Origin of the sequence: Silicimonas algicola, from assembly GCF_003148765.1 — a bacterium.
GTDB classification, from domain to species: domain Bacteria; phylum Pseudomonadota; class Alphaproteobacteria; order Rhodobacterales; family Rhodobacteraceae; genus Silicimonas; species Silicimonas algicola.
This window is the reverse complement of record NZ_QGGV01000002.1, coordinates 111,714-222,375: the sequence shown is the minus strand read 5'-3', so window position 1 is coordinate 222,375 and position 110,662 is coordinate 111,714. Positions and strand designations below refer to the sequence as shown.

119 protein-coding genes, 2 tRNA genes and 1 other RNA gene (2 of these 122 only partly in view) are annotated in these 110,662 nt (G+C 66.4%); 36 read left to right on the top strand and 86 right to left on the bottom strand.

What is annotated here, in order from left to right; genetic code table 11:
* The 6 genes from C8D95_RS05570 to C8D95_RS05545 form a co-directional block, all read right to left on the bottom strand.
* Positions 1–1,700 carry the 5' portion of a bifunctional sugar phosphate isomerase/epimerase/4-hydroxyphenylpyruvate dioxygenase family protein gene (locus C8D95_RS05570; RefSeq protein WP_109758181.1) on the bottom strand. 190 nt of this gene lie to the left of the window's left edge, so the window shows 1,700 of its 1,890 coding nt (coding positions 1–1,700); it begins with the start codon at positions 1,698–1,700; its stop codon lies beyond the left edge, outside the window.
* Positions 1,697–2,548, bottom strand: a complete 852-nt coding sequence (locus tag C8D95_RS05565; protein WP_109758180.1) for a shikimate dehydrogenase family protein — start codon at positions 2,546–2,548, stop codon at positions 1,697–1,699. The genes C8D95_RS05570 and C8D95_RS05565 overlap by 4 nt, the downstream gene beginning before the upstream one ends.
* A complete protein-coding gene (locus C8D95_RS05560) occupies positions 2,545–4,065 on the bottom strand; it encodes a tripartite tricarboxylate transporter permease (protein WP_109758179.1) in 1,521 nt (506 codons plus the stop codon). Before C8D95_RS05560 ends, C8D95_RS05565 begins: the two co-directional genes overlap by 4 nt.
* A complete protein-coding gene (locus C8D95_RS05555; protein WP_109758178.1) occupies positions 4,065–4,628 on the bottom strand; it encodes a tripartite tricarboxylate transporter TctB family protein in 564 nt (187 codons plus the stop codon). Before C8D95_RS05555 ends, C8D95_RS05560 begins: the two co-directional genes overlap by 1 nt.
* Positions 4,629–4,739: 111 nt before the next feature.
* Entirely contained in the window at positions 4,740–5,744 is a 1,005-nt protein-coding gene (locus tag C8D95_RS05550) for a tripartite tricarboxylate transporter substrate binding protein (RefSeq protein ID WP_109758177.1), read from the bottom strand.
* Between the two features lie 117 nt (positions 5,745–5,861).
* Positions 5,862–6,785: a LysR family transcriptional regulator gene (locus C8D95_RS05545; protein ID WP_109758176.1), complete on the bottom strand. Its 924-nt coding sequence runs from the start codon at positions 6,783–6,785 to the stop codon at positions 5,862–5,864.
* Positions 6,786–6,901: 116 nt separating this feature from the next.
* On the opposite strand from C8D95_RS05545, the gene C8D95_RS05540 reads away from it, so the two are divergent.
* The 3 genes from C8D95_RS05540 to C8D95_RS05530 are packed head-to-tail and all read left to right on the top strand — an operon-like array spanning position 6,902 to position 10,238.
* A complete protein-coding gene (locus C8D95_RS05540) occupies positions 6,902–8,602 on the top strand; it encodes an FAD-dependent oxidoreductase (RefSeq protein ID WP_109758175.1) in 1,701 nt (566 codons plus the stop codon).
* Entirely contained in the window at positions 8,599–9,408 is an 810-nt protein-coding gene (locus tag C8D95_RS05535) for a sugar phosphate isomerase/epimerase family protein (protein ID WP_109758174.1), read from the top strand. The genes C8D95_RS05540 and C8D95_RS05535 overlap by 4 nt, the downstream gene beginning before the upstream one ends.
* Positions 9,405–10,238, top strand: coding sequence for a 3-oxoadipate:acetyl-CoA acetyltransferase (locus C8D95_RS05530; RefSeq protein ID WP_109758173.1), 834 nt, complete (start codon positions 9,405–9,407; stop codon positions 10,236–10,238). Before C8D95_RS05535 ends, C8D95_RS05530 begins: the two co-directional genes overlap by 4 nt.
* A 4-nt stretch (positions 10,239–10,242) precedes the next feature.
* On the opposite strand, the gene C8D95_RS05525 is transcribed toward C8D95_RS05530, so the two are convergent.
* The 4 genes from C8D95_RS05525 to C8D95_RS05510 all read right to left on the bottom strand — a co-directional run bounded on the left by C8D95_RS05525 (position 10,243) and on the right by C8D95_RS05510 (position 13,463).
* The gene (locus C8D95_RS05525; RefSeq protein WP_109758172.1) at positions 10,243–11,124 is read right to left on the bottom strand and encodes a substrate-binding domain-containing protein; all 882 of its coding nucleotides are present in this window, start codon (positions 11,122–11,124) and stop codon (positions 10,243–10,245) included.
* Positions 11,125–11,187: 63 nt separating this feature from the next.
* Positions 11,188–12,000 carry an ABC transporter substrate-binding protein gene (locus C8D95_RS05520; protein ID WP_109758171.1) on the bottom strand — a complete coding sequence of 271 codons (813 nt, stop codon included), beginning with the start codon at positions 11,998–12,000 and terminating at the stop codon, positions 11,188–11,190.
* A gap of 22 nt (positions 12,001–12,022) precedes the next feature.
* Positions 12,023–12,763, bottom strand: a complete 741-nt coding sequence (locus tag C8D95_RS05515; protein WP_109758170.1) for an ABC transporter ATP-binding protein — start codon at positions 12,761–12,763, stop codon at positions 12,023–12,025.
* The gene (locus tag C8D95_RS05510; RefSeq protein ID WP_109758169.1) at positions 12,756–13,463 is read right to left on the bottom strand and encodes an ABC transporter permease; all 708 of its coding nucleotides are present in this window, start codon (positions 13,461–13,463) and stop codon (positions 12,756–12,758) included. The genes C8D95_RS05515 and C8D95_RS05510 overlap by 8 nt, the downstream gene beginning before the upstream one ends.
* 184 nt (positions 13,464–13,647) lie before the next feature.
* Between C8D95_RS05510 and C8D95_RS05505 the strand changes: the two genes are divergently transcribed.
* Positions 13,648–14,754, top strand: a complete 1,107-nt coding sequence (locus C8D95_RS05505; protein ID WP_241239665.1) for a putative sulfate/molybdate transporter — start codon at positions 13,648–13,650, stop codon at positions 14,752–14,754.
* Here C8D95_RS05505 and C8D95_RS05500 read toward each other — a convergent pair.
* The gene (locus tag C8D95_RS05500; protein WP_109758167.1) at positions 14,744–15,340 is read right to left on the bottom strand and encodes a hypothetical protein; all 597 of its coding nucleotides are present in this window, start codon (positions 15,338–15,340) and stop codon (positions 14,744–14,746) included. The genes C8D95_RS05505 and C8D95_RS05500 overlap by 11 nt on opposite strands.
* Positions 15,341–15,497: 157 nt before the next feature.
* Here C8D95_RS05500 and C8D95_RS05495 point away from each other — a divergent pair, with 157 nt between their 5' ends.
* The 3 genes from C8D95_RS05495 to C8D95_RS05485 all read left to right on the top strand — a co-directional run bounded on the left by C8D95_RS05495 (position 15,498) and on the right by C8D95_RS05485 (position 17,904).
* On the top strand, positions 15,498–16,079 hold the full coding sequence (locus C8D95_RS05495; protein ID WP_109758527.1) for a VOC family protein: 582 nt from the start codon (positions 15,498–15,500) through the stop codon (positions 16,077–16,079).
* 54 nt (positions 16,080–16,133) lie between these two features.
* Complete coding sequence (locus C8D95_RS05490; protein WP_109758166.1) at positions 16,134–17,246, top strand: 5-methyltetrahydropteroyltriglutamate--homocysteine S-methyltransferase; 1,113 nt, start codon at positions 16,134–16,136, stop codon at positions 17,244–17,246.
* Positions 17,247–17,319: 73 nt separating this feature from the next.
* A complete protein-coding gene (locus C8D95_RS05485; RefSeq protein WP_109758165.1) occupies positions 17,320–17,904 on the top strand; it encodes a thioredoxin family protein in 585 nt (194 codons plus the stop codon).
* Here the strand turns inward: C8D95_RS05485 and C8D95_RS05480 are convergent, their stop codons facing one another.
* The 3 genes from C8D95_RS05480 to rlmB form a co-directional block, all read right to left on the bottom strand.
* A complete protein-coding gene (locus C8D95_RS05480; RefSeq protein ID WP_109758164.1) occupies positions 17,905–18,963 on the bottom strand; it encodes a YeeE/YedE family protein in 1,059 nt (352 codons plus the stop codon). It lies immediately after the preceding gene.
* Positions 18,964–19,302: 339 nt separating this feature from the next.
* The gene (locus C8D95_RS05475) at positions 19,303–19,593 is read right to left on the bottom strand and encodes a hypothetical protein (RefSeq protein ID WP_109758163.1); all 291 of its coding nucleotides are present in this window, start codon (positions 19,591–19,593) and stop codon (positions 19,303–19,305) included.
* A gap of 4 nt (positions 19,594–19,597) precedes the next feature.
* A complete protein-coding gene (rlmB, locus tag C8D95_RS05470; protein ID WP_109758162.1) occupies positions 19,598–20,386 on the bottom strand; it encodes a 23S rRNA (guanosine(2251)-2'-O)-methyltransferase RlmB in 789 nt (262 codons plus the stop codon).
* A 155-nt stretch (positions 20,387–20,541) separates the two neighbouring features.
* Here rlmB and C8D95_RS21945 point away from each other — a divergent pair.
* Positions 20,542–20,625, top strand: a tRNA-Tyr gene (locus C8D95_RS21945).
* Between the two features lie 60 nt (positions 20,626–20,685).
* A complete protein-coding gene (locus C8D95_RS21685) occupies positions 20,686–21,105 on the top strand; it encodes a hypothetical protein (RefSeq protein WP_126918573.1) in 420 nt (139 codons plus the stop codon).
* Here the strand turns inward: C8D95_RS21685 and C8D95_RS05465 are convergent.
* Positions 21,038–21,565, bottom strand: a complete 528-nt coding sequence (locus tag C8D95_RS05465) for a phosphatase PAP2 family protein (RefSeq protein WP_170121472.1) — start codon at positions 21,563–21,565, stop codon at positions 21,038–21,040. The two genes, C8D95_RS21685 and C8D95_RS05465, sit on opposite strands and share 68 nt — an antisense overlap.
* 635 nt (positions 21,566–22,200) lie before the next feature.
* Here C8D95_RS05465 and C8D95_RS05460 point away from each other — a divergent pair.
* A complete protein-coding gene (locus tag C8D95_RS05460; protein ID WP_109758160.1) occupies positions 22,201–22,872 on the top strand; it encodes a response regulator transcription factor in 672 nt (223 codons plus the stop codon).
* Positions 22,865–24,250, top strand: a complete 1,386-nt coding sequence (locus C8D95_RS05455; RefSeq protein ID WP_109758159.1) for a sensor histidine kinase — start codon at positions 22,865–22,867, stop codon at positions 24,248–24,250. Before C8D95_RS05460 ends, C8D95_RS05455 begins: the two co-directional genes overlap by 8 nt.
* A 285-nt stretch (positions 24,251–24,535) precedes the next feature.
* Here the strand turns inward: C8D95_RS05455 and C8D95_RS05450 are convergent.
* The 5 genes from C8D95_RS05450 to C8D95_RS05430 form a co-directional block, all read right to left on the bottom strand.
* Positions 24,536–24,610, bottom strand: a tRNA-Val gene (locus tag C8D95_RS05450).
* 221 nt (positions 24,611–24,831) lie between these two features.
* Positions 24,832–26,109, bottom strand: a complete 1,278-nt coding sequence (gene eno, locus C8D95_RS05445; protein WP_109758158.1) for a phosphopyruvate hydratase — start codon at positions 26,107–26,109, stop codon at positions 24,832–24,834.
* Positions 26,110–26,387: 278 nt separating this feature from the next.
* On the bottom strand, positions 26,388–27,266 hold the full coding sequence (locus C8D95_RS05440) for a DMT family transporter (protein WP_109758157.1): 879 nt from the start codon (positions 27,264–27,266) through the stop codon (positions 26,388–26,390).
* Between the two features lie 15 nt (positions 27,267–27,281).
* Positions 27,282–27,857, bottom strand: coding sequence for a peptidylprolyl isomerase (locus C8D95_RS05435; protein ID WP_109758156.1), 576 nt, complete (start codon positions 27,855–27,857; stop codon positions 27,282–27,284).
* Positions 27,850–28,356 carry a peptidylprolyl isomerase gene (locus C8D95_RS05430; RefSeq protein WP_109758155.1) on the bottom strand — a complete coding sequence of 169 codons (507 nt, stop codon included), beginning with the start codon at positions 28,354–28,356 and terminating at the stop codon, positions 27,850–27,852. The genes C8D95_RS05435 and C8D95_RS05430 overlap by 8 nt, the downstream gene beginning before the upstream one ends.
* 148 nt (positions 28,357–28,504) lie before the next feature.
* On the opposite strand from C8D95_RS05430, the gene C8D95_RS05425 reads away from it, so the two are divergent.
* The 3 genes from C8D95_RS05425 to C8D95_RS05415 all read left to right on the top strand — a co-directional run bounded on the left by C8D95_RS05425 (position 28,505) and on the right by C8D95_RS05415 (position 31,109).
* Positions 28,505–29,698 (top strand): phosphoglycerate kinase, encoded by a 1,194-nt coding sequence (locus C8D95_RS05425; protein WP_109758154.1) that lies wholly within the window; start codon positions 28,505–28,507, stop codon positions 29,696–29,698.
* Positions 29,699–29,789: 91 nt separating this feature from the next.
* A complete protein-coding gene (locus C8D95_RS05420; protein ID WP_206508307.1) occupies positions 29,790–30,668 on the top strand; it encodes a fructose bisphosphate aldolase in 879 nt (292 codons plus the stop codon).
* Positions 30,669–30,809: 141 nt separating this feature from the next.
* The gene (locus C8D95_RS05415) at positions 30,810–31,109 is read left to right on the top strand and encodes an FtsB family cell division protein (RefSeq protein WP_164721690.1); all 300 of its coding nucleotides are present in this window, start codon (positions 30,810–30,812) and stop codon (positions 31,107–31,109) included.
* Here C8D95_RS05415 and C8D95_RS05410 read toward each other — a convergent pair.
* Both C8D95_RS05410 and C8D95_RS05405 read right to left on the bottom strand, forming a co-directional pair.
* The gene (locus tag C8D95_RS05410; protein ID WP_109758153.1) at positions 31,102–31,620 is read right to left on the bottom strand and encodes an alpha/beta fold hydrolase; all 519 of its coding nucleotides are present in this window, start codon (positions 31,618–31,620) and stop codon (positions 31,102–31,104) included. The genes C8D95_RS05415 and C8D95_RS05410 overlap by 8 nt on opposite strands.
* Before the next feature lie 143 nt (positions 31,621–31,763).
* A complete protein-coding gene (locus tag C8D95_RS05405; RefSeq protein WP_241239666.1) occupies positions 31,764–32,255 on the bottom strand; it encodes a VPLPA-CTERM sorting domain-containing protein in 492 nt (163 codons plus the stop codon).
* A gap of 270 nt (positions 32,256–32,525) precedes the next feature.
* Between C8D95_RS05405 and pdhA the strand changes: the two genes are divergently transcribed.
* The 5 genes from pdhA (at position 32,526) to C8D95_RS05380 (ending at position 37,313) form a co-directional block, all read left to right on the top strand.
* Complete coding sequence (pdhA, locus tag C8D95_RS05400) at positions 32,526–33,551, top strand: pyruvate dehydrogenase (acetyl-transferring) E1 component subunit alpha (RefSeq protein ID WP_109758152.1); 1,026 nt, start codon at positions 32,526–32,528, stop codon at positions 33,549–33,551.
* A 14-nt stretch (positions 33,552–33,565) separates the two neighbouring features.
* Positions 33,566–34,933 (top strand): pyruvate dehydrogenase complex E1 component subunit beta, encoded by a 1,368-nt coding sequence (locus C8D95_RS05395; protein WP_109758151.1) that lies wholly within the window; start codon positions 33,566–33,568, stop codon positions 34,931–34,933.
* A 13-nt stretch (positions 34,934–34,946) separates the two neighbouring features.
* Positions 34,947–36,287, top strand: a complete 1,341-nt coding sequence (locus tag C8D95_RS05390) for a pyruvate dehydrogenase complex dihydrolipoamide acetyltransferase (protein ID WP_109758150.1) — start codon at positions 34,947–34,949, stop codon at positions 36,285–36,287.
* 134 nt (positions 36,288–36,421) lie between these two features.
* On the top strand, positions 36,422–36,763 hold the full coding sequence (locus C8D95_RS05385; protein WP_109758149.1) for a carboxymuconolactone decarboxylase family protein: 342 nt from the start codon (positions 36,422–36,424) through the stop codon (positions 36,761–36,763).
* A gap of 64 nt (positions 36,764–36,827) precedes the next feature.
* Complete coding sequence (locus tag C8D95_RS05380) at positions 36,828–37,313, top strand: cupin domain-containing protein (protein WP_109758148.1); 486 nt, start codon at positions 36,828–36,830, stop codon at positions 37,311–37,313.
* A gap of 3 nt (positions 37,314–37,316) precedes the next feature.
* On the opposite strand, the gene C8D95_RS05375 is transcribed toward C8D95_RS05380, so the two are convergent.
* The 7 genes from C8D95_RS05375 to fabF form a co-directional block, all read right to left on the bottom strand.
* Positions 37,317–38,384 (bottom strand): PLP-dependent cysteine synthase family protein, encoded by a 1,068-nt coding sequence (locus C8D95_RS05375; protein WP_109758147.1) that lies wholly within the window; start codon positions 38,382–38,384, stop codon positions 37,317–37,319.
* A 70-nt stretch (positions 38,385–38,454) separates the two neighbouring features.
* Positions 38,455–39,270: a serine O-acetyltransferase gene (cysE, locus tag C8D95_RS05370; protein ID WP_109758146.1), complete on the bottom strand. Its 816-nt coding sequence runs from the start codon at positions 39,268–39,270 to the stop codon at positions 38,455–38,457.
* Between the two features lie 87 nt (positions 39,271–39,357).
* On the bottom strand, positions 39,358–40,068 hold the full coding sequence (locus tag C8D95_RS05365) for a DUF2793 domain-containing protein (RefSeq protein WP_109758145.1): 711 nt from the start codon (positions 40,066–40,068) through the stop codon (positions 39,358–39,360).
* A complete protein-coding gene (locus C8D95_RS05360; RefSeq protein WP_164721691.1) occupies positions 40,061–42,448 on the bottom strand; it encodes a baseplate megatron protein TIM-barrel domain-containing protein in 2,388 nt (795 codons plus the stop codon). The genes C8D95_RS05365 and C8D95_RS05360 overlap by 8 nt, the downstream gene beginning before the upstream one ends.
* Positions 42,417–42,773, bottom strand: a complete 357-nt coding sequence (locus C8D95_RS21940) for a hypothetical protein (protein WP_164721692.1) — start codon at positions 42,771–42,773, stop codon at positions 42,417–42,419. The genes C8D95_RS05360 and C8D95_RS21940 overlap by 32 nt, the downstream gene beginning before the upstream one ends.
* A gap of 303 nt (positions 42,774–43,076) precedes the next feature.
* Complete coding sequence (gene mltG, locus C8D95_RS05355) at positions 43,077–44,270, bottom strand: endolytic transglycosylase MltG (protein WP_109758143.1); 1,194 nt, start codon at positions 44,268–44,270, stop codon at positions 43,077–43,079.
* Positions 44,270–45,532, bottom strand: coding sequence for a beta-ketoacyl-ACP synthase II (gene fabF, locus C8D95_RS05350; protein ID WP_109758523.1), 1,263 nt, complete (start codon positions 45,530–45,532; stop codon positions 44,270–44,272). Before fabF ends, mltG begins: the two co-directional genes overlap by 1 nt.
* A 150-nt stretch (positions 45,533–45,682) precedes the next feature.
* Here fabF and C8D95_RS05345 point away from each other — a divergent pair, with 150 nt between their 5' ends.
* Positions 45,683–46,537 (top strand): PilZ domain-containing protein, encoded by an 855-nt coding sequence (locus C8D95_RS05345; protein WP_126918574.1) that lies wholly within the window; start codon positions 45,683–45,685, stop codon positions 46,535–46,537.
* On the opposite strand, the gene C8D95_RS05340 is transcribed toward C8D95_RS05345, so the two are convergent.
* The 6 genes from C8D95_RS05340 to C8D95_RS05315 form a co-directional block, all read right to left on the bottom strand.
* Positions 46,534–47,466, bottom strand: coding sequence for an arginase family protein (locus C8D95_RS05340; RefSeq protein ID WP_109758141.1), 933 nt, complete (start codon positions 47,464–47,466; stop codon positions 46,534–46,536). The two genes, C8D95_RS05345 and C8D95_RS05340, sit on opposite strands and share 4 nt — an antisense overlap.
* Before the next feature lie 109 nt (positions 47,467–47,575).
* Positions 47,576–47,809, bottom strand: coding sequence for an acyl carrier protein (locus C8D95_RS05335; protein ID WP_109758140.1), 234 nt, complete (start codon positions 47,807–47,809; stop codon positions 47,576–47,578).
* 157 nt (positions 47,810–47,966) lie between these two features.
* Positions 47,967–48,704, bottom strand: coding sequence for a 3-oxoacyl-[acyl-carrier-protein] reductase (gene fabG, locus C8D95_RS05330; RefSeq protein WP_109758139.1), 738 nt, complete (start codon positions 48,702–48,704; stop codon positions 47,967–47,969).
* 16 nt (positions 48,705–48,720) lie between these two features.
* Entirely contained in the window at positions 48,721–49,665 is a 945-nt protein-coding gene (fabD, locus tag C8D95_RS05325; RefSeq protein WP_109758138.1) for an ACP S-malonyltransferase, read from the bottom strand.
* Between the two features lie 174 nt (positions 49,666–49,839).
* A complete protein-coding gene (locus C8D95_RS05320; protein WP_109758137.1) occupies positions 49,840–50,829 on the bottom strand; it encodes an MDR family oxidoreductase in 990 nt (329 codons plus the stop codon).
* Between the two features lie 32 nt (positions 50,830–50,861).
* On the bottom strand, positions 50,862–51,368 hold the full coding sequence (locus C8D95_RS05315; protein WP_249033310.1) for a DinB family protein: 507 nt from the start codon (positions 51,366–51,368) through the stop codon (positions 50,862–50,864).
* A 6-nt stretch (positions 51,369–51,374) separates the two neighbouring features.
* Here C8D95_RS05315 and ssrA point away from each other — a divergent pair.
* Positions 51,375–51,726, top strand: a transfer-messenger RNA (tmRNA) gene (ssrA, locus tag C8D95_RS05310).
* 35 nt (positions 51,727–51,761) lie between these two features.
* Here ssrA and C8D95_RS05305 read toward each other — a convergent pair.
* Entirely contained in the window at positions 51,762–53,117 is a 1,356-nt protein-coding gene (locus C8D95_RS05305; RefSeq protein ID WP_109758136.1) for a putative bifunctional diguanylate cyclase/phosphodiesterase, read from the bottom strand.
* Between the two features lie 231 nt (positions 53,118–53,348).
* On the opposite strand from C8D95_RS05305, the gene C8D95_RS05300 reads away from it, so the two are divergent.
* Both C8D95_RS05300 and C8D95_RS05295 read left to right on the top strand, forming a co-directional pair.
* Positions 53,349–53,831 carry an SspB family protein gene (locus C8D95_RS05300; RefSeq protein ID WP_109758135.1) on the top strand — a complete coding sequence of 161 codons (483 nt, stop codon included), beginning with the start codon at positions 53,349–53,351 and terminating at the stop codon, positions 53,829–53,831.
* Positions 53,832–53,848: 17 nt separating this feature from the next.
* Positions 53,849–54,298 (top strand): DUF2267 domain-containing protein, encoded by a 450-nt coding sequence (locus C8D95_RS05295; protein ID WP_338143031.1) that lies wholly within the window; start codon positions 53,849–53,851, stop codon positions 54,296–54,298.
* 4 nt (positions 54,299–54,302) lie between these two features.
* On the opposite strand, the gene C8D95_RS05290 is transcribed toward C8D95_RS05295, so the two are convergent.
* From C8D95_RS05290 to C8D95_RS05270, 5 genes are all read right to left on the bottom strand, one after another.
* The gene (locus C8D95_RS05290) at positions 54,303–56,027 is read right to left on the bottom strand and encodes an SLC13 family permease (RefSeq protein ID WP_346243134.1); all 1,725 of its coding nucleotides are present in this window, start codon (positions 56,025–56,027) and stop codon (positions 54,303–54,305) included.
* A 118-nt stretch (positions 56,028–56,145) separates the two neighbouring features.
* Complete coding sequence (locus tag C8D95_RS05285; RefSeq protein ID WP_109758132.1) at positions 56,146–56,982, bottom strand: ATP-binding protein; 837 nt, start codon at positions 56,980–56,982, stop codon at positions 56,146–56,148.
* Positions 56,979–57,902: a twin-arginine translocase subunit TatC gene (gene tatC / locus C8D95_RS05280; RefSeq protein ID WP_109758131.1), complete on the bottom strand. Its 924-nt coding sequence runs from the start codon at positions 57,900–57,902 to the stop codon at positions 56,979–56,981. The genes C8D95_RS05285 and tatC overlap by 4 nt, the downstream gene beginning before the upstream one ends.
* Positions 57,899–58,483 carry a Sec-independent protein translocase protein TatB gene (tatB, locus tag C8D95_RS05275; RefSeq protein ID WP_109758130.1) on the bottom strand — a complete coding sequence of 195 codons (585 nt, stop codon included), beginning with the start codon at positions 58,481–58,483 and terminating at the stop codon, positions 57,899–57,901. Before tatB ends, tatC begins: the two co-directional genes overlap by 4 nt.
* A 14-nt stretch (positions 58,484–58,497) precedes the next feature.
* Positions 58,498–58,713 carry a twin-arginine translocase TatA/TatE family subunit gene (locus C8D95_RS05270; protein ID WP_109758129.1) on the bottom strand — a complete coding sequence of 72 codons (216 nt, stop codon included), beginning with the start codon at positions 58,711–58,713 and terminating at the stop codon, positions 58,498–58,500.
* A gap of 172 nt (positions 58,714–58,885) precedes the next feature.
* Here C8D95_RS05270 and C8D95_RS05265 point away from each other — a divergent pair, with 172 nt between their 5' ends.
* Positions 58,886–59,548: a helix-turn-helix transcriptional regulator gene (locus C8D95_RS05265; protein WP_109758128.1), complete on the top strand. Its 663-nt coding sequence runs from the start codon at positions 58,886–58,888 to the stop codon at positions 59,546–59,548.
* A 59-nt stretch (positions 59,549–59,607) separates the two neighbouring features.
* Here the strand turns inward: C8D95_RS05265 and C8D95_RS05260 are convergent, their stop codons facing one another.
* The 3 genes from C8D95_RS05260 to C8D95_RS05250 all read right to left on the bottom strand — a co-directional run bounded on the left by C8D95_RS05260 (position 59,608) and on the right by C8D95_RS05250 (position 62,208).
* Entirely contained in the window at positions 59,608–60,693 is a 1,086-nt protein-coding gene (locus C8D95_RS05260; protein ID WP_241239667.1) for an ABC transporter ATP-binding protein, read from the bottom strand.
* A gap of 73 nt (positions 60,694–60,766) precedes the next feature.
* Complete coding sequence (locus tag C8D95_RS05255; protein ID WP_126918575.1) at positions 60,767–61,375, bottom strand: hypothetical protein; 609 nt, start codon at positions 61,373–61,375, stop codon at positions 60,767–60,769.
* 53 nt (positions 61,376–61,428) lie between these two features.
* Positions 61,429–62,208: an SDR family oxidoreductase gene (locus tag C8D95_RS05250; RefSeq protein WP_109758125.1), complete on the bottom strand. Its 780-nt coding sequence runs from the start codon at positions 62,206–62,208 to the stop codon at positions 61,429–61,431.
* Between the two features lie 153 nt (positions 62,209–62,361).
* On the opposite strand from C8D95_RS05250, the gene C8D95_RS05245 reads away from it, so the two are divergent.
* Both C8D95_RS05245 and C8D95_RS05240 read left to right on the top strand, forming a co-directional pair.
* Complete coding sequence (locus C8D95_RS05245) at positions 62,362–63,987, top strand: FAD/NAD(P)-binding protein (RefSeq protein WP_109758124.1); 1,626 nt, start codon at positions 62,362–62,364, stop codon at positions 63,985–63,987.
* Entirely contained in the window at positions 63,984–64,274 is a 291-nt protein-coding gene (locus C8D95_RS05240; protein ID WP_109758123.1) for a hypothetical protein, read from the top strand. Before C8D95_RS05245 ends, C8D95_RS05240 begins: the two co-directional genes overlap by 4 nt.
* Here the strand turns inward: C8D95_RS05240 and C8D95_RS05235 are convergent.
* A complete protein-coding gene (locus tag C8D95_RS05235) occupies positions 64,271–64,846 on the bottom strand; it encodes a hypothetical protein (protein ID WP_109758122.1) in 576 nt (191 codons plus the stop codon). The genes C8D95_RS05240 and C8D95_RS05235 overlap by 4 nt on opposite strands.
* Before the next feature lie 231 nt (positions 64,847–65,077).
* Here C8D95_RS05235 and C8D95_RS05230 point away from each other — a divergent pair, with 231 nt between their 5' ends.
* From C8D95_RS05230 to C8D95_RS05215, 4 genes are all read left to right on the top strand, one after another.
* On the top strand, positions 65,078–66,688 hold the full coding sequence (locus C8D95_RS05230) for a peptide chain release factor 3 (protein WP_109758121.1): 1,611 nt from the start codon (positions 65,078–65,080) through the stop codon (positions 66,686–66,688).
* A 63-nt stretch (positions 66,689–66,751) separates the two neighbouring features.
* Entirely contained in the window at positions 66,752–67,189 is a 438-nt protein-coding gene (locus tag C8D95_RS05225; protein ID WP_109758120.1) for a hypothetical protein, read from the top strand.
* 115 nt (positions 67,190–67,304) lie between these two features.
* The gene (locus C8D95_RS05220; RefSeq protein WP_109758119.1) at positions 67,305–69,116 is read left to right on the top strand and encodes a creatininase family protein; all 1,812 of its coding nucleotides are present in this window, start codon (positions 67,305–67,307) and stop codon (positions 69,114–69,116) included.
* A gap of 371 nt (positions 69,117–69,487) precedes the next feature.
* Positions 69,488–70,987: a DEAD/DEAH box helicase gene (locus C8D95_RS05215; protein ID WP_109758118.1), complete on the top strand. Its 1,500-nt coding sequence runs from the start codon at positions 69,488–69,490 to the stop codon at positions 70,985–70,987.
* Positions 70,988–71,023: 36 nt separating this feature from the next.
* Here the strand turns inward: C8D95_RS05215 and C8D95_RS05210 are convergent, their stop codons facing one another.
* From C8D95_RS05210 to C8D95_RS21935, 17 genes are all read right to left on the bottom strand, one after another.
* Positions 71,024–71,440 carry an OsmC family protein gene (locus C8D95_RS05210; RefSeq protein WP_109758117.1) on the bottom strand — a complete coding sequence of 139 codons (417 nt, stop codon included), beginning with the start codon at positions 71,438–71,440 and terminating at the stop codon, positions 71,024–71,026.
* Positions 71,441–71,540: 100 nt separating this feature from the next.
* On the bottom strand, positions 71,541–73,205 hold the full coding sequence (locus C8D95_RS05205) for a ribonuclease J (RefSeq protein ID WP_109758116.1): 1,665 nt from the start codon (positions 73,203–73,205) through the stop codon (positions 71,541–71,543).
* A complete protein-coding gene (locus C8D95_RS05200; protein WP_109758115.1) occupies positions 73,202–73,978 on the bottom strand; it encodes a type III pantothenate kinase in 777 nt (258 codons plus the stop codon). Before C8D95_RS05200 ends, C8D95_RS05205 begins: the two co-directional genes overlap by 4 nt.
* A 12-nt stretch (positions 73,979–73,990) precedes the next feature.
* Entirely contained in the window at positions 73,991–74,740 is a 750-nt protein-coding gene (locus C8D95_RS05195; RefSeq protein WP_109758114.1) for a biotin--[acetyl-CoA-carboxylase] ligase, read from the bottom strand.
* 24 nt (positions 74,741–74,764) lie between these two features.
* Entirely contained in the window at positions 74,765–76,201 is a 1,437-nt protein-coding gene (gene nuoN / locus C8D95_RS05190; RefSeq protein WP_109758113.1) for an NADH-quinone oxidoreductase subunit NuoN, read from the bottom strand.
* Positions 76,201–77,757, bottom strand: a complete 1,557-nt coding sequence (locus C8D95_RS05185; protein WP_109758112.1) for an NADH-quinone oxidoreductase subunit M — start codon at positions 77,755–77,757, stop codon at positions 76,201–76,203. The genes nuoN and C8D95_RS05185 overlap by 1 nt, the downstream gene beginning before the upstream one ends.
* A gap of 4 nt (positions 77,758–77,761) precedes the next feature.
* Positions 77,762–79,939: an NADH-quinone oxidoreductase subunit L gene (gene nuoL / locus C8D95_RS05180; protein ID WP_109758111.1), complete on the bottom strand. Its 2,178-nt coding sequence runs from the start codon at positions 79,937–79,939 to the stop codon at positions 77,762–77,764.
* Between the two features lie 4 nt (positions 79,940–79,943).
* Complete coding sequence (gene nuoK / locus C8D95_RS05175) at positions 79,944–80,249, bottom strand: NADH-quinone oxidoreductase subunit NuoK (protein ID WP_109758110.1); 306 nt, start codon at positions 80,247–80,249, stop codon at positions 79,944–79,946.
* On the bottom strand, positions 80,246–81,058 hold the full coding sequence (locus C8D95_RS05170; protein ID WP_109758109.1) for a hypothetical protein: 813 nt from the start codon (positions 81,056–81,058) through the stop codon (positions 80,246–80,248). Before C8D95_RS05170 ends, nuoK begins: the two co-directional genes overlap by 4 nt.
* Before the next feature lies 1 nt (position 81,059).
* Positions 81,060–81,674 (bottom strand): NADH-quinone oxidoreductase subunit J, encoded by a 615-nt coding sequence (locus tag C8D95_RS05165; protein ID WP_109758108.1) that lies wholly within the window; start codon positions 81,672–81,674, stop codon positions 81,060–81,062.
* Positions 81,671–82,078 carry a carboxymuconolactone decarboxylase family protein gene (locus C8D95_RS05160; RefSeq protein ID WP_109758107.1) on the bottom strand — a complete coding sequence of 136 codons (408 nt, stop codon included), beginning with the start codon at positions 82,076–82,078 and terminating at the stop codon, positions 81,671–81,673. The genes C8D95_RS05165 and C8D95_RS05160 overlap by 4 nt, the downstream gene beginning before the upstream one ends.
* Complete coding sequence (gene nuoI / locus C8D95_RS05155) at positions 82,075–82,569, bottom strand: NADH-quinone oxidoreductase subunit NuoI (protein ID WP_109758106.1); 495 nt, start codon at positions 82,567–82,569, stop codon at positions 82,075–82,077. The genes C8D95_RS05160 and nuoI overlap by 4 nt, the downstream gene beginning before the upstream one ends.
* Before the next feature lie 2 nt (positions 82,570–82,571).
* Positions 82,572–83,609, bottom strand: coding sequence for an NADH-quinone oxidoreductase subunit NuoH (gene nuoH, locus C8D95_RS05150; protein ID WP_109758105.1), 1,038 nt, complete (start codon positions 83,607–83,609; stop codon positions 82,572–82,574).
* A 109-nt stretch (positions 83,610–83,718) separates the two neighbouring features.
* Complete coding sequence (nuoG, locus tag C8D95_RS05145; RefSeq protein WP_109758104.1) at positions 83,719–85,737, bottom strand: NADH-quinone oxidoreductase subunit NuoG; 2,019 nt, start codon at positions 85,735–85,737, stop codon at positions 83,719–83,721.
* 45 nt (positions 85,738–85,782) lie between these two features.
* Positions 85,783–86,181, bottom strand: a complete 399-nt coding sequence (locus C8D95_RS05140) for a DUF5333 domain-containing protein (RefSeq protein WP_109758103.1) — start codon at positions 86,179–86,181, stop codon at positions 85,783–85,785.
* Positions 86,182–86,397: 216 nt separating this feature from the next.
* Positions 86,398–86,745, bottom strand: a complete 348-nt coding sequence (locus C8D95_RS05135) for a hypothetical protein (protein ID WP_109758102.1) — start codon at positions 86,743–86,745, stop codon at positions 86,398–86,400.
* 12 nt (positions 86,746–86,757) lie between these two features.
* On the bottom strand, positions 86,758–86,913 hold the full coding sequence (locus C8D95_RS21935; RefSeq protein ID WP_170121470.1) for a hypothetical protein: 156 nt from the start codon (positions 86,911–86,913) through the stop codon (positions 86,758–86,760).
* Here C8D95_RS21935 and C8D95_RS21680 point away from each other — a divergent pair.
* Positions 86,912–87,094: a hypothetical protein gene (locus tag C8D95_RS21680; protein WP_146202980.1), complete on the top strand. Its 183-nt coding sequence runs from the start codon at positions 86,912–86,914 to the stop codon at positions 87,092–87,094. The genes C8D95_RS21935 and C8D95_RS21680 overlap by 2 nt on opposite strands.
* Positions 87,095–87,125: 31 nt before the next feature.
* Here C8D95_RS21680 and C8D95_RS05130 read toward each other — a convergent pair whose 3' ends face one another.
* The 12 genes from C8D95_RS05130 to C8D95_RS05075 all read right to left on the bottom strand — a co-directional run bounded on the left by C8D95_RS05130 (position 87,126) and on the right by C8D95_RS05075 (position 96,396).
* Complete coding sequence (locus tag C8D95_RS05130) at positions 87,126–87,614, bottom strand: DUF3291 domain-containing protein (RefSeq protein WP_109758101.1); 489 nt, start codon at positions 87,612–87,614, stop codon at positions 87,126–87,128.
* A complete protein-coding gene (locus C8D95_RS05125) occupies positions 87,611–87,982 on the bottom strand; it encodes a hypothetical protein (RefSeq protein ID WP_109758100.1) in 372 nt (123 codons plus the stop codon). The genes C8D95_RS05130 and C8D95_RS05125 overlap by 4 nt, the downstream gene beginning before the upstream one ends.
* 99 nt (positions 87,983–88,081) lie before the next feature.
* Positions 88,082–88,594 (bottom strand): EF-hand domain-containing protein, encoded by a 513-nt coding sequence (locus C8D95_RS22915; RefSeq protein ID WP_420902629.1) that lies wholly within the window; start codon positions 88,592–88,594, stop codon positions 88,082–88,084.
* Positions 88,482–89,783 (bottom strand): NADH-quinone oxidoreductase subunit NuoF, encoded by a 1,302-nt coding sequence (gene nuoF / locus C8D95_RS05115; protein ID WP_109758098.1) that lies wholly within the window; start codon positions 89,781–89,783, stop codon positions 88,482–88,484. Before nuoF ends, C8D95_RS22915 begins: the two co-directional genes overlap by 113 nt.
* A 36-nt stretch (positions 89,784–89,819) precedes the next feature.
* A complete protein-coding gene (locus C8D95_RS05110) occupies positions 89,820–90,059 on the bottom strand; it encodes a DUF5337 domain-containing protein (RefSeq protein WP_420902630.1) in 240 nt (79 codons plus the stop codon).
* A gap of 87 nt (positions 90,060–90,146) precedes the next feature.
* On the bottom strand, positions 90,147–90,956 hold the full coding sequence (locus C8D95_RS22445) for a hypothetical protein (RefSeq protein WP_241239668.1): 810 nt from the start codon (positions 90,954–90,956) through the stop codon (positions 90,147–90,149).
* 89 nt (positions 90,957–91,045) lie between these two features.
* Positions 91,046–92,386, bottom strand: coding sequence for an NADH-quinone oxidoreductase subunit E (locus C8D95_RS05100; protein WP_109758096.1), 1,341 nt, complete (start codon positions 92,384–92,386; stop codon positions 91,046–91,048).
* Between the two features lie 79 nt (positions 92,387–92,465).
* Entirely contained in the window at positions 92,466–93,092 is a 627-nt protein-coding gene (locus tag C8D95_RS05095; protein ID WP_109758095.1) for a hypothetical protein, read from the bottom strand.
* 69 nt (positions 93,093–93,161) lie between these two features.
* Positions 93,162–94,370, bottom strand: a complete 1,209-nt coding sequence (locus C8D95_RS05090; protein ID WP_109758094.1) for an NADH-quinone oxidoreductase subunit D — start codon at positions 94,368–94,370, stop codon at positions 93,162–93,164.
* Between the two features lie 4 nt (positions 94,371–94,374).
* On the bottom strand, positions 94,375–95,235 hold the full coding sequence (locus C8D95_RS05085; RefSeq protein WP_126918577.1) for a sulfotransferase: 861 nt from the start codon (positions 95,233–95,235) through the stop codon (positions 94,375–94,377).
* 5 nt (positions 95,236–95,240) lie between these two features.
* The gene (locus C8D95_RS05080) at positions 95,241–95,852 is read right to left on the bottom strand and encodes an NADH-quinone oxidoreductase subunit C (RefSeq protein ID WP_109758093.1); all 612 of its coding nucleotides are present in this window, start codon (positions 95,850–95,852) and stop codon (positions 95,241–95,243) included.
* A gap of 10 nt (positions 95,853–95,862) precedes the next feature.
* The gene (locus tag C8D95_RS05075; RefSeq protein ID WP_109758092.1) at positions 95,863–96,396 is read right to left on the bottom strand and encodes a NuoB/complex I 20 kDa subunit family protein; all 534 of its coding nucleotides are present in this window, start codon (positions 96,394–96,396) and stop codon (positions 95,863–95,865) included.
* 140 nt (positions 96,397–96,536) lie between these two features.
* On the opposite strand from C8D95_RS05075, the gene C8D95_RS05070 reads away from it, so the two are divergent.
* Positions 96,537–97,340, top strand: a complete 804-nt coding sequence (locus C8D95_RS05070) for a DUF4198 domain-containing protein (protein ID WP_109758091.1) — start codon at positions 96,537–96,539, stop codon at positions 97,338–97,340.
* 35 nt (positions 97,341–97,375) lie between these two features.
* On the opposite strand, the gene C8D95_RS05065 is transcribed toward C8D95_RS05070, so the two are convergent.
* From C8D95_RS05065 to glmU, 10 genes are all read right to left on the bottom strand, one after another.
* A complete protein-coding gene (locus C8D95_RS05065; protein ID WP_109758090.1) occupies positions 97,376–97,606 on the bottom strand; it encodes a hypothetical protein in 231 nt (76 codons plus the stop codon).
* Positions 97,607–97,719: 113 nt separating this feature from the next.
* The gene (locus C8D95_RS05060; RefSeq protein ID WP_109758520.1) at positions 97,720–98,085 is read right to left on the bottom strand and encodes an NADH-quinone oxidoreductase subunit A; all 366 of its coding nucleotides are present in this window, start codon (positions 98,083–98,085) and stop codon (positions 97,720–97,722) included.
* 238 nt (positions 98,086–98,323) lie between these two features.
* Positions 98,324–98,590 (bottom strand): hypothetical protein, encoded by a 267-nt coding sequence (locus C8D95_RS05055; protein ID WP_126918578.1) that lies wholly within the window; start codon positions 98,588–98,590, stop codon positions 98,324–98,326.
* Positions 98,591–98,685: 95 nt separating this feature from the next.
* Positions 98,686–99,981 carry a PAS domain-containing protein gene (locus C8D95_RS05050; protein ID WP_241239669.1) on the bottom strand — a complete coding sequence of 432 codons (1,296 nt, stop codon included), beginning with the start codon at positions 99,979–99,981 and terminating at the stop codon, positions 98,686–98,688.
* A gap of 45 nt (positions 99,982–100,026) precedes the next feature.
* Positions 100,027–100,827: an EcsC family protein gene (locus C8D95_RS05045; protein ID WP_164721693.1), complete on the bottom strand. Its 801-nt coding sequence runs from the start codon at positions 100,825–100,827 to the stop codon at positions 100,027–100,029.
* On the bottom strand, positions 100,824–101,336 hold the full coding sequence (locus tag C8D95_RS05040) for a lysozyme inhibitor LprI family protein (protein ID WP_109758086.1): 513 nt from the start codon (positions 101,334–101,336) through the stop codon (positions 100,824–100,826). The genes C8D95_RS05045 and C8D95_RS05040 overlap by 4 nt, the downstream gene beginning before the upstream one ends.
* 59 nt (positions 101,337–101,395) lie before the next feature.
* A complete protein-coding gene (locus C8D95_RS05035) occupies positions 101,396–102,115 on the bottom strand; it encodes a flavodoxin family protein (protein WP_109758085.1) in 720 nt (239 codons plus the stop codon).
* A gap of 57 nt (positions 102,116–102,172) precedes the next feature.
* Positions 102,173–103,708: an AMP-binding protein gene (locus C8D95_RS05030; protein ID WP_109758084.1), complete on the bottom strand. Its 1,536-nt coding sequence runs from the start codon at positions 103,706–103,708 to the stop codon at positions 102,173–102,175.
* Between the two features lie 52 nt (positions 103,709–103,760).
* On the bottom strand, positions 103,761–105,575 hold the full coding sequence (gene glmS, locus C8D95_RS05025) for a glutamine--fructose-6-phosphate transaminase (isomerizing) (RefSeq protein ID WP_109758083.1): 1,815 nt from the start codon (positions 105,573–105,575) through the stop codon (positions 103,761–103,763).
* A 3-nt stretch (positions 105,576–105,578) separates the two neighbouring features.
* Positions 105,579–106,931, bottom strand: coding sequence for a bifunctional UDP-N-acetylglucosamine diphosphorylase/glucosamine-1-phosphate N-acetyltransferase GlmU (gene glmU / locus C8D95_RS05020; protein WP_109758082.1), 1,353 nt, complete (start codon positions 106,929–106,931; stop codon positions 105,579–105,581).
* A gap of 121 nt (positions 106,932–107,052) precedes the next feature.
* Here glmU and C8D95_RS05015 point away from each other — a divergent pair, with 121 nt between their 5' ends.
* Complete coding sequence (locus tag C8D95_RS05015) at positions 107,053–107,733, top strand: HAD-IA family hydrolase (protein WP_241239670.1); 681 nt, start codon at positions 107,053–107,055, stop codon at positions 107,731–107,733.
* Between the two features lie 38 nt (positions 107,734–107,771).
* Here the strand turns inward: C8D95_RS05015 and C8D95_RS05010 are convergent, their stop codons facing one another.
* On the bottom strand, positions 107,772–108,254 hold the full coding sequence (locus tag C8D95_RS05010) for a pyridoxamine 5'-phosphate oxidase family protein (RefSeq protein ID WP_109758080.1): 483 nt from the start codon (positions 108,252–108,254) through the stop codon (positions 107,772–107,774).
* A gap of 127 nt (positions 108,255–108,381) precedes the next feature.
* Between C8D95_RS05010 and C8D95_RS05005 the strand changes: the two genes are divergently transcribed.
* Together C8D95_RS05005 and C8D95_RS05000 are read left to right on the top strand one after the other, a co-directional pair.
* Positions 108,382–109,542, top strand: coding sequence for an acyl-CoA dehydrogenase family protein (locus C8D95_RS05005; protein WP_109758079.1), 1,161 nt, complete (start codon positions 108,382–108,384; stop codon positions 109,540–109,542).
* Entirely contained in the window at positions 109,539–109,982 is a 444-nt protein-coding gene (locus tag C8D95_RS05000; RefSeq protein ID WP_109758078.1) for a hypothetical protein, read from the top strand. The genes C8D95_RS05005 and C8D95_RS05000 overlap by 4 nt, the downstream gene beginning before the upstream one ends.
* 6 nt (positions 109,983–109,988) lie before the next feature.
* On the opposite strand, the gene C8D95_RS04995 is transcribed toward C8D95_RS05000, so the two are convergent.
* Complete coding sequence (locus C8D95_RS04995) at positions 109,989–110,417, bottom strand: D-galactarate dehydratase (protein WP_109758077.1); 429 nt, start codon at positions 110,415–110,417, stop codon at positions 109,989–109,991.
* Between the two features lie 83 nt (positions 110,418–110,500).
* Here C8D95_RS04995 and moaA point away from each other — a divergent pair, with 83 nt between their 5' ends.
* A protein-coding gene (gene moaA, locus C8D95_RS04990; RefSeq protein ID WP_109758076.1) for a GTP 3',8-cyclase MoaA crosses the window boundary here: on the top strand, positions 110,501–110,662 show its 5' end (the start). 846 nt of this gene lie beyond the right edge of the window; 162 of the gene's 1,008 nt are visible here — the first part of the coding sequence; it begins with the start codon at positions 110,501–110,503; the stop codon falls past the right edge of the window.

Genomic DNA, 110,662 nt, shown 5'->3' with positions numbered 1-110,662 from the left:
AGCGCCTTCAGCTCTTCGATCCGTTCGGGTGGCAGCGGGAAGCGGGCGGCGAGATCCTCGTAGTAGTTGCCGGTCATCGGCAGAGGCTCGAAGCCCGCCTCCGCCATTGCGCGGGCGGCGGCGAGGATGTCGTCGGTGGCGAAGGCGACGTGCTGGACGGCCCCGCCGAAGCTTTCGGCGAGGAAGGCGCCCGCAAGGGTCCGGTGCGTCTCGGCTCCGTTCAGCGTGATGCGGAGGCTGGCGTCGGGGGTGCGGATCGCCTGGCTGCGGACGAGGCCGTCGGGGTCGATCACGTCGACCATGGGCGCACGGTCCATGTCGAAGATCGCGGTGTAGAACAAGGCCCAGCTCAGCATCTCGTCGTAGTTCATCGTCTCGGCGACGTGGTCGACGCGCGTGAGACCCGCGCCCGAGGGGGCGGGTCCGTCACCGCCCGTGAATTCGACGGACCACACGTCCGAAAGGCCGCTTGCCTCGTCGATGAAGTGCAGGACGCTGCCGCCGACGCCGCGGATCGCGGGGATGTCGAGCTCGCCCGGGCCGACAGGCTGGCGGAAGGGCGAGGCGGCGAGGGCCACGGCGCGGGCGACGGTATCGGCAGCGCTGTCGACGGTCAGGCCCAGGTCGCAGATCGTGGTGCCGTGGTTGACGTAGGCGGCGCTGGCGAAGCCCGTCGTCTCGAAGTTCAGGACGATGCGGATGTCGCCCTGCTGCCAGAGATCGAGGTCCTTCGCGACGTGGCGGCCGACATGCGTGAAGCCCATGCTGCGGAGAAGGGCGGCCAGCGCCTTGGCCTCGTCGCCGCGGGTGGCGAATTCGATGAAGGCGACGCCGCCGACGCCGACGCGGGGAGGCAGGTCGGGCAGCTCCATCGCCACGTCCGGCTCGGTCCGGCGCACGTCGTCCATGAGCGCCACGAGCGAGCGGTAGCCGTCGCGGGCCAGCCCCTCGGGGCGGCCGCCGCGGAACTGGTCGTTGAAGATCTCGAGGCTGACGGGACCGTCGTAGCCCGTGGCCGCGACGGCGCGCATGAAGGCGGTGACGTCGAGGTCGCCCTCGCCCGGCATGTTGCGGAAGTGGCGCGACCAGTAGAGCAGGTCCATCTGGATCAGGGGCGCGTCGGCGAGCTGGACGAAGAAGATGCGGTCGCCGGGGATGCGCCGGATCGTCTCGGGGTCGATGCCGCGCCCGAGGGTGTGGAAGCTGTCGAGGATGAGGCCCACGTTCGGATGGTCGGCCCGGCGCACCACCTCCCAGGCGTCGCGGTGGTCGTTGACGTGACGCCCCCAGGCCAGCGCCTCGTATCCGATGCGCAGGCCCCTGCCCTTCGCGATCTCGCCCAGCTCGGCAAAGTCGTCGGCCATGCGGTCGACGCCGCCGAGGGCCTGCGGATGGGTGGAGGAGCAGATCAGGATCAGGTCGGTGCCAAGCTCGGTCATGGTGTCGAACTTGTGCTTCGCCCGGTCGAAGGCGCGGGCGCGCAGGTCGCCGGTCAGCCCCTCGAAGTCGCGGAAGGGCTGGAACAGGGTGATGTCGAGTCCGTGGTCGCGGATCATCGCGCCGATCTCGCGCGGGGTGCCGCTGTCGGCGACGAAGTCCTGCTCGAAGATCTCGATGCCGTCGAACCCGGCCTTCGCGATAGCCTCGAGCTTTTCTCGCAGCGTGCCCGAGATCGAGACGGTGGCGATCGAGGTCTTCATGCGATCTCCTCGGCTTGGGCGAGGTCGGTCCTCAGGCGCTCTTGGTCCAGCGGTCGGCCTGCGAAGTGCGCCCAGGCGTCGACGCCCTGAAAGAAGAACAGCTCGTAGCCCGAGATGACCGTCAGCCCCTCCGCGTCGGCGTCTTTCAGGAACTGCGTGTCCCGGGGGGTATAGACCGCATCGAAGGCCCAGGCAGCGCCGGTCATGGCGTGCGACGGGAGCGGCGTGCCGTCATAGCCGACCATGCCCACGGGCGTGCCGTTGAGAAGGCCATCCGCGCCCTGCGCGGCAGTGAGGGCGTCGGAGGCGGTGACGATCTTCGCCTCCGTCCCGGCGGCGCGCAGGTCGGCCGCCAGCGCCTCGGCCTTGGCCGCGTCGCGGTCCACGAGGCGGATCTCCGTCGCGCCCAGGGCGACCAGGCCGAAGGCCAGAGCGCGGCCCACGCCGCCGGTGCCGATCAGGCAGGCCACGCCGGGCGCGGTATCGCCCCGGACGCCCCGATAGGCGGCGATGAAGCCCGAATAGTCGGTGTTGAAACCCCGCGGCCCGCTCTTGTCGAACAGCACCGTGTTTATCGCCCCGATGGCGCGGACAAGCGGGTCGGGGATCGCCACCTTTCGGGCGGCCCGTTCCTTGTAGGGGTAGGTCACGTTGATGCCGCGATAGCCCCGGCTCGCGCAGCGGTCGAAGACCTCGTCGAAGTCCTCGTCCAGATCCTTGGGCACCAGCCGGTCGTAGCGGACGCTCAGGCCGGTCTGCTCGCCCGCGAGGCGGTGCAGGACGGGCGCGCGCGACCGGGCGATGTTGTCCCCGATCAGGCCGAGCCTCAGGTCGGGATCTCGGGTCATTGCGGGGTACTCCCTTCACGGTGTCCGAAGATCCGCGTCTTGCCGCGGGCCCAGAGCGGCGTCTGCGACAGGAAGATGAGGATCACCGAAACGAACAATACCAGCGACAGCGGACTGGTGACCACACCGTAGAAGAACCGGCCCAGGTCCTCGCGTTCTGAAATGATAGCGCGACGCCAGTTGTCGTCGAGGAGACGCGACAGGATCACGCCCAGGATCACTGGCCCCAGCGGGTAGCCGTAGTGGCGCATGAAATAGCCGAAAATCCCGAAGCCCAGCATCCAGTAGACGTCGGTGATCGAGTTGTTCACCGCGTAGGCCCCGACGATGGACAGAAGCATGATGAGCGGAATCAGGACCGAGCGCGGCATCTCGACGATTTTGGTGAAGAGCCTGATGCCGGTGAGGCCGAAGATCAGCATGAAGACGTTCGCTGCGACCAGCGAGCCCACGATGAACCAGAACATGTCGGGCTGGTCGATCATCAGCATCGGCCCCGGGTTCAGCCCGTGTATGAAAAGCGCGCCGATCATGATGGCGGTCACCGCGTCGCCGGGAATGCCGAGCGTGATCATCGGGATGAAGGCTCCGCCGACGGCGGCGTTGTTCGCCGTCTCGGGCGCCACCAGCCCCTCCATCGCGCCCTTGCCGAAGGGCACCTCGGGGTTCTTCGTCACGCGCTTGGCGTGGTCGTAGGCCATCAGGGCAGCGATGTCGCCGCCGGTGCCGGGCAGCGCGCCGATGACGACGCCGATGGTCGAGGTCTGGAGCGAGAGCGGCAGGTGCTTCCTGACGGTGGCGAGCGACGGCACGATGCGGGTGATCTTCTGGCGCACCGCGTCCCGGTCGACGTGGTGAAGCTGGAGCAGCGCTTCGGAGACGCCGAACATGCCGATCATCACGGCGATGAACGAGATGCCGCTTTCCATGATGCGCAGATCGAAGGTGAAGCGCTCGGCGAAGGTCAGGGGGTCGCGGCCGACCGCGCCAATGGCGATGCCGAAGGCGCCCGCGAAGATGCCCTTCACCAGGCTGCCCTGGCTGAGCGAGCCGACGAGGAGGATGCCGAGGACGGCGAGCAGCATGTAGTCCCTTGGCTGGAACCTCAGCGCGAAGTCCGACACGAGCGGGGCGGCGAGTGCGAGAACCGCGATGCCGATGAAGCCGCCGATGAAGGACATCACCGTGGTGACGCCGATGGCGGTTCCGGCCTCGCCCCTCTGGGCCATGGGATAGCCGTCCATCGCGGTGGCGATGGCCGAGGGCGCACCGGGGATGTTCAGGAGGATCGCGGTACGCGAGCCGCCGTAGACGCCGCCCATGTAGATGCCGATCATCAGGGCGATGGCCGGGTAGACCTCCCAGGAGAAGGTGAAGGAGATCAGGATCGAGACGGCCATCGTCACCGAAAGGCCGGGGATGGCGCCGACGTAGACGCCCGCGAAGGTGCCGACGGCGACGAGGATCAGAAGCTCGGGGTCCAGGAAGACCGTCAGGAAGGCCATGAGCGTTTCCATCACGCACTTCCTCCGACGAGGTCCCGGAAGACCTGGATGATCTCTCCCTCGGGGACGATGCCGGCGGGCATCAGGACCGAGAAGACGATGCGGAAGATCAGCCACACGACCAGAAGGCTGCCGAGCGAGACGCCGAGCGTCCAGCCCCAGCCCCGGCGCGAGAGCGCCTTGATCGCCACGATGAGGAACAGGGCCGAGGTCGGCAGGAAGCCGAGCGGCCTGAGCAGCAGACCATAGCCGACGAGGAGGGCCGCGACGAGGATGACGACGCCGGGCAGGATGTCCTTCGCCACCGTCTCGGTCGTATCGAGCGGCAGACGGCGGGTGCGGAGCACGACAAGTGCGGCCGTCACGACCATGACCGCGGTCGTCGCCATCGGGACGGTGCCGGGCGCGGACAGCGCCTTGAAGCCCGAGATGCCGTAGGCGCTCCACATAAGGACGAGGCTGGCGCCGAGAAGGAAGAGGCCGAAGACCATCTCGCCGGGGCGGCGGTGCGTCGGCTCGCCTCCGGGGGTGGCGTCGGACGTGCCATCGTGGTGGTCGGGGTCGATGAGGTCCATGCCGGTCTCCCCTTGGCGGCGGATGCGGAAGAAAGGGACGGCACCGCGCGTCACGTCGGACGGCGGCGCCGGCAGGAAGGGGCGGCCCCTTGGGACCGCCCGGTCAGGCCGTCACTCGCCGGGGCGCGCGATCCCGAATTCCTCGGGCGAGGTCTGGGTCAGGCCGGCGTCCTGGAGAAGCCAGGTCGTGCCCTGCTGCCAGGTCGAGAGGAACTCCTCGGCCTCGGCGCCGGTGAGGCCCAGCATCGTGAAGCCGCGGTCGTCCATCAACTGGACGAAGTCCGGGTTCTTCGCGCCTTCCGCATAAGCTGCCTGGAGCTTGGCGACCACGTCCTCGGGAGTGCCGTTCTTGACGAAGACGCCGAAGAAGGGGCCCCAGGGGAGGTAGGTGTCATAGGCTTCGTTGAACTCGGTCACGATGGGCGCGTCGGGCAGCTTGGCGTTCTTCTCGACGTCGAAGATCGCGAGCGGCTTCATGTTGCCGGCGCGGATGCCCTCGATGGAGGCGCCGAGAACGGCGGGCATCACATCGATGGCGCCGCCCTGGAGCGCGGTCAGCGCCGGGCCGTCACCGTCGTAGGGAACGGCGATCACGTCGAGGCCGCCCTCGACCGTCGAGATCATCGCGGTGATGACCGAGGGCAGGCCGCCGGGGCCGGTGGCGCCGAAGCGGACTTCGCCCGGGTTCGCGCGGATATAGTCCATCATGCCAGCGTAGTCGTCGAAGGGCGCATCGGGACGCGCGACGAGGACGGGCGTGCCGCGGGCCAGGATCGAGATCGCGGTGAAGTCCGAGTAGTCCTTGTCGCCAAGGCCCATGACCTTGTAGAGCAGCGGGTTCTCGGCGCCCATCAGCAGGGTGTAGCCGTCGGCCTCGCCGTCCGCGACGGAGTTGAGCGCGATGGCCCCCACGCCGCCGGTCATGTTCTGCATGACGACCGTGCCGCCGAGGGCTTCCTCGGCATGGGGCGTGACCGAGCGCATGACGGTGTCGGTCGACCCGCCTGCGCCCCACTGGATGATGCCCTGGATTTCCTTCTCGGGGTATTCGGCGAAAGCGCCCGTGGCGGAAAGGGCGATGGCTGCGGCGACAGCGCCGAGTGCGAAACGTTTCATGGATGTCCTCCCAGACATGGCGCCGCCGACCTGACAGCTGGCGCGACAATGGAGCTATGATCGGGCTTCGGGTGCCGTAACGTCAAATATCAAGTTTTGCCCATCGTTAACGTCGTGTTAATTGGCGGAGCGGAGACGTGGGCCTTCGGCGATGGCGCGCCCCAGCTCTCGCCGGAACTGCTGGATCGTCCATTCGGCGAAGCCGCTGAGGACGCGGCCCTTCTTGCGGACGACGTAGCTTCCGACGCGCACGTCCTCTTCCAGCGGCCGTCTGACGAGTCCCGGCATGTAGACCTCGGCCACCGAGAACTCGTCGATCAGGGCGACACCCAGCCCGTGGCGAACGAGGCTGACGACCGTCTGGGCGAAGCGCCCCCGCATCGAATGGCGGAGCGGGATGCCCGCCTCCGCGAAGGGCCGGGCCATGAGCGCGCCGTAGGGGTCGGCCGGGTCGACGCCGATGAGCGGTTCGTCCGCGAGGTCGCGCACCGAGATGCGCGTCTGCGCCGCCAGTCGGTGGCCTTCGGGAAGGATGACGACGAGGCGGCCCTCGGCGATCTCCTCGTTCTCGATGGCCTCGTTCTGGATCGGCGAGGACATGATGACGAACTCGCCGCGTTCCAGGAGGAGATAATCCACCGTCTCCTCGATCTTCAGGATGTTGAGGTCGATGAAAAGGTCGGCATAGCGGGCGCGCACGTTGCGCAGGACGCGCGCGGCGATGAACTGCGCGATGGAGGGGGCGGAGGCGAAGGCGAGGCGCACGTCCTCGCCCTTCTGAAGCGCGCCGACTGCGTGCTGGAGGTTCTCGACGCCCTTGTAGACCTCGCGCACCTGATCGAACACGCGGCCTGCCTCGACGGAGGGCACGAAGAGCCCCGCCTTGCGCTCGAAGAGGCGGATGCCGAGGGATTCCTCGGTGTGCTTGACGAGGCGGCTGATGCCGGGGGCCGAGACGTGGAGCATGTCGGCCGCGCCGCTGATCGTGCCCGTCATCATCACGGCGCGGATCACCTCGATCTGTCTGAGCGTCATTTCCATCGCCGGTCTCCCTCCGCAGACATTAACCTCAAGTTACTCCAAGGCAAGAATGAGCATTTGACGTTACTGGCCGCCCGCACCGATCATGCGGCCCGCAGCCAGGGGGAGGAGCAGAGTTGGCCGAAAGCGCGGAGCGGACAGTGGACTGCGACCTCCTCGTCGCCGGGTCGGGTGCCGCGGGGTTCGCCGCGGCGCTCGTGGCGGCGCACCGGGGCCTGCGCGTGATCCTGGCCGACAAGGCGCCGGTCCTCGGAGGCACGACCGCCTGGTCCGGCGGCTGGATCTGGGCGCCTGGCAACCCCGTGGCGCGCCGCGCCGGGGTGCCCGACGAGGGCGACGCTCCCCGCCGCTATCTCGAGGCCGTGCTCGGCAACGCGTTCGATCCGGCGCTGGTCGACGCCTTCCTCGCCGCCGCGCCCGAGATGGTGGATTTCCTCGAGAGGCACACCGCCCTGCGGTTCCAGCCCGGCCTCGGCATTCCCGACACCTACGGCGACCGCCCCGGCGCGGGCACCGGCGGGCGGTCGATCATCGCGGAACCCTACGACGCGCGCGATCTCGGATCCGACCTCGCGCTTCTGCGGCCGCCGCTGCGCGAGACGTCGTTCCTGGGGCTGACGATCCAGGCCGGGCCGGACCTGCGCGCCTTCCTGTCGGCCACGCGGAAGCCCGGATCGGCGCTGCATGTCGCGCGGCGGCTGGGACGGCACCTGTGGGATCTGGCGCTGCACGGGCGCGGAATGCAGCTTCGGAACGGCAACGCGCTGGCCGCGCGGCTTTTGCGGTCGGCGCGCGACATGGGCGTCGAGCTTCGGCCTGGCCACGCGGTCGTGCGACTGCTGACGGGACCGGAGGGCGTGACGGGCGCGGTGCTGCTCTCGGACGCGGGCGAGACGACGATCCGAACGACGCGCGGCGTCGTCCTCGCCACCGGAGGCTATCCGCACGACGCCGCCCGGCGCGATGCGACCTTCCCGCGTGCCGAGGGTCACCTGACGTTGGCCGTACCGACGGCCACGGGCGACGGTCTGCGACTGGGTGAAGGTGCAGGAGGCCGTCAGGCGCGTCATCTCGCGGCGGCTGGCGCATGGTGCCCCGTGTCCCAGGTCACCTGGCCCGACGGGACGACCGGGACCTTTCCCCACATCATCGACCGGGGCAAACCGGGCGTCATCGGCGTCCTCGCCTCGGGCCGGCGGTTCTGCAACGAAGGGCTCGGCTATCACGACTATGTCCGCGACATGCTGGCGGCCGTGCCCGAAGGCGAAGCGGTCGCGTCCTGGCTGGTGTGCGACCGGCGGTTCCTGCGGCGCTATGGCCTTGGCATCGCGCGTCCGGCGCCCCTGCCCGTCCGCCCGTGGATCCGGTCGGGCTATGTGAAGACGGGACAAACGCTGCGAGAGCTGGCGTCGTCCTGCGGCATCGACGCAGACGGCCTCGCCGCCACCGTCGCGCGCTTCAACGACGACGCCCGGCGCGGAGAGGACACCGAATTCCAGCGCGGCACCACGCCCTACATGCGGCTTCAGGGCGACCCCGAGGTGGGCCCGAACCCCTGCCTCGCGCCCATCGAGACGCCGCCCTATTACGCCGTCCGCGTGGTCCCGGGCAGCTTCGGCACCTTCGCCGGCCTCGTCACCGATGCTGAGGCGCGCGTCCTCGACGAGAGGGGTGCGCCCATCCCAGGCCTCTATGCGGCGGGCACTGACATGGCGAGCGTGATGGGCGGACACTATCCTGCGGGGGGAATCAACCTCGGCCCCGCGCTGACCTTTGGGTTCGTCGCGGGCCGCCACGCCGCCGGAGCCGCCCCGTGACGCGCACCCTGTCGCTCGCTCACCTGACCGCCATCGACCTCGCACCCCCGGCGCTGATCCGCGCGGCGGCCGAGGCGGGGTTCGACGCCGTGGGGCTGCGGCTGATCCGGGTGACGGACACCAGCCCCGGCTATCCGCTGATGGTCGACACCCCGATGATGCGCGAGACGCGCGCAGCGCTGGCGGACACGGGGCTGTCCGTCCACGACATCGAGTTCGTGCGGATCGAGCCCGGCACCGACGTCGACGCGCTGGAGCCGTTCCTCGACGCGGGCGCGACGCTTGGTGCGCGCGAAGTGGTGGTGGCGCCCTACGATCCCGACCTGTCGCGGCTCGCGGATCGGCTGGCTGAATTCGCGGAACGCGCCGCGACGCGGTCGCTCGGGGTGTCGATGGAGTTCTTTCCCTGGACGCCGCCGCGCGACCTCGACGCGGCGCTCGCGCTCGTCACGCAGGCGGGGCCGCGCGCTGGTCTCCTTGTCGATGCGCTTCACTTCGACCGCTCCGAGAGCAGCCTCGAGACGCTGCGGCGGGTGCCGCGCGAGAGACTGCGCTTCGCGCATCTGTCGGACGCCCCCGTCCATCCGCCCTACTCTGCCGACGAGTTGTTCCACACGGCGCGCGAAGCCCGCCTGCCGCCCAGAGAGGGGCAGATCGACCTCCACGCCTTCCTCGACGCGCTGCCGCCCGACTTGCCCCTTGGTGTCGAGGTGCCCATGGCCGCCCTCTGCGCCGCCGAGGGTCCCGCCGCCGCAATTCCCCGTGCCTTCGCCGGCACCAGACGCCTATTGGGAGAGAGACCATGACCACCCCCGCCATCATCTGCGTCGCCATCACCGGATCGCTGCCCACGAAAGCCGTGAACCCCGCGGTCCCGATCACCGTGGCCGAACAGGTCGAAAGCACTCAGGCCGCCTTCGAGGCGGGCGCCACCATCGTCCACGCGCATGTCCGCAACGACGACGAGACGCCCTCGTCGGACCCCGAGAAGTTCGCGCGGCTGAAGGAGGGGTTGGACAAGCGTTGCCCTGGCATGATCGTTCAGTTCTCGACCGGGGGGCGGTCAGGCGCGGGACAGGCGCGCGGCGGAATGCTGCCCCTCAAGCCCGACATGGCGTCGCTGTCGGTCGGGTCGAACAACTTCCCGACCCGGGTCTACGAGAACCCGCCCGACCTCGTGGACTGGCTTGCCTCCGAGATGAAGGCGCATGCTGTCATGCCCGAGATCGAGGCGTTCGATCTGTCGCACATCTTTCAGGCCGCGCGGATGCACGCGGACGGTCGCCTGCCCGCAAGACCCTATGTCCAGTTCGTCATGGGGGTGAAGAACGCCATGCCGGTCGATCGCGAGGTATTCGAGTTCTACATCCACACGGTGAAGCGGTTCTTCGGCGAGGATGCGCCCTGGTGCGCCGCCGGCATCGGGGCCGAACAAATCACGCTGAACAGGTGGGCGGCCGAGGCGGGCGGGCACCTGCGGACGGGGCTCGAGGACAACGTGCGGATGGACAAGACGACGCTCGCGCCGTCGAACGCGGCCCTTGTGGAGCGCGCGGCGCGGATCGTCGAGGAGGCGGGGCGGCGCGTCGCCACGGTGGCCGAGGCGCGGGCGTTGCTGGGTCTGCGCGGCGTCTGACGGTTCAGGCGTTCCACACCACCTGGCCCAGGTCCGCCACCCCGTAGCCCGCGAGGCGGCCGGCGCGGTCGCGGAAGGCGTCGGTCCGCGCGAAGGCCATGAGCGCCTGCATCGGCGGCTCGAACCAGGCGCGGCGGTCGACGAGAAGGTCGAACCTCTCCTCGATCAGCGGCACGAAGGCGAGGCCGTAGGGCTGTGCGACCGCCTCCATCCCGAAGGCCACGTCGGCATCGCCCTGCTGGACGGCGAGGACGACGTCCTGCTCGCTGCGGCAGGGCGCGGTGGCGGTCAGCCTGGTCTCGTCGACGCCATGCTCGGAGAGGATATGGCGAAACAGCACCTCGGCCCCCGCCTCGGGCTGGCGGCGCGCGACGCGAAGCCCTTCCAGCCGGTTGGGGCCGGTGACGCTGTCTTTCAGGTCGGGGCGAAGGACGAGGCCGCGCGTGCGCGACACCCACCTGACGAGAACGGCGTCCTGCGAGGCGACCGACGCCTTCGCCGTGGCGACGTTCCAGCCGCCGTCCGCCTCGCGGACATGGAGGCCCGCCGCCGCGCCCTCGCCCGCCGCAAAGCGCCTGAGACCGTCGAGCGAGGAATCGAACATCGTCGCGAAGCCGGAGCGCGATTCCCGAAGCGCCCAGTCCAGAAGCGGGTCGTGGCTGCCGAGGAAGATGTCGGGGCGGCGCGCGGGCGCGGTCGCGCCGCTTTTCGTCCTCTCGATCCAGGCGCGCACCTGGTCGGCGGGGAACAGGAGCTTGCCCGTCGCGCGCGAGCAGGGCACCTGCCCCGAGGAGGCGAGGTCATAGACCTTGCGCTCCTTGATCCGCAGAAGCTCGGCCAGTTCCCGGACCGTCAGGAATTCGTGGGGGTGATGGGTGTCCGCCATGCGGCCACCTTACCCGGCCCGCGCGGCGCGGCAAGCGGGGGCGGTGGCCCCCGCCCGCGGGTATCACTCGGGCGCGTTCGGGAAGAACAGTTGCTGATCGTTGATCCTGTAGCCCGCGATGGCGTCCTGCCCTTCATCTGACAGTAGCCAGTCGATGAAAGCCTGCCCCTCTTCGGCCTTCACCGAAGGACACTTCTCGGGGTTCACGAGGATGACGCCGTACTGGTTGAAGAGGTCGGTGTCGCCCTCGACCGCGATGTCGTAGTCCTGCTTGTTCTCGAAGCTGATCCAGGTCGCGCGGTCGGTCAGGACATAGGCGCCCATGCCGATGCCGGTGTTGAGCGTGGCGCCCATGCCGGAGCCCGTCTCGCGATACCAGTCGCCCGAGGCCGACTTGGGGTCGACGCCTGCCGAGTTCCAAAGCGCCAGTTCCGCCTTGTGTGTGCCGGAGTCGTCGCCACGGGAGGCGAAGGGAGCGCCCGTCTCGGCGATCTTCGCCATCGCGCCCTGCACGTCGTCGGTACCATTCACGCCGGCGGGGTCTTCCGTCGGGCCAACGATGACGAAGTCGTTGTACATCAGGTCCGTCCGCATGACGCCGCCGCCTTCCGCGACGAATTTCTCCTCGGCGCTCTTGGCGTGGACCAGAAGCACGTCGCCGTCGCAGTTGGCCGCGTTGCCGATGGCCTGTCCGGTGCCGACCGCAACCACGTTGACCTCGATGCCGGTCTCGCCCTCGAAGATCGGGAGAAGGTAGTCGTAGAGGCCGGAGTTCGCCGTCGAGGTCGTGGACTGCACGATGATCGATTCAGCGAAGGCGCCGCCGGCGGTCATTGCGATCGTCGAGGCGATGGCGAGTTTCTTTATCAATTTCATTGGTCTGTGACCCTTTCCTGCATCAAAGAACATATCGCCCCGCGAGATAGGCCGCGGCCTCTCCGCTGTGCGGTGCGTCGAAGAACCGGGTCGCGTCGCACCTCTCGACCAGGCGACCCCGCGCGAAGAAGGCGACGTCGGAGGCCAGGCGGCGCGCCTGGGCGACGTCGTGGGTGACGAGGATGACGCGGACGCCCTCGCCCGCGATCTCGGTGATCGCCGTCTCGATGGTCAGCGCGGAGGCCGGATCGAGGCTGGCGGTGGGCTCGTCGAGGAAGAGAACCTGCGGACGGGTCGCAAGTGCACGGGCGAGGGCCAGGCGCTGCTGCTGGCCGCCCGAAAGACGCCGGGCGGAGTCGCCAGCGCGTTCGAGAAGGCCGACGCGAGCAAGGCAGGCGTTGCGCCAGTCGGCGTCGTGGATGCCGCGCGCCTTCAGGGCGAAGTCGACATTGGCGGCCACGGACCGCCGCAACAGCACGGGCGCCTGAAAGACCATCGCCTGCCGCAGACGGTCGCGGTCGGTCAGCGTCGCGCCGTCCAGCGTCACGCGACCCGAGGTCGGGGCCTGAAGGCCGTGGAGACAGCGCAGGAGAAGGGTCTTGCCCGCCCCGTTCGGCCCCATGACGACCGACACGCCGCCGCCTTCGAACCGCAGGCTCACGTCGTCCAGCCGCCGGACGCCCCCGATGTCGAGGCTGAGGTTTTCGGCCCCCACGATGGCGCCCGTCTCGGTCATCCGCACCTCTCGCGCCAGGTCACGCATGGGCCACGCGTTCCCCGGGAAGCCGCAGCGCCTGGACGCCCGCGTTCACGCCGAGTGCGATCACCATCAGGACGAGGCCGAGCGCCAGCGCGAGAGGCAGGTCGCCCTTCGAGGTCTCGAGCGCTATGGCGGTCGTCATCACCCGCGTCAGGTGGTCGATGTTGCCGCCCACGATCATCACCGCGCCGACCTCGGCCACGGCGCGGCCGAAGCCCGCCATCGCGACGGTCAGGAGCGAGAAGCGGCCGTCCCACAGAAGCGCGCCCATGCTTTGCCAGCGGGTCAGGCCCAGCGAGCGGAACTGGTCGGCGTATTCGCGGTGCAGATCCTCGATCACCTGGCGCGACAGGGCCGCGACGATGGGGGTGATGAGCACCGTTTGGGCCACGATCATCGCGGTGGGCGTATAGAGGAGGCCGAGGAAGCCGAGCGGGCCGGAGCGGCTGAGGTGCAGGTAGACGAGCAGGCCCACCACGACCGGCGGCAGGCCCATCAGTGCGTTGAGGGCGACGAGCGCGGCACCCCGTCCGGGGAATCGGGCGACGGCGAGGAAGGCGCCGAGCGTCAGGCCGAGGACGCAGGCCACGGCGGTCGCGGTCAGGCTGACGCGCAGCGAGAGAAGCACGATCTCGAAGAGGTCCGCGTCGCCACGGGCGACAAGCCCCAGGGCGAGGGCGATGGCTTCGGCCATATCGTGCAAATCCTCCCCCTCTCATTGCATGATTTACGTAGGCAACCCTAGTTGCGGTAATTCCTGCGTGCAACATCGCATTCCTGATGATGCGATAAGCCCCGCAAATGCAGGCGTCCCTTGCGTTTTTGCTTCTCACCGCGGTCAGGGCGTGGAATCCTCGTGCGACCCCTTACGAGGAACCGCGAAAACCGTGCAGCCCGCCTTTCGCCTCGACCTTCGGGAAGCCAGCGGTGCGCTTGGCGACCTGGGAACGCTCCTGCCGCTGATGCTGGGCGCGATCGCGGTCGGCGGACTGTCGGCGCAGCCGGTCCTCGCGGGCTTCGCCGTCTTCTACGCCGCCACCGCGCTCGTCTACCGTCTGCCCGTCCCGGTGCAGCCGATGAAGGCCATCGCGGCCCTGCTGCTGGTCGGAGCGGCTACGCCGGTCTCGGTCGCGCTTGCGGGTGCAATCATCGGGGGTGTCCTCATCCTTCTCGCGATCACGGGATGGGCCGCGCGACTGGCGCGCCTCGTGCCGCAGTCTGTGCTGGCGGGGCTTCAGCTTGGACTGGGGATCGCTCTCGGCCTTCTCGCGATCCGGCTGATGGGAACAGCGCCCGTTGCGGGCCTGCTGAGCCTTACCTGCGTCGCTGCGCTTCTGTGGGCCGGGCTGCCGGCGGCGCTGCTGTTCCTTGCCGCCGCCCTTCCGCTCGGCCTCGCGCTCGACCTGCCGGGGATCGCGCTTGCCGCGCCGGAAGAGACGGCGCTGGCGGCGACGGTCCAGCAGCTTGTCCTCCCGCAGCTTTCGCTGACGCTGACGAACGCCATCCTGCTGACGGCGCTCGTCGCCAAGGACTGCTGGGGAGAGGCGGCGCGGGACGTCACGCCGAAGCGGCTTGCGCTGACGAGCGGGATCGCGAACCTCTGCCTCGCGCCATTGGGCGCGCTGCCCATGTGCCACGGCGCGGGCGGCGTCACGGCGCACCATCGCTTCGGCGCTCGCACCGGGGCCGCGCCCCTGATGCTGGCCGCAGCGCTTCTGGCGGTGGCGCTTGTGCCCGGAGCGCCCGACCTACTCGCCCACATCCCGGCGGCAGCGCTTGGCGCGCTCCTGATGATCGCCGCCGTCGACCTCGCGGCGCAGAAGCGCATCGTCGACTGCAAGCCGTCCTGCCGCCCGGTCATCGCGGTGACGGCGCTGGCCACGGTCGTCGTGGACCCGTTCATCGGTTTGGTGGTCGGCACGGCGGCCGAAGCGATCCGCGTCGCCGTCGTCCGCCGGCTTTACGGCAAAAGCGACCGCGCGTTCAGAAGCTGAGTTTCGCGCGGCGCCGCGTTTCCTTCGCCCGCGCTTTTCTCTCGAGCACGACGTCACGCGCGACCCAGTCGTAGTCCGTGTCGGCGACGACCGTGTCGAAGTGCAGGATCCCGCCCTTGCGCCACGGATCCAGCACCAGACCCTGGCGATAGTCGTCGCCCCGGCGGCTGATGATGGCCGTCGAATGGTCGATCCGGAACGGGTTGTCGGCGCTGGCGATGGCGCGGTGGATCTCGAGCGTCTTGAAATTTTGCGCCACCAGCGCCGTCTCCATATCCTCGGCCCAGTGCCAGCAGAGGCCGCGCGGACGCAGGCCCATGTTGACCTTGGTGTTGTGGACGAGCGGGCTGTCCGTGATCTGGTACTGGATCGCCAGTTCGCGCGTGCGCGCGAAGGAGACGCGTGCGGCGCGGTCGGCCTCTTCGAGGTCGATGCCGGGCCCAAGAGCCAGGATCGCGGCGCGCAGTTCGGCGACCTGCGCCTCGCCCACAGGGGCGCTTTTCTGCGGATCGACGCCGCCGCAACTTGCGACGAAGAGAACGGTGAGGATCAGAAGGACGCCGCGGAACGCGCGATACATGGTCATGGTCGGAGTCTTTGGTTGTTCGCCTGTCACTTGAGGTGCTAGCGCGCCGCCCTTCGGATGTCGACCCGCTCACGCGGAATTGTGCCGGGGGCTCGCAAGCCTGCGACAGGGTGCTATTGTGCGCCCAGGGGAACAGGGAGGGGCAAAGATGACCGACATTCGCAAGCTTCAGGTGCAGGGCGTGCATCACATCACGCTGACCGGCGCCGACCGGCAGACCTCGATCGATTTCTGGGAGGGCACGCTCGGGATGCCATTCATCTTCGAGCAGCCGAACCTCGACTCGCCCGGAGAGAACCACCTCTATTTCGATCCGGGCGACGGGCGGCTGATCACGATCTTCACGAACGAGGACCGCACTCCGGACCGACGCCGGACGCCGACCGATCCGGGCTGCGTCCACCACCTGGCCTTTGCGGTGTCCGAGGCGACCTTCGCCCAGGCCGAAACGCGGCTGAAGGCGCGCGGCATCGGCTATACCGGGCCGAAGGACCGGGGGTTCATGGATTCGATCTATTTCAAGGATCCGCTCGGCTTTCTGATCGAACTCGCCTGCTATCGCTTCACGCCGCCCGAGGGCTGCCGCCATGCCGACGTCATGATCCGCGCGCACCGCCTCCGGGTCGAACGCGGCGACCACCACATCGACCGTGTCCACCTTGCCGACGCCATCGAAGCGCTGGTCGAGGAGCGGCACGCCTCGCTGTCGGCGGACCGGAGTGCCCGAAACCCGTATTGAAGCCGGAGGCCCATTCCCCTAGGCAAGGTCGCGCAGAACGAGGAGAAAAAGAAGATGCCCACGCCCCCCTTCCGCGCCGACCACGTCGGCAGCCTTCTCCGTCCCGCCGCGATCACCGACGCCCGCCGCCGCCACGCCTCCGCCGAGATCACCGCCTGGGACCTCAAGGCCATCGAGGACGAAGCCATCCCCGAGCTGATCCGGATGCAGGAGGAGGTCGGCCTCAAGGCCGTCACCGACGGCGAGGCGCGGCGTTCGTTCTGGCACTATGATTTCATGGGGATGCTCGACGGCCTCGACCTCGAGGAGCGCGACCCCGAGGGCGGCGTCCAGTTCGCGGGCGTGAAGCTGCGGCCGATCTTTCCGACCATCTCGGGGAAGCTCGATTTTCCTGCCGACCATCCGATGCTGGACCACTTCCGGTTCGTGAAGGATCACACGACGGTCGTGCCCAAGATCTCGATCCCCGGCCCCTCGTGCTGCCACTTCCGAACCGCGCCCGAGGACATCAAGGTCGCCGCCTACCTCGATGATCCGCAATCTCTTTTCGATGACCTTGCGGCAACCTACCGCAAGGCGGTCCATGCGTTCTACGATGCCGGGTGCCGTTACCTTCAGATGGACGACATCTTCTTCGCCTACCTCTGCGACCCGAAGCACCGCGCGGCAAAGGCCGAGGCCGGACAGGACCCGGACTGGCTGATCGAGCGCTATTCCTGGATGATGCGCGAGGCGATCAAGGACCGGCCCGAGGACATGGTGATCGGGATGCACATGTGCCGGGGCAACTTCCGGTCGACCCACGCCGCCGAGGGAGCGTACGACGCCGCCGCCGAGGCGATCTTCTCGACCGGGGTGGATGTGTTCTTCATGGAGTACGACACCGACCGTGCGGGCGGTCTGGAGCCGCTCGGCCTTCTGCCGAAAGGCAAGCAGCGCGTCCTGCCGGGGTTCATCACCACCAAGACGGGCGAGCTCGAGGACATGGACTGGCTGAAGGCGCGATTCGAGGAGGCCTCGAAGTATTGCGACATCGACCAGTTGGGCATCGCGCCGCAATGCGGCTTCGCCTCGACCGAGGAAGGCAACGCCATCACGCCGGACGACCAGCGCCGGAAGCTCGATCTGGTGGTGCGCTGCGCCGAGGAGATCTGGGGCGGGGTGTGACGCACCGCCGCTTGGCGGAACGTCACACCCGTGATATTCGTAAGCCTGAATACATGAAACGGGAGGAGCCGTCATGATCCGCACCGCACTCGCTGTCCTCGTCGCTGCCGTGGCCCTGCCCGTTTTCGCCGAGACGGTGCCGATGGGCGATGACGGGCTCCACAAGCCCGCATGGTTTCGCGAGACGTTCAAAGACCTGCAGGAGGATGCTGCTGAGGCGGCGTCCGAGGGCAAACGGCTTCTTGTCATCGTCGAGCAGCGCGGTTGCCTTTACTGCAGGGACATGCACGAGCAAACCTTCAGCGACCCTCGCGTCAAAGCTATGCTCGAAGAGAATTACTTCCCCGTGCAGATCAACTTGCATGGCAATATCGAGGTTACGGACACCGACGGCGAAACGCTGACCGAGAAGGATGCGACGCGGAAGTGGGGTATTCTCTTCACGCCGACGATGATCGTCATGCCGGCCGAGGTGGAAGGCGACCGTCCCGCCGTGGCGCAGGCGGCGGCCGTGATGCCGGGCGCCTTCTCGGCCGGAACCACACTGGACCTACTGACGTGGGTCTGGGAGGACCGCTTCCTCGACCAGTCGGAAGAAGACTTCCAGCGCTACCACGCGCGCCGAATTCGCGAGCGCGACAACGGCGACACCCGCTGATTATTCAGCCGCGAGGACCGCTCCCGCGGATGCGCGGCCGCGCGTCAGAAGCGCGTCGGTCAGCCGGGCACCGGCCATGATCGAGCCGAGCGCGATCAGCGCCGCGACTGAAAGCGACGCCGAACCCGAGAGGCCTGCGCCCACGGTGCAGCCGCCGGCCAGAACGCCGCCAAGGCCCATGAGGCTCGCCCCGCCCGCATAGCGCAGCGTCTGCGCTGGCGTCTCGAAGCTTTCGAGCCTCAGTTCGCGCCGGGCCGCCGCCGAGAGGAAGGCGCCGACGAGGACGCCGCCGACGAGGCCCGTGCTGAAGCCCGCCGGGATCGAGGTCGAGGCGATGGTCCAGAACAGCGTGTCCGCCCAGGGCTGCGTGAAGGAAAGCGATATCAGCGGGATCGGGTCGAACTCGTCCAGTAGGAACCAGCCGGTGCCGATCCAGCCAAGCGGGATCAATGCGCCGATGACCGCCGCCATCGCAAGGTGAAGCGGCCGCGCGCCCGACCGCCAGACCACGGCAGCGAGCCCCAGCGCCAGGAGCGCCGTCCAGACGGGAGCGCCGCCGGGAAGTCCCGACAGGGACGCGGCGTCGCCGAGCCCGATGGTGGGGGTGCCGAGGGCGACGCGGACGGGCGACAGAAGCCCCTTGAGCGCCGAATGCGCCACGACGGCGAAGAGGACGATGACGGTGACGGCGCGCAGATTTCCGGTGGCCGACAGGACGGTCAGCCGCGACACGCATCCGCGCGTCAGGACCATGCCTGCACCGAAGATCAGCCCGCCGACGATCACTGCGACGAAGGGCAGGTCCGCGACGTGCAGGCGGTGGTCCGAGAAGTCGATCCAGCCCGCCGCGACTGCAAGCTGCGTGCCGAGAAGCGCCACGATCAGCGCCGTAAGCCAGGTGCCGAGCGCCTGACGGCGATCCGGTCCCGCGACCATGCCGCGCCTGAGACAGAAACGTGAAATCTGCGCCGCGATGCCGAAGACCACGCCCAGAAGGCCCCCCAGGATCACCGAGGCGAACACGGGCGTCAGATCGGTGTCGAAGGTCTCGAAGAACATGGCGCAATCCCTAATTCGCGGACCCCGCCACCTAGCTCAGGACGCGCGCGCGATCAAATGGCCGGGGCGGGCGGGATTCCCTTGCGCGCGCCCTCGCCCGGAACGGCGTCCCGCAGGCGCTGATAATCGGGTCAGGCGTCCTGCGACACAAGCTGGACCGAAACAATTTTCCCTGAATCATAGGCCTGCGGCGCATACAAAAAGACGCCCGTTCTGAAAAACGGGCGCCAAGTTACGGAACGAGGGACAGTGATAGGACACCGGGCGTTCCGAGCCCGGGCCATGCAAACGAAATAGGAACGGACGGTCGGTCATGGAAGACCGGTCGCAAAACCGTGATCAGTCGAAAATCTCGTCGATCAGGTCTTCGGCGGCGTCCCAGACCTTGTGCATCAGGCGTTGCGAGAGGCTGCGCCCCTGCTTGCGCGGCGGCGGCGCGGCATGGTGGCGAACGGGTGCGGGCCGCGGCCTGTGCTTCGGCCGGGCCGGGTCCGCGCGCAGCATCTTCAACTCGTGCAGGGGTGCCCCGCAGGTCGAGCACGCCAGCTCATGCCGCCCCTCGCCCCGAAGGACGAGAGCGGCGCGGGTGCCGCAATAGCAGCAGGTGGCGATCTTGGCGGTCTGGGGCATTCACTCAGGTCTTGCGGCTCATGGCTGCATATAGGGACACCGCCGCCGCGTTCGAGACGTTGAGCGAGCCGAAATCGCCTGAATAGGGGATCCGGGCGAGGATGTCGCAGGTCTCCCGCGTCTTCTCGCGCATCCCCGGCCCCTCGGCGCCGAGGACGAGGGCGACGCGGTGGCCGGCGTCGGCAAGCGCCTCCGCCAGAGTGGCTTCGGCCTCGCCGTCCAGACCGACGAGCCGGAACCCCGCCTCGCGCAATTCGTCCAGCGCCGCCGACAGGTTGCCGACGCGGAGATAAGGCTGACGTTCGAGCGCGCCCGACGCGCTTTTCGCCAGGGCGCCGGTCTCGGGCGCCGAATGCCGCGCGGGGGCCACGACGGCGCGGGCGCCGAAGACCTCGGCCGAGCGCAGGATGGCCCCCACGTTGTGCGGGTCCGTCACCCGGTCGAGGCACAGCACGACCGCGGCTTCGTCCTTGCCCGCGAGGTCGCGCAGCTTGCCCCAGTCGAGCGGCTTGGCCTCGAGCGCCGCGCCCTGGTGAACCGAGGCCGGATCGATGGGCACGTCGAACTTGCGGGGATCGACGATCTCGGGCTCGATACCGCCCTGCCCGACCGCGTCTCCCAGCCGGTCGAGCGCGTTCTTCGTCACCACGAGCCGCAGCTTCTCGCGCGCGGGGTTCAGAAGGGCGTCGCGAACCGCGTGCAGCCCGAAAAGCCACACGGTCGCCTGGCCTGCCTCGCGGCGCGCCTTCTCTTTCTCGATCACCCATTTCGGTTTCTTCACGGGCTTCTTCACGGGCCTCGGGCTCCCCTTGCGGTCGCCTTCCGCCTAACGGTCCGGGCTGCCTTTGCCAAGCCTCGCCCCGCCGCCCATCCGGCCCGCGTTTTCCGCCTTGACCGTCCGAAGCCCCAAGTTTATCCGTCCCTCCGTGCCGGGCGACCGGCGCCAGTGGGCGACAGGCCGCAAGGTGTGGCAGGGGACTGTAACTCCCTCGCGGAGACGCACGCCAGGTTCGATTCCTGGGTCGCCCACCATTCACTTTTCATAGAACCTCCTCTCCTCTGACGGGGCTGACAGAGGACCTGATCGTTGCCTTGTCGCGCCACAGCAACGTCGTCGTCCTTTCGCTCAAGACCGCACAGCAGCTTGGCGAGCGCGCATCTCGGCTGGAGAACCCGCTGTCCGAGGTCCGTGCAGACTATCTGATCACTGGTACGATCAGGGCGAATGTTGCGCATGTGCGGGTCACCGTTCAACTCTCGGACAGGACGACAGGCGCCACCGTCTATTCCGAGAAATTCGACCGGGAGCTGAAGGCTCTCTTCGCGCTGCAGGATGAACTGGTCCAGACATTGGCCGGATGTCTGCCCTGGCGCTTCATCGACGCCGTAGGGCGTAGGATGACCAAGCAAAAAGCTCCAAAGCTGTCGACCTACGAGGCGTTCATCAAGGCTGGTTGGGAGGCGCGTCAGCAGAACGATACCCTGTGCTATATCGGTCGATTCCGAACATGACATGCAGTCCCATGACGACGATGATCGAAATAAGCCAGGCAAAGACGATATCGCTAAAAAAGTGCGCGCCGAATGCTACCCGGAGACCCGACCCAAAAGCGGCAACAGCCAAGATGCATAGACTGGAAGCAACGCGTTTGGATTCCGGTAGACGCGGCACCGCAACCAAAATCAATATAGTTGAAACGGTTGCTAGCGCACTCGCCTCCCCAGACGCGAAACTGCAGTTGCTTTCGCATTGATCTGCAAAGGTCAAAGCAGGTGAAAACTCTTTCTCACCACCAAAAATATCGATCTGACGTGGTCGCGCGCGACCGGAGTATCGCTTCAGCAAGCCGTTAACGATCAAGCCGGGGCCAACCAAATACGACGTGAGCGCAAAAGCCAGGATACGTTTGTGTGATATTTGAATTCTGCGGAACAGCAAGTTTGCGATTAAGATGACGAGGACGGCGCCCATGGCCCAGTCCGTCAAGACGAATGTGATCCTTCTAATACTCCTAAGTATCGGCGACTCGGCCAAGGGAAATCCATTCGTATCGCCGAATAGCATGCTGATAGCGATATCGACGGTCGGAAACAACACAAGAAGGACGCCGAGGACTACCGTCGTGCCGCAAAGGAACAAGGCAAGCTCAAAGGACGTTCGCAACAAGAACATTGAGGGCTCTCTGGGTAGTGACTAACGGATCCCATTTGGTCTGGCCGTGCAGGATAATTTCGCGCGGCCAAATAGGAAAAGGCCTGGATCATGTTTGAGGGAATGTTGGGACGGACAAGCACAGTGGGAGGCACGGACGAAGCGTTCGTCAGGCATATCGGCCACCTTGCCCACCAGCCTCGCAGCAACTATCGTTGTGCCGTCGAACGCACCTGAAGCAGGGGTCAACGGATTCCGACACAGCACCGGCGACACGGGCGCCTTCCGACTGATTGGTACACCTGCAGCCATGTTTTGCTACCTCTTGAAGATCGATAGCAGGGTCTCGATGACTCGCTCGTGGCGGCGACTATACCGATTGGCAATGTTTCTAAGTTGGCGTCCATAATGATATTTTGCTATTAGCCCGAGACCTAACTGGAGCTTGGACACGGATGCGGGTGCTTGTTGTAGAAGATGATGCTGAGACGGCCGAGTATATTTGCTCCAGTTTGAACGCACTTGGTCATGTCACTACCCACGCAGCCGACGGAAAACAGGGGTTTCTCGATGCCCTCGACGCCGAATTTGACGTGATGGTCGTTGACCGAATGTTGCCCGGTCTGGACGGGCTTTCGCTGGTCAGGTCGGTACGCGGTGCGAAGGTTGCCACGCCGATCCTGTTTCTTAGCGCACTTGACGGCTTGAACGACCGGATTGATGGACTGGAGGCTGGGGCGGACGATTATCTCGTGAAGCCCTTCGCATTTTCGGAATTGTCTGCGCGCCTCAACGTATTGGCGCGCCGCCCGCCACTACAGTCGGAAGAAACATCGCTGCGGGTGGACGACCTTGTACTTGACCTTATCAAGCACAGTGCACGTCGTTCAGATCAGCTTATCCCACTGCAACCGCGTGAGTTTCGCTTGTTGGCGTATTTGATGAAGAATGCTGACAGGGTTGTTACTCGCACGATGTTACTGGAAGCAGTGTGGGGGTTTCACTTCGATCCAAAGACCAATGTCGTCGAAACCCATATAAGTCGTTTGCGAAACAAGGTCGACAAGCCCTTCAAAAAACCACTGATCCACACGATCCGAGGTGCGGGATACATCGTCCATGCCTGAGAAACCGCACACCCCATCCAGCCGGACTTCAGTACGACTGTCGCTTCAATATTCGTTCGTTTATGCAACTCTGTCCGCCATCGTTTTTGTCATGACGTACTTTTACACGCAATACGAGATTCGTGAATGGGTGCGCATTGAGATGAGGGGCGCGGCCATGACACTGGAAGCGATTTACCGCAGTGAAGGAATCGATGCGCTGATCAGCGGTGTGGACACATTGGCAAAAGCGAGCTTCGAGAACGCGCACATCTACCAGCTTCTTGATGAAGACGGCTCCATCATTTCCGGCAATATTCCCGCCAAGATGGACGGTCGACTTCCTGACAGAATTCTGGCGGAAGACATCCATCTGCTCGGCGGCGTCAATGAAGAGCTGGTAGGGTACTGGATGCGCGGCGACCAGATCGGTCCGTATCGACTGGTTCAGGGTTCCAGCGATCATGTCTTCGCAGAAATTCTTGAGGCCCTCGGCTATGCGCTGCTTGCGGGTTCTCTGGTTGTCGTGGTCTTGGGGCTGATCGTGGGGGTACGCGTTGGGCGACTGACTGAACAGCGCATCTCGGGCATTTCCAGAACACTCTCAGATTTCTCGGGCGGGAAACTGGACGTGAGAATCCCAGCCCCGCCGGGCAAACGGGATGATCTCGGCAGGGTCTCCACATCCATCAATTTGATGCTCGATAAAATCGAACGACTACTGGAGAGTCAGGAACAGATTTCCAATGACATTGCGCACGACATGCGAACCCCACTCCAGCATTTGCGTCAGCGGCTGGAAGCGATGCAGAGCAGCCCGAAAGTCTCGCATGAAGATGTCACTACCAGCTTGGAGCACACCGAAGAGATAATAGGAACATTCAACGCACTCTTGCGCATTGCGCAAATCGAGGGTGCTGACAGGCGTGCGAGGTTCGAAAGGTTCGATATCAGAAGTGTTATTGAGAACGTTGCAGAGTTTTTTGAACCCTTAGCGGATGATGAGGGGATGACGTTGGACGCGCAGTCTCCCGGTGAAGCAGCTGTGGTCCTCGGCGATCGTGGCCTTCTCACGCAACTGCTGTCAAACCTTGTGGAAAATGCGATCAAGCATTCCCCGGCTGGCATTGACATCAAGATCTCCGTACATACAACTCCGACAGAAGTCTCCGTTCGTGTCGCTGATGGGGGACCTGGTGTTGAACCGGCGGATCATGAACGGATCTTTCGAAGGTTCTTTCGCGGGGAAAAGAGCCGCAATAGTTATGGAAACGGTCTCGGTTTGTCCCTGGTAAAAGCGATTGCCGATTTGCATGGGGCGACCTTGTCCGTCTCAAATAACAACCCGGGCGCGGTCTTCGAGGTCAGATTCCCGAACGAGCGTTCATCGCAAGGCTGAAAAGGGCTGTTGCTTTTTTGGGCAGCGGAAGTTCGCTTCTCAGGCGCCGTTCCACTGTCGGTGCCTGGCGTGGACGTACCACTATTGAGGCGCGGCGTCCTCGGCTGCCAGGTTCGGCTGTGCATCCCCCATTTGCTCAAGACCTGAAGCCATGGCTGGGCGCGCCCACCGCGGGTCGCCCAAGATAACTCGACTTCTCCGCACCAGGGGAGGACACGAAGGTTCAGTGAACCAGTGCGCCCTTCGCAAACTGAGTCTCAAATCCAAAGAAATCGAAGATTTTATTGGTGGGTGATGAGGGATTTGAACCCCCGACATCTTCGATGTGAACGAAGCGCTCTACCACTGAGCTAATCACCCGCCGGACGCCTCTTAGCGCCGTCGTGCCATCCGTGCAAGCGTGGATCAGGGAGCGCCGGCGGAGGTCGTCCGAGCAGGCGTGCTCTCGACGAGTGATGGGCAGCGCTCGTCTGACACGCGGCGGAAAACCACGAACCCAGCCGAACGCAACGCGACGCCACCGTCGTCGCAGGATGCGGCGGATGTCGGCGTCGCGCCTTGATTTCACCGGTCCGCCCGGTTCACGAGCGGAGGATCGAGCGCCCCGCGTAGATTGCCGTTCCGTCCAGCGCCTCCTCGATGCGGATGAGCTGGTTGTATTTCGCCAGTCGGTCGGACCGGGCAAGCGAGCCGGTCTTGATCTGGCCGCAGTTGGTGGCGACGGCGAGGTCGGCGATGGTGGCGTCCTCGGTCTCGCCCGAGCGGTGGCTCATCACGGAGGTGAAGCGCGCGCGGTTCGCCATGTCGACGGCGGCGAGCGTCTCGGAAAGGGTGCCAATCTGGTTGACCTTGACCAGAAGCGCATTGGCGCAGCCTTCCTCGATGCCGCGCGACAGGCGCACCGGATTGGTGACGAAGAGGTCGTCGCCCACGAGCTGGACCTGATCGCCGAGGACATGCGTCAGCGTCGCCCAGCCGTCCCAGTCGTCCTCGGCGCAGCCGTCCTCGATCGAGAGGATCGGGTAGTCCGCGACCAGCGCCTGGAGGTAGGAGACGTTCTCGTCCGAAGTCAGGGACTTGCCCTCACCCTTCATCTCGTACTTGCCGTCCCGGTAGTACTCGGTCGAGGCGCAGTCGAGCGCCAGCATGATGTCGTCGCCGGGCGTATAGCCCGCCTTCTCGACCGCCCTCAGGATGAAGTCGAGCGCATCGCGCGTGGACGACAGGTTGGGCGCAAAGCCGCCCTCGTCGCCGATGCCGGTCGAGAGGCCCGCCGAGGACAGCTCCTTCTTCAGCGTGTGGAAGATCTCGGAACCCATGCGCACGGCCTCGCGAATGTTCTCCGCGCTCACCGGCATGATCATGAATTCCTGGATGTCGATCGGGTTGTCCGCGTGTTCGCCGCCGTTGATGATGTTCATCATGGGCACCGGCAGGACGCGGGCCGAGGTGCCGCCGACATAGCGGTAGAGCGGCTGCGCGCAGTAGTCGGCAGCGGCCTTGGCCGTTGCGAGCGAGACGCCCAGGATGGCGTTTGCCCCAAGCCGACCCTTGTTCGGCGTGCCGTCGAGTTCGATCATCGCGGCGTCGACGGCTTCCTGCTCGGTCGCATCGAAACCGACGAGCGCGTCGGCGATCTCGCCGTTGACCGCCATCACCGCCTCGAGAACTCCCTTGCCCATGTAGCGGGACTTGTCGCCGTCGCGCTTCTCGACCGCCTCGTGGGCGCCCGTGGAGGCGCCCGAGGGCACGGCGGCGCGGCCCATGGTGCCGTCCTCGAGCGTCACGTCGACCTCGACCGTGGGGTTGCCGCGGCTGTCGAGGATCTCGCGGGCGTGGATGTCGATGATGGTGCTCATGGTGGGGCTTCCCCTTGGGACGTGGCGACTCGTGAGCCCGCTATAACAGGGGTTTCGTGCGAGGGGAAACGCAGGCGAGGGTCAAGGAATGCCGCGGGCGGCCGGCGCATCGCGCCAAGTCCACAATGCCCACACCGTCACCAGAGAGTTTCCGCCTGGTCTGCAACAGGTCGGATTTTGGCCCCATTCCCGGCATGATCGGCCGATTAGGTGGCTCCTGTCGCTTCACCGGCGGCACGGGACGCACTCACTCGACCAACCCGGGACAACTCACTCACTCAATCACTCACATGCTTCCGCGCGGCGCTTCGGCGCTCGCGCAGGAATGCATAGAGCCCCGATCCCACGATCATCGCCGACCCGATCCAGGTTGCGGCGTCGGGCACTTCTCCGAACAGCGCATAGGCCACGAACAGCGCGAAGACGATCCGCGTGTAGCGGAACGGCGCTACTGCCGAGACCTCGCCCGTGCGCATCGCGACCGTGATGAGAGTGATGGCAACCGAGGCGCAGGCGGTCATTCCGGCGAGGTAGAGCGTCGTCGGCAGGTCCATGGGCTTCCAGCCGCCCTCGAAGGGCAGAAGCATGAGGCCCGCGATCGTCAGCGCCAGCATCGACCAGGCGACGGCGAAGGGCGTCGAGACCGAGCGCGGCAGGACCCGGCTGGCCAGGTCGCGCGCGCCGAGACCCACGATGTAGAGAAGGACCCAGAGGACGTTCGCGTCGAAGCCCGCGAATCCGGGGCGCAGGATGAGAAGAACCCCCGCCATGCCGACCGAAACGGCGAGCCAGCGCCGCCAGCCGACCCTTTCGCCCAGAAACAGCGCCGCGCCGACGGTGACGGCGAGCGGCAGCGCCTGCCCCATGACGGTGACGGTCGAGAGCGGCACGAGGCCAAGGGCGATGATGATGCCGACCGAGCCGATCACCTCGCCCGCCGAGCGGATGACCATGACGCGACCCAGGGCCGAACGGTCGAGGAACCGCTCGTCCTTCAGCTTCAGGACGGTGAAGAAGATCAGGAAGATCGCCGCCGAGGTGACGGCGGTGATCTGTCCGGGCCCGACGCTGCGCGAGGCGAGCTTGATGGTGGCGTCGACGCCGGCGAAGGCCGCCATCGACAGGGTCATCAGCAGGATTGCGCGGGTGTTGTTCACGCCCCGCGCCTGCCGTCAGCGCTCAATCGACACGTCTTGCATGACGTCGGGACCATCCGACACCGAGCCGTTCGGACCAGCGCCGCGCTTGATCGCGTCGACAATGTCCATGCCCTCGATCACGCGGCCGACGACGGTGTACTGGCCGTTCAGGAAATGACCCTCGTCGAACATGATGAAGAACTGGCTGTTGGCGCTGTTCGGATCCTGCGCCCGCGCCATACCGACGATGCCACGGTCGAAGGGGATGTCGCCGAACTCGGCCGCGATGTCGGGCAGCGACGAGCCGCCCATGCCGGCCTGGCTCATGTCGCCGCCCGACTTGCCGAATTCGACATCGCCGGTCTGAGCCATGAAGCCGTCGATCACGCGGTGGAAGACGACGCCGTCATAGGCGCCCTCTTCTGCCAATGCGGCGATCTGGGCGACGTGCTGGGGCGCCGTCTCCTCGAACAGGTCGATGACGACGCGGCCGTTGGCCTCGCCCGCGACCTCGATAACGAGGTTCGGGCCGGCGCTGTCTTCCTGCGCGAGCGCGGGGGTCGCGGCAAGGGCGGCGAAAAGAGAAAAGGAAAGGAAAATCTTATTCATCGGAGGCGACCTTCACGCTGATCATCCTGTCGGGGTTCATCGGCGGCTCGCCGCGTGCGATCTTGTCGACATGTTCCATGCCGCTGATGACGCGGCCATAGACCGTGTATTGCCCGTTCAGGAAATGGTTGTCCTTGAAGTTGATAAAGAACTGGCTGTTTGCCGAGTTCGGGCTCTGGCTGCGCGCGGCGCCGAGGGTGCCGCGGTCGTGGGGGATGCGGCTGAACTCGGCCGGAACGTCGGGCTTCGACGATCCGCCGGTGCCGGCGCGGCGGATGTTCAGCCCCTCGCCATGAATGCCGTGCTCCACGTCGCCCGTCTGAGCCATGAAGCCGTCGATCACGCGGTGGAAGACGACGTTGTCGTAGGCGCCCTCGCGGGCCAGTTCCTTCATGCGCGCGGCGTGTTGCGGCGCGATGTCGGACATAAGCTCGATGGCGACGGTGCCGTCCTTCAGCTCGATGAGGATCGTGTTTTCGGGATTTGCGTATTCGGCCAAGGGAAGCCTCCTTCTTGTGTCGGGGCGGACCCTAGAGGGAAGGCCGCGCGAGGGAAAGGGGGCCGGTCACAAGATGCGCGGTCCCTCTCCTGTTGACGCGGGCGCGGCATGGCGTAGTTGAGACGGAATGCTCATACGGGAGACGTACATGGCCTGGAAGACGCTCGACGACATCGACATGAAGGGCAAGGCGGTGCTGGTCCGGGTCGATTTGAACGTGCCGGTCGAGGACGGAAGCGTGACCGACGCGACCCGGATCGAGCGCATCGTGCCCACCATTCGCGACATCATGGCGAAGGGCGGCAAGCCGGTGCTGATGGCGCATTTCGACCGCCCGAAGGGAAAGCGCGTGCCCGAGATGTCGCTCTCGCTGATCCGCGAGGACGTCGAGCGCATCCTGGGCGTGCCGGTGGTCTTCGCCGACGATTGCATCGGCGCACCCGCCAAGACAGCCGTCGCGGCGCTGAAGGAGGGCGAGGTCCTGCTTCTGGAGAACACGCGCTTCCACGAGGGCGAAGAGAAGAACGACGCGATGTTCGCGGCCTCTCTCGCCGCTTTGGGCGAGGTCTACGTCAACGATGCCTTCTCGGCCGCTCATAGGGCGCACGCCTCGACAGAGGGTGTCGCACACCGCCTGCCGTCGGCGGCCGGCCGTCTGATGGAGGCAGAGTTGAAGGCGCTCACGGCGGCCCTGACCGAGCCCGAGCGGCCCGTCGTGGCCGTCGTCGGCGGGGCCAAGGTGTCGACGAAGCTCGATCTTCTGGGAAACCTCGTCCGCAAGGTGAACACGCTGGTGATCGGCGGCGGGATGGCGAACACCTTCCTGGCCGCTCAGGGCCACGACGTCGGCACCTCGCTGGCCGAACACGACATGGCCGACACGGTGCGCGAGATCATGGCCAAGGCCGAGGAAGCCGCCTGCGAGATCGTGCTGCCTGTGGATGTAGTCTGCGCGACCGAGTTCAAGGCCCACGCCGACCATGTGACGGTGCCCGCGGACGCCTGCCCGTCCGACCGCATGATCCTGGACGCCGGGCCCGAGACCGTGGCGCGCATCGCTCAGGTCTTCGAGGGCGCGAAGACGCTGATCTGGAACGGCCCGCTCGGCGCCTTCGAGATCGAACCCTTCGATGCCGCCACGGTCGCTGCGGCACGGAAAGCGGCAGAGTTGACGAAGGCGGGCCACCTCGTCTCGGTCGCGGGCGGCGGCGATACGGTCGCGGCGCTGAACGCGGCTGGCGTGGCCGACGATTTCACCTATGTCTCAGCTGCGGGGGGCGCCTTCCTCGAATGGATGGAAGGCAAGACCCTGCCCGGTGTGGCGGCGCTCGACCAGGACTGAGCCAATCGGCGCGCCGTTAGCGGCACCAGCGTTGACAGGCGGCAATGCCCCCCGCAAGAGGGGCCGGAACGTGCAAAGGAACGAGGATATCATGGTCACACAAGCGGAACGGATGCGCACCGGCAAGGGCTTCGTCGCGGCGCTGGACCAGTCGGGCGGTTCGACCCCAAAGGCGCTCAAGCTCTACGGGATCGACGAAGACCGCTATTCCTCCGAGGACGAGATGTTCGACCTCATCCACGAGATGCGCGCGCGGATCGTGAAGGCGCCCGCCTTCATCGGCGACAAGGTCATCGGCGCCATCCTCTTCGAGATGACGATGGACCGCGACTTCGACGAAATTCCCGCGCCGACGTACCTGTGGGAGAAGAAGGGCGTCGTCCCCTTCCTGAAGTGCGACAAGGGGCTCGAGGACGAAGCCGACGGCGTGCAGATCATGAAGGACATGGGCGACCTCGACGGTCTTCTGAAGCGCGCGAAGGACAAGGGCGTCTTCGGCACCAAGATGCGCTCGGTCATCAACGCGGCGAACGAAGGCGGCATCCGCCGCAACGTCGCGCAGCAAGCCGAGGTCGGGAAGCGTATCCTTGGCCACGGCCTCGTCCCGATCCTGGAGCCGGAGGTCAACATCAAGATCGCCGACAAGGCCGAGGCCGAGGCGATCCTGCGCGACGCGCTGATGGAGGCGATGGACGCGATGGACGAGGAGGTCATGCTGAAGCTGTCGCTGCCCTCGGAGGCCGATTTCTACAAGCCGTTGATCGACCATCCGAAGGTCATGCGTGTCGTCGCCCTTTCGGGCGGCTATTCGCGCGACGAGGCCAACGCGCTTCTCGCGCAGAACCACGGCATGATCGCCAGCTTCAGCCGCGCCCTGAGCGAGGGGCTGTCGGACCAGCAGTCGGACGAAGAGTTCAACGCCACGCTGGCCGAGACGATCGACTCGATCTACCGCGCCTCGATCACCTGAACCGAGGGCGCCCGGACCATCCGGGCGCCGCTCGCGTAGTATATTGCCGAGCCCTTGAAATAAGGGGTTTTCTTCGGCGAATCACCATGACAGAATCAGGGTCGACGCCATCCCGCAGAGGATGGACGAAGAGGCAGTAACTTGACCGCACTCAACAGACCCGGCCTTGGCGTCGTCGCCTATTTCGCACTGATGTTTTCGCTTGGCGTCTATTTCCTGTTCGCGAGCGTGCAGGGCGATTTCGGCCTGTTCCGCCGGGTCGAGATCGAAGCCGAGGCGATGACGCTGGCTGTCGAGAGGGAGCGGCTGGCGGCCGAGGTCGCAGCGCTCGAGAACAAGACGAAACGCCTGTCCGATACTTACCTCGACCTCGATCTGCTAGACGAGCAGGCGCGCGACGTCCTGGGCCTGGTCCGGTCGGACGAGATCATCCTCAACTGAGCCCCAGCGCTTTCGCGAGGGCCTCGGTCGTCTCGGCATCGTCGAGGTCATGCCCGCCCTTCCGCAAGTGTCTTACCCTCGCCCCGGCGATCCGCGCGCCGTAAAGGTCTGCATGTGCCGGATCGACAATCTGGTCATCCTGCGCCTGAAGAATGGTCACGCGACCGAGGGCGTCGAAGGCGCCCTCGGTATCGGCTGGAAGGCAGAACTCCGACATGTCCCAGTCGGGTTGTCCCCAGACCGGCATGGCGCAACCGACGAACGAGGACAACGCCTTGCCCGGTGCACGTTCGGCGATCCATTTCAGCGCCATCGCTCCGCCGTGCGAATGCCCGACGATTGCGTCGTCCGGGCCGAGGGACGTGAGCAGCCCGTCAAACGCATCCAACCAGTCTCCCTGGATGAGAGGGGCTTCGACTGGCGCAAGCGAGGCGAGCCGTCTCAGCAGCGGATAATTGGAAGGCGTCAGGTAGTCGGCGTCCACGTTGGCGCCGTGCAGGAACAGGATCATGCGCAGATCTCCTCTTCCGGCGATCTTACGTTGATAACAACCAATTACAATCCTGGCTTGGACGTTGGCGCCCCTGCCCGGCCAACCCACACGCCAAAGCAAAAGGGCGCCCGAAGGCGCCCTGTCACGAGGTTTCTTGAAGCTCAGGCTTTCTTGCGGCGACGGATGGCCGCGAGGCCGCCCATTCCACCAAGAAGCAGAAGCGCCGAAGCCGGAAGCGGGACTTCGCTGACGCCAGTATTGAAGAACGCGATGTGCGACACGTCCTTCCAGGCCAGGTCCATGGTGCTCCAGGTGCCGCTCGTGGCGCCTTCGAGATCATAGATGGCGACGCCGCCATTGTTCCGCAGCTGACCTGCCTTCACGGCCATGTAGTGAGGCGAGTAGTCGCCCTCGCCGTTCCAGCTCCACGTGCCGCTGGTCGTGCTGTCGGTATCGAAAAGCACGGAGAACGATCCAAGCGGGCTGCCGGCGTATTCATCAGTGCAGGATCCGGCGTCCATCTCGTCGCACTTGTAGAGCGCGGGAGAGTCGATACCGTAGTCCGCAAGAACCAGATCCCGAGGGAAAGGGTCCCTGTCGAGGACGGTGACCAGGGTCGCCGCCTGCGCCACACCAGCCGGCCAGAGCAGCAAGTGTTGTCTTCATGAACATGGAAAAATCCCCACCATGCAAGTTACGTACATGCAAGTTACGTGATGGTGAACATAGATTCTTTTCATTTCTCGACCAAGGGAAATCCGTCGCTATTTTGTGCAGAACAAGACTTTTTCATGGCACTTTGCGACGAGGGAGGCCTGCGCTTCGGTTCTTTCGCGTCAGTTGCGCGCTCACCACGAAAGTGTATGGTGTGGGGAATAGTTTAACGCTCAACTATCTTGCCAGATCCAGGGAGGAGACCGCCGATGGCCGCCAGGAAGGCGACGCGCACCGCCGCGAAATCCAACGCATCCAAAGACGATTTGCTCAAGTATTACCGGGAGATGCTGTTGATCCGCCGGTTCGAGGAGAAGGCAGGACAGCTTTACGGGATGGGTCTGATCGGCGGGTTCTGCCACCTCTACATCGGCCAGGAGGCGGTCGTCGTGGGACTCGAATCCGCCGCCGAGGAGGGTGACAAGCGCATCACGACCTATCGCGATCACGGCCACATGCTGGCCTGCGGGATGGACCCGAAAGGGGTCATGGCCGAGCTGACGGGGCGTGAGGGCGGGCTGTCCAAAGGCAAGGGCGGCTCGATGCACATGTTCTCGAAAGATGCACATTTCTACGGTGGACACGGGATTGTCGGCGCAAACGTTCCACTGGGCGCGGGACTCGCCTTCTCTGACAAGTACAAGGGCAACGACCGCGTCACCTTCACCTATTTCGGCGACGGCGCGGCGAACCAGGGCCAGGTCTATGAGACCTACAACATGGCCGAACTCTGGGATCTGCCGGTGATCTTCGTGATCGAGAACAACCAGTACGCCATGGGAACGAGCGTCAAGCGCGCGACCAAGTCGATCTCGCTGTGGGAGCGTGGCGCGGCCTACGGGATCGAGGGCGAGGCGGTCGACGGCATGGACGTCCTTGCCGTCCGCGCCGCGGGCCAGAAGGCGGTCGAGCATTGCCGCGCCGGGAAGGGTCCGTACATCCTCGAGATGATGACCTACCGCTATCGCGGCCACTCGATGTCGGATCCGGCCAAGTACCGCACCCGCGACGAGGTCCAGAAGATGCGCGAAGAGCGCGACGCCATCGAGCAGGTACGCCGCCGACTTCTGGAGGGCGACGCGACCGAGGACGAGCTCAAGGCGATCGACAAGGAGATCAAGGACATCGTGAACGAGGCGGCGGAGTATTCGAAAGAAAGCCCCGAGCCCGGGCTCGAGCAGCTTTGGACCGACATCATCGTCGAAGACGGCGTCCGCGCGCCGCAGAACGCCTGAGGGGAGACAGGACCATGGCGACACAGATTCTGATGCCCGCACTCTCCCCCACGATGGAGGAAGGCACGCTGGCCAAATGGCTGGTGAAGGAGGGCGACACGGTTTCGTCCGGCGATATCCTGGCCGAGATCGAGACCGACAAAGCGACGATGGAGTTCGAGGCCGTGGACGAGGGCACCGTGGGCAAGCTCCTCGTCGCCGAGGGGACCGAGGGTGTGAAGGTCAACACTCCAATTGCCGTCCTCGTCGAGGAGGGCGAAAGCGCCGACGACGTCGAGACCGAAGCGCCGTCGAAGGATGAGGCGCCCGCGGAAAAGGCCGAGGCCCCTGCCCCCGCGCCCGCCAAGGCGAAGGCCGTCGGGAGCCGCGCCAAGGAGCCCGATTATCCCGCAGGCACCGAGATGGTGTCGACGACGGTCCGCGAAGCGCTCCGCGACGCGATGGCCGAAGAGATGCGCCGCGACGACACTGTCTTCGTCATGGGCGAGGAGGTGGCCGAGTACCAGGGCGCCTACAAGATCACACAGGGTCTTCTGGACGAATTCGGCGCCCGCCGCGTGGTCGATACGCCGATCACCGAGCATGGTTTCGCCGGCATCGGCGTCGGCGCATCCTGGGGCGGCCTTCGTCCCATCGTCGAGTTCATGACCTGGAACTTCGCGATGCAGGCCATCGACCAGATCATCAACTCGGCCGCCAAGACGCTCTACATGTCGGGCGGGCAGATGGGGACGCCGATCGTCTTCCGCGGTCCGAACGGTGCTGCCGCCCGCGTCGGCGCACAGCACAGCCAGGACTACGCGGCGTGGTATTCTTCGGTCCCCGGCCTCAAGGTCGTGCAGCCCTATTCGGCCGCGGATGCGAAGGGCCTTCTGAAGCAGGCGATCCGCGATCCGAACCCGGTCGTCTTCCTTGAGAACGAGATCCTCTACGGCCGCAGCTTCGACGTGCCGAAGATCGGCGACTTCACCATTCCCTTCGGCAAGGCCCGTATCTGGCGCGAGGGCGAGGATGTGACGCTCGTCTCCTGGGGCATAGGCATGACCTACGCCCTTCAGGCCGCCGACGAACTGGCGAAAGAGGGCATCGCAGCCGAGGTCATCGACCTCCGCACGTTGCGCCCCCTCGACATGGCGACCGTGATCGAGAGCGTGAAGAAGACCAACCGCTGCGTCACCATCGAAGAGGCCTGGCCTGTCGCCTGCATGTCCGACCACATCGGGTCCGAGATCATGCGCGAGGCCTTCGACTATCTCGATGCGCCGGTGTTGAAATGCACCGGCAAGGACGTGCCCATGCCTTATGCCGCGAACCTCGAGAAGCTGGCGCTGACCAGCGTGAAAGAGGTGATCGATGCGGTGAAGGCCGTGACATATCGCTGAGGGGGGAACCGCGATGCCGATAGAAATCCTTATGCCCGCACTCTCCCCCACGATGGAGGAGGGCACACTGGCGAAATGGCTGGTCAAGGAAGGCGACACCGTCTCGTCGGGCGACCTTTTGGCCGAGATCGAGACCGACAAGGCGACGATGGAGTTCGAGGCGGTGGACGAAGGCACCGTCGGCAAGCTTCTCGTGGCCGAGGGCACCGAGGGCGTGAAGGTCAACACGCCGATCGCCGTAATTCTCGCCGACGGCGAAAGCGCGGATGACTTGGGCGACACGAAAGCCAAAGCGCCCAAGAAGGAGGCCGACCCCAAGACGGCTCCGGCCGGCGCCTCCTCCGCGACCGAACCGCAGAAGGGCTATGGCCGCGGCGACGACGGTCAGGCCTCCGCTCCGAAGGTCGAGGCGTCCGAGAACAAGGGCGAACGCGTCTTCGCCTCGCCGCTGGCGCGCCGGATCGCCAAGGACAAGGGCCTCGACCTGAACCAGGTCAAGGGATCGGGACCGAAGGGCCGGATCGTGAAGGCCGACGTCGAGACCGCCGAACCCGGCAAGGCCGCCGCACCCGCCGCCGAGGCGCCGAAGGCGACCGAGGGCCAGAAGCCCGCGATGCCCGCCGGACTGGGTGCAGATGCCGTCGCCCGGATGTATCAGGGCCGGGAGTACCAGGAGGTCAAGCTCGACGGTATGCGCAAGACGATCGCCGCCCGCCTGACCGAGGCCAAGCAGACGATCCCGCACTTCTACCTGCGCCGCGACATCCGGCTCGACGCCCTGATGGCCTTTCGGGGTCAACTCAACAAGCAGCTCGAGGCGCGCGGCGTGAAGCTGTCGGTCAACGACTTCATCATCAAGGCCTGCGCGCTGGCGCTGCAGCAGGTACCGGACGCAAACGCGGTCTGGGCGGGCGACCGTATCCTGAAGCTGAAGCCGTCCGACGTGGCGGTGGCCGTCGCCATCGAAGGCGGATTGTTCACGCCTGTCCTGCGGGACGCCGAGCAGAAATCGCTCTCGACCCTGTCGGCGCAGATGAAGGACCTCGCCGCCCGCGCACGCGACCGCAAGCTGGCGCCCGACGAATACCAGGGCGGCAGCTTCGCCGTTTCGAACCTGGGCATGTTCGGCATCGACAACTTCGACGCCGTCATCAACCCGCCTCACGGCGCGATCCTTGCGGTCGGTGCCGGAGTGAAGAAGCCCGTCGTCAACGACGCGGGTGAAATCGAGGTCGCGACGGTGATGAGCGTGACGCTGTCGGTCGACCACCGCGTCATCGACGGAGCGCTCGGCGCGCAGCTGCTCGAGGCGATCAAGGCCAACCTCGAGAACCCCATGGGGATGCTGGCCTGACCAAGGCCCGGCGAGGGGCGCTGCCCCTCGCGCTCCCCGGGATATTTCCGGGCCGATGAAACCGGGTTGATCCAGGACAAGGCTCGGGGACATCACCCGGGCCAGATCCTTTCCGAGACCGGAAAGGATGTATCATGGACTGGAAGCACCACCTCGACGAGACAAGCGCGAACCTGAACACGTTCCGCGGTCTCAGGCCCGAAACGGGCCATGGGTTCACCGCGCTACACCGCGCGGCGATGGCCGAAGGCGCGATGACGGTCCGCGAGAAGGAACTGGTGGCGCTTGGTATCGGCATCGCCACCCGCTGCGTCGATTGCATCGGCTTCCACGTCCATGCCGCCGCAAGGGCCGGCGCCAGCCGCGAGGATGTGGCCGACACGATCTCGGTCGCCGTGATGATGGGAGGCGGACCGGCTTACATGTACGGCGTCAAGGCACTCGAAGCCTTCGACCAACTGGTCGGCGTCGCTTAACGCGTTCGACACCTCTGACCTGCTAGGAGACGCGGCAACCGGTCCGCGGTACGCAGGAGGCGAGATGCTTAAGGAGACCTACATTCTCACCCGGCGGGACATCGATGCCCTGCCCGGCACACTCAGGACGCATTTCCTGAACGACGGCGCGCGCCGAGTCGAGAAAGCGCTCGGCGAACTGACGGGGATGGAGGAGATCGGCTTTGCCCTGATCGAGGTGGCGCCCGGCGACGAAAGCACCGAACACCACAAGCACTACCACGAGGAGGAGTGCCTTTATGTGATCGAGGGCACGGGTATCGCCCGTGTCGGTTCCGAAAGTTTCCAGATCGGACCGGGCGATTTCATCGGATGCCGCAAGGGCGGACTTGCCCATTCGCTGAAGAACACGGGCGAAGTGGCGCTGCGCTGCCTTGCGGTAAGCCAGCGCAAGGCCCACGACGTGTCGGACTATCCGCGGCGCGGCAAACGTCTTTACCGCAACGAGAAGCTGACGTGGAATCTCGTCGACCTCGCCGTCATCGACCGGCCCTTCGGCGCAAAGACCTGATCGTCAGAGCTGGAAGCCCGGCGTCGACAGAGACAGCGCCATTTCGTCGTCGTCCATGTCCTCGGTCACGCCCTCGAACAGCGGTGTCGACAGGTAACGCTCACCTGTGTCGGGCAGCATGCACAAGAGGACCGACCCTTCGGGCGCCGTCTCTGCCAAGCCCATGGTGACCGCAAATGTCGATCCGCCCGACACGCCGGTGAAGATTCCTTCCTTGCGCGCCAGCTCTCGCGACCAATGGATGCCGTCCGGACCCGCCACGGGAATAAGCTCGTCGTACAGCTTTTCGTCGATTGCCTCCTGAAGCACCCAAGGGATGAAGTCGGGCGTCCACCCCTGGATCGGATGGGGCTGAAAATCGGGATGGCTTGCCGTCGGCTGGTGCGCCTCGTTCCGGTCGTTGGCACGACCCGACCCCACGATCTGCGCGTTTGCCGGCTCCGAGAGGATGATCTTCGTGTCCGGTCGCTCGCGCCGCAACACTCGCCCAACACCGGTGACCGTTCCGCCGGTGCCATAGCCTGTGACGAAATAATCCAGACGCTGCCCGTCGAAATCGCCGAGGATCTCGGCCGCTGTGGTCGTCTCGTGGATATCGGCGTTGTCCGGCGTCTCGAACTGGCTTGCGAGGAACCAGCCGTTCGCCTCGGCAAGCTCCTTGGCCTTGTGGTACATGCCCAGGCCTTTCTGCGCCCGCGGCGTCAGAACGACCCGAGCTCCCAGGAATCGCATCAGCTTGCGCCGCTCGATCGAAAAGCTGTCGGCCATCGTGATGACGAGGGGGTACCCCTTGGCGGCACATACCATTGCCAGCCCGATGCCGGTGTTGCCGCTCGTCGCCTCGACGACCGCTTGTCCGGGCTTCAGACGTCCATCGCGCTCTGCCGCTTCGATGATGTTGAGGGCCAGGCGATCCTTCACGGACCCTGCGGGATTAAACGCCTCGAACTTGACGTAGACGGTGACGTGATCCGGCCCGATACGGTTGATCCGCACAACCGGTGTGTCACCCACAGTGTCCAAGATGCTGTCGAAGAGATGTCCGCGACCCTTCGCTCGACGAATGCTCATTCCGACACCCCCTGTTTGGCTTCAAGTGGAACCTAACAGGAAAGACGTCGCGACGGAAAGAAGTCCTGACTCAGTCCGTCCCGACCGAGCCCAGGATCTGGTCCATGCTCAAGGCCGGCTGATCGCAGCCCGCCTCGCCCACGATGCGGGCTGGCACACCCGCGACGGTCTTGCACGGCGGCACTTCCTGAAGAACGACAGACCCTGCGGCGACCCGACTGCAGTTTCCGACCTTGATGTTCCCCAGCACCTTCGCGCCTGCTCCGATCAAGACGCCATCGCCTACCTTGGGATGGCGGTCGTGACCTTCCTTGCCGGTTCCGCCCAGCGTGACGGAATGCAGCATCGACACGTTGTTCCCGACGACTGCCGTCTCGCCGACCACGATGGAGTGAGCGTGGTCGATCATCAGGCCCTTGCCCACGACTGCGTTCGGATGAATGTCGACGCCGAAGACCTCGCTCACGCGCGCCTGAATGAAGTAGGCCAGATCGCGGCGACCCTCTGTCCACAGCCAGTGGCCGACACGGTAGGCTTGGACCGCCTGGAAGCCCTTGAAGAACAACAGGGGTTGAAGCAGCCGATGGCAGGCCGGATCGCGCTCGAAGATAGCAACCAGGTCCGCGCGCGCGGCCTCGCCCAGGTTCGGGTCAGCGGCATAGGCCTCTTCCGAGATTTCGCGCAGAAGCTGGGCGTCCATCTCGGGCGAAGACAGCTTCAGCGCGAACCGATAGCAGAGCGCGCTTTCCAGCGTCGCATGGTGCAGCACCGCCGCGTGAACCATGCCACCGATCAGCGGCTCATCGTTGATCGCCTGATGCGCATCCTGCTTGATCCGGTCCCAGACCGGGTCGAGAGGCGTGAGCCGCGGCAGTTCCTTGCCCATGTCGCTTCCTTCCCTGACGCGAGCGTTCTAGAACAGATAGCAAGGTCGCTCCAAGAAAAAAGCCCCTGCCCTCAGGCAATGCCTTGTTCAGGCGCGGGGAAGGCTCAACTCCGCCAAGTGGATGGCCAGTCGGATGACGCCTGTCCCCGCGAATGCGCCCCCCGTGGGGGTGAGGACAAGGTCCGTATCGGCGTAGTACGCAAGGGGAGAGCCGGTCAGTCCTCGTGCCCACGAGCCCTGAGCCGTTCCGATCCCCGAGCCGTAGCGCGTCGGGGACCCCGAAACGCCGATGTCCAGTGAAGACGCGCCCCCAAGTGTCGAGACGACACGCGCCGTCACGCCATACACCGTGGTGCCGCCGGGCAAGGCGGCCGTCACCGTCGAAGTGACGCCGGCGCTTATGGCGTGGTCGATCTCGACGACGCGGTGAACGAAACCTGCGCCGTGCGCGGACAGAGCCCCCGCCCCTTCGATCCATGCCCTACCGTCGAAGACGATGCGGGTTCCGGCGTCCTCTGACCATCCCTGCCAGCCGGACGCGGGCGTGATGAAGGCCCAGCCTCCGTTCAGAAAAAGCGCGATCTGTCCGTCTCGTCCGGCCCAGGCACCAGTTGCCACCTCGCCGACACCATAGACGTCGCCCTCGGCGGGCGACACGGGCGGGACGACGATATCGACCCCGACCATCGAAAGCTGGACCAGCGCATCGAGACGCGCGAGACCCTCGTTCACGGTCACATGTTTCTGTGCTTGTGCCGGCGCCAGGACCGGCAACCCAAGTCGAATCGTCTCAGTCATTGATGTTGATCCTTGCTTCAAGTCCCGGTCCGTAAAGGTCCGACAGTTGCGCTACCCTCACGTCGTAGGGTCCCGTGACGCCGTCAGCGACGCGCTCCGCCGCGGCATAAGTGAAGACAGGCGCGCTTGTCGCATTGGCCCTGCGAAGCGTTCCCGCGCTCCAGACCTCGACCCGGTAGCGCTCGCTCGCCTCGCCGAGGGGGACCTCGGCCAGCGTCCAGCTGTCCCCGTCAATCCGTGGCTGGCGTATCCAGGAGAAATGGTGGGCCCCTGCTCCATCGACAGCCAATCTCAAATGAACCGGCGCGAAGGGACGCAACGCGACACCACGCGCCATATGCGTGAAGCCGATGTAGGACGGGTGATCTACCGGCTTCGTCGCGGGCCCCACCCGATAGTGCCGCTCGAGTCTGCGCGCCTCAGACGGCAAGACAACCTGTCGCAAGGCGGCGTCCAGAACGACGACCGTCGATCCCGCAGGCCAGATTTCGGGCATGATCCCCTCCGTACCGCGCAACCCCCGCATCCGATGCGACAGCGCCCAAGTCTCGGGCGCCGTAAGCTTCGCATCGCGGAACTGGAAGACCTCCCGGTCTAGGCTATCGGAGGACCCGATCACGCCCACGTTGCCACCTGCGAACAGCGACATGTCGTCGACCGACGCCAGGGTGCCGTAGGCCAGCCGCACGTACAGATCGGGACCCCTGTCCCACAGCCCGACCCGAGCCGCCGGAAGATCATTCAGCGTCACACCCATGACAGCGCGACGTGAGAGACTGGTCTCGAAACTCCAGCGCTCCCCGTCGATGGATGAATAGACGGCCACCTCGCCCGGCCAGGGTTCGGAGACCGCCGCGATCCATGGCGCGTCAGGCACCGCCTCCGGCCGCAGGATCGGAAGGTCCATCATTTCCGCCCAGACCGGCAGCGGCGGAACATGCGGCTGCGTCATGACGAAGGTATCCGTCCCGACGAAGGGACGATAGAGACCCCGCTCCACACGTACCGCTTCGACCCGTCGCGCGCCCGCCTCCTCGAGACGGTCCACGCGATAATCGGCACCCTCCACCGTGACCACATCGCCCGCCCTCACACCCGAAGACGGCGGCAACGAGAATGTCGCGCCCTCGCGCGCAACCCGCGCCTCGGCAAGCCAGCGGTCGACGACGGATCGGGCTTTCCCTCCTGTCAGGACGAGAGGCAACTCGCTCTGCGCTATGCCCGTCGTGACCTCGTCAGGAAAGATTCCCTCCGTCGCGCGGGCCTCGTAATTCCCATCGGCCTCGACGTAGGTCAGTCGCACACGCCCCGAGACTTCGGCATCGGCCAGACGTGTCCGCGACAGAACCGGTTCCCCCTCGTCGCGCGCGAAAAGCGCCGTTTCGAGGGTCTCGCCGACGAGTCCGTCGCGCGTCCGGAAAACGACCTGCCCCTCGCGTTCGACCGCATCCACACCATGTGCCAGAAGAAGCGGCTGCAAGGCCTCCCGCGCCGAAGCACCGCCCTCGACCGCATAGCCCCGGACAAGGCCCCGGACGTCCGAGACGTCGATGTCGTCGATGCCCTGCGACGCACAGATGCTGCGGATGACACCGTTAAGCGTCCGCGAGGCCACCCGACCATTCAGCCAGTGCCCGCGCGCATAGTTCTCGCCATCGCCCCAGACGTCGGCATCGGCAGGAAACCAGGGATAGGGTCGCGCATCCCAAGCCCAAACGAACATGCGTCCCGTGTCGATCATCTGCGCGCCATAGACGTCCGAGACGGGGTTGTTTCCGGCGTCGGACCAAAACTCCGACACCGCACGCAGGTATTGCATCTGGATCAGGTCGTCGCGTGCGCCTGTCGAATGCTTCGGCAACGACGACTCCGACGACTTCGGGTCGAGAAAACGGTTCGGCTCGTTCGTCCCCTTGTCGACGGCGGCACAGCCCAATTCGTCAAGCCAGGCCGCGTCGAACTGGGGCCCCCGCAGCCCTTCGTAATCATGCGCCGAGAACAGCTTCGCCTCGGCCCCGTTCGGCCACACCAACCGCCGCCGCCCGGATTCCCAAACCGGCGTCCGGTCCGGCGGCGTGCAGGCCAGGATCCCGCTCTCGCCGAAGACCATCACGTCGCGCGCCTGGTCGAAGGTCTCGCCCACCAGCGCCACACGCCGCGCCCGTCCCTCGTCCGTCGGCCCCGATCCCTCGACCATCGAGCGGACCCATTCGGCCCCCGCCCGCGTCTTTCCGGCACCGCGCCCGCCAAGGACCACCCAGGTCTTCCACTGGCCCGCATCTTCGGGCGGCAACTGGTGCGGAAGCGCCCAGAAGTCGAACAGATACGGCAGCGCGCGCAGCGCCTGGTCAGAAAGACCCTCCAGGAATTCCCTCTGCATCTCTCGCGGTGCGGATGCGATCGAGAGAGCGCCCGATCTCAACCCGAAGCCGGTCGAAGTCGATAGGGGCGGACGCGATAAGTCCTCTCGCTTCAAGGACATGCTTTTCATGTTTCTTCACCTCGTCTATCAGTTCGTTCCGCGCCTTCGAATAGACGAGAAGCGCACTCTTCATCTCGGCCAGCGAGGCCTTGTCGGCGGTCTTCGCCGTCTCCGTCGCAGCGTCCTGGAACACGTCGAGCATGTCGTTGACCACGGACTCGCTTAAGAGCAGCAGCCTGCGCGACTTGAAGGTTCCGGCGAGAATGGCTGGATCGTCTGTCATCCACGCTCCCATGGTATGGAAAAGAAAAACGCGGCACCGGGACTTACCCCGAACCGCGCTGCCACGTCTCCTAGCTTGCCTGAAGGTGTACCCCGGACCGCCCTGAAGGTCAAGCCTTAAGTTGTTGATAGAATTGGATAATACCGTACGATGCGATTAACGAATGGTTACCGCGGCGACTTTCCGAGCGTCTTCAACGCCCTCCAAACGAAAACTCACGCAACAGCCGGCCGGACCGGGCCAATGCCCCTGCCGTCGAGCAGATCCTACCCCGCCCAATTCCGTCCAACAGAAAGGGAATCGCTACTGGTTTTCCGGCGCCGTCTCAGCGGCAGCCTCAGCCGCCGCCGCACGTTCTGCCTCGATCTCTCGCCACCGCGCGACGTTGGCGTTGTGCTCTTCCAGCGTAACCGCGAAGGCGTGGCCTCCGGTGCCGTCCGCAACGAAGAACACATACTCCGACTCCGCCGGCGCCAGCGCCGCCTTGATCGAGTCCTCGCCCGGATTGGCGATCGGAGTCGGCGGCAGCCCCTCGATGACGTAGGTGTTGTATGGCGTCTCCGCCCGAAGCTCGCTCTGCCGGATACCCCGCCCCAGGACGCCCTGCCCCTTGGTGATGCCGTAGATCACCGTCGGGTCGGTCTGAAGCCTGATCCCGTCCCGCAGCCGGTTCGCGAAGACGCTCGCGACAAGGTAGCGCTCGTCCGGCAGCCCCGTCTCCTTCTCGATGATCGAGGCGAGGATCAGCGCCTCCTCCTTCGTCTCGACCGGGGCATCCTCGCTCCGCGCTTCCCAGGCCGCATCCAGACGCGCGGTCTGAATCGCCTCGAGGTTATCCAGGAACGCGCCCCGGTCCTGACCAGGACGGATCTCGTAGGACCCCGGCGCAAGCGCGCCCTCGGCAGGCACCTCGGTCAGGTCGCCCGCGAAGAGGTCGGACGCCTTCAGCGCCTCGGCCACCTGCCAGCTCGTGACGCCCTCGGTCACGACGACCTCAAAGCCCGTCGCCACGTCGTCCAGCGCCTCCAGGTATTCCGCAGGCGGTGTTTCGACCGCCTTCGGATCGAACTCCGCCGCCACCACGAATTGCTGCGTGTCCTTGTCCAGCTCGCGCACCCGCATCAACTGGCCGCCCACCTGCACGAGGTAACGCACCTGAGTCCCGCAGGTCGACACGCCCGTGCCCGTCAGCACACCGACGATCTCCTGCATCGACGCACCGGGCTCGACAAGGAAAGAGCCCGCTTTCAACGCGGGCGAGCGCTCCGAGTAATCGGACCCCAGCCGGAAGATCGTCGCGTTCGAGATCGCACCCTGCGCCTCAAGCCCCTCGGCCACCTTCGCAATGGACCCGCCCCGCGGCACCTGCACGCAGATCGTTTCCTCCAGCGGCCCCTCCGCGACGTACTCCCGCTGTCCCCAGGCAATCACGCCCGCAATCGCGATCAGGGCCACGATCAGGATCGTCAACATGTTCGAGGCGAAAGAGCGCCACATCAGAGGTCGACCCGTCCCATCACGAGGCTCGCGTTCGTGCCCCCGAACCCGAAGGAATTTGACAGCGCCACGTCGATCTTGCGCTCGCGCTTGGCGTTCGGCGCAAGGTCGAGCTTCGGCTCGACGGCAGGATTGTCGAGGTTGATGGTCGGCGGCGCAACCTGATCGCGCAAGGCGAGGATGCAGAAGATCGCTTCCACCGCGCCCGCCGCCCCCAGAAGGTGACCGATCGACGACTTGGTGGACGACATCGTCGCACCCGCCGCCGCATCGCCCATGACCCGCTCAACTGCGCCCAACTCGATGGTGTCCGCCATCGTCGAGGTGCCGTGCGCGTTGATGTAATCGATATCGGCCCCGGTCAGTCCCGCCGATTTCAGCGCGGCTCGCATAGCCCGCTCGCCACCCTCTCCGTCCTCGGACGGCGCGGTGATGTGATAGGCGTCACCCGACAGCCCATACCCCAGGATCTCGGCATAGATGTGCGCGCCCCGCGCCTTGGCGTGCTCGTACTCCTCCAGCACCACGACGCCCGCCCCCTCGCCCATGACGAAACCGTCGCGGTCGGCGTCATAGGGACGCGAGGCCTTCTCCGGATCGTTGCCGCGCTTGGTCGACAGCGCCTTGCAGGCATTGAACCCGGCGATCCCGATCTCGCAGATCGGACTTTCCGCCCCTCCCGCCACCATGATGTCCGCGTCACCCAGCATGATAAGACGCGACGCATCCCCGATGGCGTGAGCCCCGGTGGAACAGGCCGTGACAACGGCATGGTTCGGCCCCTTGAACCCGAAGCGGATCGACACCTGCCCCGACACGAGGTTGATGAGAGCGCCCGGAATGAAGAAGGGCGACACCCGCCTCGGCCCGCGCTCCTTCAAAAGCACGGCCGTCTCGGCGATGGACTGAAGCCCACCGATGCCCGACCCGATCATGACGCCCGTGCGCAGCTTTTCCTCGTCGGACAAATCGCCGATGCCCGCGTCCCGCACCGCCTGCTCGGCGGCGGCCATGCCGTAGAGGATGAAATCGTCGACCTTGCGCTGTTCCTTGGGCTCCATCCAGTCGTCGGGGTTGAACGTCCCGTCCGACCCGTCTCCGCGAGGCACCTCGCAGGCATAGGTGGTCGCCAGATGGCTAGCATCGAACCGCGTAATCGTCCCCGCCGCGGACTCTCCCGCCAGAAGGCGGCGCCATGTCTCTTCGACCCCGCAGGCGAGAGGAGAAACGATCCCAAGTCCCGTGACGACGACCCGACGCATGCCCATATCCTCAACGCCATTTTTCATTGTCGAAAGACATACACGCCAGCATCGCACGGCGCAATCTGACGCGGCACGCCTTTGCCGTTAACCCGCGCGCAAACCCTCATGGCCTATGATCGGCACGCCCCGCGCGCAGCAGTGCTGAACATGTTCCCTCGGATCCTCGCCCTCCTCGCCTTGCTCTTCACGGAGCCCGCCACCGCCGGGACGGGGTGCGAGGCTGCGACCTCGCTCGCTCGCATCCACGACCGTTATCACGCCATCGTCGTGGATGATCCAAACCTCGCCGCCCGCTCCGCCGCTCAGCTTCTGGCGGCGCTGCCGGGCACTTCGGCCATCGCCCTCGCAGCGCGTCTTCCCCCGGAAACCGACCTCGACGTGGAACGGCTCGACCGCATCCTCGCAGCCGCGCACAGCCTCTCGCGCGACTTCGTCACAGGGCATCCCGCGTCGATGGCCGCGCGCGCGCCCCGCCGCGACAACGTCGCCTGGCTCGCGCGCGCCGTCCGCGCGACAGGCTGCGTGCCACGCTTCGAGACCGCAGGGCCGGAGGAGGAAGAGGGCGCTCAAGGAGGTCTTGCCTCGACCGGCCACACCGGCAACGCCGCCGTATCACGAGCCACGAACCTCTGGCCGCTGCTCTCGGCCACCGGGATCGCGGCCCTCGCCGTCCTCGTGTATATCGTGCGCACGTCGCGTCCCTACCGCATCGCCGAAGTCGAGCGTCTGCCGCGTCACTTCACGACCATCGCCATCGACGTCGCTTACGAGACGCCGGCGCGCGGACCGCAATCGATCCGGCTCACAGCCCTCGACATCTCGTCGGGGGGCATGAAACTGGCTTGGGAAAATGCGCCGCCACGCGGCACGGCGTTGTCGGTCCGGCTGCCGCAGGGCGAACGCGCCGCGTCGATCGTCTGGTCCAGTGCCTGGTACGCCGGCATCATGTTCGACCAGCACATCCCGCAGGATGAACTCGCACCACTGATTTCAGCCGTCTAGCGCTGCCGGGCCAGGATCCCCAGGGTCGCGATGACGATCTGCGCCGCCGTCGCCGCCCCCATCCCGTCGATGTCGCGCGGGGCCATGAACTCGGTGAAGACCACGCCTGCGATCCGCGCCTTCGACGCCACCCCCGCCAGCAGCTCGAGCGCCTGCCAATAGCGCAGACCGCCAGCTGTCCGCGCGATGACGGCCGGCATGATGGACGGATCCAGCGCGTCGAAGTCGAAGCAGACCACCACATCGGCCCCATCGGGCACCAGGTCGACCGCACGACCGACGCCGTCGCGGGCCACCTCTCCGCCCGGAACGAAGCCTACGCCCCAGTCCGTCGCCGCCCGCACGTCCTGCGGCCGTGCCGACCCAAGACCCCGCTGGCCAACCTGCACGATGCTTGCGACATGCGACATCTCCGAGGCGCGGCGCATCACCGACGACAGCCCCATCCGCTCGCCCTGCACCTCGTCGCGCCAGTCGATATGCGCGTCGACCTGAAGGAGGGTGAAGGCGCCCCGCCCGGCATAGGCCTCGAGCACCGGGATCGTCACCGAGTCGTCACCGCCCAGGATCACGGGCAACCCGTCCTTGCCGAGGATCTGCTCCACCGCTCCGAACAGCCGCGCCCGGTTTCCCGACGCATCGTCGGGATCCTGCGGCAGGTCGCCCGCGTCCGAGACATGCCCGTCCGGCCAGCCGATGCCGCCCAGGTCGAAATGGTGGTGCGACAGGTTCGCCGCATAATCCGCGGCACCCGCCCGGATCGCCGCGGCCCCGCCCGCGCAATAGGCCCCGGCCGAGGCATAGGGCGTCGCGCAGTCCGCGCCCAGGATCGCGACCCTCGACGCCAGCCGCGACAGGTCGCGGCAGCGCGGCACGCCCATGAAGGTTTCGGTATCTCCCGCGCCGAACATCTGCCCGAGGCTCGCCATCTCGTCTCTCCCGCCAGTGCTCATTCGGAACCTAGAGCCGAAGAGCGTCCCCGAAAAGAAAAACGGCGCCCCAGGGGCGCCGTCCCGGCAAACTGCACCCGGTCGGGTGTCAGGCAGCTTCCTTGATGAACTTCACGGCATCGCCGAAGGTCTGGATGGTTTCGGCGGCGTCGTCGGGGATCTCGATCCCGAACTCTTCCTCGAAGGCCATGACCAGCTCAACGGTATCCAGGCTGTCGGCGCCCAGGTCGTCGATGAACGAGGCGTTTTCGGTGACCTTGTCTTCCTCTACGCCCAGGTGCTCGACGACGATCTTGCGCGTCCGCTCTTCGATGTCGCTCATGTCAATTCCTCACGTTACCTCGGGTCCGCCCCGTTTCTTCTATTCTCGCCACGAAGGCGCAAAAACAGCCGGGACGCCACGTCCCGGCCGGGATGAGCCGCCGCGTATACCATCCACGTTCGAAACGCAAACGGTATCGGAGGCCCCCGGTTCCACCTCAGATCATGGCCATTCCGCCATTCACATGCAACGTCGTTCCGGTGACATAGGCCGCCTCCGGGGACGCCAGATAGAGCACCGCAGCGGCGATCTCGCCCGGCTCCCCCATGCGTCCTGCGGGCACCTGCGAGAGGATCGCGGACTTCTGGTCGTCGGTCAGCTTGTCGGTCATCGCGGTGGTGATGAAACCCGGCGCCACACAGTTGACCGTGATCCCGCGGCTCGCCACCTCGTAGGCCAGCGACTTCGACATGCCGACCAGCCCCGCCTTCGACGCCGCATAGTTCGCCTGCCCCGGATTGCCGGTCGTGCCCACGATGGACGACACGTTGACGATCCGGCCCCACCGGGCCTTCATCATGCCGCGCATGACGGCGCGCGACAGCACCATGGCGCTGCGCAGGTTCACCTGGATCACGTCGTCCCACTCGGCGTCAGACATCCGCATGAAAAGGTTGTCGCGCGTGATGCCGGCGTTGTTCACGAGGATATCGACAGCGCCCATGGCCTCGGCCGCCTGCTTCGGCAACTCCGCCACCGCCGCCTGGTCCGACAGGTTGCACGGCACGACATGCGCCCGCTCGCCCAACTCGCCCGCCAGAGCGTCCAGCGGCTCGACCCGTGTGCCGGAAAGGGCCACCGCCGCCCCCGCATCGTGCAGGACGCGCGCGATTGCCGCCCCGATCCCGCCCGAAGCGCCCGTCACCAGCGCCGACTTGCCTGTCAGATCGAACATCGCCTTCCCTTCCTGTCTACGCCGACGCCAGCGACGCCGCCGCCTCGGCCGCCTCGGAGGCGGTGCCGACGGTCCGCGTCTCGGCGTCCTTCGCGATGCGCCGGATCATGCCCGTCAACGCTTTGCCCGCGCCCAGTTCCCAGAAGGTCGTGACGCCCTGTCCGACCATCCATTCGACACTGGTCCGCCACCGCACCCGGCCCGACACCTGATCGACCAGAAGCGAGCGGATGAGGTGAGGAGCGGACACGCCAGCCGCCAGCACGTTCGCCACGACCGGCACGCTCGGCTCTGCGATCTCGACGTCGTCGAGGGCCCGCGCCATCACTGATGCCGCAGGCGTCATCAGCGCACAGTGGAACGGCGCCGACACGGGCAGCATGAGAGCGCGCTTCGCACCGGCGGCCTTGGCAAGCTCCACCGCCCGCTCGACGGCGGCCTTGTTGCCCGAAATCACGCTCTGGAGCGGATCGTTCTCGTTCGCGACCTGGCAAACCTCGCCCTGGGTCGCCTCCTGCGCCACCTTGGCGACGGCCTCGAAAGGCAGCCCCAGGATCGCGGCCATGGCGCCCTCGCCCACGGGAACGGCGCTTTGCATGGCCTGCCCGCGTGTCCTTAGAAGCCGTGCCGTGTCCGCGACGCCCAGGGCGCCTGCCGCGCAAAGAGCCGAGTACTCGCCAAGCGAATGCCCCGCCACGAAGGCCGCCCGCGTCACCTCGATCCCTTCGGCTTCGAGCGCGCGCACCGCTGCCATCGAAGTAGCCATAAGCGCCGGCTGAGCGTTCTGCGTCAGCGTCAGGACCTCCTGATCGCCCTCCCAGATCAGGGTTGAGAGCTTTTCGCCCAAGGCCTCGTCGACTTCGTCGAAGACCGCGCGGGCGGCGGGATAGGCCTCGGCCAGATCGCGGCCCATGCCGATCGTCTGCGCCCCTTGTCCCGGAAATACGAATGCCAGGCTCATGGCGGCCCTCCCCTGTTTCCTTAAGGGTCTATTGGCGCCTCAGCCCTGCCGCAAGCCCGGAATGTCCCGGCCGTTCGGCGATGAAAACGGGGAAAGGGGCACTTCGGCACCGCCCTTTCGAGGCGCCGTCTCTGTCGTCTGCAGGCTATGCGTGACGATAAGGGGGACAAGGCGTCAGGCCCGAACCTCGACGACGACGCGCCCTCTGACCTGACCGTTCAGGATCTCGGCCCCGAGCCGGGGAAGGTCCTCGAGCGTGGCGGGAACGATCATCCCGTCGAGCTTGTCCATCGGCAGGTCGCGGGCGATCCGGCCCCAGGCCCGCACCCTGTCCTCGTAGGGCCGCATCACGCTGTCGATGCCCAGCAGGTTCACCCCCCGCAGCAGAAACGGCACGACCGTCGCGGGCAGCGACGCGCCGCCCGCAAGACCGACGGCGGCGACCGAGGCGCCGTACTTCATCTGACCAAGCACGCGCGCCAGCATCGCGCCGCCCACGGCGTCGACGCAGCCCGCCCAGGTCTCGGTCTCGAGAGGCCGCTTCACCGTCTCGGCCAGGTCGCCCCGCGCCACGATCCGGGACGCGCCCAGGGATTTCAGGTACTCCTCCGTCTCGGGCCGCCCCGTCACCGCCGCAACCTCGTATCCGAGGTTCGACAGGATCGCCGTCGCAACGGATCCGACGCCGCCCGCAGCCCCCGTGACCAGCACTTCGCCCTTCTCGGGAGAAAGACCGTGGTCTTCGAGAGCCATCACCGCCAGCATCGCCGTGAAGCCCGCCGTGCCCACCGCCATTGCGGTCCGCGTCGACAGCCCCTCCGGCAAGGGCACCAGCCAGTCGGCCTTCACCCGCGCCTTTTCGGCGTACCCGCCCCAGCGCGCCTCGCCCACGCGCCATCCGGTCAGGATGACCTCGTCGCCGACGGCATAGCGCGGATCCTCCGAGGCTTCGACCCGGCCCGCGAAGTCGATGCCGGGGACGTGCGGCCAGCTTCGCACAAGCCCGCCGCCCGAGCCGAGACACAGCCCGTCCTTGTAGTTGACCGTGGAGTATTCGACCGCGACCGTCACGTCGCCCTCGGGCAGCCGGTCTTCCGACATTTCCTGCACCGAAGCGCTCGTCTCGCCCGCCTCTGTCTTCTCGACCACCAGTGCCTTGAACATCGTCGCTTACTCCCTCTCGGCGTCCTCCGGGCCTACACGCCGTCCGGCATGATGAAAAGGTCGGTGTCGTCCGGGCGCGCACCAGCCGCCGTCAACATGGCGTGGACCTGTCCGCGATGGTGGGTCTGGTGATTGAAGAAATGCACCACGCAAAGCGCCATGGGCCGCTTCATCTCGGACTTCGATATTCCCGAATACCATGTCAGGTCGCCCGCCAGTCGCTCGGCGTCGAGCCCCTCCGCCCAGTCGAGGATGCGCCCGTCCGCCTCCGCACGCCGCGCCGCCAGATCGGCCCAGTCGGCAATCCAGCGCGGGCTGTCGGTGTGGGGCACGTCGGGTTTCTCCCACCCGTCGAAACGGCTCATCCACGTCGTGTCGCCCCAGAGAAGATGCGACAGCGTGCCGTGGATCGATCCGAAGAACGCACCACGATCCTCGCGCCGCGCCGCGTCCGAAAGCCCCTCGGCGGCACCGTAGAGGGAACGGTTCTGCCACCTGTTGTAGCGCGCCATCCGGGACGCAAAAGCCGGATCGATCACAAGGAAACCCTTTCCTAACGCCTCTCGTGCCCTTATATGTTCCGTGTTCCGGCAACGGAACTATGGACATAAACGCGCCCGTAATAAGCGGATCGGACCCGGGGGCGGTACCCGGCGGCTCCACCAAACATCCCGATTGGGGGATCCTGGGGCCGAAACAGGATCGACGGACGTCTAAAGGGGTATGCTTTGTCCCGGTGAGGTACCACCGTTATCGGTCCAAATCGCATAGTTGCCAATACCAACCGTGCTCCGGTCGCGCTCGCTGCTTAAGCAGTGCGCAACACCGAAACTTAAGTCCTTGCGCTTAGCGGCGTAAGGCGGGGCCTGACGGAGCCTGGCAACAGAATCCGTCGCTTTTCCTCAATTTCCCAATATCTTCCGCGGCGAACCTCACCCCGCGTCCTGTCGCGCCACATGTCGCGCGCGCCGATCCCGGGCAAAGCGCGCGAACCGGTCGGCCGGAAGCGCGGCCGACCAGAGAAACCCCTGCCCGATGCCCACGCCCAGTTCGATCAGCCGCCAGCGGTGCGCTTCGGTCTCGACGCCCTCCGCCACGATCCGGAGGCCCAGTCCCCGGCCGAGCGCCACGATGGCCGCCACGATGGCCGCGTCCGGCCGGCTGTCGCCCAACCCGGTCACGAAGCTCTTGTCGATCTTGATCTCGTTTACCGGCAGGCTCTTCAGGTGCGACAGCGACGCGTGCCCGGTCCCGAAATCGTCGAGAGAGATGTCGTAGCCCATCTTCCTCAGCCGCGCGATCAGCTTCGACGCCTGGTCGGTGCCCCGCCCGACCACGCAGCCCTCCGTGACCTCGAGAACGATATCCCGCCGTCCCAGCCCAAGATGGGCCATCGCCTCCATCCGGTCGATCAGCCGTTCGGGCGATTTCAGGTCGACGGCGTGCAGGTTGACCGATACCGGCCCCGGATCGGTCCCCTCGCGCCGCCAGAACGACACGTCCGCCGCGACGCGCTGGAAGACCCGTTCCGAAATCGCGGGCGCCAGGCCCCGTTCCGCGGCCACACCCAGGAAGAGGTCGGGGCCAAGCCTGCCGCGCGTCGGATGCTCCCACCGGATCAGCGCCTCGGACCCCGCGAGCGCGCCGTCCATCAAGCCGATCTTCGGCTGGTACTCGACGCGAAACTCGTCGCGGTCCAGCGCGTCGCGCAACTCGGCCGCCATCCGCTCCTCGTCCTCGATCCTCTGGGCCAGGTCGGGATCGTAGGCGACGAAGGTGCCGCGGCCGTCTTCCTTGGCGGCGTTGAGGCTGATGTCCGCGGTCAGAAGAAGCTCCTGCCCCGTCAGCGCCTGTTCCGGATACTCCGCGCCGCCGACCGACGTGCCAGGATACAGAAGCTGGCCCATCACCTCGGTCGGCGTGTTGATCGCCGACAGAAGCCGGCCCGCCCACTTCTCGCCCGCGCCCTGGGACGCGACGCCCGGCATGACGACGGCGAACTCGTCCCCGCCCAGCCGAGCCACCATGTCGCCCGATCGCACCGCCCCCTGCAGACGCTGTGCGACAACCTTGATGAGCCCGTCCCCGACATGATGGCCAAAGCTGTCGTTGACGTTCTTGAAGCGGTCGAGGTCCAGCATGAACAGGGTGAAGGGCCGCCCGCCATGCCCCTGCGCCGTCAATTCGTCGAGTCGCGCCAGCAGCGCCTCGCGGTTCATCAGGCCGGTCAGCCCGTCCTCTTGCGCGAGGCGCCTGATCTCGTCGTTCGCGGCCGACAGTGCGTCCAAATTCGTCCTTGCCGATCAGCGCACGGGCAAGCGGCGACCTGACCACCGACGTCGACCGCAAGCTGGCCGCGTCCGGCTTGCGCAGGCTGTTTCGCAAGCTCATCCGCGGCTCCAACCTCGGGGTTCGGAACCGTCCTAGCCTCAATTCGCGACCAAAAGGTTTCCGGGCCCCGGTCACCTTCCCTTCAGAACCGAATCCTATATGCTTGCTCCAGCATGGACGGAGGCGGGATGTCCGCGACGATCGACTACGGAAACCTGATGCACCGCGCGATGCGGGGCCTCATCCAGCAGGTGCTAAACGACGTCGCCTTGAACGGACTTCCCGGGCAGCATCACTTCTTCATCACCTTCGATACCATGCACCCGGACGTCGAAATCGCCGACAGTCTTTCGGACCGATACCCCGAGGAAATGACGATCGTCATGCAGCACTGGTACCGCGACCTCGAGGTTACGGATGAAGGCTTTTCGGTCACGCTCAACTTCGGCGACCAGCCGGAACCGCTTTACATCCCCTACGACGCCATCCGCACCTTCGTGGACCCCTCCGTCGAATTCGGGCTGAGGTTCGAAACCCAGGAGGAGGCCGGGGAATATCCGCCGCCGACCCCGGTCGAGGACGGCGATCCGCCTCCGACGCGGCGCCGAAGCAAGCCCAAACCCAAGGGCGACGGCGAGGTCGTGAGCCTCGACAGCTTCCGCAAGACCTGAGCGGTGCGACCGTGCCGATGCCATGGACATACCGCCATGCCTCGCGGGAATTCAGGGCGTTCCTCGACGATGTGAAGGACGCGACGGGCCTCGTCTCGGACAATTCGGCCTACACCGCCGTGGACGGCGTGTTCCGCACCTTCCGCCGCCGCCTGACGGTCGAGGAGGCCATCGCCGTCGCGCAGGTGCTGCCGAGCGTTCCGCGTGCGATGTTCGTGCAGGACTGGGACCCTGCGGAAGCGCCCGTCGCCTTCACCGACCGCGCCTCCCTGACCCGCGAGGCGCAGGCGCTGCGGCCACACCACAACCTCACGCCCGACAACGCCATCGAGGCTACGGCGCGCGCCGTGTGGCGCGCCGTCGATCACCTGGCATTCGACCGAGTACTCGACCGCCTGCCCCACGACGCGCGCGCCTTCTGGACGGTCGATGCACCGCCCGAGGACCTGGCGCAGCGAATCCGGTGACGCGTCAGACGAAGAAGAACCAGATCGCCATGCACGACACGATGCCGACGATGACGTTCATCGGCACCCCGATCTTCAGGAAGTCCGCGAAGCGATAGTCTCCCGCGCCGTAGACCAGCGTGTTGGTCTGATAGCCGATCGGCGTCGCGAAGCTGGCGCTTGCCCCGAACATCACCGCGACGACCAGCGCGCGCGCATCGATCCCGACCACCTCGGCCAGCCCGATGGCCAGAGGCGTGAAGACGATTGCCACGGCGTTGTTCGTCACCAGTTCGGTCATCACCGAGGCGATGAAGTAGACGGCCATCAGCGCCACGAAGGGCGGCATCGTCTGCAAGACGGGCGCCACCCAGGCCACCACCTGCTCGACCGAGCCGGCATTCTCGAGACCGCGCCCGATGATGAGCATGGCGAAGATCAGCACGAGGATCGCGCCATCGATAGCGCCCCAGGCCTCGTCTGCGTCGACGCAGCGCAGCACAAGGATCGCCGCAACGGCCAGCAATGCCAGGACGGCGATGTCCATGACGCCGAAGGCGGCAAGCCCCACGACAGCGGCAATGGCGAGAAGGGCGATGGGCGCGCGCCCACGACGGAAGGCCCGCCCCGTGGGACGGTTCACGGCGACGAGGTCGGTCTCGTGAGACAGGGTCTCGATGGCTTGGGCGGGACCGTGGAGCAACAGCTTGTCGGCCGCGCGAAGTTTCACCGCTTCCAGTTCGACGCCTGGATTGTGGCCATGCCGGTGCGCGCCCAGAACCCGCATCCCGTAGCGCCGGCCGAGAGACATCTCGCGCAGCGTCTTGCCCATCACGGCCTTCTTGGGCGTCACGATGACTTCGACCGCCACCGCTTCGCCCTCGGCCGGATCGCCCCGGCGCAGGCCGGTGCGGAATTCGGGATCGTCGTTCAGCGTCAGAAGCTCGGACGTCGTGGCCTGGAGGATCAGGCGGTCGCCGCGCAGCAGCGGCACCTCGGTCAGGTCGCCCTTGATCGCCTCGCCCCGCCGCCTCAGACCCGTGACGCGGATCCCGCCCCGGTTCAGCGCCGCGACCTCGGCGACGGTCTTGCCCTCGTGCAGGTCGGTGCGCAGAAAGACCTCGGACAGGAACGTCGTCTCGCCAAGAAGACCGTCCGTGCTGGTCGACGTGCGGTCTGGCAGAAGCCACCGCCCAAGTGCCCCGAGGACGACCACGCCCGTGATGGCCGTCACGATACCCACGCCGGAGATTTCGAAGATGCCGAAGGCGTCCATGCCCCGCTCCCGCGCGACGCCGTCGACAAGGATGTTCGTCGAGGTCCCGATCAGCGTGCAGGTCCCTCCCAGGATGGCGAGGTAGGACAGCGGGATCAGCAGGCGGGTCGAGGCGATGCCCAGCGCCTGCCCCAGCCGGATGACCACGGGGATCAGCACCAGCACGACTGGCGTGTTGTTCACGAAGGCCGAGGACAGAAGCGTCACGCCTACGATGCCGACCAGAGCCACGACCGGCTGTTGCCTGGACCGTGCGATCACGGTGTCGGCGACAGCCTCCAGCACCCCCGTTCGCACCAGGGCGCCCGACAGGACGAACATCGCCGCAATGGTGATGGGGGCGGGGTTGGCGAAGACGGTCATCAGCTCCCGCTGATCGACGAAACCCAGAAGGACGAAGATGCCGGCGACCCCGGCCGCCGCTACCTCGGGCGGATAGATTTCGAGAATGAAGACGACGAGAAGAGTGAAGATGAGCCCCAGACCGATCAGGGACTGGTAGGACTCGAGGAAAGCCGAGAGTGTATCGATTTGGGCACCTGGCTGGACTGAGGGAAGGACGGCGCCGGTACGGCCCGGCGCGACCTTCGATCTAGAGCGTCACGCCCCGACGTCCCGCGAGGTCGGTGAAATATTGCCATGCGACCCGGCCCGACCGCGCGCCGCGCGTCGCCTGCCACTCTATGGCCTCGGCGCGCATCGTCTCGTCGTCGATCTCGACCCCGTAAGCGTCGCAATATCCCCGGATCATCGCCAGGTATTCATCCTGGCTGCACGGGTGGAACCCGAGCCAGAGCCCGAAGCGGTCGGACAGCGACACCTTTTCTTCGGTCGCCTCCGAAGGCCTGATGGCGCTCGACCGTTCGTTCTCGATCATGTCGCGCGGCATCAGGTGCCGCCGGTTCGAGGTGGCGTAGAACAGCACGTTGTCCGGACGCCCCTCGATACCTCCGTCCAGCACCGCCTTCAGGCTTTTGTAGTGCTGGTCGTCGTGACTGAAGGACAGGTCGTCGCAGAACAGCAGGAACCGCTCCGGCGCGCCGCGAAGGTGGCCGAGCAGGCGCGAGACCGACGGCAGGTCCTCGCGCTGTATCTCAACGATCTTCAGGCTCAGACCCTCGGCCAGGACGGCGGCATGGGCCGACTTCACGAGGCTCGACTTCCCCATCCCGCGCGCGCCCCAGAGAAGCGCGTTGTTGGCGGGCATCCCCCGCGCGAACTGGCGCGTGTTCTCGAGCAGAGTGTCGCGGGCGCGGTCGACGCCGATCAGAAGGCCGATGTCGATGCGCGCGACCTTCTCGACCGGCTCGAGCCGATCCGGCGAGACGTGCCAGACGAAAGCGTCGGCGGCGTCGAAGTCGGGCGTGGCCAAGGGCGCGGGCGCCATCCGCTCCAGCGCGGCGGCGATACGGTCCAGCGGCTCGCTCACGCCTTCGCGTCCTCTTCGTCGTCGTCGACCTCGGAGTAGAGATCCTCGTCCTCGCCCAGGATTCCCTCTTCGCGCAGGCGCTGCACGCGCTTCTTCTCGACCATCTTCACCAGGATGATCGAGATCTCGTAGAGCCCATAGACCACGGTGAAGAGGATAAGCTGCGTCACCACGTCGGGCGGCGTCACGACAGCGGCGAGCATCAGGATGGCGACGATGGCGTACTTGCGCACCTGCGCCAGCCCGCGCGCCGAGACAAGCCCGGCCTTGCCCATCAGTGTCAGCAGCACCGGAAGCTGGAAGCACAGCCCGAAAGCCATGATGAACTTCAAGGTGATGTCGAGGCTTTCGTTCACTTTCCCGAAGAAGGTGATCCTCACCCCGTCGACGGTCTCCGGCACCACGGCCGCGTCTGGCGGCAGGTCGGGCGACGACGCGGTCAGGAGGTTGGCGAAGATCGACGAGACGTCGGCGAAGCCCAGGAAGAAGTTCATCGCAAGGGGCGTCACCACGAAATGCGCGAAGGACGCGCCCAGCAGGAACATGATCGGCGAGGCGACGATGAAGGGCAGGAAGGCCGACTTCTCGGTCCGGTACAGCCCTGGCGCCACGAAGCGCCACATCTGGTGCGCGATGACCGGGAAGGACAGCCCGAAGCCGAAGACCATCGAGATGCGGAACAGCGTGAAGAGGTATTCCTGGGGGCTCGTGTACTGAAGCGTCGGCGACGGGTCGCCAAGCGAGCGCAGCGTCGCCTCGATCGGCTTCAGAAGGAACTGGAGGATCGGCTCGGCCACGGTGAAGGCCAGCACGATGCCGACGATCAGGGCCAGGACCGACCGGATCAGGCGCGTCCTGAGTTCGGCCAGATGCTCGATCAGCGGGGCAGAACTGTCGTCGATGTCGTCATTGGCGCTCATGCCGGGTCTCCGGCGTCGGGCGACGCCTTGGGTTTAGCCGCCTTGGGCTTCGCGGGCGCCTTCGGCTTGGCGGACTTGGCGGGCGTCTTCGGTTTCGCGGGCGCCTTCGCCTTGGCGACAGGCTTTGCTGCCTCCGCGGCCGGAGGAGCGTTCTTCGCCGCTTCGGCCGCCGCCTTCTCGGCCGCGATGCGCTCGCTCGCCTTCTTCGCCGTGGCCTCGCGGATCTTGCGTGCAGCCTCCGCGCGCTCCTCAGACAGCTTCTCGGTCTCCGGGCCGACGGGCTTTGCGACCTTCGTCGGCTTCACCGGATCCCACTTCTCGAAACGGTCCGCCGCCTGGTTCAGCTTGTCGAGCCCCATGCTCTTGGCCGAGGTCATGCCCTTCAGGCTGCTCGCCGTTTCCTTGATGCCGGACTCGTCTGCGGCATCCTCCATGGCGCGCTGGAACTCGCGCGCCATCTTGCGGATCTTGCCTGTGAACCGTCCAAGCGTACGGAACATGCCGGGCAGGTCCTTCGGACCCACCACGATCAGCGCCACGACGCCGATGACCAGAAGCTCACCCCAACCGAGATCGAACATGGGTCAGCCGGGACTCAAACCTTGTCCCGCTCGGTCTCGGGTGTCACGTCGCGCGCACCATCGGCGGTCGTGTCCTCGATTTCGCGCTTTCCGTCGTCGACGCCCTTCTTGAAGGCGGTGATGCCTTTGCCGACCTCGCCCATCAGCGACGAGATCTTGCCGCGTCCGAAAAGCACCAGGACGACGATGGCGATGAGAAGAAGGCCGGGAAGGCCGATGTTGTTCAGCATGGGTCTCTCTCCCTTGAGAATTCGACCGGGTATTTAGGCAGTCGTCACTCGACTGAAAAGCGGCAAAGTGCATGCTCGCTGCGAGCTTCACCAAAACCTGAGCAAATCGGCGGTGCGCCCAAACAACTGACAGGATAATGTCAGTTGAGGATAAAGCGAATCAGGAGCCATCTTGCGCCGCGCCGACCGCCTCTACGCCCTCATCCGCATCCTGCGCGACGGGCGCCTGCATCGCGGACGCGAGCTGGCCGACCGGCTTGGCGTCTCGCTTCGCACGCTTTACCGCGACATGGACGCGCTGATTGCGGGCGGGGTCCCGGTCGAGGGCGAGCGCGGCATCGGCTACGCGATGACGGCGCCCATCACCTTGCCGCCGCTGAACCTCACGCTCGACGAACTCGAGGCGCTGCACCTCGGGCTGTCGGTCGTCGGCAAGGCCTCCGACCCGAAGATGCGCGAGGCTGCCCGGACGCTCGGCGTCAAGGTCGACGCCGCCCTGCCCGAGGACCGGGCCGCGCCTGCCGCCGGTCGGGGTTTCGCACTTTATCCCTTCGCCGAGGGCGCGCGCGGCTTCGTTCACATGGCGCCCCTGCGCGCCGCCATCCGCTCGCGCCGCAAGATCCGCGTGACGACGGCGGACAGCGACGCACCGCGCGTGCTGCGTCCGCTCCAACTCGAATACTGGGGCCGCATCTGGACGCTCACCGCCTGGGACGAAGAGGACGCGAGGTTCGAGGAGTACCGGGTCGACCGGCTGAGAACGCTCGACGTCACCTTCGAGACCTTCGAGGAAGAACCCGGGAAATCCCTCTCGGACCACCTCGCGGCGGGCTGACGGCTTCTTCTGTCCCAAAATACTCCGGGGAGCGCGAGGGGCAGCGCCCCTCGCCCACCTCACCCCGTGACCGGAAACACGAAGCAGCGCCCGCGCCGGATCATCAGCCAGAGTGCTGTGCCTGGCTGCGGCAGGAAGACCGAGGGCACCGTCGCCTTCAGCATCGAGCCATCGTGATCCATGCGGAATTCGACGAGGCTCTCGTGGCCCATGAAGCGCGCGCGCATCACCGTGCCGCGCGCGGGCACGCCGTCCTCGGGCGTGGGGTTCGGGCCGCGCCCGTCGCGGTCGAAGTCGATCCGCAGGTGCTGGGGCCGGATGACGATCTCGACGTCCGTTCCGTCTGGCACGCCCGGCGCAAGGAAGGCCCCGAAAGGCGTGTCGGTCAGCGCGCCCTGCACCCGTCCCCGGATCACGTTGACGTCCGAGAAGAAGGCCGCCGCCATCCGGTCGACGGGCGCATTGTAGACGTTGTAGGGCGCGCCCGTCTGCACGATGCCGCCGTCGCGCATCAGCGCGATCTCGTCGGCCATCCGCATCGCCTCTTCGGGCTCGTGTGTCACGAGCACGACCGAAGTTCCCTCTTCCTTGAGGATATCGAGCGTCTGGTCGCGGATGCCGTCGCGCAGCCGGTTGTCGAGGCCGGAAAAGGGTTCGTCCATCAACATGATGCGGGGACGGGGTGCGATGGCGCGGGCCAGCGCGACGCGCTGCTGTTCGCCGCCCGACAATTCGTGGGGATAGGCGGGCCCGAACCCCGCGAGACGGACGCGCTCCAGCATCTCCTCGGCCCGCGCAATGCGCTCGGCCTTCGGTCCCGACAGGCCGAAGGCCACGTTCTCGGCGACGGTCAGGTGAGGAAACAGCGCGAAGTCCTGGAACATCAGGCCGACATGGCGCCGTTCGGGCGGGACCTGGACCGTATCGTCGGACAGGACGCGCCCGTCGACCAGAACCCGGCCAGCGTCCGGTCGGTCGACGCCCGCGATCATTCTCAAGGTGGTCGACTTGCCGCAGCCGGAGGGACCGAGAAGGCAGGTTACCTGACCGGGTGCGACCTGAAGCGAGACGTCGGACACGACATCGCGGCCGCCGAAGCGGCGGGTCAGCCCTTCTACCGTCAATCCGGCGGATTGCTCCGACACCCTGCCCTCGCCTCAATCCCGAGCGAAGTGCTCGGGATCGACGCGGGATAACAATCGGAAGGCGGGTTGTCTATCAGTGGTCCACGAAGCGCGTGGGAAGCCGGGTGCCATCGGCGAAGACCATTTCGCCTTCGGCGATGAAGTATTCAGGCGAGGTCGGAATGCCGGTATTTATGCGCTCGGTGCCGACGAAGGTGCCAGAGATGTCGCTGGAACCTGTGTTGACCGCGACCTCTGGTCCGCCTTGAAGACCGAGCGCGCCGCCCATGATGAGGGGCGTACCGTCGGCGTCGTACTGGATCGCCGCCGCGTCGTAGGTGATGATCCCGGACGCGGGTACGGCCATGCCGCCCAGAGCTTCATCGTAATAATAGAACCCCGACGCCTCACCGTCGATCGTGCCGGCGTCGAAGTCGATCAGCGCGAAGGTGGTTCCGTAGTGGAGCTGTCCGGGTGTGCCAGGCCCAGGCTCGGTATCGAGAACCATGACACCCTCCCAGGTGGCCTCGCCGGTCGGCTGGACCACGACCGGGATGCGCTCGTCGAGCGCGCGCCTGTTCAGGTTGTTGAAGTCGATGATCATTTCGTTGAAGGCGCCGGGCCCCGGCAGCTTCACCGCATCGCCGCCCCCGCCACAGGCGGCAAGGGCGCCGCAGGCCAGGCAGATCAGAACAGGTCGCATGATGTACTCTCCCCACATGGAACGCTCACGTCGCGGGCGCATGCGCCCGCGGACTATATGGTGAAATTCGTGCCGCCCCCGTCAAGCAGGATGTTCTGCCCGACGATGAACCCCGCCTGCGCCGAGCAGAGGAACGCGCAGGCCGCGCCGAACTCCTCGGCGGTGCCGTAACGCCGGGCGGGCAGCGTCGCCTCACGCCGGGCGCGCGCCTCGTCCATGCTGATCCCCTCCTTCTCGGAGACACCCTTGTCGAGAGCGGTGGCCCGGTCCGTGGCGTGAATGCCGGGGAGGAGGTTGTTCATCGTCACGTTCCGGTGCGCCACCTGCCGGGAGGTGCCCGCGACATAGCCCGTCAGGCCGGTCCGCGCCGCGTTCGACAGCCCGAGATAGGGAATCGGCGCCTTGACCGACTGGGACGTGATGTTCACCACCCGCCCGAAGCCGCGCTCCATCATGCCGGGCACCAGCGCCTTGATGAGGGCGATGGGCGTCAGCATGTTCGCGTCGAGCGCCTTGATGAAATCGTCGCGGTCCCAGTCCGTCCACTTTCCCGGAGGCGGGCCGCCCGCATTGTTGACGAGGATGTCGATCTGCCCGGCAGCGTCCAGGACCTTTGCACGGCCCTCCTCGGTCGTGATGTCGGCGGCCACTGTCGTGACGGTCACGCCGTGAGCCGACCGTATTTCTTCCGCCGCCGCTTCGAGAGCTTCCGCACCCCGCGCGTTCATCACAACCTCGACACCTTCGGCGGCCAGCGCCTCGGCGCAGCCTCGGCCCAGGCCCTTCGACGATGCGCACACCAGCGCGCGTTTTCCCTTGATCCCCAGATCCATGCGTCGATCCTCCCTCGTTCGCGAACACGTCCGCCAGCATGGCGCGTTCCCGCCGGAAGGACCAGACCGGACCGGAACCCTCGCGACCAAGGCGCGTTTCAGAGAGGTCCGGGAAGACCCTGCCGGACCACCCGTCCGCCCAGGATCCCGAGCATGACCCATATCGCCATCATCGGCGGCGGACCGACCGCCATCTACACTCTGAAGGGCCTGACACGCGCACGGAAGGCGGTGTCGATCACGCTTTTCGAGCGTGAGCCCTGGGCCGGACCCGGTATGCCTTACCGCGACGGAACGAACGATCCCGCCATGCTCGCCAACATCGCCAGCCGCGAGGTTCCCCGCGTCACGCGAACGCTGGCGAAGTACCTTCACGCCTGCGACGACGGCTTCCTGCGTCGTCTCGGCCTGACGCGCGACGTCATCGACGAGGACAGCTTCTATCCGCGTGTCGTTCTCGGCAGCTTCTTCACCGCCGAACTGGCCGAGGTGGTCGCCCGTCTGCGCGGTCTCGGACACACCGTCACCATCCGGACGAAGGCGAGGGTGACCGATATCGTGCCCGCGCGCGACGGCGTTCGCATCGAATGGCAAAGCACGCAGCGGCCCGAGAAGGCTCGCTTCCACCATGTCGTGATCGCCACGGGGCACGACTGGGCGGACTACGATGAGGAAGGCGAGGACGAAAGCGCCTTGCTGTCGCCCTGGCCGGCCGAGCGGCTGAAAGCGCTCTCGGGCGAGGTCGGCATCCTGGGTTCGTCGCTGACGGCCATCGACGTCGCCGTCACCGTCGCCTCGGCCCACGGCGCCTTCGAGGGCGAGGACGGAGACACGACCACCTACGCCGTCCGGGGCAGCGACGATCCGTTCAGGCTGACGATGATGTCGCGCAAGGGGCTATTGCCCGAGGCGGACTGGTACTACCCGCTTCCGCTCCCGGATCTCGCGCATTTCACGCCCGCCGCCGTCGAGGACCTTGTCGCGACGGACCGTTCCGGCCTTCTCGACCGCGCCTTCGCGCTTCTGGTCGAAGACCTGCGCGACCTGGACCCCGACTATGCTGCCTCTGTCGACCTGTCGTCGCCAGAGGCGCTGTCGAAAAGCCACTTCGCGCCCCGCATGTCCTCGGACCTCTGGGAGTACGCCCGCGCCAACCTCGTCGAAGCGGAAGAGGGCCGCCGGACCCGCCGTGCCGTCCCGTGGCGCGTCGCCCTTCTGACGGCGCATGAGGTGTTCGAGGATCTCATACCGCACTTCGACGAGGCGGACCTCGAGCGTTTCCACAACAGCCTGAAGCCCATCTTCACCGACGGCTACGCTTCGGTTCCGCACCCCTCGATCCGGCGGCTTCTGGCCCTGCATGACGCCGGACGGCTGGAGCTGGTTCGGATCGGCTCGGCGCTCGACGTCAGCGAGACAGGCGGAAAGACGGTGATCGGCTCGGAGGGCGAGATGCTCCGCTTCGACGCCGTTGTCGACGCGCGCGGGCAGCGCCCGATGAGGTTGACCGACCTCGGCTTCCGCAGCCTCTCGCGCAGTGTGCGTCCCGGCTGGGAAAAGGGCGGATACAGCCTGACCATCGAAGGCCTCGAGAAGGGCACGGTACAATGCCTCGCCATGCCCGTCCTTTTACGCCGCAGACCGTTCATCCAGGGCCTCGTCAACGCCGCCGAGATGGGGGAGACGGCGGCCGAGGCGATCCTCGCCGAATTGCCCGCGCCGCCCATGCCGAGGCCGGGCTTGACCTCGATGAAGCCGGGTCTCAGGCTGGCCAGATGAGCGATGACCTGAGCAAGGCCCTGCGGCACGTTCGCGCCTCCGGGTTCCAGATGGGCGAGGCATGGACCGCCGCCCACGAGATCGCGCAGGCGCACGAAGGCGAGCGTCTGTTCGACGCGCTCCACGCGCTTCTGCACCGGATCGAGGGCGATGATTTCAACGCAGGCTACTGGGACCGCCGCGCCGGAACGGATCTCAAGGGCGACGGTCCGGACGCCGAACTGGAGGCGCTGGAGCGCCTCGCGGAACGCGAGCCGGGCGACAGCGCCGCCCGGCGGGATGGCTAGTCGCTCGATGCGCTCAGGACCATCTCGGGGCTCGAGACCGAACCGTCGAGAGTGCCGGCGCCAATGATGAGTTGCCCTGTGTCGCCCAGGAAGCCGGACGGAAGCGAGCCCGTGACCGTCTGACCGACGCCCCCGAGCGTGATGTTGCCGTCGACGTCCATCAGGAAAGCGGTATCGAGGCCCGTGGCGGCTAGTGTCAACGCACCCGGTACGGCGACGCCGGTACCTGTCGCTTCTGGCAACTCTCCGTCGAGCGGCGTGCTGTAGAAACTGTCGACGTTGCCCGAAAGCGTTGCCGTGTCGAAATTCACGGACATTGCCACGTCGCCGATGATACCTTCATCCGAGGTGAGGAAGTTATCTGCGATAACCGCGACGCCGTTGTACGAAGCGGTCCCTTCGAAATCATCCAGCGTATCCGTTGGGTCGAGCAGGTCGACTTGATCCGTCAGCGCGATGGCTTCGTTCACGAGTTCGTCGAAGTCGGTGTCCGCGCCGCCGAAGTTGGCGGAGTTGGCCCCACAGGCGGCGAGAGCCAGGATCGCGGGGGCCGCGAGGGCGAGGTATTTCATGGGTGATCCTTTCGAGGTGCAGTCGAGTTGAAGCCCTGGCCGGCAGTATCGCGCGACGCAGCTCCTCTGTCGACGCTCGCGTAAGGGTCTGCACCGGCGAGGCGGCGACACCCCGCCGGCCCGAGGATCAGACGCAACATGGGTTCGCGTCGGCGGCGTCGCGCGCCCGGACGCCCGACGGCGGTCACCCGGCTCTGGCGGAGTCGCGCGCCAGACCGTATATGCCCGCCCATGCTCGACCGTTCGCACAACGCCGCCCCGCTCCCGCCCGAGATCGCCCGGAGGCGCACCTTCGCCATCATCTCGCACCCCGACGCGGGCAAGACGACGCTGACCGAGAAATTCCTCCTCTACGGGGGCGCGATCCAGATGGCCGGTCAGGTCCGCGCAAAGGGCGAGGCGCGGCGCACGCGGTCGGACTTCATGCAGATGGAAAAGGACCGGGGCATCTCGGTCTCGGCCTCGGCCATGTCCTTCGACTATGGTGGATGGCGCTTCAACCTGGTCGATACGCCGGGCCACAGCGATTTCTCCGAGGACACCTACCGCACGCTCACGGCGGTCGACGCCGCCATCATGGTCATCGACGGCGCCAAGGGCGTCGAGAGCCAGACGCGCAAGCTCTTCGAGGTCTGCCGCCTGCGCGACCTGCCGATCCTGACCTTCTGCAACAAGATGGACCGCGAAAGCCGCGAGACCTTCGAGATCATCGACGAGATCCAGGAGAACCTGGCGATCGACGTCACCCCTGCTTCCTGGCCGATCGGTGTGGGCCGCGACTTCATCGGCTCCTACGACATGCTGAACGACCGGCTCGAGCTCATGGCGCGCGCCGACCGCAACAAGCGGGCCGAAAGCGTCAAGATCGCGGGCCTCGACGACCCGAAGCTGGCCGAGCACGTTCCGCCCCAGCTTCTCGAGAAACTGCGCGAAGAGGTCGAGATGGCGCGCGCCCTTCTGCCCGCCTTCGACCGGCAGGCGTTTCTCGACGGGACGATGACGCCCATCTGGTTCGGCTCGGCCATCAACTCCTTCGGCGTGAAGGACCTGATGGACGGTATCGGAGGCTTCGGCCCCCTGCCCCAGCCCCAGTCGGCCGAACCGCGCCAGATCGGTCCCGAGGAAAAGACCGTCGCAGGCTTCGTCTTCAAGGTGCAGGCCAACATGGACCCCAAGCACCGTGACCGCGTGGCCTTCGTCCGCCTCGCCTCGGGCCACTTCGAACGCGGCATGAAGCTTCACCACGTCCGCTCGAAGAAGCCCATGGCGATCACCAACCCCGTCCTCTTCCTCGCCGCCGACCGCGAGCTGGCCGAAGAGGCCTGGGCGGGCGACATCATCGGCATACCGAACCACGGGCAACTGCGCATCGGCGACACGCTGACCGAGGGGGAGGCGATCCGCGTCACCGGCATCCCCTCCTTCGCGCCGGAGCTTCTTCAGAACATCCGTGCCGGCGACCCGATGAAGGCAAAGCACCTCGACAAGGCGCTGATGCAGTTCGCCGAGGAGGGGGCCGCCAAGGTCTTCAAGCCGATGATCGGGTCGGGCTTCGTCGTGGGTGTCGTGGGCCAGCTTCAGTTCGAGGTCCTGGCGAGCCGGATCGAGCTGGAATACGGCCTGCCCGTCCGCTTCGAGCCGTCCCAGTTCACTTCTGCCCGGTGGGTCCATGGGCCGAAGGACGCGATCGAGAAGTTCGTCAACTCGAACAAGGGCCACATCGCGCACGACAACGACGGCGACGTGGTCTACCTGACGCGCCTGCAGTGGGACATCGACCGGATCGAGCGCGATTTCCCGGACCTGCGGCTTTCCGCGACGAAGGAAATGCAGGGGGAGTGATCTTTCCCGGCGTGACGGTCTCGGCTTAACGGCTTTTCAATGCGTTGCGCCTTAGGTGGCGGAATGAAGCACGTTCTCCTCTTGTTTTGCCTCGCTCTCGCCGCTTGCGCCGCGGGGCCGACCAAGCGTCTGACACCTGGTCCCTCCTCGACCAGACCGCTTTCCGCCCTTCATATCGCGGGCGAGACGACGACCTCGCGCACCGTCGTCCAGATCGTCTCGGACGCAGCCGGTTACGGGCTGTCGGTTCACGTCGGGCGAAGCGACGGCCATTGGCCGTCCGTCGAACGGGCCATGATCGACGGCAAAAGGACCGGCTGGCGACACGTCGGCCGGATCCCGGCGGGGACGATGCTCGCCGAAAGCGGCGTCATCGCCCTCTCGACGGATGCGGTGACCCAAGCCTCCGGCGCAGGCATGACGCTGACGCTTTGCGGCGCGTCCGGCTGTGAGACCTCGCAGGGGCCCGCAGGCCTCTTCAAACAGGCGCTTGTCGAATGATTGTGGGCGCCTGAGCGTCCATCCCGCCCCAAAATCGCCACAGTGAAAGGGAAAAGTCGCGCTCGGACGCACGCGGGGCACACCGTGGCGCCCAGTCTGAGCAGCGAGAGCGGACATGGATTTCTACGCAACCCTCGGCGGGACACTGGTGGCCTGGATGGCGCCTCTGCTGCCGTCCGAGACGATGTTCTACCTCTACCTGCTGACGGCTTTCGTCCTCGCTTTCGGCTCCTACGTCTGGTTCTCGTGGAAGGCCGAGGGCGCGCGCCCGGACGCCGTCTCGCATGGGTTTCTCGGCTACGTCTTCGACCGGCGCGTGTGGTTCCATGCCTCGGCCCGGCAGGACTACATGTACTTCGTCCTGAACGGGCTGATCTACTACGGCATCGTCGCGCAGATGCTTCTGGTCGCCCATGTCATGTTCGGCGCCTTCGGGCAGGGCCTCGAGTCGCTGTTCGGTACGCGCGACACCGCCGTATTCGAACCATCGACGTGGAGCGCCCTCGCCTACACGGTCGTCGTTCTCCTGGCCATCGACCTGGCCGTCTGGTCGACGCACTACCTGCAACACCGCATCCCGGTGCTCTGGCAGTTCCACCAGGTCCACCACTCGGCCGAGGTGCTGACCCCCGCCACGGTCTACCGGATGCACCCCGTCGACCTGTTCTTCACCGGCTTCGCAAGCTCGGGCCTGATCGCGCTGGCGCTCGCAGGCTTCACATACCTGACCCTATCGACGCCGAGCGAAATCACCGTGATGAACGTGAACGCCGGCATCTTCGCCTTCTACCTCGTCGGCTATAACCTGCGGCACTCGCCGGTCTGGCTGTCGTACCCGCCGTGGCTGTCCTATATCCTGATCTCGCCCGCGCAGCATCAGATTCACCACTCGGTCGAGCGCCGCCACTGGGACCGCAACATGGGCCTCATCTTCGCGTTCTGGGACTGGCTCTTCGGCACCCTCTACGTCCCGAAAGGCTATGAGAAACTGGAGTTCGGCATCTCGAAGGAAGAGCCGAACCCCTTCGGATCGGTGACCGAGTTCTACTGGAAGCCGTTCCGCATGGCCTGGGGCCTGGTGCGACCGGCGAAGAGACCCAGCGTACCCGGACGCACCGCCGCCCTCGGGCTGGCGGGACTGGCGGCGGCGACGGCCCTTCTGCTCCAGACCCCGGTCTTCTCGGCGACACGCGGCCTCCCGAGCCTCCACATGGAAGAGCTGACGTGGACCGAGGTCGCCGACGCCCTCGCCCAAGGCTACGACACCGTCATCGTGCCCACGGGCGGGGTCGAACAGAACGGCCCCCACGCGGTCCTCGGCAAGCACAATCTGATCGTCCGCCACACCTCGGGCGAGATCGCGGCCCGCCTTGGCGGCACGCTGGTCGCGCCCGTCGTGGCCTATGTCCCGGAGGGTGCCACCGGCGGCACACCGACGGATCACATGCGCTGGCCCGGCACCCTGTCCGTCCCGGACGATGTTTTCGCCGCCGTTCTCGAACACACCGCGCGCAGCCTAATCACCCATGGCTTTACCCGCATCCTTTTCGTCGGGGACAGCCTGTGGAACCAGGCACCCCAGGCCGAGGTCGCAGAGCGTCTCTCGCAGGAATGGCAGAAGGACGGCGTGACCGTGCTGCACGTCGCCGACTACTACGCCGCCAACGGCCAGCTCGACTGGCTGTTGTCCGACGGATTTGACCAGGCCGACATAGGCCAGCATGCAGGCCTGCGCGACACCTCCGAACTGATGGCCGTCTCCCCCGCTTCAGTGCGCGCCGCGCCCGTCGCCGCGCCGCCCGGTGCCGATGCGGGGTTCGACGGTCGGCCGCACATTGCGACGCCGGACCTCGGACGCAAGCTCCTCGCGCTCAAGATCGAGGCGGCGCTGCGCCAGATTCGTGCGGCGGAAGACGCAAGCGGCTGATGTGCATAAGATTTGCGCCGCGCCCTGGATCGCGCACCCGAGGCGCCCGTCGCAACGCCCCGGCGATCCTGGATCGCGTCAGCCACGCAAGGGATGCGAATCACCTCATGCGACGCAGAAAAGTCCCGTGCGCGGCAAGCGATTTACGAACAAACGTTAAGGAAAGTTAACGTCGCCCGCATTTTGCTATGTTGAAACAAAGCTCTGCCCCAGCACATGATTGTTGCGAACACGCGAGCGTCAATTGACGCGACGCCTGCTTTCCTCTACGAACCCTGCAGTTGCGGCGGCTTGTGGATAAGCTTGTGGTCATCCGGACCCGCGCTGCTTCGCCGACGGGCCCAGTGTTGGTCCGTAACACATGGACCGACATGACGAAATTCTCCGATCTGGCGTTGTCGCCGAAAGTGCTCAAGGCCGTTGAGGCGGCTGGTTATCATACCCCCACCCCGATCCAGGCCGGTGCCATACCGCCCGCGCTCGAGGGCCGCGACGTGCTTGGGATCGCGCAGACCGGGACCGGCAAGACCGCCAGTTTCACCCTGCCGATGATCCACTTGCTGGCGCGCGGCCGCGCCCGCGCCCGGATGCCGCGCTCGCTGGTCCTGTGCCCCACGCGCGAACTCGCCGCCCAGGTGGCCGAAAACTTCGACACCTACGCGGCCAACGTGAAGCTGACGAAGGCGCTTCTGATCGGGGGCGTCTCGTTCAAGGAGCAGGACGCGCTGATCGACCGCGGCGTCGACGTGCTGATCGCGACGCCCGGCCGCCTTCTCGACCATTTCGAGCGCGGCAAGCTTCTTCTGACCGGCGTGCAGATCATGGTCGTGGACGAGGCCGACCGGATGCTCGACATGGGGTTCATCCCCGACATCGAACGCATCTTCAGCCTGACGCCCTTCACCCGCCAGACGATGTTCTACTCGGCCACCATGGCGCCCGAGATCGAACGGATCACCAACATGTTCCTGTCGAACCCGGCGCGGATCGAGGTGGCGCGGCAGGCGACCGCCTCCGAGACCATCGCGCAGGAAGTCGTGCTCTTGAAGCCGTCGCGCCGTGACCGCTCGGCAGGCGAGAAGCGCGCCGCGCTGCGCGCCCTGATCGACCGTGAAGGCGCCGCCTGCACCAACGCGATCGTCTTCTGCAACCGGAAGACCGACGTCGACATCGTCGCCAAGTCGCTGAAGACCCACGGCTATGACGCAGCGCCGATCCACGGCGATCTGGAACAGTCGCAGCGGACGCGCACGCTGGATTTCTTCCGTGACGGAAGCCTCCGCTTCCTCGTCGCCTCCGACGTCGCAGCCCGCGGGCTCGACATTCCCGCGGTCAGCCATGTCTTCAACTTCGACGTGCCGACCCATTCCGAGGATTACGTCCACCGCATCGGCCGCACAGGCCGGGCGGGACGCGACGGCAAGGCCGTGATGCTGTCGACGCCAGCGGATGAGAAGAACCTTGCCGCGATCGAACGGCTGATCGGCACGACGATCCCCCGCTCGGACAGCCCGCTGTCCACGACACCCGCCGAGGAACCGACCGAGGAAGAACGCCCGAAGCGCACCCGCGTCCGCCGCGGAGGACGCTCCGGCGGCCGCGAGAAGGAAGCCGATGCGCCCGTCGTCAAGGCAGCCGAGCCTGCGCCTGTCGCCGTCGAGGATGTCGCCGAAGCCGAAGCGATTCAACAGGACGAGCCGCGTGTGGAGCGCCGCGACGAACCCCGCGAACCCCGCCGCGACGAAGAGCGTGACGACAACCGGGGACGCAATCGGAACCGGGAACGCGACAATGGCCCCAAGGTCGTCGGCATGGGCGACCACCTGCCCAGCTTCATTGCGATGAGCTTCGACGAGCGGAAGGCGGGCTGACCCGCCCTCCGCCCCGTCGCGTTAAGTTACATTAGGTCAGGCCAGTTTGGCATCCATCGAGATGTCAGCCTTGAACAGCTTCGACACCGGGCAGCCTTCCTTCGCCTTCTTGGCCGCGTCCTGGAACGCCGCCTCGTCCGCGTTCGCAATCTTGGCGCGTACGTCCAGATGAACCTTCGTGATCGTCAGCGACGAGGCGTCGAGCGTGACGGTGGCCGTCGTCTCGATGCTGTCGGGGGTCATGTCGGCCTGGGCGAGGATGTTGGCCAGCGCCATCGAAAAGCACGCCGAATGGGCCGCGCCCAGGATTTCTTCGGGGTTCGTGCCGGCTTCGCCCTCAAACCGCTGGCGGAAACCATAGGGGGCGTCCAGCGCGCCCGTCTCGGTCATCACCCGGCCCTTGCCTTCCTTCAGACTGCCCTGCCACTTCGCGGACCCTTTTTTCTCGATCATTTCGCTCTCCTTGGATCGGGCCGGCGCGGGGTGCGCCGGGTCATCGCACGACCTAGGGCGCTGGCGGCGTACACCCATAGCCCCGGGAAAGAAAGTCGGTTCAGGACAGCCGGCTGATGACGATCGTGACCTCGGGCTTCTTGCCGATCTCGTCCTCGGCCGTGCGACGGACCGCGCGTCGCAGCTCTTCCTCGAGCCGCTCGTCGTCCGACAGGAGGTTCCGCTTCGCTCGACCGACGAGTTGGGCGAGGTCCTCCTCCATCACCTCGGCAAGGGGCGCCTTCGACGTGCCCGTCTCGGGCAGGCCGCGAAGCTCCACCCAAGGCTCGCCCAGGGGCTCGTCGTCCTCCATGATCAGCGTGACGAGGACGTGGCCGTTCAGCGCCATGCGGATGCGATCGCGCACCACCCCGTCCATCGCTCCGATCTGCACCTTGCCGTCAAGATAGGTGCGTCCCGCCTCGATGTATTCGACGATGCGCGGCTCGTCCCCCGTCAGATCGACCATGCTGCCGTTGATCGCGATCAGCGATCCCATGCCGGCCGCGCGCGCCAGCCGCGCGTGCTCGCGCAGGTGACGGTGCTCGCCATGCATCGGGATCACCATGCGCGGACGCAGGATCTCGTTCAGCCGCATCAGGTCCGGCCGGTTCGCGTGGCCCGAGACGTGATAGGCGTCGGAACGGTCGTCGACGACGTCGACGCCCTTCTCGGACAACTGGTTGATGATGCGGATGACGGACTTCTCGTTGCCGGGGATGGTCTTCGACGAAAACAGGAACGTGTCGCCCTCTTTCAGCTCGACCCCCAGATACTTGCCGCGCGACAGCGCGGCACTCGCCGCGCGACGCTCACCCTGGCTTCCGGTGACAATCAGCATCAGGTTCTGCCGCGGGATCGAGTCGGCCTCTTCGACCGGCACCGTGCTCGGGAAATCGGTCAGGACGCCGGCTTCGACAGAGGCCTCGATCATCCGACGCATCGCCCGCCCCATGAGGCAGATGGTGCGCCCCGCCGCAACGCCCGCCTCGGCCAGCGTGCGTACCCGCGCGACGTTCGACGCGAAGGTGGTCGCCACGAAGAGCGAGGGCGCGCTCTGCACCAGTTCGGTGATCGCGGGCCCGAGGGTCGCCTCCGACCGTCCGGGATGCGGGCTGAAAACGTTGGTGGAATCGCAGACCAATGCACGAATGCCAGGACGAGCGATCTCGGCGTATAGGGCGGGATCGAAGGCCTCGCCGACGAGCGGCGTAGGGTCGAGCTTGAAGTCCCCCGAATGCACGACGCGCCCGCCGGGCGTATCGATGACGAGGGCGGCGCTTTCCGGGATCGAATGGCTGATCGGCGCGAAGCCCACGGTGAAGGGACCGGCCTTGATCGTCTGGGGCCATGTGGGCGCGATCTGCACGGCGTCCGGGTTCTGGCCCTGCTCCTCCATCTTGCGCTTGGCATGAAGCGCGGTGAAGGGCCGGGCGTGGACCGGGGCGCGCAGCCGCGACCACGTCAGTCCCACGGCGCCGACATGGTCTTCGTGCGCGTGGGTGATGAAGATCGCCTCGATCCGCTTGGCGTTCGCCTCGAGCCAGGCCAGGTCCGCGAAGATCAGGTCGACGCCGGGGGACCCGTCCATGTCGGGAAAGGTCACGCCAAGGTCGACGACGATCAGCCGCTCTTTTCCCGGCGCGCCCCAGCCGTAGACATAGGCGTTCATCCCGATTTCGCCCGCGCCCCCCAGGGGCAGATAGATCAGGCGGTCATTGCTCATTTGGTTTCCTTGTTGAAGGCGTGGATGACGGTCAGACCATGCATGGTCAGGTCGTCCTCGACCACGTCGAAGAGGTCCTCGCCCTGGGCGAAGAGAGGTGCGAGGCCGCCGGTTCCAATGACCTTCATGGGCTTGCCGTATTCGGCCTTCACCCGCGCAGTGATGCCCTGGATCAGGCCGGTATAGCCCCAGAAGACGCCGGACTGGATGCACTCGACGGTGTTGGTGCCGATGACCTTGTCGGGCTGGCTGATGTCGACGTGGGGCAGCGCGGCGGCTCCCATGTGCAGCGCCTCGAGCGAGAGGTTGACCCCCGGAGAGATCACGCCGCCGACATAGGCGCCGTCGGTCGCCACGACGTCGAAGTTGGTCGCGGTGCCGAAGTCGACCACGATCACGTCGCCGCCGTGGCGGTCGAAGGCGCCGGCGGCATTCGCCAGCCGGTCGGGTCCGGGGCGGACGCCCTCCTCGACGCGGGGCGGCACCGGCAGGCGGCATTCGGGCTTGCCGACCACCAGAGGCCGGCAGTTGAAATAGCGGTCGCAGAGGACGCGCAGGTTGAAGACGACGCGCGGCACGGTCGACGAGATCACGACCTCGTCGATCACCGCGTCGGACAGACCTCGGGTGGCCATCAGCGTGGACAGCCAGACGAAGTACTGGTCGGCGGTCCGCTGATGCTCGGTCGAGGCGCGCCATGTGCCGACGAACGTGCGGCCGTCCCAAAGCGCGAAGACCGTGTTGGTGTTGCCCGTGTCGATGCACAGAAGCATCGCCCTCTCCTCTCAGAAATAGACGTCGGCCGCAGGTATCGATACCTGACCGTCCGGCGTGCGAAGCACAAGCTGACCGAAGGGGTCGACGGTCTCGAAAACGCCCGTCACCTCGTCGCGCGCGGTTCGTGCGGTGATGACCTCACCCAGCCGCGCGGCGTGGCGCAGCCACTTCTCGCGGATCGGAGCGAAACCCAGTTCGGCGAAGATGCCTTCCTCGGTCGCCATGTTCTGCGCCAGCCGCGACAGCAGTTCGTCGAGGTCGAGAGGACCCGCCCCTGCCCCTTCGAGGCTCACCGGGGGGAAGGACGCGTCGCGCACGCCCTCCGGCACCGAGGCGAGGTTGACGCCGAAGCCGATCGCCAGCCAGTCGATCTGGTCCTGCGTGCCGACGCTTTCCAGAAGAATGCCCGCGACCTTGCCGCCGTCGAGAAGGACGTCGTTTGGCCACTTCAGGGACAGCCGGTCGCGCTCGACCGACAGGGCCAGCGCCTCGAAAAGCGCCACCGCGGCAGAAAAGGATCGAAGCGCCGCTTCCGCCGCCGTGCCCGCCGGACGGAAGACGAAGCTGGCCGCGAAGTTGCCCTTCGGCATCTCCCACGACCGCCCGCGGCGTCCGCGCGCAGCGCTCTGGTGCAGCGCCATGATCCAGGTCGGCTGCTTCAGTTCGGGCGCGAGCCGCGCCGCCTCGGACATCGTGCTGTCGACCTCTTCGAGCACGATGCGTCCGGTGCGCTCGGGCCAGGGCAGGAGTCCGGTCATGCGCGGACCGCCCGTCTGGGCGCGTCAGTTGACAAGCGTCGCCGCCGCCGCTTTCGCCACGCCTTCCACACCGAAGAGGTTCCACAGGCCCAGGACCATGATCGCCGCACTCGCCATCGCGATCACGCGCAGCATGGTCGAACCGCCGGTGTCGAGCTCGTTCTCGTCTGCGCCGAAATACATCAGGTAGACGATCCTGAGGTAGTAGAACGCACCGATGACGCTGGCGATCACGCCCAGAATGGCAAGCCAGGTCAGCCCCGCCTCGACCGCCGCCAGAAGGACCGCGTACTTCGCGAAGAACCCCAGAAGCGGCGGCACGCCCGCGAGGCTGAAGAGCAGGACCAGCATCGCCAGGGCCCGCATCGGGTCGCGCCTCGACAGCATCGACAGGGTCTCGATGTCGGTGACCGGCGAGCCGTCCTTTTCCATCGACAGGATGAACGCGAAGGTGCCGATGTTCATCACGACGTAGATCGCCATGTAGATCAGCATCGCCTCGACCCCTGCGGCCGTGCCGGCCGCGAGGCCCATGAGCGCATAGCCCATGTGCGCGATCGAGGAATAAGCCATCAGGCGCTTGATGTTGCGCTGGCCGATGGCGGCCACGGCGCCGAGGAACATGGACGCGACCGAGAGGACCGCGAGGATCTGCTGCCAGTCATCCGTCACACCGCCGAAGGCGTCGTGGACGACGCGCGCGAAGAGAAGCATCGCCGCGACCTTGGGCGCCGTGGCGAAGAAGGCCGTGACCGGGGTCGGCGACCCCTCGTAGACGTCGGGCGTCCACATGTGGAAGGGCGCGGCCGAGATCTTGAAGGCAAGGCCCGCGATGACGAACGACAGTCCGAACAGAAGGCCGAGCGACGTGTCGATACCCACGACCGCAAGGATGCCCAGGAATTGCGTCGTGCCGGCGAAGCCATAGACCAGCGACGCACCATACAGCAGAAGGCCCGAGGACAGCGCGCCGAGGACAAAGTACTTGAGCCCCGCCTCGGTCGACTTGACGCTGTCGCGCCGCAGCGAGGCGATCACGTAGAGCGCCAGCGACTGAAGCTCGAGCCCCATGTAGAGCGACATCAGGTTGCCGGCCGAGACCATCACCATCATGCCGACGACCGCAAGCGCCACCAGAAGCGGGTATTCGAACCGCAGAAGATTGCGTCGCGCCATGTAGGATTCGGACATCAGGAGGACGACGGCCGCCGACAGAAGGACCGTGACCTTGCCGAAGCGCGCGAAGGCGTCGTCGACGAACATGCCCAGGAAGGCATGTGCCGTCCCGGCCCCCTGGAACCCGATCCAGGCCGCCAGGACGATGAAGAGGACGGCCGTGGCCCACAGCATCGCCGGGCCCGTCTTGTCCTTGCCGCCATAGGCACCCACGAGGAGGCCCACCATGGCGAAGACCGCGAGGATGATCTCGGGCATGATGATGGAGAGATCGCCGGGCAGCATCAGTGGCCTCCGTTCTCGGCGACGACGCCCGTCGCCTGATGGTCGGCCACAGCCGTCGTGTAGTCGCCCAGAAGCGCTTCGACGGAGGGTCCGGTGATGTCGATGACGAGGCTCGGATAGACGCCGAGCAGGATGGTCATGACCACGAGCGGCGCGAAGATCCACTTCTCGCGCGCCGTAAGGTCAGTGATCGACTTGAGGCTTTCCTTGATGAGGTCGCCCATCACCACGCGGCGATACAGCCAGAGCGCATAGGCCGCCGAAAGGATCACGCCCGTCGCAGCCACCGCCGTCACCCATGTGTTGGCCTGGAACATGCCCACGAGGGTCAGGAACTCGCCGACGAACCCGCTGGTGCCCGGCAGGCCCACGTTCGCCATCGTGAACAGCATGAAGACGGCCGCATAGGCCGGCATCCGGTTCACAAGGCCGCCGTAGGCATCGATCTCGCGCGTGTGCATCCGGTCGTAGATCACGCCGACGCAGAGAAAGAGCGCGCCGGAAATGAAGCCGTGAGAGATCATCTGGAAGATCGCCCCGTCGAGACCCTGCTGGTTCGCGGCGAAGATACCCGCGGTCACGAAGCCCATGTGTGCGACGGACGAATAGGCGATGAGCTTCTTCATGTCCTCCTGCATAAGCGCCACGAGCGAGGTGTAGACGATGGCGATGGCCGAGAGCCACAGGACGAAGTCGACCAGCAGGTCCGAGGCGACCGGGAACATCGGCAGCGAGAAGCGCAGGAAGCCGTAGCCGCCCATCTTCAGCAGGATCGCCGCCAGCACGACCGAGCCCGCCGTGGGCGCCTGGACGTGGGCATCGGGCAGCCAGGTGTGAACCGGCCACATCGGCATCTTCACCGCGAATGACGCGAAGAAGGCGAGCCAGAGCAGCGTCTGGAGCCCGCCCACGACTTGCCAGCCGAAGACCGACATGGTTCCCGACGAGAACTCGTGCACGAGAAGCTCGGTGATGTCGGTGGTGCCCGCGTCGACGTACATCGCGATCATCGCCACAAGCATCAGGACCGAGCCGATGAAGGTGTAGAGAAAGAACTTGAACGCCGCGTAGATCCTCTCCTTGCCGCCCCAGATTCCGATGATGAGGAACATCGGGATCAGGCCGGCCTCGAAGAACAGGTAGAACAGCACCAGGTCCAGCGCGCAGAACACGCCCAGCATCAGCGACTCGAGGACCAGGAAGGCGATCATGTATTCCTTGACCCGGTGCGTCACATCCCAGCACGACAGGATGACGAGCGGCATCAGGAACGTCGTCAGCATCACGAAGAGGATCGAGATGCCGTCGACGCCCATCTTGTAGCTCAGCCCCAGGATCCAGGTCGTCTCCTCGACGAACTGGAAGTTGGGATCCGCCGAGTCGAAGCCGGCGAAGAGGAAGAGCGAGGCAAGGAAGGCCGCCGTCGTCGCCGCCAGCGCCAGCCACTTGGCGTTCTGCTGCGCCGCCTCGTCATCGCCCCGGAGGAACAGGCCGAGGATTGCCGCCGCAACGGCGGGAATGAAGATGACGATCGAGATCAGGTTGTCGAGGAACATGGTCTCAGTTCCCTCCGCTCAGCGTCATCCAGGTGACGAGCACCAGGATGCCCAGCACCATGGCGAAGGCGTAGGTGAAGATGTAACCGGACTGCGCCCGCCCTGCGAGGCGGGTGAAGAAGGGCACGACGCCCAGGGCGACACCATTGAGGAAGCCGTCGATGGTCGTCCCGTCGCCCTGCTTCCACAGGAAGCGCCCAAGCGCCTTGGCGGGCCGGACGAAGAGGAAATCGTAGATCTCGTCGATGTACCACTTGTTGAGCAGGAAGCGGTAGAGCGGCGCCTGGTTCGCGGCGAGCTTTCCCGGAAGGTCGGGGCGCAGGATGTAGAAGAGGTACGCCAGACCCAGCCCGATCAGCATGGCAAGGAACGGGCTGACCTTGACCCAGACCGGCGCGGCGTGGGCATCGTCGAGGACGTGGTTGTCCGCTCCGATGTAGATCGCTCCCTCGCCCGGCGCGCCGCCGAAGGCGAAGTGACGCCCTTCGGCGTCGGGGTCGTCGTGCGACGTCTCGGTGACGGCTTCGGCTGCACCTTCCGCGTCACCCTCTCCGGCCTCCTCGACGGCCGCCGCGACACCCTCGCCATCGGCGTGGTCGCCGTCGGCTTCGGCCGCCTCGCCTTCGCCATGCGCCTCGGCGCCGGCTGCGGGAATGTGGAAGAAGCGCGCGATCTTTTCGCTTTCGCCGAAATAGGGGCCGTACCACACCATGCCCGCGAAGACCGCGCCCACGGCCAGGACGCCCAGCGGGACCAGCATGACCGTCGGGCTTTCATGCGCGTGTTCGTGGGTGTGCTTGTCGCCCCGCGGCTCTCCGAAGAAGGTCAGGAAGATCAGCCGCCAGGAATAGAAGCTGGTCATCAGAGCCGCCACGACCAGCGCCACGAAGGCAAAGCTCGCCGCCGAGGTGCCGCCCGCCCAGGCGCTTTCGATGACGGCGTCCTTGGACAGATAACCCGCGAAGCCGATGTGCGTCAGGGGTATGCCGACGCCGGTGATGGCCAGCGTCCCGATCATCATCGCCCAGAAGGTGTAGGGCATCTTGTGGCGAAGGCCGCCATAGTTCCGCATGTCCTGCTCGTGGTGCATCCCGTGGATGACCGAGCCCGCGCCGAGGAACAGCATCGCCTTGAAGAAGGCGTGGGTGAAGAGGTGGAACATCGCGACCGAATAGACGCCCACCCCTGCCGCCACGAACATGTAGCCAAGCTGCGAGCAGGTCGAATAGGCGATCACGCGCTTGATGTCGGTCTGCACGAGTCCGACCGTCGCCGCGAAGAAGGCGGTGATCGCGCCGATGTAGACGATGAAGGTCTTGGTGTAGGGCGCGAACTCGATCAGGGGCGACATGCGGCAGACGAGGAAGACCCCCGCCGTCACCATGGTCGCCGCGTGGATCAGGGCCGACACGGGCGTCGGGCCCTCCATCGCGTCGGGCAGCCAGGTGTGCAGCAGGAACTGCGCCGACTTGCCCATGGCGCCGATGAACAACAGAAGCGAGACCAGCTCGGCGGCGTTGAAGTGCTCCCACAGGAACAGCACGTTCCGTTCGGCCAGCGCGGGCGCCGCGGCGAAGATGTCGTCGAAGTTGACCGAGTCGACCATGAAGTAGATGGCGAAGATGCCGAGCGCGAAGCCGAAGTCGCCGACGCGGTTGACAACGAAGGCCTTGATCGCGGCGGCGTTCGCGGAAGGCTTGCGGAAGTAGAAGCCGATCAGAAGATACGAGGCGACGCCCACGCCCTCCCAGCCGAAGAACATCTGGACCAGGTTGTCCGAGGTCACGAGCATCAGCATCGCGAAGGTGAAGAACGACAGGTAGGCGAAGAAGCGGGGCCTGTAGCTCTCGCCCTCCCGGAAATTGTCGTCATGCGCCATGTAGCCGAGCGAATAGAGGTGGACGAGAGCCGAGACCGTCGTCACCACGATCAGCATGATCGCCGTCAGCCGGTCCAGCCGGATCGCCCAGTCGGCCGCCAGCGTCCCGCTTTCGATCCAGCGCAGGATCTGGACGTGCTGCGTGCCGCCGTCGAAGGTCAGGAAGACGATCCACGACAGCGCGCAGGCGATGAACAGAAGGAAGGTCGCGGTCCACTGGGCAGCGTATTCGCCCATGATCCGCCAGCCGAACCCGCAGAGAAGGGCCCCGATGAGGGGAGAGAAGAGGATGATCGATTCCATGTTCTCAGCCCTTCATCACGTTGACGTCTTCGACGTCGATTGTGCCGCGGTTGCGGAAGAAGCAGACGAGGATCGCAAGCCCGATGGCGGCTTCGGCGGCGGCCACCGTCAGGACGAAGAGCGTGAAGACCTGCCCCGTGATGTCGTGGAGGTAGGCCGAGAAGGCGACGAGGTTGATGTTCACCGCCAGCAGCATCAGTTCGATCGACATCAGAAGAATGATGACGTTCTTCCGGTTCAGGAAGATGCCGAAGATCCCGATGACGAAGAGCGCCGCCGCGACGGTGAGGTAGTGTTCCAGTCCGATCATTGTCCCGTCTCTTCAAGGTCGAGCCCGCAGGCGAAGGACGCCAGCGCCGCGTCGGTGCTGCCATCCTCGGCAGGTGTCGTGTCGACGCCGTCCGGCGCACCCGGCAGAGCTTCGACCGCCACCGCCTCGCCGATCACGGCGGTCGACAGCGGATCGCAGATGACGCGGCGGCGCACGAAGGTCGTCTCGCCGTCCACGGTCTGTGTGGTCGTCAGGTCGATGCCGTTCTCGACCGGCCGCGCCTCGACGAAGGCATAGACTGCGGGATCCGTCACGACGTCGATCACGGTCATCGGCTCGGGGACCGGGATCTTCACCATGTCCTCTTCCTCGAGAACGGGAGCGGGGAGTATCTCGGCGGCGGCGCCAGAGGACGTTCCGCTGCCCTGGGCTTCGGTCAGCGAGCGGTTCGCGGTATCGACGGCGCCCTCGACGGCGCTGCGCATTGCCTCTGCGGCCGGCGCTTCCAGCGACGGCGGTGGCGTGTCGTCGGGAGATTCAGCCGTGGCGGCGGCTCCTGCATCGGCGGGCGTCTCGGCCAGGCCGGTGCCCTCCGGTATGGCGGCTCCGCCCGTCTCGGCCTCGGCCGGGACCGGGGTCGCACTTTCCTCGGCGGCAACGCTTTCCGGCGTCTGCTCGGCCCGCGCAGGCAGCGTGTCGGCGGAGGTCTCGGTCGCGGCCGTCTCGGTCTCGACCACCTCGTCCTTCGACCAGTTCAGCCACAGCGCAAGGACGACAACGGCCGCGAGGGCCCAGATCGCCAGCTTGAACAGCCCGCCCAAAGTTCCGAATACGCCGCGCTTCGCCATGTCAGAGCCCCTGTCCCGACTTCACGTCCTTGAGGACCATCGCCTTGGCCGGATCACGATACATCTGTTGCAGCACGTCCTGCCGCTTGACCCAGTCGCGGTGCCGCAGGGTCAAGACGATCGCGCCGACCATAGCCACGAGAAGGATCAGGCCGGCGAGCTGGAACAGCAGGAAATACTGGTCGTAGAGAACGCGCCCGAGGACATCGGTGTTGTGCCGACCCACCCCGATGATCGCATCGGGCGCCACGGCCATCGTGACCCCCTCGGCTGTGGTCCACACGCCGAAAGCCAGCGCCAGCTGCATCAGGATCACGACGCCGATCAGAAGTGCGAGCGGCATGTACTTGGCCATCTCGGCCTTCAGCTCGGCAAAATCCACGTCCAGCATCATCACCACGAAAAGGAACAGCACCGCGACGGCGCCGACGTAGACGATGACCAGCAGCATCGCCACGAACTCGGCCCCGAGCAGGACGAAAAGCCCCGCGGCCGAGAGAAAGGCCAGGATCAGCCACAGCACCGAATGGACCGGGTTTCGCGCGATCACGGTGAACAGCCCGCCGCCCACACAGGCGATCGCGAAGAGATAGAAGGCGAAGACCTGTGGCGTCATGCGTCGTCCTCCGGCCCGGTCTCCATGACCGAGCTTGCGAGCTCCATCGCCTTCGACATCGCGGGGACGCCCCCGAAGACGCCGACAAGGGCGATGGTCTCGGCGATTTCCTGTTTCGTGGCCCCCGCCTCCAGCGCGTGCCGGACCGTCAGCCGGATCTGCGCCTCGGCCTGGGCGCCGAGGATCGTCAGCGCGCCCAGGGTCAGCAGAAGCTTCGTCTTGGCGTCCAGGCCTTCGGGATTGAAGGTCTTGCCCATGACGGTTTCCATCATGTCCTTGGGCATCGTCGGCCAAAGCGCCTCGAACCCCTTGGGCGTAAAGGATTCAAGCGCCGGATTGACCGCCTTGGCCCACTCCTGGCTCATGCGCATCATCGCTTCGAAGGGGTTCTGCTGATCGGTCATCTGTACGGCGCGTCGATTTCGAGGTTGCGGGCGATCTCGGCTTCCCACCTGTCGCCGTTGGCGAGCAGCTTGGCCTTGTCGTAGAACAGCTCCTCCCGCGTCTCGGTCGAGAATTCGAAGTTCGGACCCTCGACGATGGCATCGACCGGACAGGCCTCCTGGCAGAAGCCGCAGTAGATGCACTTCGTCATGTCGATGTCATAGCGCGTCGTGCGTCGCGATCCGTCCTCGCGGGGTTCCGCGTCGATGGTGATGGCCTGCGCCGGGCAGATCGCCTCGCAGAGCTTGCAGGCGATGCAGCGTTCCTCGCCGTTCGGATAGCGGCGGAGCGCATGCTCACCCCGGAAACGCGGGGATAGCGGCCCCTTTTCGTGCGGGTAGTTCAGCGTCGCCTTCGGGCCGAAGAAATACTTCAGCCCCAGACCGAAGCCCTTGAGCACGTCGGTCAGAAGGAAGTAGCGCGTCGCCCTGTTCCAGTCGATGTTCGCCATTGTCAGACTCCCACGGTCCAGCGGGCCCAGGCGCCGCCAAGCACCTCGTAGCGGGCCAGGAACGCCACAAGCACGACCCAAGCCAGCGACAGCGGGAGGAACACCTTCCAGCCGATCCGCATGAGCTGGTCGTAGCGGTAGCGGGGCACGATCGCCTTCACCATGGCGAAGACGAAGAAGAAGAACGCCATCTTCAGCACCATCCACAGCGCGCCGTCGGGCAGGCCGGGGATGGGCGACAGCCAGCCGCCGAAGAACAGCAGCGTGGTCAGCGCGCACATCAGGAAGATCGCGATGTACTCGCCCGCCATGAACAGAAGGAACGGCGTTGACGAGTATTCCACCTGATACCCCGCGACGAGCTCGGACTCAGCTTCCGGCAGGTCGAAGGGCGGCCGGTTCGTCTCGGCCAGCGCCGAGATGAAGAACAGGAACACCATCGGGAAGTGCGGCAGCCAGTACCACGAGAAGAGGCCCCAGCCGCCGTCCTGCGCGCGCACGATGTCGCCGAAGTTCATCGAGCCGGTCGAGATGATGATGCCGACGATGATGAGGCCGATCGAGACCTCGTAGGAGATCATCTGCGCGGCGGAACGAAGGGATCCCAGGAACGGATACTTCGAGTTCGACGCCCAACCGCCCATGATCACGCCATAAACCTCGAGCGAGGACACGGCGAAGACATAGAGGATCGCGACGTTGAGGTTGGCAAGGACCCAGGTGTCCGAGAACGGGATCACGGCCCAGGCGATCATCGCCAGAACGAAGGACAGAAGCGGCGCCAGAAGGAACACGAAGCGGTCCGCTCCCGACGGGATCACGACCTCCTTCACGACGTACTTCAGCGCGTCCGCGACCGATTGCAGGATGCCCCAGGGACCGACGACGTTCGGGCCGCGCCGCATCTGCACCGCCGCCCAGATCTTGCGGTCACCGTAGACCAGGAACAGCAGGCTGATCATCACGAACGCGACGACCAGCAGCACCTGTGCCACGATGATGACGAGGATGCCGAGAGGCGTCGTCAGGAAATCGGCCATGAGTCCTCTTGTCCCATAGTACAGGGGCCGGTTTTTTGCCCGCCCCTTCTAAACATTATCTTCGCCGCGAGCGCCAGCCCCGACCGCTGCGCGTTAACCAATTAGGCCCCTATTCGGCAGCCAGCTTGCCCGCCGTCCGGGTCCGCATCATGCCCTGCAACTCGCCCATGAGGGGCGCCGCGCGCAGGACCGGGTTCGTCAGGTAATGCGCCTCGACGGACAGGCCGAAATCGCCGTGACCCGCGCCCTCGGCCTCGACCGGCTTCCACTCGTTCGCGGGCACGCTGTCGACGAAGCGCAGGTGCGGCACGTCCTTCAGGAGTGCCTGGCGAAGCTGCGCCAGGTTGTCGAAGGGCAGCGTGGCGCCCATCTCCGCCGAAAGGGCGCGCAGGATCGCCCAGTTCTCCTTCGCCTCGCCCGGCGGGAAGTTCGCGCGAAGGGCCAGTTGCGGGCGGCCTTCCGTGTTGACGAAAAGGCCGTTCTCCTCGGTCCAGGCGGCTGCCGGCAGGATGATGTCGGCGCGGTGCGCGCCCCTGTCGCCGTGGCTGCCCTGATAGATCACCGTCGGGCCCGCCGGGATCTCGACCTCGTCGGCGCCGAGCGAGTAGACCGCCGTCGCCCCATCGAGCGCGCCCTGCACGCCGCCCGCGGAAACCGCGCCCACGTCCAGCGCGCCCACGCGCGACGCGGCGGAATGCAGGACCAGGAATTTCGCGCCAGCCTTGTCGGCGACGCGCATCGCGTCCGCAAGAACGCCCTTGCCGCCGTCGAGCGTCAGTGCGCCCTGCCCCACGATCACGATGCTGGCGATGTCCTGATGGTCGTTGTGGTCCTCGTCGGCGAGCTTGGCCAGCGCTTCGCGCCCGGTGCCGACGTGGCTGTAAGGATAGCTCAGGTCCACAGGCTTGCCGACGAGCGTCACTTTCGCCCCGGCCAGCCAGGCCTTGCGGATGCGCGCGTTCAGAACCGGCGCTTCGTCGCGCGGGTTGGTTCCGATCAGCAGGATCGACTTGGCGCGGTCGATATCCTCGATCGCGGCCGTGCCGACGTAGGCCGAGCGGTTGCCGGCGGGCAGCTTGGCGCCGTCGGTGCGGCACTCGACCGACCCGCCCTGCCCTTCGACGAGTTGCTTCAGCGCATAGACCGCCTCGACCGGGGCCAGATCACCGACGAGGCCCGCGACCTTGCCGCCCTTCATGGCGGCGGCGGCAGCGGAAAGTGCCTCGGGCCAGGTCGCCGGACGCAGCTTGCCGTTCTCGCGGATGTACGGCCGGTCAAGCCGCTGGCGGCGCAGCCCGTCCCAGGCGAAGCGCGAGCGGTCGGACAGCCATTCCTCGTTCACGCCGTCGTTGTTGCGGGGCAGGATGCGCATGACCTCGCGCCCCTTCACGTCGATGCGGATGTTCGAGCCGAGGGCGTCCATCACGTCGATGGACTCGGTCTTGCGAAGTTCCCAGGGGCGCGCGGTATAGGCATAGGGCTTCGACGTCAGCGCGCCGACAGGGCAAAGGTCAATGATGTTGCCCTGCAACTCGGAATCGAGCGTCTGGTCCAGATAGGACGTGATCTCGGCGTCCTCGCCGCGCCCCGTCTGCCCCAACTCGGGCATCCCTGCGACCTCGGTGATGAAGCGCACGCAGCGCGTGCAGGAGATGCAGCGCGTCATCTGCGTGGCCACCAGCGGCCCTAGGTTCATGTTGTCGACGGCACGCTTCGGCTCGCGGTAGCGCGAGAAGTCGACGCCATAGGCCATCGCCTGGTCCTGAAGGTCGCATTCCCCGCCCTGGTCGCAGATCGGGCAATCGAGGGGGTGGTTGATGAGCAGAAACTCCATCACCCCTTCGCGGGCCTTCTTCACCATGGGAGAATTCGTCTTCACGACAGGCGGCTGGCCTTCAGGACCGGGACGCAAGTCCTTGACCTGCATGGCACAGGACGCAGTGGGCTTCGGCGGTCCGCCCACGACCTCGACAAGGCACATCCGGCAGTTGCCCGCGATCGACAGACGCTCGTGATAGCAGAAGCGGGGGATCTCGATACCCGCCTGCTCGGCCGCCTGGATCAGGGTCAGCGCGGGGTCGACCTCGATCTCGATTCCGTCGATGATGAGCTTCTTCAGGTCGGACATGGCCTCGGGTCCCTCGGGATGCCGCCGCCACTGTCCGGGCGGCCCTTACCTCGCCCGCAGGAGCTTCCCCGCGGCGCTGCCCTTGGCTATTTCTTCGAGGCCGACAGTGCAATAGCCTTCGGGGGATTTCGGGCTCGCGCCCCGTGCCGCAAGGTCCGCACGAATCCGTGTGCGCAGCTTTTCCTTCTCGGCCTTGTTGTCCTTCAGTTCATCGATCTGGGCGTCGGAATAGCCCTGATCCTTGGCGTACTGCTGCAGGGCGCGAAGGTAGCTGTAGGCGCGGATCAGCCGCGGCTGAATCGAGTCGCAGTTCTTCCTCACCTCGTCCGCCAGGCCGATGGCGTAGAAGCCGTTGAGGACGGTCGGATCCTTGTGCAAAGGCGCCAGCGCCTCGGCCGAGGTGCTGGTCGCGATGAACGCACAGGCAATCAGGGTACGATACATGGGTCTTCAACTCTCCTTCCGCCGGGGGTCCCGCAACCCGTTCGGCTGAGCGAGATATAATCCGGCATCCGCCTCTTGGGGAGGCCGGGTCACGCAAAACGGCGGATCCTCGCGGAGACGTGTGGATAAAGGAAGACTTGTCCCGTGATTTCAGAGACTTCCGGATCGCAAGAGATATGACAATTGTTTCGTCAGTTCACGCCGCCGGATGTCACCTCAGCGCGCCGTGCAGCGGGCGGCGAACACCAGGGCGTCGCCGTCCCGGGTGGCGGACCAGTCCCCGGTGGCGGGGTCGGTGACCCAGGCCGCGTCCGATCCGCCGAAGGTTTCCAGGCAATAGCGCGTCGCCTCGAAGCGGACGGACTCCCGCACCATGTCGACGGTGGCACCGGGCGCGTTGACCGAGATGCGCAGGTCGCGCGCGTCGTCGCCCTTTGCCAACCGCGCGCGGTACGGCAAGGCATCCGCAGCGACACCGCTTCCATTGAACCATCCGCGCACCACGCCGCAGCCCGGCAGCATCAGCACCGCGCAACAGAGGATCGCCACCTTCGACAAACGCATTCGTCGTGCCCTTCACCCGTCCAGAAGTCGCAGCAATGTGCCGACGTTCGTCCCGCTTCGCAACGCCTTGCGGGAATCTGCGCAGCTTTCCCGGTCGTTGTGTTCCTCTTGCGGCGGCTGGAGAAGCCAGTTCGACACGCCTCCGGCGCCCTTCCGGTCGCAGGCCATGGCGCAATTCCAGTCGAGGATGCTACGCCAGTGCGCCGCATTGATCCCGCGCTCCGAGAGTCTGGCCCAAGATGCGATGCAGGCGGCGTCGCAGGCCGCGAAGGGCTCGATGGACGCGGCCAAGTCCCGTCCCGACGATGCAAAGGCACAGGCAATTCCGCCGAAGAACGTGAACGTCTGAGAGGGTCCGGCCGGGCGTCCTGCCCAGCCCGCTATTCCGCAGCGACGCAGCCTTGCGTGCGCATGAGACCCTGTTCCCTCAGCCAGGACCACCCGAAGGCCTCGTCGCTGTCGCCCTGGACCTTCCGCCGCTCCAGCCGCTCGAGCGCTTCCTCCAGCGTGGGACGGTGACCCTCCGGCACCCACCACATGACGAAGTGCTGCTCGCCCAGGATCTCGAACCATTCCTGACGCCGGTCGTAGAACTGCTTGTGGATGGTCTTGAAGACAAAGGCTTCCAGCGTCTCGACGCTTTCCCAGACCGTCAGGTTCGACACGTACTGCGGATCGCCGTCGATCTTGGTCTCGGTGTTTCCGGTGCCCGGCTCGCCCGAACCCTCCATCATCCACACGAACCCCGGCATCCGCTTGCCGAGCCCGTTCACCCGGTCGAGATTCGCCATGAAGTCCGCCACGCGGGGATCGCCCGTGGGAGCGACGAGGCGTCCGACGTTCAATTCAGCGAGATGTCTGTCCGTCATTCCGCGTCACCCTTGTTTCCGGCCGAGACTACGGGCTCGCGCCGCGCCGCGCCAGCCTTCCGACGCCGGGTCGCGCGACGGGGTACGGCGGCTCTCGGCCACGGTTTCAGGGCGAGGATCAGCGCCATCAGAAGCGTCAGCACCAACGCCGTCGGCCCAAGCCTCTCTCCCCAGCCGTAGGCCCAGTGCCCCGGCTCGATCTTCGCCGCCTCGTCCCAAGCAAAATGCCCCGCCGCCACCGCGTTGAGCGCGACGTTCGCGGCAAGCGCGAAGTCCCACCACGCCCCATGACCGGCCAGCCGGTAGTAGCGCCAGAGCAGAAGCGGCGGCGCGAGCGCGTAGAGCGTGACGAGTAGAACTGCATTCATTCGACAGATGTAGGACGTAAGCCAGCGCTATCCCATGACAGGCGTTTGGGCGTCGCTTCGCATCGGACGCCTCACTCGAAAATTAGCGAACCGCCGCTCTCAGTGGCGCGACTGCGGCGCCTCGCAAATCCCCGTGAGCGCCTCTACATAGGTCTCCCGCTCGATTGGGCCGCTTGTTGGAGAATCTCCTAGAATCGCCCACTCCTCGGGCAGTTCATCTTCTGTCACGCGACCGTTGGCGTCCGCATCGTATAGTGCGAGGCCAACGATATTTGCCATGGGGCCCACGCTGCCTGTTTCGGGTCCGGCTCCTGACCTCGTGTCCAACAGGTCCGCAAACCACTCCGAGCGATCGAGGCTGCCGGACCCATTCAGATCGAGCGTGTCAAAGCGGTCCGAGATAAGGCTCCGGCAGTCCGCGAGAGCGGGAGCGGCAGAAACGAAAAGCCCGAGGCTCAAGATCGCCGCCGCCGCGCACGTCGTCTGAGACAACGTCACGTTACTCCGCCGCGACCGCCGCGCTGATCCGCCCGGCCTGCGTCGCCTTGATGCGGTCCTCGATCTCGCCCCGGAAGTGACGGACGAGCCCCTGGATCGGCCAGGCGGCCGCATCGCCGAGCGCGCAGATCGTGTGGCCCTCGACCTGCTTCGTGACGTCGAGAAGCATGTCGATCTCCTCGACCTCCGCCTCGCCGCGCACCAGCCGGTCCATGACGCGCATCATCCAGCCGGTGCCTTCGCGGCAGGGCGTGCACTGGCCGCAGCTTTCGTGCTTGTAGAATTTCGACAGCCGCCAGATCGCCTTGATGATGTCGGTGGAGTTGTCCATCACGATGACGGCGGCGGTTCCGAGACCCGACTTCTGCTCGCGCAGCCAGTCGAAGTCCATGATCGCCTCGTCCTTCATGATCTTGCCCGGCAGGCAGGGCACCGACGATCCGCCAGGGATCACGGCCTTGAGGTTCTTCCAGCCGCCCCGGATGCCGCCACAGTGCTTCTCGATCAGCTCCTGAAAGCTGATCGACATGGCCTCCTCGACGACACAGGGGTTCTCGACGTGGCCCGAGATCGCGAAAAGCTTGGTGCCGGCGTTGTTCGGCCGCCCGAAGCCCGCGAACCACTCGGCCCCGCGCCGCAGGATCGTCGGCGCAACTGCGATCGACTCGACGTTGTTGACCGTCGTCGGGCAGCCGTAAAGTCCCGCTCCGGCGGGGAACGGCGGCTTCATGCGCGGCATTCCCTTCCGGCCCTCGAGGCTTTCCAGAAGCGCCGTTTCCTCGCCGCAGATATAGGCGCCCGCGCCGTGGTGCAGGTAGAGATCGAAATCCCAGCCCGAGCCTGCGGCATTCGCGCCCAGAAGTCCGTCGTCGTAGCACTCGTCGATGGCGCGCTGAAGCGTCTCGCGCTCGCGGATGTATTCGCCGCGGATGTAGATGTAGCAGGCGTGCGCCCCCATCGCGAAGGACGCAATCAGGCAACCTTCGATCAGCGTGTGCGGATCATGGCGCATGATCTCGCGGTCCTTGCAGGTGCCCGGCTCGGACTCGTCGGCGTTGACGACCAGATAGCTGGGCCGACCGTCGCTTTCCTTGGGCATGAAGGACCATTTCAGACCCGTCGGAAAGCCCGCGCCGCCGCGACCGCGCAGGCCGCTGGCCTTCATCTGGTCGACGATCCAGTCGCGCCCCTTCGCAAGGATGCCGGCCGTGCCGTCCCAGTGCCCGCGCGCCTTCGCGCCGGCGAGGGAGCGGTCGTGCATCCCGTAGATATTCGTGAAGATACGGTCCTTGTCGTCCAGCATCAGTCTATCCCGTCTGCGCGAGCCAGAGGCCCGCGTTCACTCGTTCGTCCGGCCGCGTCGCCAGATTTGCCATGTCACGATCAGCGCCCAGAGAAAACCCGCAAGCGCGAAAAGGTCGACGAGGAAGACATAGCGTTCCGGAAGGCCAAGCTTGCCGCCAAGCCATTGGGCCGCCATCCACAGGATCATGGTCCCCGCGATGACAAGCGAGACAACCCGCGCCTGACGCGCAAGAGTCCTGTCTGTGCCCGGGTCCTCGGCCATCCCTGGTTCCATGTCGACGCGTCCCGAGTGCTATACTGCCGCGCCATGCACCGGCGCAACACGGGTTTTCCGGTCCAACGGGACGGCCCTCGCCCTCGCCTAGTAGACCCCGCCCTTGTCGACGCGCTTCGAAAAGTCGGTTTCGCCGCCATCGGCCAGCATCCGCGCCTGGCTGACCCACTTGTCCCGCGTCACCCGGCCCTTGAAGCCCTCGAGATTGTGATCGACCCAGGCGATTTCCGACGCCGACCAGTTGCCGATCTGCTCGAAGTGCCAGAAGCCGAGGCTGTTCAGCAGCTTCTCGAGCTTCGGGCCCACACCCTTGATGCGCTTGAGGTCGTCGGCCTCCCCACCCCGCGGCGCGTCGAGTCCCGAGGGCCGCTCGCCGGGTCCTGCGGTGTCTGCCATGGCTTCGCTCGTCTCGTGCGCGGCGGGTTCGGGCTCTATGGCCGCCGGCGCCGGGTCCGGGACGGGTGCAGGGTCGGGATCGGGCATCGGCGCGGGGTCGGGATCGGGGATGGGCGCAGGGTCGGGTGGTGGCACCGGGGCGGGCTTCGGATCGGGGCTGGCAGCCGCGCCCGATGGCGAAGACGCCGTTTCGACCGATGCCGGCTCGTCCGCCGGCTCGGTATGCGCGACGACGCCCTCGGGTCCCGGAGAGGGTTTCGGCGCCGAGGCCGGCTCCGGCGCGACGGTGCCTTCGGGCGCGGCGGTGTTGCCCAGGGCGGGCATGCCATGGAACCAGAGCCAGATCACGACGGTCGACAGGAGTGCGATCAACAGGGCGATGAAGAAGGCCGCGATGAAGCCGTAATCCCCCGGCCAGAACAGCACGATGAAGCTGACCAGGAACAGGCCGATCCCTGCGCCCCAGACTACTGAATTCGAAGCCTTCTCATGTCCCGACATGACGTCCCCCCTGTTGGTGGCCGTTCCAGACTGCACAACGAGGGACACGGATCAAGGGAAAGACGGGTCGACGGATCGATTCCGCCTTGTCAGACCTCGCCCCTGTCCGCCCGCTTCGAGAACTCCGTCTCGCCGCCGTCCGCGAGGATCCGCGCCTGGCTGACCCAGTCGTCGCGCGTGACCCGGCCCTTGAACCCTTCGAGGTTCCGGTCGACCCAGGTGATCTCTTCCCCGGTCCAGGCGGCGATCTGGTCGAAGTGCCAGAAGCCCAACCGGTTCAGCAGCGCCTCGAGCTTCGGCCCCACGCCCCGGATGCGCTTGAGGTCGTCCGCTCCGCCCTCCCGCGCCTCGGTCAGGCCCCCGGGCCTGACGCCCGGTCCGGTGTCTTCGGCGCCCTCGCCGTCCGGCGTGGCGTCGTAGCCGACGGAACGCCCGGTCAGAGCTTCCTCGGGCGGCACAGCGCCGGTCTGGTCCACCGTATCGTCGGGCTCGGCCGGCGTGTCACCTCTCGGCGCGATGTCGCCCTGCACGCCTCGGGGCGTCACGTCCGACGGTGTCGGCTCGACCTCGGCATCGGCCGAGGAACCCGCGGTGTGCTCGGGCTTGCCGATGGACTGGTCGCCGCCCCCCTGGCCTTCGACCTCTGACACACCGTCCGAGGCGTCGCCGCGCAGCCGCGCCTCGCTGTCGCTCGGACGCTCGGGATCGTCCTGCTCGGCCGGGTCGCTCAGCCACGGCGTCACGAGCGGCACTTCGGTGCCGTCGATGCGCTTGAGCGTGTCGCCGATGTCGACCGCAAGCTGGACGCTGGCGTTGTACTGCCTGCGCCCGCTCTCGAACTCCTTGAGGCTTGTGAGGCCGGCTTTCGGTTCGGCAGCGAAGCGTCCGTTCTGGGGACCCGGAACCGGGACGCGGCCTTCGGACATCTCGTCGAGAATCTCTGCAAAGCGCTCGGCGGTCAGGTCCTCGTAGTAATCCTTGCCGATCTGCGCCATCGGTGCGTTGGCGCAGGCGCCAAGGCATTCGACCTCTTCCCAGGTGAACTTGCCGTCGCCGGACAGGACATGGGCCTTGGGCGCGATTTTCTCGCGGCAGACCGCCATCAGGTCCTCGGCCCCGCAGATCATGCAGGACGTCGTGCCGCAGACCTGGACGTGCGCGATGCTGCCGGTCGGAGTGAGTTGGAACATGAAGTAGAAGGTCGCGACCTCGAGGACGCGGATATAGGCCATGTCGAGCATCGCCGCGACGCGTTCCATCGCCGGACGCGACAGCCAGCCCTCCTGCTCCTGCGCCCGCCACAGAAGCGGGATCACGGCGCTCGCCTGGCGGCCCTCGGGATATTTTGTGATCTGCGCCTCGGCCCAGGCCAGGTTGGCGGGCGTAAAGGCGAAGCTGTCGGGCTGCTCGGGATGCAGGCGGCGGAGCATGGGCGTTCCCCGTTGTTCGGTTCCGCCTGTCTCTCGCCCAGACGGGCGCGGGATTCAAGTGCCCAAGGGACGCGCCCTATCAGCGCGAGGCGGTCTCGCCGCCGCAAAGGGGCGGCGCCAGCGTGCCGCTCAGCGAACCGATCTCGAGAGCGCCCTGCGCCTGCATCGGCGCGAGGATCGCCTGAAGCTGCGGCTCGCCCAAGTCGGGAAGCGCGGTGAGGATGTCCTCTTCCGACAAGGTGCAGCCCGCGTCCGAGAAGGCCTGCAGCACTTGGTCGCGATAGCTGGCCTCGGGCTGCGGCGGCGGGCACAGAGAGGCAGGAATGCTCATGCGTCCGTCCGACGACTGCGTGCCCAGCCCCGAGACCTCGAGATCGGTGAACACGCGCCGCGCGGCCTCGAACGAGATGCCGAGGGGCGCGAGCGTCGGCGCCACGTCCGCGGGCGCGATGACGCAGCCCCGTGCGGCCAGTGCGGTGAAGATCATCCTTGCCTCGGGGTCCGCGAGGATCTCCTCGGCCGTCTTCGCCTCGCCACCGAGCGGGACGGTCGGCGTCGTGGCCCCGAGCGTCGGATAGTCGCCGATCGGCCTGCGGTCGCCCATAAGGCCGGGCCCCCGGTCGGACGGCAGCGGCGTCGGATCGGCCTCCTGCGCCAAGGCCGCGCCCGCAGCGCAGAGGCAGAAGATGATGGCCGGTATCCGCATGATGTCCCCTCTGCTCACGGGCGTAGAGTTACCCCGTTCAACGAGGATGTCACGCGCCTTCGACGGGCCTCAGCGGTCCACTTCGCCGAACACGATGTCCATCGTGCCGATGATCGCGGCCACGTCCGCCAGCATGTGCCCATGCGCGAGGTGGTCAATGGCCTGAAGGTGTGGATAGCCCGGCGCGCGCAGCTTGGCGCGGTAAGGCTTGTTGCTGCCGTCCGCGACCAGGTAGACGCCGAACTCGCCCTTTGGCGCCTCGACCGCGCAATAGACCTCGCCCGCAGGGACGTGGAAGCCCTCGGTATAGAGCTTGAAGTGGTGGATCAGCGCTTCCATCGAGGTCTTCATGTCGGCGCGCTTCGGCGGGGTGATCTTGCCGTACGCGAGGATCGGCCCCGGCTCGGCCTTCAGCTTGGCGCAGGCCTGGCGGATGATGTTCACGCTCTCGCGCATCTCGGCCATCCGGCAGAGATAGCGGTCGTAGCAGTCGCCGTTGGTCCCGACCGGAATCTGGAACTCGAACTCGTCGTAGCATTCGTAGGGCTGCGACCGGCGCAGGTCCCAGGCCATGCCCGAGCCGCGCACCATGACGCCCGAGAACGCCCACTCCAGCGCTTCCTCCTCGGACACCACGCAGATGTCGACGTTGCGTTGCTTGAAGATGCGGTTGTCGGTCAAGAGGTTGTCGATGTCGTCGAGGTGCTTCGGAAACTCGACCGCCCACTGGTCGATATCGTCGACGAGTTGAGGCGGCAGGTCCTGGTGAACGCCGCCCGGCCGGAAGTAGGCCGAATGAAGCCGTGCCCCGCTGGCGCGCTCATAGAAGACCATCAGCTTCTCGCGCTCTTCGAAGCCCCAGAGCGGAGGGGTCAGCGCGCCCACGTCCATCGCCTGCGTCGTTACGTTCAGAAGGTGGTTCAGTACCCGCCCGATCTCGGAATAGAGAACGCGGATCAGGCTTGCGCGGCGCGGCACTTCGACCTTTGTCAGCTTCTCGATGGCGAGGCACCAGGCGTGTTCCTGGTTCATCGGCGCGACGTAGTCGAGACGGTCGAAATAGGGCAGGTTCTGAAGGTAGGTCCGGCTTTCCATCAGCTTCTCGGTGCCCCGGTGCAGAAGCCCGATGTGCGGGTCGCACCGCTCGACGATCTCGCCGTCAAGCTCGAGGACCAGCCGCAGCACGCCGTGCGCCGCCGGGTGCTGGGGCCCGAAGTTGATGTTGAAGTTCCGGATCTTCTGCTCGCCCGTCTGGGCGTCCTCGAACGTGCCGTCCATGATCCTATCCTTCTGGCCGCCACGCCCCGGGCATCCGGCCCAGCACGCGTTCCGCGGTCTCGTATTGGGGGGCGAGCCAGCGTGCCGCCGCGCGCCGCTGCTGCCGCGTGATCTCCAAAGGCTGTCCCCGGTGAACGGGGACGGGGTCCGCCGCCATAGGCGCGATCCCGAGGAAGGCGCAGATGCGCAAAAGCCCCTCGCCCGCCACCATCTCCTCGAACACCTCCGACAGCCAGCGCCCGCCCGGCACCGCCGCCGCCAGCCGCTTCAGGGTGCCCGCGTAGTCCGAACGCCGCGCGATCTGGTCTTCCTCGCCCGCGATGGTGCGGTCGAGGATGCGGGCGCAGCGCTGGCGCGTCACCGTGCCGTCGGGATCGCGCCGCGCCGCAATCATGCGGACGTGGCTCCACAGTCGGTCGACCGGATCGCGCATCAGGAACAGGACGCGGACGTCCCGAGCCACCGTCGCCATCTCGCGCAGCCGCCGCTCAGGCAAAAGCGCATAGGCCGGCGTCATGTCGCCCACCACCTGTCCGTCCCTCGCGCCGTGGCCGAGATACTCGAGATAGCCCGTCGGATCTGCGCCGCCACGCTCCAGCACGTCCATCCAGGCCGCGCGGTCAGCGAGACGCCGCGCCTGGTCCGCGTCGGGAGCCTGCCCCGCCGACGCGAGCCGCGTCAGAAGCGCCTCGTGTTCGGCACGGTGCTTCTTCAGCTCTCGCGAAAGGCGCCCGCCCTCGACGGCGTCGAACCAGTGAAGCTCCTTGATCGAGCGCATGTGGCAGTCGGGGTGCGCGGAAAGCTGGCGGTGCAGCCAGTCCGTTCCCGCCTTCGCCGCGCCGATGCAGAGGAACACCACGTTCATCGGCCTCAGCCCTTCGCCCCGGCCGCCTTGTCGTCGCCCGGCAGGATGTATTCGGCCCCCTCCCAGGGCGACATGAAGTCGAACTGCCGGTACTCCTGCACCAGCTTGACGGGCTCGTAGACCACGCGTTTCTGCACGTCGTCGTAGCGGACCTCGGTATAGCCCGTGGTCGGGAAATCCTTGCGCAGCGGATAACCCCGGAAGCCGTAATCGGTGAGAATGCGCCTGAGGTCGGGGTGCCCCGAGAACAGGATCCCGAACATGTCGAAAATCTCGCGTTCGTACCAGTTGGCCGAGGGATGAACCCCCACGATCGAGGCCAGAGTTTCGTCCTCGCGGACCGATACCTTCACGCGGATCCGGTGGTTCTGGTACATCGAGAGGAAATGATAGACCACGTCGAAGCGCACCTCGCGCTCGGGCCAGTCGACGGCGGTGATGTCGATCAGAGTCGAGAACCGGCCGTTCGGATCGGTCTTCAGGAAGTCCACGAAATCCGCCAGAGAGGCATTCGCCACCGTCAGCGTCAATTCGCCATGCGCGATCTCGGAGGACAGCACGCAGTCCGAGCGCTTGGCTTCGATGTGGGCGGCGAGTTCCTGAAGGGCTTCGGACATGGCTGTCTCCTCAGCGCGTGATGGTGCCGGTGCGGCGGATCTTCCGCTGAAGCTGGAGGATGCCGTAAAGCAGCGCCTCGGCGGTCGGCGGGCATCCGGGGACATAGATGTCCACCGGCACGATGCGGTCGCAGCCGCGCACGACGCTGTAGCTGTAGTGATAATAGCCGCCGCCGTTGGCGCAGGATCCCATCGAGATCACGTAGCGCGGCTCGGGCATCTGGTCGTAGACCTTGCGCAGCGCAGGCGCCATCTTGTTGGTCAGCGTGCCGGCCACGATCATCAGGTCCGACTGCCGGGGGGAAGCGCGCGGCGCGGTCCCGAAACGCTCGAGGTCATAACGCGGCATCGAGGTGTGCATCATCTCGACGGCGCAGCAGGCCAGCCCGAAGGTCATCCAGTGCAGGCTGCCGGTGCGCGCCCAGTTGATGATGTCGTCGGTCGACGTGACGAGGAAGCCCTTGTCCTGCAACTCGCGGTTCAGCGTGGTCGTCGCGACCTCGCGGTCAGGGCCCGCATCGTTGGTGTTGAGCGCAACGGACATGGAAAACTCCGGTCTTTCGGGCTGTCGGGTTCATCTAACCCCTCACCCCCAGAGCGTCAACGCGACACCTGCCCGGGAGGGATGAAACTTCCGCGAGGAGGACGCGTGACTCTCCGGACAGACGCGCTAGGAACCCTCTGATGTTCAAGACGACTCTTGCCGTGGCGCTCGTCGCGGTCCTTCCCCTGTCTTCTGCCGCGCACGAGTTCTGGATCGACCCTCAGGATCCCGGCCCGAACGCCGGCGACACATTGGTCGCTGACTTCCGCGTGGGCGACCTTCTCGCCGGATCGTCCCTGCCCTGGCTCGATACGATGGTGGCCGAGGCTCTCCACCACCCGCCGGAGGGGCCGCCTGTTCCCCTCTCCTCTCTCCTCGGCGACAGGCCTGCGCTGAGCGTCGATCTGACCACCGAGGGGCTGCATCGCATCACGACCGTCACCCACCCGGCCTACGTCACCTTCGATTCCCTCGCGGCTTTCGAAGAGTATCTGGACTACGAGGGGCTGGACCTGAAGCCGGACGATCATGTCGCGCGAGGGCCCGCTCCCATGGCAATCTCGGAGGAGTACATCCGCAACGCCCGTACTCTCGTCTCCGCAGGCACGCTGGAAAGAGGCAGCGCAGACACACCGACCGGCCTCGAGCACGAGTTGGTCGTGACCGGGCATCCCTTCGAGCCGGGTGCGGAGTGGGTCGAAGTGACGCTGCTGTGGCAGGGCCGCCCGGTTCCGGATGCGTCGGTGGCCCTGATCCGGGCTCTCCCCGGACAAGAGGGCACACGGCGCATCTTGCGGACCGATGCGAGAGGCGCAGTCACCGTCCCGCTCGGCGGGCCAGGGGGGTATCTGCTCAACGCAGTGCGAATCGTGCCGGTCGATGGTCCCGGCGCCGTGCGACGGCGAAGCCACTGGGCCTCGCTCTTCTTCGAACTCTCGCGATAGATACGGCCCGGCGCAGGGCCGGGCCGCTTGATCGTCTACTCTTTTGCGCCGGCTGAGCAGGAGTTGCCCGGGCAGTCCGGCGCCTTTTCCACGGGACGCTGGCCTTTGGCCGAACCGAGGGTCTGCGCGGGTCCGACGGTCTCCGTCCCGACGGTCTCGCCCGGGACTTCCGTATTGCCCTGGTTGTGGGCCTTTGCGAAGGCCGATCCGGACGCGAGAAGCAACGCGGCGGCGGCGATCGAGGTCAGTTTCGTCATGCTGGTCATATGGAGCCTCCTTGTGTCAGCACGGAAGCCACGTCGCAGTCGCCAGATAGTTTCGCCGGCTCAACAAATGAAAACGGCGGCACAAGGCCGCCGCGTCTCAAGCCGGGCCGGGATCACTCCCAGTCCATCGCGCCTTTCTTCCACTCGTAAGCGAAGCCGGCGGTCAGGACGGCGAGGAACGCCATCATCGACCAGAAGGCCACGTCGCTGAGGCTGCCGAAGGCCACCGCCCAGGGAAACAGGAAGGCGATCTCGAGGTCGAAGATGATGAACAGGATCGACACGAGGTAGAAGCGCACGTCGAATTTCATCCGCGCGTCGTCGAAGGCGTTGAAGCCGCATTCGTAGGCCGAGAGCTTCTCGGGGTTCGCGTCGTTCGGCGCGACGAGGACCGCGGCCAGGATCAGGACAAGACCGAGGCCCACGGCGATGCCGAGGAAGACGAGGATCGGCAGGTATTCCAGCAGGATCAGCTCCACGTCGGTCTCCATAGCCATCGGTCGCACCCTGACGGGTCGCACCGGTCGGCCCCTGCATACGTCGCTCACCCGGGACGGTCAACGCTCGAGGATGAGCGGCCGCGATCCGGGCGGCCGCGATCTCGGGCAGAGCGCGCGGTCATGGATCAGGGCGGGTCAACGCTCGCAGGTAAGCGGCCGCCTTTTGAGCGACCGCCGCGATCCCAGGCAGAGCGCGCGGTCATGGATCAAGGGCGGGTCAGGGTTCAGGGACGGCCGGCGGCGTCTGAGCGTCGCCCGCCTCTTCCGGCGAGATGGCGTCGCTGTCGGGTGTCCCCACTTCCCCTGTCCCGTCCGGGGCGGGAGGCGGCGTGACGAGACCTGCGAAGACCGACTGGGGGTCCGCGCCTCGCGCGATGGCACGGGCCGCCACGCCTTGTGCGTTGCGTGGAACGTCGACGCCCTCGCTACGGGCGGTCTGAACCGCGTCGCGGGCCGCCTGGCCCACTGCGCGTGGGGTCGTCACGGGCTCCCGCGGTACCGGGGCGCGAGTGGCGGCGGAAGCAGAGGCAGTCATCGGCATGGTCATTCGGTCTCTCCTTTAAATCAGGTCGCGGCGTCTCACTCGCGCCTCTGCAGTTCGATCATTCCCTGGATGTCGCGGCTCAGGGTCGCAACCTCGTCGAGAAGACCGCCGATCTTGTCCTGGAACCGTCCGAGCTGACCGATGATCTCGGCCAGCCCCAGACCCGCTGCACCCATCCGCGCCATCTCGATCTTGCAGAGCACCCGCGTGGTGCCGAGGCCGAGGATGTGGCGGTGCATGGCGGAACAGGCCATCTGGATGCGCATCGCTTCGCCCTGGATGACCTCAAGCCCCTTTTCCGCGCGGCGGGCGTATTCTCCGACGATGGCGTTGAGGTTCGAACGCTCGGCGTCGACGTCGATCATGCCCAGCTCGCTGCGTTCGGCCACGAGCTGGCGGTCGCATTGTCGCAGGATGCCCACCACGCCCTCGAGGAACATCGACATGTCGACGCTGGCGTTGATGGTCGAAAAGTTGCTGTCTTCGCCCACGACATGCGTCTCGAACCACTTCGAGATGTCGGACGACATCGAGCCGTAGTTGCCCGACAGCGTGCTGAACGGACCCCCGGTCGGTTCCAGCCGCGAGGCCATGACGCGCATGTTGTGAGGAATGATCTGGACCGCCGCGAAGGACTGGACCAGTTCGTCGGTCGCCGCCTTCAGGCGTTCGGCCGCGTCGAGCATGGCCTTGAAGCGCAGAAGCCGCGTGTCGCGCGGCAGCCGCAGGCCCTCGTTGCGCGATTGAAGCTCTTCGGTCAGAGCGTGCGAGGCGAAGCGGGCATAGCTGTCGAAGCCGTGGTCGCGCAGCCGGGCGACGAACCGTTTCGCGCTGTCTTCGGGCGACAGACCCTCGTCCGTTTCGGCTTTTCGAAGCGCGTCGTATTCCGCGCGAACCTCGTCGAAGAGAAGGCTCGACGGCTTGATCCGGGCCGAGAGATACCCGCCTTCACACGGCAGGACGCAGGCGAAGACCCAATAATGCAGGCCGTCGCGCGCGCGGTTCTTGACATAGGCCCCGATCGCCTCGCCGCGCTTGATCGTGTCCCACATGAGCCAGAACAGACCTTTCGGCGTGTCGCGGTGACGGATCACCTTGTGCGGCGCGCCCAGAAGCTCTGGCCAGTCGTAATCCGCGGTGCGGCGGAAGACGTGGTTGCCGCTGCGGATGACGCCGCGGTCGTCGGTGCGCGAGAAGAACACCTCGTCGAGGCCGAAGGGCGCCTCTCCCGTCGCGGGGCGGATATCGCGCAAAGCGGCGGCCCCATCCTCGAAGAGGGGACCCGATGCGGGCTGGGACGGGGACGGGGTGACTTTGGGTGTGTCGAACATGGCCTGCGGATAGCAGGGATTCGCTGCCGAAGGATTAAGCCGGCCTCAGTCCTGCGTCAGCCGACCTTCGATGATGTGCTCGTTCACCTCGAGCCAGCGCGCGCGGTAGGCGAAGCGCGCCGCCGCCGCCACGTCGTTCTGGAAGGCCGCGTTGACCCCCGCACCGATGGCCGCGCCGACGAAGGGCACGGCCTGCGCCATCTTCCTCGTCGCCAGGTTGACACCAAGCGTCTGCGCCACCCTCCGCGTGGCCGCGACGGTGCCCGCCGACTGCCCCGTCAGGTTGACGATCTTGCCCCACTCCTCGGGCGACATCTCGGACCGCTCGCGCGCCAGCCGCTCGATGGCCGCCAGACGCTCGTCGCGCCCGTTCGCGCCGGCCAGCTGCAGAACATCGAGGATATAGAGCCGCTCCGCCTCGGTGGCGGCCCCGAACCCATAGCAGAGCCCCGTCAGACGCACTGTCCGAAGCGCCAGCGTGATCGTCGTCGGAATGTCGATGGCAAGACCCAGCGCACCCAGGGCCCCGGCCGCGCCGCCGCCCGTCACCGCATAGCCCAGCGCCCAGCGGCGCACCTCGGCCGCCGCCTCGTCGCAAGCGGCTAGATCGGAAAAGTCGTGCTGGATCGCGGCCTTGCGGATCGAACTCGATGCCGCCCACTCGGCCCCGCGAATGGCCGCTTCGATGACCTCGGGCGGCATGAAACGGCGTGTGACTGCGCCCAGTGGCGCCGCGACGGCCCGCACCGCGCGCGGCAGGCTCGACGGAGGGGCCGCTCGGTACGCGTCCTGTTCGGCCAGCACGGTCTCGACGTACTGGACGACGACATCGGTCCCCTCGCTCATCGCTCCTCCCGCATGGCGCGTAGCTCGATCGTGCGCGTGGCCGTCATGTCCGCATGGCATCCCGCTCCCGCGATCGAGCGCATCGAGCCCGCACCCCATTGCGCACGGGCCAGGGCACATTCGGCATCCCGGAACGCGATCCACGCGCGCTGCGCAGCCTTGAGCGCCGCGGCGCGCGGGGGAATGCCGGGAAAGGAGGCGGCTTCCTCGGCATCCTGTTCGTCGAAGACGGCCATCGTCGCCTTGTATTCCTCGTTCAGATGGCGATCCCAGGCCGCAGCCTCGGCCATCAGGCACGAGGACATGCCAAGCGTCGTCTGCCCGCCGTCTTCGCGGTCCATGCAGGAGCCGGAGACGGCATCCCGGCAGCCGTTCAGCGCCTCGGATGTCTCGGCAGAGGAATAACAGGCGTCAAGCGCCGGTCCGTAGGCGTCGAGTTCGTGCTCGGTCGCGCCGGCGGGGGCGCCGAAGGCGAGAACGACAGCAATCAGGGTGGGGGCAAAGCGCATCACACATCAAGAGATAGGCGTTCGCTGCGTCTCCGTCACCTCCCTCCTCGCACGCGCCGTCAGGAACGGTACTCGGGGTTCTCGAAGCCGAAGCGAGACCCGGCCTTCCAGGCCTCGCGGTCGTTGCCTTGCCTCGGGTAGCCGCCGGCCTCTTTCAGCATCCGCGCGAGGTGCATCAGGTTCCAGGTCATGATCGTCGTGTTGCGCTGCGTGAACTCGTTGTCGAATCCCACCCGGCCGCCCTGCCCGTCGTCGTCGCCATAGGACGGCCCCGGCCCGGCCTCGCCGATCCAGCCGCAATCGGCCTGGGGCGGGATGGTGTAACCGAGGTGGTTCAACGCGAAGCCAAGCGACATCGCGACGTGCTTGATGCCGTCCTCGTTGCCGGTGATGACCGAGCCTGCAACCTTGCCGTAGAACACTGACTGGCCCTTGTCGTTCAGCTTGGCCGACATGGCGTAAAGCCGCTCTATCAGAAGACGGCAGACGCTCGACTCCTCTCCGAGCCAGAGGGGTGTTCCGACCACGAGGATGTCGGCGGCCTTCACCCTTTCCCACAGCTCCGGCCAGTCGTCGCGGTCCCAGCCTTCGTCGGTCATGTCGGGCTGGACGCCGGGCGGCACAGTCCAGTCGTTCAGGTAGATCTCGTCGACCGAGACGCCCTCCTTGCGCATGATCGCGGAACTGGCGTTCAGGAGAAGCTGCGTATGGCTCTCGGTCCGCACCTTCTTTAGCGAGGTGTTGACGTAGAGCGCAGCGAGATCGTCGAAGCCGGACATGGGACCCCCTTCAGTTGGCAAGGGGGACCAAATAGCCCTCGACCGGCGGCCGGCCACTCATTCGGACGAGGCGCGCGCCTTCAGCTCCCTGCGGATCACCTTGCCCGTCACCGTCATCGGCAGCGCGTCGAGAAACGCCACCTCTCGCGGATAGAGATGCGCTGAAAGCCGATCCCGCACCCAGGCCTGCAACTCGGGGGCCGCGACCTCCGCCCCCGGCTTGAGGACGACGTAGGCCTTGACGACCTCGGTCCGCAGAGGGTCGGGCTTGCCGACGACGCCAACCGTCGCCACGGCGGGATGGGTCATCAGGCAGTCCTCGATCTCGGCCGGCCCGATGCGGTAGCCGGCGCTGGTGATGACGTCGTCTTCCCGCCCCACAAAGCGGATGAACCCGTCCTCGATCACGCCCCGGTCACCCGTCACCAGCCAGTCGCCGCGAAACTTGTCGGCAGTGGCCTGCGGGTTGTTCCAGTACCCCAGCATCATCGAGCCCGCGCCCTTGCGCACCGCGATGTCGCCCTCGCCCACCGTCTCGCGCCCCTCGCCGTCGATCACCGCGACTTCGAAGCCCGGCACTGCCTTGCCGATGGCTCCGGGCCTTGGCGCGAACATCGCCGAGGACGAACTCGCCACCATGTTGCACTCGGTCTGGCCGTAGAACTCGTTGATCGTGAGGCCAAAGGCGCGACGACCCCAGTCCAGCATCTCGGCCCCCAGGGGCTCGCCCCCCGAGGCGACCGAGCGCAGGCCGGGGATTGCCGCATCCGACGCTTTGAGCATCCTGAGCGCGGTGGGCGGGAAGAAGACGTTGCGCACGCCACCCTCGGTCACGATGCGCGCGCAGGCTTCGGGCGTGTACTTCTCCATCCGCGCGGCCACGACCGGGACGCCGAGCGCCAGACCCGGCATCAGCACGTCGAAGAGCCCCCCGATCCAGGCCCAGTCCGCCGGCGTCCATATGACGTCGCCCGGCTGTCCGAGATAGTCGTGGCTCATCTCGACCCCCGGCAAGTGGCCGGTCAGGACGCGGTGGCCGTGCAGCGCGCCCTTCGGCTTGCCCGTGGTGCCCGAGGTATAGATGAGGACCGCCGGATCCTCCGGGCCAGTGTCGGCGAAGGACAAGGGCGCGGATGCGAGCGCCTCCGAGGCCGGCACGATGACCTCGAGATCGAACGGAACGAGCATCGCCGCGCCCTCGGGGTCCGTCACGACGACGCGCGCGCCCGAATCTCCCAGCCGCGACGCCAGAGCATCCTCCCGGAAGAGCTTGAAAAGCGGGACGGATATCGCGCCCAGGCTCCAGGCGGCCAAGTGAGCCGCAGCACACCAGGGGTCCTGGCTCAGAAGGACGCCCACCCGGTCGCCCCGCACGACACTGCGTGCCGAAAGCGACTTCGCCAGCGCCCCCGTCATGCCGCGCAGGTCGCCGAAGGTCACCTCGCGGCCAGCCCCAAGATCCCGGATCGCCAGCGCTTCGTCCGGCTTCTCCAGCACCTGCCGGGCCATGTTCAGCCGCTCGGGAAACTCCCACCGGAATCCGGCCTTGAGCGCGTCATATCCCAGAGGTTCGAGCACACCCTCCCCCTTCATCGGTCCCCAAATATCCCGGGGAGCGCGAGGGGCCGCGCCCCTCGCTCCCGCCCTATTCGACCGTCACCGACTTCGCGAGGTTCCTCGGCTGATCCACGTCCGTCCCCTTGGCGACAGCGGTGTGATAGGCCAGCAACTGCGCCGGGATGGCGTAGAGCACCGGCGCGATCAACTCCGGCACCGTCGGCATCTCGATCACCTGCCAGCACCCCTCGCTCGCTTCGACCGCGCCAAGGCGGTCGGTGACGAGAACGACCTTGCCACCCCGCGCCATGACCTCTTGCATGTTCGAGACGGTCTTGTCGAAAAGCGCGGTCCGCGGCGCGAAGACGATGACGGGGACGCTTCGGTCGATCAGCGCGATGGGTCCGTGCTTCAACTCGCCGGACGCATAGCCTTCGGCATGGATGTAGCTGATTTCCTTCAGCTTCAGCGCGCCTTCGAGCGCCAGCGGGAACATCGAGCCCCGACCGAGGAAGAGGATGTCCTGCGCCTCGGCGAGCTTGACCGAGGTTTCCTCGATCCGCTCCGACGCGGCCAGCGCCTGCGCCATCAGGCCCGGCAGCGAGGAGAGCGACGCCATGTGACCTGCCATCGCCTCGTCCGTCACGCGTCCCCGGTCGCGCCCCGCCTTGAGCGCGAGAAGGAGAAGGACAAGCAGCTGGCAGGTGAAAGCCTTGGTCGAGGCGACCCCGATCTCGGCCCCCGCGAAGATCGGCAGCGCGAGGTCGCTTTCGCGCGCGATGGAGCTTTCGGGCACGTTCACCACCGAGACGATCCGCGCCCGCGTCGCGACATGGCGCAGCGCCGCCAGCGTATCAGCCGTCTCGCCCGACTGGGACACGAAGATCGCCAGCGTCTTCGGGCCGACCGGCGCATCGCGGTAGCGGTACTCCGACGCCACGTCGACCTCGACGGGGATGCCGGCAAGCTGCTCGAACCAGTATTTCGCCGTGGCGCAGGCATAGTAGGCTGTGCCGCAGGCGACCATGACGATGCGGTCGACCTCGGCGAAGTCGGGCGTCGTCTCCGGCAGCGTGATCGCGCCGTCGTTCAGATAATGCGCCAGCGCGTCGGCGAGGACCGTCGGCTGCTCAGCGATCTCCTTCGCCATGAAGTGCTTGTGACCGCCCTTCTCGATCCGCGCCGTGTCGATCTGGATCGTGCGCACCTCGCGGTTGGCCTTGCTGCCCGAGCCGTCCCAGAACTCGACGCCCTGGCGGGTCAGGACGGCGCGGTCGCCCTCCTCGAGATAGCTGATGCGGTCGGTCAGGGGCGCCAGAGCGATGGCGTCGGAGCCGAGGAACATCTCGCCCTCGCCATACCCAACCGCCAGAGGAGAGCCGCGGCGCGCTGCGACGATCAGATCCTCCTCTCCGTCGAAGAGGAAGGCCAGCGCATAGGCGCCCTCGAGCCGCGCGATGGTCTGCTCGGCCGCATCGCGCGGCGAGAGGCCCTGATCGATGAACGACTGGCAGAGAAGCGAGACGGTCTCGGTGTCCGTGTCGGACTCGCAGGCGTATCCCTTCTGCGTCAGCTCCGCGCGCAACGGGCGGAAGTTCTCGATGATCCCGTTGTGGACGACCGCCACGCCGCCCGAGCGGTGCGGGTGCGCGTTCCGAACCGAAGGCTCGCCATGCGTGGCCCAGCGGGTGTGCCCGATCCCGGCCTTCCCGGCAAGAGGTTCGCGGACCAGGAGGTCCGAGAGGTTCGCGAGCTTGCCGACCGCCCGTCGCCGGTCGAGCTGTCCGCAATTCACCGTCGCGATGCCCGCGCTGTCGTAGCCGCGATACTCCAGCCGTTTCAGCGCCTCGACCAGCGTCGGCGCCGCTTCGTGGTCACCGAGGATTCCGACAATACCGCACATGGTTCAGCCTTTCTGCTGCTGCGCCGCCTTCGCGGCACGAAGCTTGTCGAAGAAGCGGCGCGCGAAGCCCGCCTTGTTGACCTGACGCGACCGCGCCACAGCCAGATCGCCCGCAGGCACGTTCATCGTGACGACCGAGCCGGTGGCCGTCATGGCGTGGTCGCCGACCGTGACGGGCGCGACCAGCATGGTGTTCGACCCGATGAAGACGCCCTCGCCCACCTCGGTCCGGTGCTTGAAGACGCCGTCATAGTTGCATGTGATCGTTCCCGCGCCGATATTCGTGCGCGCGCCGATGCCCGCATCCCCGATGTAGCTCAGGTGGTTCACCTTCGCGCCCTCGCCGACCTCGGAGTTCTTGATCTCGACGAAGTTGCCGATGTGGGCGTTGTTCGCGATCTCCGCCCCCGGTCGAAGTCGCGCATAGGGACCGACGATGGCCCCGCCCGAGACGTGGCAGCCTTCGAGATGCGAGAAGGCGCGGATCGTGGCGCCCGTCTCGACCGTGACGCCGGGCCCGAAGACGACGAAGGGCTCGACCAGAGCGTCGCGGCCGATGTGGGTGTCATGGGCGAAATGCACCGTGTCTGGCGCGACGAGGGTCACGCCCATCTCGAGCATCTCGGCGCGCTTCGCCGCCTGGAACACCGCCTCGGCGGCCGCGAGGTCGGCGCGGGTGTTGATGCCCAGCGTCTCGTCCTCGTCGCAGGTCACGGCCTCGACGCGCAGCCCCTCGGCGCGCGCGAGTTCGGCGATGTCGGTGAGATAGTACTCGCCCGCCGCATTGTCGTTTCCGACCGAACCGGCAAGGCGCAGAAGCGTGTCGGTCGAGGCGAGGACGACGCCCGAGTTGCAGAGCGTGATCGCCCTCTCGGCCTCGCTCGCGTCCTTGAATTCGACGATCTTCAGAAGGATGTCGCCCTGCATCACCATGCGGCCATAGCGCGCCGGATCGGCCGCCTCGAACCCCAGGAAGACGACATCCGCGCCGCGTCCCCGCGCCGCCTGCATCGCCTCGATGGTGCCCGGCCTGATGAAGGGTGTGTCGCCATAGAGAAGAAGCGTGTCGCCGCCTGCGTCCGCCAGCGCGCCGGCCGCGACCGTGACGGCGTGCGCCGTCCCAAGCCTTTCGGTCTGTTCGACGACGACGATGTCCTCCTCCATCGCCTCAGCCGCCTTGCGCACCGCGTCGCCGCCGTGGCCCACGACGATGACGCGAAACCCTTCCAGCCCCGAGGCGGACGCCAGCGCATGGGCGAAGAGCGGTGCGCCCCCGATCTCATGCAGCACCTTCGGGCGGTCGGACAGCATCCGGCTGCCTTCGCCCGCGGCCAGGAGGATGAGATGGGTCGACATGCGCACTTTCCTTTTCGTCCGCGACCTTCTACCCGCGAAACGAAGGGGCGCAAAGCATGCCCTGCATCAAATACTGTTGCCGGACATTACAGGTGTCCCGGCATCGACCGGGAGGACGGCGGTGAAGGACACGGTGATCTTCGACCTCGACGGCACGCTCGCCGACACGGGAGCGGACCTCATCGCCGCGGCGAACGAATGTTTCCGCGTCCTCGGGCACGAGAGCGTCCTCGATCCGGTCGCGGACAAGCTGACGGCGTTTCATGGCGGGCGCGCGATGCTGCGGCTCGGTTTCTCGCGCATCGGCGCGGGCCACGGAGAGGCCGATGTCGACCGGGCGTATCCGGACCTGCTGGCCTACTACGGCGAGAATATCGACCGCGAGACGACCCTGTATCCGGGCGCGATGCAGGCGGTCGCGGCACTCTCGGAGACAAACCATGCCGTCGGCATCTGCACGAACAAGCCCGAAGGACTGGCGGAGACGCTTTTGCAGAAGCTGGGGGTAAGGGGGGCGTTCGGGTCGCTTGTGGGGGCGGACACGCTTGCGGTGCGCAAGCCTGATCCGGAAACCTTCTTCGAAGCAGTACGCCGGGCCGGGGGAAATCCGGCCCGCGCCGTTCTTGTCGGAGACACCGAGACCGATCTGAGAACCGCGCGAGCCGCGGGGTGTCCGGTGATACTTGTCACTTTCGGCCCCGAAGGCAGAGGTGTGGCCCGCCTTTCGCCCGATGCGCTGATGGCGGACTATACCGAACTTGAGGATCTGGTCCGGCGCCTTCTCGGTCAGGCGCCGGCCTGACGGTCGCGCGTTCGGCGCGGCCACACCGGGGTGTCACGTCAGGCGGCGAACCGCAGGGTGCCGTGCGCGCCCATGTCGGGCTTTGCCTCGCTGACCTGAGACTTTGCCAACTCGTAGAGGAAGCCGAGCCTGCCGGTCGTGGCCCAGACTTCGGCCTCGGTCAGGTCGACGCGCACAAGCTGGACGTCTGGATCCCGCTCTCCGCCCTCGAACCAGGAGTCGGCAACGACGTTCCACAATTCGTCTAGCTTCGCCTTGTCATTCGACAGCGACGCCTTGCCGTCGACGGTGGCATAGAGGTTCGCGGCGCCCTCGGCGACGAGATAGCGTGCCTCCTTCGGTCCCGACGCGAGGCTTTCCACGATATCGGTGCCCTTGGCGGTGATGAACCACAGGACGTTCAGGTCACGGTCGGCGTACTGCGACATCGGGACGGGACGCGCTCCATCGACGGAAAGCATGCCGGACTGCACGTCGTCGAGGCGTTTCCAGAAATCGTCGGCGGTCAGCGTATGGGTCATGTGAAATTCCTTTCGGGTGGTGTTGGCGGACCAACCGTCGAACCCGTCCGGAGTTCCCCTGCCTCCCTTGACGTCGCGCGGTACGAGAGGTCTGGTGGACATCGCAATCGCCGCGAGGGAAAGAAGGATGTTCACGGCCTCGATGCGCTTCGATCTGGGCGAGGACGTCGGCGCGCTGCGCGAGACGGTTCACAGGTGGGCGCAGGACCGCATCCGCCCGATGGCGACCGAGATCGACCGCACAAACGCCTTTCCCTCCGAACTCTGGCCCGAGATGGGCGACCTCGGCCTTCTGGGCATCACAGTCGAGGAAGACTACGGCGGCGCGGGCATGGGCTATCTCGCCCACGCCGTCGCAGTCGAGGAGATCGCACGGGCCTCGGCGTCGGTGTCGCTGTCCTATGGCGCGCACTCGAACCTCTGCGTGAACCAGATCCGGCTGAACGGCACCGACGCGCAGAAGGCAAAGTACCTGCCCGGCCTCGTCTCGGGCCGTCATGTCGGCGCGCTGGCCATGTCCGAGGCGGGGGCGGGATCTGACGTCGTCTCGATGCGTCTTCGCGCCGAGAAGCGGAACGACCACTTCCGGCTGAACGGCACCAAGTACTGGATCACCAACGGGCCCGACGCCGACACGCTTGTCGTCTACGCGAAGACCGACCCTGAGGCCGGATCGAAAGGCATCACCGCCTTCCTGGTCGAGAAATCCATGAAGGGCTTCAGCACCTCGCCCCACTTCGACAAGCTGGGAATGCGCGGCTCGAACACCGCCGAACTGGTTTTCGAGGACGTCGAGGTGCCCTTCGACAACGTCCTCGGGCAGGAGGGCCGCGGCGTCGCCGTCCTGATGTCCGGGCTCGACTACGAGCGCGTCGTCCTCGCCGCCATCGGACCCGGCATCATCGCCGCCTGCCTCGACGAGATCATGCCCTACATGGCCGAAAGGAAGCAGTTCGGGAAACCTATCGGGTCGTTCCAGTTAATGCAGGGCAAGATCGCGGACATGTACACCGCGCTCAACACCGCGCGGGCCTATGTCTACGAGGTCGCAAAGGCCTGCGACCGGGGCGACGTGACGCGCCAGGACGCCGCCGCCTGCTGCCTCTACGCCTCCGAGGTCGCGATGACGCAGGCGCACCAGGCGGTGCAGGCCATGGGGGGCGCTGGGTTCATGGCGGATGCACCCGTGGCGCGGCTGTTCCGCGATGCCAAGCTGATGGAGATAGGGGCAGGCACGAGCGAAATACGTCGGATGCTGATCGGGCGTGAGATGGTGGGGTCGATGTGAAGACGCTTGTCGCCGCCCTGACCCTTGCCGCGCCGGCGATGGCCCAGGACGGGATCGCGCGAGACGTCGCCCGCGAATGTGCCGCCGCGGCGCGGGCGCAGGGTGTCGCGGTCCTGTCGGACTGCGCCGGAAAGCCGGCCGCCGCGGCCTGCGAGATCGACGACACCTTGCCGAAGGCCATTTGCCTGACGGCCGAGGGCATCGCCTGGGACTTCGTTTCGCTGGAACTGGGCGACGAATACCTCAGGCTACGCGACGAGCGCGAACCGGGATGGGACAGGGCCGAGCTTCTCGAGGCCGAGGCGGCCGCGCTGGCCGAGGTTCACGACACCTGCCTCTCGGTCCCGGCGGATGAGGAGTTCGGCACAGCCGACTGCATCGCCCGCCGAAAGCTCGGCCTCGCCGAGGCCTGGCTCAGGCGGCTCAAGTTCGCGGACTGAGGGCGGTCAGAGAACGAAGACCTCGACTTCCGCCAGATCGGTGAGGGGCGCACCGAGAACGCGGAGCGCGCCCAGCGACACCCGGCTCGACGGTCCGGGCCGCAGGTCCACCTCGACGCTCTTGCCCTGGTAGACGACGCGGCCCCGGCCGGCTTCCGTCACGAGAGGCGTCTCGATCCAGAACCCCGGCGCCGCCGGATCCCCCAGCGAGGCGACCGTGGTTCCAAGCGACGTGCCCCCGGAAACGCTGGCGGCCCTGGCCTTCTGCTCGGCGGTCGTGGTGTCGAACTGCTCGACCGTGCGCGCCGTCCGGGGCGGCGGCGGCGCAGGTGCGACGACGGACACCGGAGCGGCCTCTCGGGGTGAGGTCATGCCCTGCAAGGTCGCGCAGGACGGCAGGACGGCGAGGATCGCGACGGCATAGGGTAACTTCATACCGACGAAGGTAGCTCGCCCCCTGCCCCGCTTCAACGGTGCGGGCCCTTGCGGCGCCCCCCGCGGCCTCTTACCCTAAGGACATGGCCACGCCTCAGCTCATAGACCCGTTCCAGCGCGCGATCAGCTATCTGCGCGTCTCGGTGACGGACCGCTGCGATTTCCGCTGCGTCTATTGCATGGCCGAGAACATGACGTTCCTTCCGAAGAAAGAGCTTCTGACGCTCGAGGAACTGGACCGCATG

Coding starts and splice junctions, on each gene's coding strand:
- C8D95_RS05565 (WP_109758180.1), bottom strand. CDS start 2,548: ATGACCCGAGATCCCGACCTGAGGCTCGGCCTGATCGGGGACAACATC.
- C8D95_RS05560 (WP_109758179.1), bottom strand. CDS start 4,065: ATGGAAACGCTCATGGCCTTCCTGACGGTCTTCCTGGACCCCGAGCTT.
- C8D95_RS05555 (WP_109758178.1), bottom strand. CDS start 4,628: ATGGACCTCATCGACCCCGACCACCACGATGGCACGTCCGACGCCACC.
- C8D95_RS05550 (WP_109758177.1), bottom strand. CDS start 5,744: ATGAAACGTTTCGCACTCGGCGCTGTCGCCGCAGCCATCGCCCTTTCC.
- C8D95_RS05545 (WP_109758176.1), bottom strand. CDS start 6,785: ATGGAAATGACGCTCAGACAGATCGAGGTGATCCGCGCCGTGATGATG.
- C8D95_RS05530 (WP_109758173.1), top strand. CDS start 9,405: ATGACCACCCCCGCCATCATCTGCGTCGCCATCACCGGATCGCTGCCC.
- C8D95_RS05525 (WP_109758172.1), bottom strand. CDS start 11,124: ATGGCGGACACCCATCACCCCCACGAATTCCTGACGGTCCGGGAACTG.
- C8D95_RS05520 (WP_109758171.1), bottom strand. CDS start 12,000: ATGAAATTGATAAAGAAACTCGCCATCGCCTCGACGATCGCAATGACC.
- C8D95_RS05515 (WP_109758170.1), bottom strand. CDS start 12,763: ATGCGTGACCTGGCGCGAGAGGTGCGGATGACCGAGACGGGCGCCATC.
- C8D95_RS05500 (WP_109758167.1), bottom strand. CDS start 15,340: ATGACCATGTATCGCGCGTTCCGCGGCGTCCTTCTGATCCTCACCGTT.
- C8D95_RS05490 (WP_109758166.1), top strand. CDS start 16,134: ATGCCCACGCCCCCCTTCCGCGCCGACCACGTCGGCAGCCTTCTCCGT.
- C8D95_RS05485 (WP_109758165.1), top strand. CDS start 17,320: ATGATCCGCACCGCACTCGCTGTCCTCGTCGCTGCCGTGGCCCTGCCC.
- C8D95_RS05480 (WP_109758164.1), bottom strand. CDS start 18,963: ATGTTCTTCGAGACCTTCGACACCGATCTGACGCCCGTGTTCGCCTCG.
- C8D95_RS05475 (WP_109758163.1), bottom strand. CDS start 19,593: ATGCCCCAGACCGCCAAGATCGCCACCTGCTGCTATTGCGGCACCCGC.
- C8D95_RS05465 (WP_170121472.1), bottom strand. CDS start 21,565: ATGGGCGCCGTCCTCGTCATCTTAATCGCAAACTTGCTGTTCCGCAGA.
- C8D95_RS05460 (WP_109758160.1), top strand. CDS start 22,201: ATGCGGGTGCTTGTTGTAGAAGATGATGCTGAGACGGCCGAGTATATT.
- C8D95_RS05455 (WP_109758159.1), top strand. CDS start 22,865: ATGCCTGAGAAACCGCACACCCCATCCAGCCGGACTTCAGTACGACTG.
- eno (WP_109758158.1), bottom strand. CDS start 26,109: ATGAGCACCATCATCGACATCCACGCCCGCGAGATCCTCGACAGCCGC.
- C8D95_RS05435 (WP_109758156.1), bottom strand. CDS start 27,857: ATGAATAAGATTTTCCTTTCCTTTTCTCTTTTCGCCGCCCTTGCCGCG.
- C8D95_RS05425 (WP_109758154.1), top strand. CDS start 28,505: ATGGCCTGGAAGACGCTCGACGACATCGACATGAAGGGCAAGGCGGTG.
- C8D95_RS05420 (WP_206508307.1), top strand. CDS start 29,790: ATGGTCACACAAGCGGAACGGATGCGCACCGGCAAGGGCTTCGTCGCG.
- C8D95_RS05410 (WP_109758153.1), bottom strand. CDS start 31,620: ATGATCCTGTTCCTGCACGGCGCCAACGTGGACGCCGACTACCTGACG.
- pdhA (WP_109758152.1), top strand. CDS start 32,526: ATGGCCGCCAGGAAGGCGACGCGCACCGCCGCGAAATCCAACGCATCC.
- C8D95_RS05395 (WP_109758151.1), top strand. CDS start 33,566: ATGGCGACACAGATTCTGATGCCCGCACTCTCCCCCACGATGGAGGAA.
- C8D95_RS05390 (WP_109758150.1), top strand. CDS start 34,947: ATGCCGATAGAAATCCTTATGCCCGCACTCTCCCCCACGATGGAGGAG.
- C8D95_RS05385 (WP_109758149.1), top strand. CDS start 36,422: ATGGACTGGAAGCACCACCTCGACGAGACAAGCGCGAACCTGAACACG.
- C8D95_RS05380 (WP_109758148.1), top strand. CDS start 36,828: ATGCTTAAGGAGACCTACATTCTCACCCGGCGGGACATCGATGCCCTG.
- C8D95_RS05375 (WP_109758147.1), bottom strand. CDS start 38,384: ATGAGCATTCGTCGAGCGAAGGGTCGCGGACATCTCTTCGACAGCATC.
- cysE (WP_109758146.1), bottom strand. CDS start 39,270: ATGGGCAAGGAACTGCCGCGGCTCACGCCTCTCGACCCGGTCTGGGAC.
- C8D95_RS05365 (WP_109758145.1), bottom strand. CDS start 40,068: ATGACTGAGACGATTCGACTTGGGTTGCCGGTCCTGGCGCCGGCACAA.
- C8D95_RS05360 (WP_164721691.1), bottom strand. CDS start 42,448: ATGCAGAGGGAATTCCTGGAGGGTCTTTCTGACCAGGCGCTGCGCGCG.
- C8D95_RS21940 (WP_164721692.1), bottom strand. CDS start 42,773: ATGACAGACGATCCAGCCATTCTCGCCGGAACCTTCAAGTCGCGCAGG.
- mltG (WP_109758143.1), bottom strand. CDS start 44,270: ATGTGGCGCTCTTTCGCCTCGAACATGTTGACGATCCTGATCGTGGCC.
- fabF (WP_109758523.1), bottom strand. CDS start 45,532: ATGCGTCGGGTCGTCGTCACGGGACTTGGGATCGTTTCTCCTCTCGCC.
- C8D95_RS05345 (WP_126918574.1), top strand. CDS start 45,683: ATGTTCCCTCGGATCCTCGCCCTCCTCGCCTTGCTCTTCACGGAGCCC.
- C8D95_RS05340 (WP_109758141.1), bottom strand. CDS start 47,466: ATGGCGAGCCTCGGGCAGATGTTCGGCGCGGGAGATACCGAAACCTTC.
- C8D95_RS05335 (WP_109758140.1), bottom strand. CDS start 47,809: ATGAGCGACATCGAAGAGCGGACGCGCAAGATCGTCGTCGAGCACCTG.
- fabG (WP_109758139.1), bottom strand. CDS start 48,704: ATGTTCGATCTGACAGGCAAGTCGGCGCTGGTGACGGGCGCTTCGGGC.
- fabD (WP_109758138.1), bottom strand. CDS start 49,665: ATGAGCCTGGCATTCGTATTTCCGGGACAAGGGGCGCAGACGATCGGC.
- C8D95_RS05320 (WP_109758137.1), bottom strand. CDS start 50,829: ATGTTCAAGGCACTGGTGGTCGAGAAGACAGAGGCGGGCGAGACGAGC.
- C8D95_RS05300 (WP_109758135.1), top strand. CDS start 53,349: ATGTCCGCGACGATCGACTACGGAAACCTGATGCACCGCGCGATGCGG.
- C8D95_RS05295 (WP_338143031.1), top strand. CDS start 53,849: ATGCCATGGACATACCGCCATGCCTCGCGGGAATTCAGGGCGTTCCTC.
- tatC (WP_109758131.1), bottom strand. CDS start 57,902: ATGAGCGCCAATGACGACATCGACGACAGTTCTGCCCCGCTGATCGAG.
- tatB (WP_109758130.1), bottom strand. CDS start 58,483: ATGTTCGATCTCGGTTGGGGTGAGCTTCTGGTCATCGGCGTCGTGGCG.
- C8D95_RS05270 (WP_109758129.1), bottom strand. CDS start 58,713: ATGCTGAACAACATCGGCCTTCCCGGCCTTCTTCTCATCGCCATCGTC.
- C8D95_RS05255 (WP_126918575.1), bottom strand. CDS start 61,375: ATGCGACCTGTTCTGATCTGCCTGGCCTGCGGCGCCCTTGCCGCCTGT.
- C8D95_RS05250 (WP_109758125.1), bottom strand. CDS start 62,208: ATGGATCTGGGGATCAAGGGAAAACGCGCGCTGGTGTGCGCATCGTCG.
- C8D95_RS05245 (WP_109758124.1), top strand. CDS start 62,362: ATGACCCATATCGCCATCATCGGCGGCGGACCGACCGCCATCTACACT.
- C8D95_RS05240 (WP_109758123.1), top strand. CDS start 63,984: ATGAGCGATGACCTGAGCAAGGCCCTGCGGCACGTTCGCGCCTCCGGG.
- C8D95_RS05235 (WP_109758122.1), bottom strand. CDS start 64,846: ATGAAATACCTCGCCCTCGCGGCCCCCGCGATCCTGGCTCTCGCCGCC.
- C8D95_RS05230 (WP_109758121.1), top strand. CDS start 65,078: ATGCTCGACCGTTCGCACAACGCCGCCCCGCTCCCGCCCGAGATCGCC.
- C8D95_RS05225 (WP_109758120.1), top strand. CDS start 66,752: ATGAAGCACGTTCTCCTCTTGTTTTGCCTCGCTCTCGCCGCTTGCGCC.
- C8D95_RS05220 (WP_109758119.1), top strand. CDS start 67,305: ATGGATTTCTACGCAACCCTCGGCGGGACACTGGTGGCCTGGATGGCG.
- C8D95_RS05215 (WP_109758118.1), top strand. CDS start 69,488: ATGACGAAATTCTCCGATCTGGCGTTGTCGCCGAAAGTGCTCAAGGCC.
- C8D95_RS05210 (WP_109758117.1), bottom strand. CDS start 71,440: ATGATCGAGAAAAAAGGGTCCGCGAAGTGGCAGGGCAGTCTGAAGGAA.
- C8D95_RS05205 (WP_109758116.1), bottom strand. CDS start 73,205: ATGAGCAATGACCGCCTGATCTATCTGCCCCTGGGGGGCGCGGGCGAA.
- C8D95_RS05200 (WP_109758115.1), bottom strand. CDS start 73,978: ATGCTTCTGTGCATCGACACGGGCAACACCAACACGGTCTTCGCGCTT.
- C8D95_RS05195 (WP_109758114.1), bottom strand. CDS start 74,740: ATGACCGGACTCCTGCCCTGGCCCGAGCGCACCGGACGCATCGTGCTC.
- nuoN (WP_109758113.1), bottom strand. CDS start 76,201: ATGCTGCCCGGCGATCTCTCCATCATCATGCCCGAGATCATCCTCGCG.
- C8D95_RS05185 (WP_109758112.1), bottom strand. CDS start 77,757: ATGTTCCTCGACAACCTGATCTCGATCGTCATCTTCATTCCCGCCGTT.
- nuoL (WP_109758111.1), bottom strand. CDS start 79,939: ATGGAATCGATCATCCTCTTCTCTCCCCTCATCGGGGCCCTTCTCTGC.
- nuoK (WP_109758110.1), bottom strand. CDS start 80,249: ATGATCGGACTGGAACACTACCTCACCGTCGCGGCGGCGCTCTTCGTC.
- C8D95_RS05170 (WP_109758109.1), bottom strand. CDS start 81,058: ATGGCGAAGCGCGGCGTATTCGGAACTTTGGGCGGGCTGTTCAAGCTG.
- C8D95_RS05165 (WP_109758108.1), bottom strand. CDS start 81,674: ATGACGCCACAGGTCTTCGCCTTCTATCTCTTCGCGATCGCCTGTGTG.
- C8D95_RS05160 (WP_109758107.1), bottom strand. CDS start 82,078: ATGACCGATCAGCAGAACCCCTTCGAAGCGATGATGCGCATGAGCCAG.
- nuoI (WP_109758106.1), bottom strand. CDS start 82,569: ATGGCGAACATCGACTGGAACAGGGCGACGCGCTACTTCCTTCTGACC.
- nuoH (WP_109758105.1), bottom strand. CDS start 83,609: ATGGCCGATTTCCTGACGACGCCTCTCGGCATCCTCGTCATCATCGTG.
- nuoG (WP_109758104.1), bottom strand. CDS start 85,737: ATGTCCGACCTGAAGAAGCTCATCATCGACGGAATCGAGATCGAGGTC.
- C8D95_RS05140 (WP_109758103.1), bottom strand. CDS start 86,181: ATGTATCGTACCCTGATTGCCTGTGCGTTCATCGCGACCAGCACCTCG.
- C8D95_RS05135 (WP_109758102.1), bottom strand. CDS start 86,745: ATGCGTTTGTCGAAGGTGGCGATCCTCTGTTGCGCGGTGCTGATGCTG.
- C8D95_RS21680 (WP_146202980.1), top strand. CDS start 86,912: ATGGCGCAATTCCAGTCGAGGATGCTACGCCAGTGCGCCGCATTGATC.
- C8D95_RS21935 (WP_170121470.1), bottom strand. CDS start 86,913: ATGGCCTGCGACCGGAAGGGCGCCGGAGGCGTGTCGAACTGGCTTCTC.
- C8D95_RS05130 (WP_109758101.1), bottom strand. CDS start 87,614: ATGACGGACAGACATCTCGCTGAATTGAACGTCGGACGCCTCGTCGCT.
- C8D95_RS05125 (WP_109758100.1), bottom strand. CDS start 87,982: ATGAATGCAGTTCTACTCGTCACGCTCTACGCGCTCGCGCCGCCGCTT.
- C8D95_RS22915 (WP_420902629.1), bottom strand. CDS start 88,594: ATGCGGCCGCCTGGCCGATCCAGGGGCTCGTCCGTCACTTCCGGGGCG.
- nuoF (WP_109758098.1), bottom strand. CDS start 89,783: ATGCTGGACGACAAGGACCGTATCTTCACGAATATCTACGGGATGCAC.
- C8D95_RS05110 (WP_420902630.1), bottom strand. CDS start 90,059: ATGGAACCAGGGATGGCCGAGGACCCGGGCACAGACAGGACTCTTGCG.
- C8D95_RS22445 (WP_241239668.1), bottom strand. CDS start 90,956: ATGTCGGGACATGAGAAGGCTTCGAATTCAGTAGTCTGGGGCGCAGGG.
- C8D95_RS05100 (WP_109758096.1), bottom strand. CDS start 92,386: ATGCTCCGCCGCCTGCATCCCGAGCAGCCCGACAGCTTCGCCTTTACG.
- C8D95_RS05095 (WP_109758095.1), bottom strand. CDS start 93,092: ATGCGGATACCGGCCATCATCTTCTGCCTCTGCGCTGCGGGCGCGGCC.
- C8D95_RS05090 (WP_109758094.1), bottom strand. CDS start 94,370: ATGGACGGCACGTTCGAGGACGCCCAGACGGGCGAGCAGAAGATCCGG.
- C8D95_RS05085 (WP_126918577.1), bottom strand. CDS start 95,235: ATGAACGTGGTGTTCCTCTGCATCGGCGCGGCGAAGGCGGGAACGGAC.
- C8D95_RS05080 (WP_109758093.1), bottom strand. CDS start 95,852: ATGTCCGAAGCCCTTCAGGAACTCGCCGCCCACATCGAAGCCAAGCGC.
- C8D95_RS05075 (WP_109758092.1), bottom strand. CDS start 96,396: ATGTCCGTTGCGCTCAACACCAACGATGCGGGCCCTGACCGCGAGGTC.
- C8D95_RS05070 (WP_109758091.1), top strand. CDS start 96,537: ATGTTCAAGACGACTCTTGCCGTGGCGCTCGTCGCGGTCCTTCCCCTG.
- C8D95_RS05065 (WP_109758090.1), bottom strand. CDS start 97,606: ATGACCAGCATGACGAAACTGACCTCGATCGCCGCCGCCGCGTTGCTT.
- C8D95_RS05050 (WP_241239669.1), bottom strand. CDS start 99,981: ATGTTCGACACACCCAAAGTCACCCCGTCCCCGTCCCAGCCCGCATCG.
- C8D95_RS05045 (WP_164721693.1), bottom strand. CDS start 100,827: ATGAGCGAGGGGACCGATGTCGTCGTCCAGTACGTCGAGACCGTGCTG.
- C8D95_RS05040 (WP_109758086.1), bottom strand. CDS start 101,336: ATGCGCTTTGCCCCCACCCTGATTGCTGTCGTTCTCGCCTTCGGCGCC.
- C8D95_RS05035 (WP_109758085.1), bottom strand. CDS start 102,115: ATGTCCGGCTTCGACGATCTCGCTGCGCTCTACGTCAACACCTCGCTA.
- C8D95_RS05030 (WP_109758084.1), bottom strand. CDS start 103,708: ATGAAGGGGGAGGGTGTGCTCGAACCTCTGGGATATGACGCGCTCAAG.
- glmS (WP_109758083.1), bottom strand. CDS start 105,575: ATGTGCGGTATTGTCGGAATCCTCGGTGACCACGAAGCGGCGCCGACG.
- glmU (WP_109758082.1), bottom strand. CDS start 106,931: ATGTCGACCCATCTCATCCTCCTGGCCGCGGGCGAAGGCAGCCGGATG.
- C8D95_RS05010 (WP_109758080.1), bottom strand. CDS start 108,254: ATGACCCATACGCTGACCGCCGACGATTTCTGGAAACGCCTCGACGAC.
- C8D95_RS05005 (WP_109758079.1), top strand. CDS start 108,382: ATGTTCACGGCCTCGATGCGCTTCGATCTGGGCGAGGACGTCGGCGCG.
- C8D95_RS04995 (WP_109758077.1), bottom strand. CDS start 110,417: ATGAAGTTACCCTATGCCGTCGCGATCCTCGCCGTCCTGCCGTCCTGC.